The sequence below is a fragment of the Micromonospora sp. DT201 genome (assembly GCF_049841575.1).
GTDB lineage: Bacteria > Actinomycetota > Actinomycetes > Mycobacteriales > Micromonosporaceae > Micromonospora.
The window spans coordinates 57,672-171,304 of sequence record NZ_JBNCKP010000006.1 but is presented as its reverse complement, the minus strand read 5'-3'; the positions used below and the strand labels follow the sequence as shown (position 1 = coordinate 171,304).

The 113,633-nt window shown below is 69.1% G+C and carries 101 protein-coding genes, 2 pseudogenes and 1 riboswitch (2 of these 104 cut by a window edge); of the genes and pseudogenes, 63 read left to right on the top strand and 40 right to left on the bottom strand.

All coding sequences use genetic code 11. From position 1 onward, the window contains the following. A protein-coding gene (locus ACLQ28_RS14160) for a vanadium-dependent haloperoxidase (protein WP_425686706.1) crosses the window boundary here: on the bottom strand, nt 1–1,004 show its 5' portion. 295 nt of this gene lie to the left of the window's left edge; 1,004 of the gene's 1,299 nt are visible here — the first part of the coding sequence; the start codon lies at nt 1,002–1,004; the stop codon falls past the left edge of the window. A 350-nt stretch (nt 1,005–1,354) separates the two neighbouring features. On the opposite strand from ACLQ28_RS14160, the gene ACLQ28_RS14155 reads away from it, so the two are divergent. From ACLQ28_RS14155 to ACLQ28_RS14145, 3 genes are all read left to right on the top strand, one after another. Beyond that, nucleotides 1,355–1,711, top strand: a complete 357-nt coding sequence (locus ACLQ28_RS14155) for a PadR family transcriptional regulator (protein WP_425686705.1) — start codon at nt 1,355–1,357, stop codon at nt 1,709–1,711. Nucleotides 1,712–1,713: 2 nt separating this feature from the next. Then, a complete protein-coding gene (locus tag ACLQ28_RS14150) occupies nt 1,714–2,190 on the top strand; it encodes a hypothetical protein (RefSeq protein ID WP_425686704.1) in 477 nt (158 codons plus the stop codon). 175 nt (nt 2,191–2,365) lie between these two features. Next, nucleotides 2,366–2,665 carry a putative quinol monooxygenase gene (locus ACLQ28_RS14145; protein ID WP_425686703.1) on the top strand — a complete coding sequence of 100 codons (300 nt, stop codon included), beginning with the start codon at nt 2,366–2,368 and terminating at the stop codon, nt 2,663–2,665. A 146-nt stretch (nt 2,666–2,811) separates the two neighbouring features. Here ACLQ28_RS14145 and ACLQ28_RS14140 read toward each other — a convergent pair whose 3' ends face one another. The 4 genes from ACLQ28_RS14140 to ACLQ28_RS14125 all read right to left on the bottom strand — a co-directional run bounded on the left by ACLQ28_RS14140 (nt 2,812) and on the right by ACLQ28_RS14125 (nt 5,027). Then, nucleotides 2,812–3,165, bottom strand: a complete 354-nt coding sequence (locus tag ACLQ28_RS14140) for a hypothetical protein (protein ID WP_425686702.1) — start codon at nt 3,163–3,165, stop codon at nt 2,812–2,814. Further along, nucleotides 3,147–3,245 carry a hypothetical protein gene (locus ACLQ28_RS14135; protein ID WP_425686836.1) on the bottom strand — a complete coding sequence of 33 codons (99 nt, stop codon included), beginning with the start codon at nt 3,243–3,245 and terminating at the stop codon, nt 3,147–3,149. Before ACLQ28_RS14135 ends, ACLQ28_RS14140 begins: the two co-directional genes overlap by 19 nt. A 232-nt stretch (nt 3,246–3,477) precedes the next feature. Continuing rightward, nucleotides 3,478–4,161 (bottom strand): NAD(P)-dependent oxidoreductase, encoded by a 684-nt coding sequence (locus tag ACLQ28_RS14130; RefSeq protein WP_425686701.1) that lies wholly within the window; start codon nt 4,159–4,161, stop codon nt 3,478–3,480. A 5-nt stretch (nt 4,162–4,166) separates the two neighbouring features. Beyond that, nucleotides 4,167–5,027 (bottom strand): EamA family transporter, encoded by an 861-nt coding sequence (locus ACLQ28_RS14125; protein ID WP_425686835.1) that lies wholly within the window; start codon nt 5,025–5,027, stop codon nt 4,167–4,169. A gap of 157 nt (nt 5,028–5,184) precedes the next feature. Here ACLQ28_RS14125 and ACLQ28_RS14120 point away from each other — a divergent pair, with 157 nt between their 5' ends. Genes ACLQ28_RS14120 through ACLQ28_RS14110 form a run of 3 tightly spaced genes read left to right on the top strand, consistent with a single transcriptional unit; the run spans nt 5,185 to nt 6,623 of the window. Beyond that, nucleotides 5,185–5,718, top strand: a complete 534-nt coding sequence (locus tag ACLQ28_RS14120; protein ID WP_425686700.1) for a MarR family winged helix-turn-helix transcriptional regulator — start codon at nt 5,185–5,187, stop codon at nt 5,716–5,718. A gap of 10 nt (nt 5,719–5,728) precedes the next feature. Beyond that, complete coding sequence (locus tag ACLQ28_RS14115) at nt 5,729–5,878, top strand: hypothetical protein (protein WP_425686699.1); 150 nt, start codon at nt 5,729–5,731, stop codon at nt 5,876–5,878. Between the two features lie 19 nt (nt 5,879–5,897). Continuing rightward, on the top strand, nt 5,898–6,623 hold the full coding sequence (locus ACLQ28_RS14110; RefSeq protein ID WP_425686698.1) for a tetratricopeptide repeat protein: 726 nt from the start codon (nt 5,898–5,900) through the stop codon (nt 6,621–6,623). 13 nt (nt 6,624–6,636) lie between these two features. On the opposite strand, the gene ACLQ28_RS14105 is transcribed toward ACLQ28_RS14110, so the two are convergent. Next, complete coding sequence (locus ACLQ28_RS14105) at nt 6,637–7,275, bottom strand: DNA alkylation repair protein (RefSeq protein WP_425686834.1); 639 nt, start codon at nt 7,273–7,275, stop codon at nt 6,637–6,639. A 206-nt stretch (nt 7,276–7,481) separates the two neighbouring features. On the opposite strand from ACLQ28_RS14105, the gene aroA reads away from it, so the two are divergent. The 6 genes from aroA to ACLQ28_RS14075 all read left to right on the top strand — a co-directional run bounded on the left by aroA (nt 7,482) and on the right by ACLQ28_RS14075 (nt 11,506). Then, nucleotides 7,482–8,792 (top strand): 3-phosphoshikimate 1-carboxyvinyltransferase, encoded by a 1,311-nt coding sequence (aroA, locus tag ACLQ28_RS14100; RefSeq protein WP_425686697.1) that lies wholly within the window; start codon nt 7,482–7,484, stop codon nt 8,790–8,792. A gap of 74 nt (nt 8,793–8,866) precedes the next feature. After that, complete coding sequence (locus ACLQ28_RS14095; protein ID WP_425686696.1) at nt 8,867–9,094, top strand: hypothetical protein; 228 nt, start codon at nt 8,867–8,869, stop codon at nt 9,092–9,094. Between the two features lie 355 nt (nt 9,095–9,449). Beyond that, nucleotides 9,450–10,073 carry a hypothetical protein gene (locus ACLQ28_RS14090; protein WP_425686695.1) on the top strand — a complete coding sequence of 208 codons (624 nt, stop codon included), beginning with the start codon at nt 9,450–9,452 and terminating at the stop codon, nt 10,071–10,073. Further along, entirely contained in the window at nt 10,070–10,366 is a 297-nt protein-coding gene (locus ACLQ28_RS14085; protein ID WP_357102747.1) for a chorismate mutase, read from the top strand. Before ACLQ28_RS14090 ends, ACLQ28_RS14085 begins: the two co-directional genes overlap by 4 nt. A 32-nt stretch (nt 10,367–10,398) precedes the next feature. After that, a complete protein-coding gene (locus tag ACLQ28_RS14080; RefSeq protein WP_425686694.1) occupies nt 10,399–10,782 on the top strand; it encodes a VOC family protein in 384 nt (127 codons plus the stop codon). 175 nt (nt 10,783–10,957) lie between these two features. Beyond that, complete coding sequence (locus ACLQ28_RS14075; RefSeq protein ID WP_425686693.1) at nt 10,958–11,506, top strand: GNAT family N-acetyltransferase; 549 nt, start codon at nt 10,958–10,960, stop codon at nt 11,504–11,506. A gap of 34 nt (nt 11,507–11,540) precedes the next feature. Here the strand turns inward: ACLQ28_RS14075 and ACLQ28_RS14070 are convergent, their stop codons facing one another. Next, nucleotides 11,541–12,440 (bottom strand): IclR family transcriptional regulator, encoded by a 900-nt coding sequence (locus ACLQ28_RS14070; protein ID WP_425686692.1) that lies wholly within the window; start codon nt 12,438–12,440, stop codon nt 11,541–11,543. Between the two features lie 76 nt (nt 12,441–12,516). Here ACLQ28_RS14070 and ACLQ28_RS14065 point away from each other — a divergent pair, with 76 nt between their 5' ends. From ACLQ28_RS14065 to ACLQ28_RS14035, 7 genes are all read left to right on the top strand, one after another. Next, nucleotides 12,517–13,764 (top strand): ABC transporter substrate-binding protein, encoded by a 1,248-nt coding sequence (locus tag ACLQ28_RS14065; protein WP_425686691.1) that lies wholly within the window; start codon nt 12,517–12,519, stop codon nt 13,762–13,764. Nucleotides 13,765–13,840: 76 nt separating this feature from the next. After that, the gene (locus ACLQ28_RS14060) at nt 13,841–14,794 is read left to right on the top strand and encodes a carbohydrate ABC transporter permease (RefSeq protein ID WP_425686690.1); all 954 of its coding nucleotides are present in this window, start codon (nt 13,841–13,843) and stop codon (nt 14,792–14,794) included. Then, nucleotides 14,791–15,621, top strand: coding sequence for a carbohydrate ABC transporter permease (locus tag ACLQ28_RS14055; RefSeq protein ID WP_425686689.1), 831 nt, complete (start codon nt 14,791–14,793; stop codon nt 15,619–15,621). Before ACLQ28_RS14060 ends, ACLQ28_RS14055 begins: the two co-directional genes overlap by 4 nt. A gap of 8 nt (nt 15,622–15,629) precedes the next feature. Next, nucleotides 15,630–16,811 carry a mandelate racemase/muconate lactonizing enzyme family protein gene (locus tag ACLQ28_RS14050; protein ID WP_425686688.1) on the top strand — a complete coding sequence of 394 codons (1,182 nt, stop codon included), beginning with the start codon at nt 15,630–15,632 and terminating at the stop codon, nt 16,809–16,811. Then, complete coding sequence (locus ACLQ28_RS14045) at nt 16,808–18,019, top strand: fumarylacetoacetate hydrolase family protein (RefSeq protein WP_425686687.1); 1,212 nt, start codon at nt 16,808–16,810, stop codon at nt 18,017–18,019. Before ACLQ28_RS14050 ends, ACLQ28_RS14045 begins: the two co-directional genes overlap by 4 nt. Next, the gene (locus ACLQ28_RS14040) at nt 18,016–19,533 is read left to right on the top strand and encodes an aldehyde dehydrogenase (NADP(+)) (RefSeq protein ID WP_425686686.1); all 1,518 of its coding nucleotides are present in this window, start codon (nt 18,016–18,018) and stop codon (nt 19,531–19,533) included. Before ACLQ28_RS14045 ends, ACLQ28_RS14040 begins: the two co-directional genes overlap by 4 nt. 380 nt (nt 19,534–19,913) lie before the next feature. Then, nucleotides 19,914–21,446 (top strand): alpha/beta hydrolase-fold protein, encoded by a 1,533-nt coding sequence (locus ACLQ28_RS14035; protein WP_425686685.1) that lies wholly within the window; start codon nt 19,914–19,916, stop codon nt 21,444–21,446. Between the two features lie 205 nt (nt 21,447–21,651). On the opposite strand, the gene ACLQ28_RS14030 is transcribed toward ACLQ28_RS14035, so the two are convergent. After that, nucleotides 21,652–23,175 (bottom strand): alpha-N-arabinofuranosidase, encoded by a 1,524-nt coding sequence (locus tag ACLQ28_RS14030; protein ID WP_425686684.1) that lies wholly within the window; start codon nt 23,173–23,175, stop codon nt 21,652–21,654. Nucleotides 23,176–23,659: 484 nt separating this feature from the next. Between ACLQ28_RS14030 and ACLQ28_RS14025 the strand changes: the two genes are divergently transcribed. The 7 genes from ACLQ28_RS14025 (at nt 23,660) to ACLQ28_RS13995 (ending at nt 35,000) form a co-directional block, all read left to right on the top strand. Beyond that, nucleotides 23,660–26,035 carry a glycoside hydrolase family 3 N-terminal domain-containing protein gene (locus ACLQ28_RS14025; RefSeq protein WP_425686683.1) on the top strand — a complete coding sequence of 792 codons (2,376 nt, stop codon included), beginning with the start codon at nt 23,660–23,662 and terminating at the stop codon, nt 26,033–26,035. Between the two features lie 310 nt (nt 26,036–26,345). Continuing rightward, nucleotides 26,346–27,368 carry a LacI family DNA-binding transcriptional regulator gene (locus ACLQ28_RS14020; protein WP_425686682.1) on the top strand — a complete coding sequence of 341 codons (1,023 nt, stop codon included), beginning with the start codon at nt 26,346–26,348 and terminating at the stop codon, nt 27,366–27,368. Nucleotides 27,369–27,618: 250 nt separating this feature from the next. Beyond that, nucleotides 27,619–29,739, top strand: a complete 2,121-nt coding sequence (locus ACLQ28_RS14015) for an alpha/beta hydrolase (protein WP_425686681.1) — start codon at nt 27,619–27,621, stop codon at nt 29,737–29,739. Nucleotides 29,740–29,946: 207 nt separating this feature from the next. After that, nucleotides 29,947–31,287, top strand: coding sequence for an ABC transporter substrate-binding protein (locus tag ACLQ28_RS14010; protein WP_425686680.1), 1,341 nt, complete (start codon nt 29,947–29,949; stop codon nt 31,285–31,287). A gap of 73 nt (nt 31,288–31,360) precedes the next feature. Beyond that, nucleotides 31,361–32,302: a carbohydrate ABC transporter permease gene (locus tag ACLQ28_RS14005; RefSeq protein ID WP_425686679.1), complete on the top strand. Its 942-nt coding sequence runs from the start codon at nt 31,361–31,363 to the stop codon at nt 32,300–32,302. Next, nucleotides 32,303–33,187, top strand: a complete 885-nt coding sequence (locus tag ACLQ28_RS14000; protein ID WP_425686678.1) for a carbohydrate ABC transporter permease — start codon at nt 32,303–32,305, stop codon at nt 33,185–33,187. Nucleotides 33,188–33,272: 85 nt separating this feature from the next. Then, a complete protein-coding gene (locus tag ACLQ28_RS13995; RefSeq protein ID WP_425686677.1) occupies nt 33,273–35,000 on the top strand; it encodes an IlvD/Edd family dehydratase in 1,728 nt (575 codons plus the stop codon). 117 nt (nt 35,001–35,117) lie between these two features. Here the strand turns inward: ACLQ28_RS13995 and ACLQ28_RS13990 are convergent, their stop codons facing one another. Continuing rightward, on the bottom strand, nt 35,118–36,851 hold the full coding sequence (locus ACLQ28_RS13990; protein ID WP_425686676.1) for a cellulose binding domain-containing protein: 1,734 nt from the start codon (nt 36,849–36,851) through the stop codon (nt 35,118–35,120). Nucleotides 36,852–37,236: 385 nt separating this feature from the next. Between ACLQ28_RS13990 and ACLQ28_RS13985 the strand changes: the two genes are divergently transcribed. Together ACLQ28_RS13985 and ACLQ28_RS13980 are read left to right on the top strand one after the other, a co-directional pair. Continuing rightward, the gene (locus ACLQ28_RS13985) at nt 37,237–37,749 is read left to right on the top strand and encodes a SigE family RNA polymerase sigma factor (RefSeq protein ID WP_425686675.1); all 513 of its coding nucleotides are present in this window, start codon (nt 37,237–37,239) and stop codon (nt 37,747–37,749) included. After that, entirely contained in the window at nt 37,746–38,915 is a 1,170-nt protein-coding gene (locus ACLQ28_RS13980; protein ID WP_425686674.1) for a hypothetical protein, read from the top strand. The genes ACLQ28_RS13985 and ACLQ28_RS13980 overlap by 4 nt, the downstream gene beginning before the upstream one ends. Before the next feature lie 84 nt (nt 38,916–38,999). Here the strand turns inward: ACLQ28_RS13980 and ACLQ28_RS13975 are convergent, their stop codons facing one another. From ACLQ28_RS13975 to ACLQ28_RS13965, 3 genes are all read right to left on the bottom strand, one after another. Continuing rightward, the gene (locus ACLQ28_RS13975) at nt 39,000–39,398 is read right to left on the bottom strand and encodes a hypothetical protein (protein WP_425686673.1); all 399 of its coding nucleotides are present in this window, start codon (nt 39,396–39,398) and stop codon (nt 39,000–39,002) included. 159 nt (nt 39,399–39,557) lie between these two features. Continuing rightward, nucleotides 39,558–41,183, bottom strand: a complete 1,626-nt coding sequence (locus ACLQ28_RS13970; protein ID WP_425686672.1) for an alpha/beta hydrolase — start codon at nt 41,181–41,183, stop codon at nt 39,558–39,560. Nucleotides 41,184–41,215: 32 nt separating this feature from the next. Continuing rightward, nucleotides 41,216–44,035, bottom strand: a complete 2,820-nt coding sequence (locus ACLQ28_RS13965; RefSeq protein WP_425686671.1) for a BTAD domain-containing putative transcriptional regulator — start codon at nt 44,033–44,035, stop codon at nt 41,216–41,218. Nucleotides 44,036–44,136: 101 nt separating this feature from the next. Between ACLQ28_RS13965 and ACLQ28_RS13960 the strand changes: the two genes are divergently transcribed. The 4 genes from ACLQ28_RS13960 to ACLQ28_RS13945 all read left to right on the top strand — a co-directional run bounded on the left by ACLQ28_RS13960 (nt 44,137) and on the right by ACLQ28_RS13945 (nt 47,418). After that, a complete protein-coding gene (locus ACLQ28_RS13960; protein WP_425686670.1) occupies nt 44,137–44,313 on the top strand; it encodes a hypothetical protein in 177 nt (58 codons plus the stop codon). Between the two features lie 81 nt (nt 44,314–44,394). Next, nucleotides 44,395–45,231, top strand: a complete 837-nt coding sequence (locus ACLQ28_RS13955) for an IS5 family transposase (protein ID WP_425686669.1) — start codon at nt 44,395–44,397, stop codon at nt 45,229–45,231. 34 nt (nt 45,232–45,265) lie between these two features. Then, entirely contained in the window at nt 45,266–46,195 is a 930-nt protein-coding gene (locus tag ACLQ28_RS13950) for an NAD-dependent epimerase/dehydratase family protein (RefSeq protein WP_425686668.1), read from the top strand. Nucleotides 46,196–46,590: 395 nt separating this feature from the next. Beyond that, on the top strand, nt 46,591–47,418 hold the full coding sequence (locus ACLQ28_RS13945) for an SAM-dependent methyltransferase (protein WP_425686833.1): 828 nt from the start codon (nt 46,591–46,593) through the stop codon (nt 47,416–47,418). Between the two features lie 126 nt (nt 47,419–47,544). Here ACLQ28_RS13945 and ACLQ28_RS13940 read toward each other — a convergent pair whose 3' ends face one another. Continuing rightward, complete coding sequence (locus ACLQ28_RS13940; protein WP_425686667.1) at nt 47,545–48,183, bottom strand: HD domain-containing protein; 639 nt, start codon at nt 48,181–48,183, stop codon at nt 47,545–47,547. A gap of 130 nt (nt 48,184–48,313) precedes the next feature. Between ACLQ28_RS13940 and ACLQ28_RS13935 the strand changes: the two genes are divergently transcribed. The 3 genes from ACLQ28_RS13935 to ACLQ28_RS13925 all read left to right on the top strand — a co-directional run bounded on the left by ACLQ28_RS13935 (nt 48,314) and on the right by ACLQ28_RS13925 (nt 51,338). Next, nucleotides 48,314–49,324, top strand: coding sequence for a GlxA family transcriptional regulator (locus ACLQ28_RS13935; protein WP_425686666.1), 1,011 nt, complete (start codon nt 48,314–48,316; stop codon nt 49,322–49,324). Between the two features lie 129 nt (nt 49,325–49,453). After that, nucleotides 49,454–50,644, top strand: a complete 1,191-nt coding sequence (locus ACLQ28_RS13930) for an MFS transporter (protein WP_425686665.1) — start codon at nt 49,454–49,456, stop codon at nt 50,642–50,644. 64 nt (nt 50,645–50,708) lie between these two features. Continuing rightward, nucleotides 50,709–51,338, top strand: coding sequence for a VOC family protein (locus ACLQ28_RS13925; RefSeq protein WP_425686664.1), 630 nt, complete (start codon nt 50,709–50,711; stop codon nt 51,336–51,338). Nucleotides 51,339–51,408: 70 nt separating this feature from the next. On the opposite strand, the gene ACLQ28_RS13920 is transcribed toward ACLQ28_RS13925, so the two are convergent. Further along, nucleotides 51,409–52,017 (bottom strand): TetR/AcrR family transcriptional regulator, encoded by a 609-nt coding sequence (locus tag ACLQ28_RS13920; protein ID WP_425686663.1) that lies wholly within the window; start codon nt 52,015–52,017, stop codon nt 51,409–51,411. A gap of 116 nt (nt 52,018–52,133) precedes the next feature. Between ACLQ28_RS13920 and ACLQ28_RS13915 the strand changes: the two genes are divergently transcribed. Then, a complete protein-coding gene (locus tag ACLQ28_RS13915) occupies nt 52,134–53,144 on the top strand; it encodes an aldo/keto reductase (RefSeq protein WP_425686662.1) in 1,011 nt (336 codons plus the stop codon). Nucleotides 53,145–53,228: 84 nt separating this feature from the next. Here the strand turns inward: ACLQ28_RS13915 and ACLQ28_RS13910 are convergent, their stop codons facing one another. Genes ACLQ28_RS13910 through ACLQ28_RS13900 form a run of 3 tightly spaced genes read right to left on the bottom strand, consistent with a single transcriptional unit; the run spans nt 53,229 to nt 55,584 of the window. Next, nucleotides 53,229–53,765 carry a copper resistance CopC family protein gene (locus ACLQ28_RS13910; protein WP_425686661.1) on the bottom strand — a complete coding sequence of 179 codons (537 nt, stop codon included), beginning with the start codon at nt 53,763–53,765 and terminating at the stop codon, nt 53,229–53,231. Beyond that, entirely contained in the window at nt 53,762–54,997 is a 1,236-nt protein-coding gene (locus ACLQ28_RS13905) for a Dyp-type peroxidase (protein WP_425686660.1), read from the bottom strand. The genes ACLQ28_RS13910 and ACLQ28_RS13905 overlap by 4 nt, the downstream gene beginning before the upstream one ends. Then, nucleotides 54,994–55,584, bottom strand: coding sequence for a copper chaperone PCu(A)C (locus tag ACLQ28_RS13900; RefSeq protein ID WP_425686659.1), 591 nt, complete (start codon nt 55,582–55,584; stop codon nt 54,994–54,996). Before ACLQ28_RS13900 ends, ACLQ28_RS13905 begins: the two co-directional genes overlap by 4 nt. Nucleotides 55,585–55,732: 148 nt before the next feature. Then, a riboswitch (cobalamin riboswitch) is annotated at nt 55,733–55,946 on the top strand. Between the two features lie 193 nt (nt 55,947–56,139). Here ACLQ28_RS13900 and ACLQ28_RS13895 point away from each other — a divergent pair. Further along, entirely contained in the window at nt 56,140–56,586 is a 447-nt protein-coding gene (locus ACLQ28_RS13895; RefSeq protein ID WP_425686832.1) for an acyl-CoA thioesterase, read from the top strand. A gap of 225 nt (nt 56,587–56,811) precedes the next feature. Then, on the top strand, nt 56,812–57,486 hold the full coding sequence (locus ACLQ28_RS13890; protein WP_425686658.1) for a hypothetical protein: 675 nt from the start codon (nt 56,812–56,814) through the stop codon (nt 57,484–57,486). Between the two features lie 49 nt (nt 57,487–57,535). Here ACLQ28_RS13890 and ACLQ28_RS13885 read toward each other — a convergent pair whose 3' ends face one another. From ACLQ28_RS13885 to ACLQ28_RS13870, 4 genes are read right to left on the bottom strand one after another with little or no spacing between them, the layout of a single operon-like run. Continuing rightward, nucleotides 57,536–58,150: a LutC/YkgG family protein gene (locus tag ACLQ28_RS13885; protein ID WP_425686657.1), complete on the bottom strand. Its 615-nt coding sequence runs from the start codon at nt 58,148–58,150 to the stop codon at nt 57,536–57,538. Beyond that, on the bottom strand, nt 58,147–59,616 hold the full coding sequence (locus ACLQ28_RS13880; RefSeq protein ID WP_425686656.1) for a LutB/LldF family L-lactate oxidation iron-sulfur protein: 1,470 nt from the start codon (nt 59,614–59,616) through the stop codon (nt 58,147–58,149). The genes ACLQ28_RS13885 and ACLQ28_RS13880 overlap by 4 nt, the downstream gene beginning before the upstream one ends. Further along, nucleotides 59,613–60,323: a (Fe-S)-binding protein gene (locus tag ACLQ28_RS13875; RefSeq protein ID WP_425686655.1), complete on the bottom strand. Its 711-nt coding sequence runs from the start codon at nt 60,321–60,323 to the stop codon at nt 59,613–59,615. The genes ACLQ28_RS13880 and ACLQ28_RS13875 overlap by 4 nt, the downstream gene beginning before the upstream one ends. Next, entirely contained in the window at nt 60,314–61,024 is a 711-nt protein-coding gene (locus tag ACLQ28_RS13870; protein WP_425686654.1) for a GntR family transcriptional regulator, read from the bottom strand. The genes ACLQ28_RS13875 and ACLQ28_RS13870 overlap by 10 nt, the downstream gene beginning before the upstream one ends. A 126-nt stretch (nt 61,025–61,150) precedes the next feature. Between ACLQ28_RS13870 and ACLQ28_RS13865 the strand changes: the two genes are divergently transcribed. The 6 genes and pseudogenes from ACLQ28_RS13865 to ACLQ28_RS13840 all read left to right on the top strand — a co-directional run. After that, complete coding sequence (locus ACLQ28_RS13865) at nt 61,151–61,990, top strand: fumarylacetoacetate hydrolase family protein (RefSeq protein WP_425686653.1); 840 nt, start codon at nt 61,151–61,153, stop codon at nt 61,988–61,990. Then, a complete protein-coding gene (locus tag ACLQ28_RS13860; protein ID WP_425686652.1) occupies nt 61,990–62,757 on the top strand; it encodes an SDR family NAD(P)-dependent oxidoreductase in 768 nt (255 codons plus the stop codon). The genes ACLQ28_RS13865 and ACLQ28_RS13860 overlap by 1 nt, the downstream gene beginning before the upstream one ends. A 12-nt stretch (nt 62,758–62,769) precedes the next feature. Then, on the top strand, nt 62,770–63,675 hold the full coding sequence (locus ACLQ28_RS13855) for a hypothetical protein (protein WP_425686651.1): 906 nt from the start codon (nt 62,770–62,772) through the stop codon (nt 63,673–63,675). A gap of 295 nt (nt 63,676–63,970) precedes the next feature. After that, nucleotides 63,971–65,302, top strand: a complete 1,332-nt coding sequence (locus ACLQ28_RS13850; protein WP_425686650.1) for a carbohydrate-binding domain-containing protein — start codon at nt 63,971–63,973, stop codon at nt 65,300–65,302. A gap of 185 nt (nt 65,303–65,487) precedes the next feature. Continuing rightward, a pseudogene (locus ACLQ28_RS13845) lies at nt 65,488–65,784 on the top strand (XRE family transcriptional regulator); the annotation flags it as partial. Then, nucleotides 65,717–65,932 (top strand): annotated as a pseudogene (locus tag ACLQ28_RS13840) (hypothetical protein); the annotation flags it as partial. The pseudogenes ACLQ28_RS13845 and ACLQ28_RS13840, both read left to right, overlap by 68 nt. A gap of 29 nt (nt 65,933–65,961) precedes the next feature. Here ACLQ28_RS13840 and ACLQ28_RS13835 read toward each other — a convergent pair. From ACLQ28_RS13835 to ACLQ28_RS13805, 7 genes are all read right to left on the bottom strand, one after another. Then, on the bottom strand, nt 65,962–67,806 hold the full coding sequence (locus tag ACLQ28_RS13835) for a HAMP domain-containing sensor histidine kinase (RefSeq protein WP_425686649.1): 1,845 nt from the start codon (nt 67,804–67,806) through the stop codon (nt 65,962–65,964). Then, nucleotides 67,803–68,504 carry a response regulator gene (locus tag ACLQ28_RS13830; protein ID WP_425686648.1) on the bottom strand — a complete coding sequence of 234 codons (702 nt, stop codon included), beginning with the start codon at nt 68,502–68,504 and terminating at the stop codon, nt 67,803–67,805. Before ACLQ28_RS13830 ends, ACLQ28_RS13835 begins: the two co-directional genes overlap by 4 nt. Before the next feature lie 73 nt (nt 68,505–68,577). Continuing rightward, entirely contained in the window at nt 68,578–69,807 is a 1,230-nt protein-coding gene (locus tag ACLQ28_RS13825; protein ID WP_425686647.1) for an ABC transporter permease, read from the bottom strand. Continuing rightward, nucleotides 69,804–70,493 carry an ABC transporter ATP-binding protein gene (locus ACLQ28_RS13820; RefSeq protein ID WP_425686646.1) on the bottom strand — a complete coding sequence of 230 codons (690 nt, stop codon included), beginning with the start codon at nt 70,491–70,493 and terminating at the stop codon, nt 69,804–69,806. Before ACLQ28_RS13820 ends, ACLQ28_RS13825 begins: the two co-directional genes overlap by 4 nt. Beyond that, a complete protein-coding gene (locus ACLQ28_RS13815; protein WP_425686645.1) occupies nt 70,490–71,695 on the bottom strand; it encodes an efflux RND transporter periplasmic adaptor subunit in 1,206 nt (401 codons plus the stop codon). Before ACLQ28_RS13815 ends, ACLQ28_RS13820 begins: the two co-directional genes overlap by 4 nt. Nucleotides 71,696–71,701: 6 nt before the next feature. Then, on the bottom strand, nt 71,702–72,286 hold the full coding sequence (locus ACLQ28_RS13810) for a hypothetical protein (protein WP_425686644.1): 585 nt from the start codon (nt 72,284–72,286) through the stop codon (nt 71,702–71,704). Nucleotides 72,287–72,359: 73 nt separating this feature from the next. After that, entirely contained in the window at nt 72,360–72,536 is a 177-nt protein-coding gene (locus tag ACLQ28_RS13805; RefSeq protein ID WP_425686643.1) for a hypothetical protein, read from the bottom strand. 221 nt (nt 72,537–72,757) lie between these two features. Between ACLQ28_RS13805 and manD the strand changes: the two genes are divergently transcribed. The 3 genes from manD (at nt 72,758) to ACLQ28_RS13790 (ending at nt 75,570) form a co-directional block, all read left to right on the top strand. Then, nucleotides 72,758–73,987, top strand: coding sequence for a D-mannonate dehydratase ManD (gene manD / locus ACLQ28_RS13800; protein WP_425686642.1), 1,230 nt, complete (start codon nt 72,758–72,760; stop codon nt 73,985–73,987). Further along, the gene (locus ACLQ28_RS13795) at nt 73,977–74,285 is read left to right on the top strand and encodes a hypothetical protein (RefSeq protein WP_425686641.1); all 309 of its coding nucleotides are present in this window, start codon (nt 73,977–73,979) and stop codon (nt 74,283–74,285) included. The genes manD and ACLQ28_RS13795 overlap by 11 nt, the downstream gene beginning before the upstream one ends. 670 nt (nt 74,286–74,955) lie before the next feature. Next, entirely contained in the window at nt 74,956–75,570 is a 615-nt protein-coding gene (locus tag ACLQ28_RS13790; protein WP_425686831.1) for a sigma-70 family RNA polymerase sigma factor, read from the top strand. 70 nt (nt 75,571–75,640) lie between these two features. Here the strand turns inward: ACLQ28_RS13790 and ACLQ28_RS13785 are convergent, their stop codons facing one another. The 4 genes from ACLQ28_RS13785 to ACLQ28_RS13770 form a co-directional block, all read right to left on the bottom strand. Then, nucleotides 75,641–76,408, bottom strand: coding sequence for an SDR family NAD(P)-dependent oxidoreductase (locus ACLQ28_RS13785; protein WP_425686640.1), 768 nt, complete (start codon nt 76,406–76,408; stop codon nt 75,641–75,643). 227 nt (nt 76,409–76,635) lie between these two features. Further along, nucleotides 76,636–77,736 carry a threonine aldolase family protein gene (locus ACLQ28_RS13780; RefSeq protein ID WP_425686639.1) on the bottom strand — a complete coding sequence of 367 codons (1,101 nt, stop codon included), beginning with the start codon at nt 77,734–77,736 and terminating at the stop codon, nt 76,636–76,638. A gap of 149 nt (nt 77,737–77,885) precedes the next feature. Continuing rightward, on the bottom strand, nt 77,886–78,713 hold the full coding sequence (locus tag ACLQ28_RS13775; RefSeq protein ID WP_425686638.1) for an MOSC domain-containing protein: 828 nt from the start codon (nt 78,711–78,713) through the stop codon (nt 77,886–77,888). A 153-nt stretch (nt 78,714–78,866) separates the two neighbouring features. Then, nucleotides 78,867–79,475, bottom strand: coding sequence for a TetR/AcrR family transcriptional regulator (locus tag ACLQ28_RS13770; protein WP_425686637.1), 609 nt, complete (start codon nt 79,473–79,475; stop codon nt 78,867–78,869). 108 nt (nt 79,476–79,583) lie between these two features. On the opposite strand from ACLQ28_RS13770, the gene ACLQ28_RS13765 reads away from it, so the two are divergent. After that, nucleotides 79,584–80,591, top strand: a complete 1,008-nt coding sequence (locus tag ACLQ28_RS13765; RefSeq protein ID WP_425686636.1) for a zinc-binding dehydrogenase — start codon at nt 79,584–79,586, stop codon at nt 80,589–80,591. Here the strand turns inward: ACLQ28_RS13765 and ACLQ28_RS13760 are convergent. Then, entirely contained in the window at nt 80,588–86,107 is a 5,520-nt protein-coding gene (locus ACLQ28_RS13760; RefSeq protein ID WP_425686635.1) for a carboxyl transferase domain-containing protein, read from the bottom strand. The two genes, ACLQ28_RS13765 and ACLQ28_RS13760, sit on opposite strands and share 4 nt — an antisense overlap. 331 nt (nt 86,108–86,438) lie before the next feature. Here ACLQ28_RS13760 and ACLQ28_RS13755 point away from each other — a divergent pair, with 331 nt between their 5' ends. Continuing rightward, nucleotides 86,439–87,695 carry a phosphodiester glycosidase family protein gene (locus ACLQ28_RS13755; protein ID WP_425686634.1) on the top strand — a complete coding sequence of 419 codons (1,257 nt, stop codon included), beginning with the start codon at nt 86,439–86,441 and terminating at the stop codon, nt 87,693–87,695. Between the two features lie 62 nt (nt 87,696–87,757). Here the strand turns inward: ACLQ28_RS13755 and ACLQ28_RS13750 are convergent, their stop codons facing one another. From ACLQ28_RS13750 to ACLQ28_RS13730, 5 genes are all read right to left on the bottom strand, one after another. Continuing rightward, nucleotides 87,758–88,555, bottom strand: coding sequence for an SAM-dependent methyltransferase (locus ACLQ28_RS13750; protein ID WP_425686633.1), 798 nt, complete (start codon nt 88,553–88,555; stop codon nt 87,758–87,760). Between the two features lie 93 nt (nt 88,556–88,648). Then, nucleotides 88,649–90,367, bottom strand: coding sequence for a dipeptide ABC transporter ATP-binding protein (locus ACLQ28_RS13745; RefSeq protein ID WP_425686632.1), 1,719 nt, complete (start codon nt 90,365–90,367; stop codon nt 88,649–88,651). Beyond that, entirely contained in the window at nt 90,364–92,028 is a 1,665-nt protein-coding gene (locus tag ACLQ28_RS13740; RefSeq protein ID WP_425686631.1) for an ABC transporter substrate-binding protein, read from the bottom strand. Before ACLQ28_RS13740 ends, ACLQ28_RS13745 begins: the two co-directional genes overlap by 4 nt. 29 nt (nt 92,029–92,057) lie before the next feature. Continuing rightward, nucleotides 92,058–93,050, bottom strand: a complete 993-nt coding sequence (locus tag ACLQ28_RS13735) for an ABC transporter permease (protein ID WP_425686630.1) — start codon at nt 93,048–93,050, stop codon at nt 92,058–92,060. Further along, nucleotides 93,047–94,003: an ABC transporter permease gene (locus ACLQ28_RS13730; RefSeq protein ID WP_425686629.1), complete on the bottom strand. Its 957-nt coding sequence runs from the start codon at nt 94,001–94,003 to the stop codon at nt 93,047–93,049. Before ACLQ28_RS13730 ends, ACLQ28_RS13735 begins: the two co-directional genes overlap by 4 nt. Before the next feature lie 597 nt (nt 94,004–94,600). Here ACLQ28_RS13730 and ACLQ28_RS13725 point away from each other — a divergent pair. The 13 genes from ACLQ28_RS13725 (at nt 94,601) to ACLQ28_RS13665 (ending at nt 110,528) form a co-directional block, all read left to right on the top strand. Then, on the top strand, nt 94,601–95,455 hold the full coding sequence (locus ACLQ28_RS13725; protein ID WP_425686628.1) for a DUF1684 domain-containing protein: 855 nt from the start codon (nt 94,601–94,603) through the stop codon (nt 95,453–95,455). Between the two features lie 32 nt (nt 95,456–95,487). Then, on the top strand, nt 95,488–96,021 hold the full coding sequence (locus ACLQ28_RS13720) for a flavin reductase family protein (protein ID WP_425686627.1): 534 nt from the start codon (nt 95,488–95,490) through the stop codon (nt 96,019–96,021). Nucleotides 96,022–96,061: 40 nt separating this feature from the next. Continuing rightward, nucleotides 96,062–96,970: a zinc-binding dehydrogenase gene (locus ACLQ28_RS13715; protein ID WP_425686626.1), complete on the top strand. Its 909-nt coding sequence runs from the start codon at nt 96,062–96,064 to the stop codon at nt 96,968–96,970. A gap of 400 nt (nt 96,971–97,370) precedes the next feature. After that, the gene (locus ACLQ28_RS13710; protein ID WP_425686625.1) at nt 97,371–99,014 is read left to right on the top strand and encodes an ABC transporter substrate-binding protein; all 1,644 of its coding nucleotides are present in this window, start codon (nt 97,371–97,373) and stop codon (nt 99,012–99,014) included. After that, the gene (locus tag ACLQ28_RS13705) at nt 99,011–99,940 is read left to right on the top strand and encodes an ABC transporter permease (RefSeq protein WP_425686624.1); all 930 of its coding nucleotides are present in this window, start codon (nt 99,011–99,013) and stop codon (nt 99,938–99,940) included. The genes ACLQ28_RS13710 and ACLQ28_RS13705 overlap by 4 nt, the downstream gene beginning before the upstream one ends. A 3-nt stretch (nt 99,941–99,943) precedes the next feature. After that, nucleotides 99,944–100,834, top strand: coding sequence for an ABC transporter permease (locus ACLQ28_RS13700; RefSeq protein WP_425686623.1), 891 nt, complete (start codon nt 99,944–99,946; stop codon nt 100,832–100,834). Next, the gene (locus ACLQ28_RS13695) at nt 100,834–102,477 is read left to right on the top strand and encodes a dipeptide ABC transporter ATP-binding protein (RefSeq protein ID WP_425686622.1); all 1,644 of its coding nucleotides are present in this window, start codon (nt 100,834–100,836) and stop codon (nt 102,475–102,477) included. Before ACLQ28_RS13700 ends, ACLQ28_RS13695 begins: the two co-directional genes overlap by 1 nt. Before the next feature lie 11 nt (nt 102,478–102,488). Then, nucleotides 102,489–103,697, top strand: coding sequence for an LLM class flavin-dependent oxidoreductase (locus ACLQ28_RS13690; RefSeq protein WP_425686621.1), 1,209 nt, complete (start codon nt 102,489–102,491; stop codon nt 103,695–103,697). A gap of 15 nt (nt 103,698–103,712) precedes the next feature. Further along, entirely contained in the window at nt 103,713–105,068 is a 1,356-nt protein-coding gene (locus tag ACLQ28_RS13685; protein WP_425686620.1) for an NtaA/DmoA family FMN-dependent monooxygenase, read from the top strand. Between the two features lie 48 nt (nt 105,069–105,116). Then, nucleotides 105,117–106,184, top strand: a complete 1,068-nt coding sequence (locus ACLQ28_RS13680; RefSeq protein WP_425686619.1) for an LLM class flavin-dependent oxidoreductase — start codon at nt 105,117–105,119, stop codon at nt 106,182–106,184. Between the two features lie 18 nt (nt 106,185–106,202). After that, a complete protein-coding gene (locus ACLQ28_RS13675) occupies nt 106,203–107,345 on the top strand; it encodes an LLM class flavin-dependent oxidoreductase (protein WP_425686618.1) in 1,143 nt (380 codons plus the stop codon). Nucleotides 107,346–107,527: 182 nt separating this feature from the next. Continuing rightward, complete coding sequence (locus ACLQ28_RS13670; RefSeq protein WP_425686617.1) at nt 107,528–108,211, top strand: hypothetical protein; 684 nt, start codon at nt 107,528–107,530, stop codon at nt 108,209–108,211. 235 nt (nt 108,212–108,446) lie between these two features. Next, nucleotides 108,447–110,528 (top strand): PQQ-dependent sugar dehydrogenase, encoded by a 2,082-nt coding sequence (locus tag ACLQ28_RS13665; RefSeq protein WP_425686616.1) that lies wholly within the window; start codon nt 108,447–108,449, stop codon nt 110,526–110,528. A gap of 32 nt (nt 110,529–110,560) precedes the next feature. Here the strand turns inward: ACLQ28_RS13665 and helR are convergent, their stop codons facing one another. After that, the gene (gene helR, locus ACLQ28_RS13660) at nt 110,561–112,717 is read right to left on the bottom strand and encodes an RNA polymerase recycling motor ATPase HelR (protein ID WP_425686615.1); all 2,157 of its coding nucleotides are present in this window, start codon (nt 112,715–112,717) and stop codon (nt 110,561–110,563) included. Nucleotides 112,718–113,018: 301 nt separating this feature from the next. Then, nucleotides 113,019–113,399 (bottom strand): YccF domain-containing protein, encoded by a 381-nt coding sequence (locus ACLQ28_RS13655; protein WP_425686614.1) that lies wholly within the window; start codon nt 113,397–113,399, stop codon nt 113,019–113,021. Between the two features lie 208 nt (nt 113,400–113,607). Between ACLQ28_RS13655 and ACLQ28_RS13650 the strand changes: the two genes are divergently transcribed. Continuing rightward, nucleotides 113,608–113,633: the 5' portion of a hypothetical protein gene (locus tag ACLQ28_RS13650; protein WP_425686613.1), read on the top strand. Its footprint extends 571 nt past the window's final position; 26 of the gene's 597 nt are visible here — the first part of the coding sequence; the start codon lies at nt 113,608–113,610; the stop codon falls past the right edge of the window.

Here is a 113,633-nt window from a genome sequence, read left to right as displayed (position 1 = left end):
GACTGCCAGCCTGGGTCGGCGGCCGTCCTCGGGTTACCGTCCGTGTCGGCCAGTTGGATCGCCGTGACCGGACGCCAGTAGCTCCAGAAGTCCTTCTGGCTGAAGCACGCCACTCCCGAGTCGGCCACGATGAGGTCGGTCATCGCGAAGAAACGGGCGGTCTGCAGGGCGTCCAGCCGTTGGGTCGCGGCGAGCTGTCGCTTGATCTCCCAGGAGGCGGAGCGCCGGTCGTGCCACCAGATCGCGGCCTCCGTCTGGTCCGGGGTGCGCACCGTGCTCGTCGCCGAGCCGACCTCCTTCACCTCGTTGAGGTCGCGGGCGTACGCCTTGCTCGTCAGCCGTGGCGGCTCCGGGGTGCGGAACATCGACACGCGGGGGAGGAGGAACGGCCGCATGTGTCCGGTCCATGCTCCCTGGGACAGGAACAGCGGCGGTGTGGGGCGCCACTGGCCGGGCGGTGTGCCGTTGCGCCACTGCTGGTCCCCGAACGCGCCGTCGTCCTGCCGGGCGGTGACCATCGCCGCCGCGGCCCGTGCCCCGATCCGAACGCCGCCCTGCTTCGACCGCCCGTCGGGGATCGCGGCGAGCGCCGCGTCGTACTGTGCTCGAAGCCGCTCCTGCTGAGCGGGGAAGAGAGCGGCGAGGACGTCGTGGGCGGCGGCGGCGACGGCGGCGTCCGCCGACTCGGTCCCGCTTGACGGCGGTGCGACGAGGTACGGCTGGTACGGGCTACCGGCGATCGCATTCAACGCGTCGTAGACCGCTCCGTTCACCATCGCGAAGCTGCGCACCTGCTCGTTCGGTTGCTGAGCCGCGACGTCCCAGATCGCCGTCTGGGCGTTGAGGTCCCAGGTGACCACCGGATTGGCGGTGCCGGTGCCGGAGGTCGCGGCAGCGGCGGGTGCCGGCCCGGTCATCGTGGACGCGACCAGCGAGCCGAGCGCGATGGTTGCGGGAATGATGCGTGACCAGATCGCACGGCGTCTGTGGATGCGGCTCGTCATGATCTCCCCGTCGATAGGTTTGTCGATGCGTTCTGTCGAATGCATGCGGCGCACGAAGTGAAATCGACGACGCTCGATCGTAACATCGCCGAGCCTCAACGGCGCCGGCTGTCGATCGGCATCGAGTGCCCGCGGCCGATCCACTCCGCTTCGCCGATGTGGCGGTATCCGCCGGGCGAGATACCGCCATATCGGCGGCATGAAGTCGATCATGTCGGCCAGCCGGCAGGTGGTGAGCCGAGACGACATACGTCGGGCAGCGCCGTCCGGGTGGGGGGCCGACGCCGAGCGCTGGGACGAAGGCTCACTCGCCCCTTGACGTATATCCGTCGCGGATATAGTGTCGGTTCATGGCGAGCACCAGAACCGGCGGGCCCCTCACCCCTGCGGTGCTGCACATCCTGCTCGTGCTCTCGACCCAGGACCGCCACGGCTACGGGATCATGAAACAGGTCGAGTCCGACTCGCGGGGAAAAGTCAAGATGGGGCCAGGAACGCTCTATGGCTCGATCCGCCGGATGACCGAAGCGGGCCTGATCCGCGAGAGCGACAAAAAGATCGACCCGAACCTGGACGATGAGCGCCGCGTCTACTACGGCATCACCGCGCTCGGTCAACAGACCCTCGCGGCCGAGTTGCAGCGATACCGCCAGGTCGTGGCGGTCGCCCATGAGCGCTCCCTCATCCCCAAGGCAATGGGTGTCTGACCATGGACGGACAGGCACGATATCGGCGCTGGTACCGAAGGCTGCTCGGTCTCTATCCGAGGCCGTACCGCGAACGCTTCGCCGACAGCATGGAGCAGACGTTCAGCGACCTCTGCCGTGAACGGGCCGGGGCCGAGGGCCGTGGACAGAGCGCCTTCATCCTCTGGATCTTCACCGAAACGTTCGCGGGCATCATCCGGGAGCGCGCGACGGACCTTGCGAGGTGGACCATGATCAGGAATGCCACCAACGTCTTCAGGATCGTCAAGTACCTCGCGCTGGCCACCGGTGGCCTGCTGGTGGCGGCGATCGTCACGGTCATGGTGCTGGCGCGCGGCACCGGCGAGGACATCACAGGTGTCGTCGCGCCGGCGTTGCTGCTCACCCTTCTCTCGGCGGTGGCCGCCGTCGTCGCGGGCATCCTGCAAGACGCGAGCGATCGCCGCAGGCACAGCGCAGGCGACGATCTGGCCGGCTGACGCCGCAGCTGCCCTTCCGCCGGTCCGCCACCCGTGACGGCCAGTTCCACGGTGAGATCGTGGGCGCTCATCGGCAACAAGTAGGCTCGGAGCCGCAGAAATCGTGCACCGTTGCGAGCCGCTCTCCAACGCTCGTCTGAACGTGATCAGCTCGCCGCCTCGCCAGGGAGTTGCTGTGGCGTACGGCTACATCGGATCGATGAAGACCAAGCCGGGTCGCCGGGATGACGTCGTGGACATCCTGCTGAGCGGCGTTGACGGCCTGCGCGAGGCCGGATGCGACCTGTATGTCGTGAGCGTCTCGGACACCGACGACGTCACGATCTGGGTGAGCGAGGTGTGGCAGAGCAAGGAGAAGCACGACGCCTCCCTGCAGCTTCCCGAAACCAAGGCGGCAATCGGCAAGGCCATGCCGATGCTCACGGGGGAGTTCACCAGCCAGGAGGTAACCGTGCGGGGAGGCCTGGGCTTGTAAGCCCTATTTGAGCGAGCACGCCGGAGGACGCCATGAGTTGGGACGTTCTTATCTTCCACGCCCCGGCCGACGCCAGGTCGGTCGACCAGATTTCGGAGGACTTCAATCCGCCGCCGTTGGGCACCGGGCCGGACGTCCGGCGGTGGTTACGGGACAACCTCCGGGACCTCGACCTCTCCGATCCTGAGTGGGGGCGCCTGGTCGGCCCGACGTGGCACATCGAGCTCAACATCGGGTCGCACGACCCCGTTGATTCGATCATGTTGTACGTGCGTGGAGGCGGCGACGACGTTCTGGCAGTTATCGCGCGGATCGTCGCCTCGGTTGGTGGTCGCGCTCTCGACATCTCGACCGGCGAGTTCCTGACCGGCGAGCCCACTCAGACCGCTGGCTGGCACGGCTTCCAGCAGTACCGGGACCAGTTCCGACAGCAGGTTGTACGACTGGAAGACGAAATCCACCCGGTCGCGGCGCAGCCGGGTCAGCGCACCTTCGCGCATTCGAGTGACGTCCTGGCCGACCAGCCGGACCCGGCCGCGCACTGCAGCAAGGTGCTCTTGCCCGACCCGGTCGCGCCCATCACCGCCACGAACGTGCCGGCCGACACCACGAGTGAGACGTTGCGAAGAGCGGCGACCTGCCGGCGGCGCGAGCCGTAGATGCGGGTCACCCCGTCAAGTTCCACCACGTTGTCCATGCGTTCCAGCCTCGGCGCCGGCGGCGACACGGACATCCGGGTGGCCCGAACGGTATGGGTGCGGTTATCCGTACCGCCCGTGTCATACCGACCCGGCAGCCGCGCCAGGCGCCGGCTACCGGTCCGCAGCTTCGGTAGGTGACGCGAGACGCTCGAACGTCCGCGCCACGGTGAACCTGGTACGCCGGTGGCGGGGCCGTTCGACCTCGTCCAGCAGCGCCACGGCGAAGTCCTCGCTGGAGATGGTGGAGGTGCCCGCCGAGTCGACCAGCAACTCGTCGGCACCGAGTCGGTAGGAGCCGGTGCGCTCACCCGGCTGAAGGATCGCGGGAGGGCTGAGGTAGGTCCACTCCATGTCGGTGCACGCGCGGAACACGGCGAGCTGGTCGTTGCAGGCGAGGGCGATCGCTCGCCAGGCTGGCGGTACGTACGCCGGATCGTCGACCACGAGCCTGCCGTCCGAACCCGGCACGGTGAGACTGCCCGCGCCGCCGACGGCGAGCAGCCGTGCGCCGGCGCGGGCCAGCCCGGCGAGCAGCGACTTCGCGACGGCGGCGAGTTCGTGCTCGTACCCGGTCGCCGGACGGGTCGCGGTGACCACGACGTCCTGGCTGGCACTCAGCTCGACGACGCTGTCGACGTCGGAGGCGTCGCCGACCCGGTGGATCGCGGCCGGCGGCAGTTGGGTGAGCCTGCCTGGGTCCCGTAGGACAGCCGTGACGTCGTGGCCACGACTCAGGGCCTCGGCGACGATCCGACTCCCGGTGCTGCCGGCGGCCCCGAAAACGGTGATGCGCATGATTGTCAGCTCTTTCCTGCGAGTAGTTGCTTGGTCGGGTCCAGTTGTGCGGCGGAGATGGAGACCAGGGCCAGGCCGAAGCCGAGGAGTTGGGTGGCGGTGAGGGACTGCCCGAGGACCAACCAGCCCAGGACGGCGGCGACGATGGGCGACAGCAGTGGGAGGAACGACATGGCCGTGACGGGCAGGTGCGCCAATCCGGTGAACCACAGCGTGTAGGCCAGACCGGTCCCGACCAGGGACAGCCAGGCGTAGCCGCCCAGGGCGGGGGCGTCCAGCCTGGGCGGCAGGCCCTCGACGGCCAGGGCGAGCGGGGCGATCAGCAGCCCACCGGCGGTGAGTTGCCAGCCGGTGAAGGCCAGCACGCCGACACCGGGCGGTCGCCCCCACCGCTTGGTCAACACGGTCCCGGCGGCCATGACGGCGGTGCCGGCGAAGCCGGCCGCGAGTCCGATCGGATCGAAGCCCAGCCGGCCGCGCAGAACCATGACCGCGATCCCGACCAGACCCACGAGACCCCAGCCGAGACGCCACCGGCTCGGCCGCTCTCCGAGCAGGGCCACGGCCAGCCCGGCGACGATGAGCGGTTGCGCCGCCGAGAGCGTGGCCGCGACGCCGCCCGGCAGCCGGTACGCCGCCACGAACAGGAGCACGAAGAACGCCCCGATGTTGAGCGCGCCCAGCACGGCCGCGCGCCACCACCAGACGCCGTCTGGCAGCCGTCTGGCGATCAGAAGAGCGATGAGCCCGGCCGGCAGCGCGCGGAGCACACCGGAGAGGAGCGGCCGGTCAGGGGGCAGCCACTGCGTGGTGACCAGATACGTGGTGCCCCAGGTCACGGGTGCGAGCGAGGCGAGCCCAGTGATCGCCCAGTCGCTCGTCGCAACGCGACCGGACCGGACGACGGCCTCCTGGCGGGGATGGGTTTCGAGCACAGGAACCTCTCAACGTTGAACTGTTTGAGGTTGAGATGAAATCACGGCTGATATCTTGGCGTCAAACAGTTCAACGTTGAGGAGAGAGATGGCGGACAGCCTGGACCGGATCCTGGACCAGTGGCGGGCCGAGCGACCGGACCTCGACGCGAGCCCGATGGGCGTGGTCGGCCGCATCCAGCGGGCGTCGCGATTGCTGGAACGCGGGCTGAGCGAACACTTCGCCACTCGGGGGCTACAGACCTGGGAGTTCGACCTTCTCGCCACGCTGCTGCGTTCGGGCCCCCCGTACCGGCTGACGGCGGGCGATCTCGCGGCCACCTCGATGATCACCTCGGGGGCCATCACCAACCGGATCGACCGGCTGGAGGCGCGATCCCTGGTCCGCCGCGAGACCGATCCCACGAACCGCCGTAGCGTCCTGATCACCCTGACGGATCTCGGCCGCGACGTCGTCGACAAGGCCATGAGCGATCACGTCGCCAACGAAGCACGGCTGATCGGCGCACTGCGCCCGGACGAGCAGGAGCAACTGGCAGGACTGCTGCGGACGATGCTGACCGCGCTCGGCGACACCCCAACGGATGCGCGTCCCCGACGATCAGACCACAGCGCTCCTTGATGTTCGATCGATGCCCTGCTCGGCCGATGTCGTGGTTGTCGGCGGCGGGATCCGCAAGACCGAGCAGTTGCTTCCGCTCTTCGAGCAGGTCGTGAACCGGATCCGCCGCCATGCGCCCCGGGCCGCCATCGCGTTCAACACCAGCGGCGGGGACGCGTGAGGCAGGGAGGGAACCAGAGATGAGTTTCAGCGACGATGTTCGTTCGGCCTTCCGTCGGGGCGAGACCGCCGCTGTGGTGCGAATGAGCGAGGCCGAGATCGTCAGGGCAGCGGCGGCCAGCGACCCGGCAGGAGAGGTGGAAGCCCGGTACAGCCTCGCCCGGGTCGCCATCCGCCGGGGTGATCTGTCTGCCGGTGCGGCGCGCGCTCAAGAGGCGCTCATGGTCGCTCTGCGCTCCGGCGATTGGAGCCTGGAGGAGCGGCCCCGGCACGTGCTGGCCGCCGTGGCTCGGATGTCCGGCGACCTGACCCGTGCGCGGGTGCTCTACCAGGAGAGCATCGCGCTCAATGAGGCTCTGGGCCAGCCCACGGCCGTCAACTCGGAGACGCACAACCTCGCGTTCTGCGAACTGGGGCTCGGCAACCTCAAGGTGGCGAGGGAGTTGTTCGCCGTGAGCCGCGAGCGGGTCTTCCAGCACGGCTGGGCCGACTTCGTACCCTATGTCTGTCTGGCGGGTGCCGCGCTCGCGTCGGCCGAGGGCAACCACGCGCGGGCAGCGCGGATGGTCGCCGTCACGGACGCCGCGTTCGCGGCGCTGGGCCAGGTGCCGGATCCCGATGACGCGGCCGACCTGGCCGCCGTGCGCACGGTCGTGGTCGAGGCGCTGGGCCCGGCCGGCTTCGCCGAGGAGTACGCGCTGGGCCAGCGTCTCGAACCGCGTGCGGCGTTCGACGACGACCACTGACGCGACGGGCTCCTTACCGTGCTCGGCGGACCATCTCGCTGATCCAGATGGGCGCGAACGGCGACGTGCAGCCCGGGGACGTCGGGTAGTCCTTGAGGACCTCCAGGCGTTCGCCGATGTCGATCGCACGAGCGCGGTGCTCGGCATGCTCGATCCCGATCTGAGCCAGGCAGTGGTTCATCGCCCACTGCAGGCGACCCGGGGCGTCTTTCATCTCCGTCTCGATGACGTCGAGCAGTTGTGGCAGGTCCAGGCTCTCGGGCTTCTTCGCCACACGTTCGGTGGTCAGCGCCCAGCCAGCACTCGCCACCACGGGATCCGGATCGACGAGCCAGGCCAGTCGCAGTTCTTCGGCGTACGGGTTCTTCTTCACGATGTAGTTCACGAGCCAGTCGTGCACCTTGGGTGCGCGCGCCTCGCGCAGCATGACGTCCAGTTCGTCACGCTCGAATGCCCTGGGGCGGCAGATCAAGACCGCCAGCAGTCTCGCCGCGGTCTCATCTGTCTCCCAGAGCCGGCACGCGAGGTCCTGCTGCGTCTTCAGCCGCTTGGCGAGCGCGCGAAGCTTGCCGAGGTTGACACCGTGATCGTCACCGTGTCTCGCGTTCACCTCGCGGATCTTCGAGTCCTCAAGTCCGGCGAGCTCGGCCATCACCTCAGCCACCGTCGCGTCGGTCCGCGTCGTCGCGACCACCGCAACCTCCAACCCATCACGTGTGACGTGCACCTTACGACGGAAATGGGCAACCTGCCGCACGAGCCGACTCGGCGGCAGCCACCGACAGCAGACCCGCCGTCTGGGACTGCGGCCGACTGAGCAGGAGGCGCGCTGAGCGGTCTGATTAATCTGGTGGTGCCATGCCCGGCGAGCCAGGAGAGCGTTGCATGAGTTCTGCACCCCGCGAGGTAGTCGCGCGCGTTCCCGGCTCGAAGTCGATCATGGCGAGAGCCCTGCTCATCGCAGCTCTGGCCGAGGGGACCACCCGTCTCGTGGCCCCGCTGGCCGCAGCCGACACGGTGGCTTTCGCCAAGGGCCTCGACAGCCTCGGGTTTCCGGTGACCCGCGAGCCTGAGGTGTGGACCGTGACCGGTGATCCGGCCGGTCCGCCGACCACGGAGGCGACGGTGTGGTGTAACGACTCGGGCACTGCGGCGAGGTTCGTGCCGGCCCTGGCAGCGTTGGGACGCGGGCGCTATGTGATCGACGGCAGCGCGCAGATGCGTGCACGCCCCATGGCGCCCCTGATGACGGCACTTCGGGGCCTCGGTGTCCGGGTCGACGCCGCCCCCGGGGACAGCCTGCCGTGGGTCGTGCACGGCGCACACGTCGCCGGCGGCACGATCGAGGTGGATGCGAGCCTCTCCAGCCAGTACCTGTCGGCGCTGTGCCTGTCGGCGCCGGCGATGCGTAACGGCCTCAGGGTGCAGGCACGCAATCCCGTTTCCGCGCCTTACGTCCATCTCACGTTGGCGATGATGCGCCAGTTCGGAGTCGAGTCCAGTTGGGAGGATTCCACGATCACCATCCCGCCCGGCACCTACCGGGCTCAGGAGTATCGGATCGAGCCGGACGCGTCGACGGCGTCGTACTTCTTCGCCGCTGCCGCCGTCACGGGAAACACCGTGACGGTGCCGGGCCTCGGCCGGCGGTCGCGCCAGGGCGATCTCCGGTTCGCCACGGAGATTCTGCCGACGATGGGCTGCCGGGTTGACGTCGATGACAGCAGCGTCACCGTCACCGGCCCGGCGCAGCTGCGTTCGCCAGGCACGGTAGCCATGCGCGACATCAGCGACACCATGATGACCCTGGCTGCCATCGCGCCGTTCGCCGACGCGCCGACCCGCATCACCGATGTGGCGAACTGTCGGGTCAAGGAGTCGGATCGCATCGACGCGATCACCACCGCGCTCACTGCCTGCGGCATATCCACCCGCTCGGGTCCCGACTGGCTCGAGGTCGACCCGGGGACTCCGACGGGAGCGCTGGTGCAGACCCGCTCTGATCACCGTATCGCGATGAGCATGAGCGTGACCGGCCTCCGTACGCCGGGCATCGAGTTTGACGAACCGTCCTGCGTCGACAAGACCTTCCCGCAGTTCCATGAGGAATTCGCAGCCCTGGCTCGCGGCTGGGACATGCCACTCGACTCGGGACTAAGCCGCGTCTGAGCACCGAGATGCTCCAGCAGGCCGCCGCGGTCGACGCCGTTTGGGGTGCTCGGGCGACGGGCACAAGAAAGGCCATGGCGGATGAACGAGCCAAGTCCGTCGGCGGTTACTTCATGCGACTTCTCGGCGGAGTGGCAATCATCGTGGGCATTCTGATGTTCTTCGGCACCCTGCCCGAGGGCAATCTCGTCGGGGTGGTGCTCAGCATCGCCTTCGTCGCGGGCGGGGCGGTCCTGCTCAAGCGCTCGGGTGGCGGCGGTCGAGCAGGCCGGGTGGCGTCCGCGCCACACGGCCAGCGCTGAGGACGCTGGTTCGGGACGCGCCACGGCGGGGCGGCCCTCTCGCCCCGCCGTGCTCCGGTTACCCCTGGTCAGGTCAGTCGCCGTCCGGCGGCGCCGTCAACTGGGCGTGCCGCACTGTGTAATCCCCGCGGCCTCAGCCGCCGTCGCCGTAACTACCATCGCCACTGCGGCGATGCCCCATCCGAATGCTCGACGCATGGTCGTCCTCCCGATCCGGGCCGCTTCGCCGCGGCCCTGCGTGACCTCCACGGTCGTCGACCAGGGAGCAGAATCGATCCCTCCCGAGGGGGGATCCATTCCCTCGCCGCCGGGAAGTGGTTCCCCGGCGTGGATCTCGTCGGACTAGTCTCGCCGCATGGCTTTGCGACCGGACGAGTTCTATGACCACGCAGTCGCCGCCGCGGACGGCGAGCGCCGGCTTCCGTTGGCGGACATGACCGGATGGGACATCAGCCCATTCGACCCGGCCGGGCTGCGCGTGGCGCCGTTGCGTCCGCCGGTGCTCCCGGAGCCTGCGCGGCACGGCGAGGATCCGTCCGACTGCGACGCCTGCCGCGACCGGGACGAAGGAATCTGGTTCAACGAGCACTGGCGGCTGGCCCGGATTTCCGGAGTGGGCGTTCCGCTGCTGCTCATGCTGTATCCACGCGACCACTACGACATGGCGGATCTGCCCGACGACATGGCCGCCGAGCTGGGGTTGTTGAGCACTCGCATCGTCCGCCACATCCAGGCGTTGCCGCACGTCTCGCGGGCCCACGTCTATCGGGTCGGAGATGGTGGCGCGCACCTGCACGTGTGGTTCTTCGCCCGACCCGAGGGGCAGACCCAGCTGTACGGGTCGTGGCTGGTCATCTGGGACGACCTCCTGCCGGAGTACCCAGCGGACGTCGCGCAGGCGGACGCCGAGATCGTGGCAGACGCGTTGGTCGCGAGCCACGGAGGCCAGCGGTCGTCCGTGCCAGGAATTCCGGCATGACGGAGGCGGCGTCGGCGCTGACCGAGATCCGCGCCCGGATCGACGAGCTCGACGGTGAGCTCGTCGGGCTGCTCGCCCGGCGGGAGGCCCTGGTTCGGCGCGCGGCCCCGCTCAAGGGCGACCGGCAGGCGGTCCGTGCGCCGGACCGGGTGGCGCAGGTGGTGGCCCGGGTGCGGGCGCTGGCGAACGAGGCCGGCGCGGACCCGGACCTGATCGAGCGGATCTACCGGGGCATGATCCAGGCATTCATCGACCTGGAGACCGACGAGCACCACCGGCTCACCGGAGCCTGAGCGCTCCGGCACGGCTCGCGTACGTTGTTGCCATGGCGACCTTCTGGACCTTGGGGTTCGATGCCGACGATCCTCAGCGGATCTCCGCCTTCTGGGCGCTGGCCCTGGGCTATGTCAGGGAGCCTGGCTTCGACGAGCCCGACAACGCGTCCATCATCGACCCTGGTGGCCGTGGTCCGGCTATCGCATTCCTGAGGGTGCCCGAGGGAAAGTCCGCCAAGAACCGGGTGCATATTGATATTCGGGTCGCCGGTCCGGGTCCGCGGGACATGGTCGAGCGTGCTCGACTGATCCGACAGCGAGTGCCCGAGCTGGTTGCCGCCGGTGCGACAGTGGTCCGCGAGGAATGGTACGGCGACGTCCTCGGCCACGTTGTCATGCAGGACCCTGAGGGCAACGAGTTCTGCGTCGCGTGATCGGGCCGCGGCGTCCCGAGTCGGGCGGAGAATCTCTGCCGGAGAAGAATCGTCAAATGGCTATTCCTGTGACCGCTCGAATCAGAAAGAGACACCGGGGCGGAAAATTCAATTGAAGCCCTCGATGAAGGGTGACCCGACGAAGAATGTGGCAGCTCCCGTGTAAAGATGTCGTGTGGGCTCTGCATCGACAAATGATCCGACCGCCTCTCCTCTTCTGCTGACCGGGGAGGGGGTGGTGCTACGGGAATGGGCTGACTCCGATACGCCGTTCATGCGGCAGTTGTTCGACGCGGATGACATGGCCGCGAACACCGACATCCCCTCTCCGTTCGACGCGGACGCCTTCCTGGTCAGAATCCGGCAGCGCCGTGCGCAGCGCATCGTCGACCTGGCCGTGACGCGCGACGGAGGGGAGCCGCTCGGCCTCGTCGCTCTCCACGTGGCAAGCGGGGTGTTGGGGTACGCCATCGGCCCGGCACACCGTGGCCGGGGCCTGGCGTCGCGGTCCCTGCGGCTGATGACGGAGTTCTGCCACGAAAAGCTCGGCTTCTCGCGGCTGCGGCTCGGCATCGTGCAGGGCAATGTGCCCTCGCAGGGGGTCGCCCAGTCCGCCGGCTACGTCCTTGGCGACGACGCCCTCGTCGAGAGGGTGAACGGACTGGGGCAGCCGAAGCTGCTCGAGACGTGGTATTGGACCGCGCCAGCGACCTCCGGGCAGTAACGGACGGGGTACGACGTCCCTGCTGCTCCGTCGCTCAATCTCCTGGTTCGTCGGCTGGGGTTGGTCGGCCGGCATCGGAACCGATCAGGTTCGCGGAGGACGGAGGTGTGTAGCCGAGTTCACGCGAGATCTGGTTCGCGGTCTCCAGTAGAAGCGGAAGGTTGCTCTTCAGTTGGTCGAGACTTGCGATGACTTCGATCGCCGTTATCGAGGCGGCGGCGATGACCAGCCCACGCGAGTCCCTGATCGGCGCGGCTATGCACATCACGTAGGCGTCGTGCTCGCCGTTGTCCGCGGCCCAGCCGTCTTGGCGGATCTGGGCGAGTGCGGCTTCGAGGGAGTCGTGGTCGGCCAACGTGCTGTCGGTGAACCTCTCGAAGACGACGTGGGAGAGGAGACGGTCGCGTTCCCCCGGAGGCAGGTAGGCCAGGATCGTCTTGCCGACGGCGCTCGCGTAGATCGACACGGCGCGCCCTACCCGGGACGGCAGCTTCACGGCGTCGAACGCCGGACTGTCCACCTTGTCAATATAAATGATCTCATCGCCGGTCAGTTGCGCCAGGTGCACGGTGTGGCTGGTCTCGCGTTGCAGCGCACGTAGGTGTGCGGCGGCGAACTGGCGCAGGTCCATCGAGCCAAGCGCAAGCTCGGACAGCTCGATCAACCCGCTGCCGAGCACATAGGTGCCTGCGCCGGTCCGGCGTACGAAGCGCGCGGATTCCAGTGTCTGGAGGATCCGCAGGGCCGTGGACTTGTGGACGTCGAGCACGTCCGCCGCCTCTGTGAGCGACAGCGGGTGCTCGGCCGATCGACGGATGAGGTCGATCGCGCGGCGAATCGATTGCGCCAAGGCTGTGTCTCCCCTCGCGCGACGGATGCGCGTCGCATCCGTTGCAGTAGATGCAATGTAGTTGACGCGATGCGCAACCGCCACTTGACTTCGTTGCACATGGCGCTACGATCGTTGCAATTTCATCCGGACGACTCGGACTCGTAACAGTGGAGTAACGATGGGTAACCAGCGCGCTATTCTCGGCCTCGCCAGGGCGACATGTGCCCTCGGCTTGGTCGCCACTCTCTTGACCGGTTGTGGCTCCGACGGCGATTCCGGTGACGGTGTCACCAAACTGACCTTCGCCGCCTCTACCTTCGGCGACCCGGGCCGTGGGCCCCTGCTGACAAAGTGGCTCGATGAGTTCAACGCGAGCCAGGACAAGGTGCAGGTCTCCGCCGCGGCGGTGCCGTACCCGACCTTCGGCCAGACGGTGCTCACCCAGATGGGCAGCGGCAAGGGGCCTGACCTGGTCCGCTTCGACATGCCCGAGTTCGAGGCCGCCTCGGACGCCGGCCTCGTCGCACCGCTGGACAAGCTTGTCGATGTCAGCAAGTACGACCTGCTCAAGCAGCCGGACCAGTTCATGGTCCACGACGGTGTTCGGCACGGCATCATCTTCGAAGCGTCGAACTACGCGATGTTCTACAACGCGGACCTGATCCCGAAGCCGCCGACCACCTACGAGCAGTTCGCCTCCACCGCGAAGTCGCTGACCAAGGGCGACGTTTTCGGCCTGGCGTTCCGTCAGACCGAGGCCGAGGAGGCCGGCGTCTGGCAGGACATCTTCAACTACGTCTACGGCTTCGGCGGCGCGTGGTCCGACGGCAAGAACCTGACGATCAACTCGCCCGAGAACCTCAAGGGCCTGCAGGCGTTCAAGGACCTGTACGACGCGAACGTGATCCCGCGCGGAGCGGACGCGGCGACGTTCCGGCGGATGTTCGCCGAGGGCAAGGTCGGGATGGAGCTCAACAACGGCGGCTACGTGACGGCCACGCGTGGCCAGAACGCGAAGCTGAACTTCACCGTCGCGCCCATCCCGTTCCCGGTCCGCAAGCAGGGCACGATCCTCGCGCCAATCGTGGTCAACGAGGCGAGCGAGGGCAAGGACGAGGCCGGCACCTTCATCAAGTGGGCGCTGGAGCCGCAGAACCAGGTCAAGCTGCAGGAGATCCTCGGCGCGAGCAGTGTGGCTACCACTACGCAGCGCAGCGCGGAGACGCTCAAGGCGACCCCGTTCCTCCCCGTCTTCGACGGACTCACTGAGACCAGCCTCCCGCAGATCGTGCTGGGGTTCGAGGCCAAGACGCCGGACATCCGCAAGGTGGTCGTGCAGAACGTGGTCGCGGCACTGCAGGGCAAGACCGACCTCAAGTCGGCGCTGGATCGCGCCCAGCAGCAGGCGACCGAACTGGTCCGCTGACAGCTCGACAAGGCGACGCTGCCGGCGTGACGATCCGTGCGCCGGCAGCGTCCTTCCTCCCGAAGGATCAAACCCGATGACTGTGGTCGAGCAGACCGGAGCACCGAAGACAACACCTCGAGCCGGGGCCCGGCGACGGCCCAGCCCGCTGGGCAGCAAGTGGACGCCATACCTGTTCCTGGCCCCCGCCGCCCTGTTCATCCTCGTCTTCCAGGCGATACCCCTCCTACAAGAGGTGTACCTCAGCTTCACCCGGACGAGACTGCTCAACCCGACCAAGAGCGATTGGGTAGGGCTCGACAACTACAACCGCATCTTCGGCGACCCTGAATTCCACCGCACCCTGCTGATCACCATCGTCTACGTGATCACCTGCGTTGTCGTCGCCATCGGCGCCGGGCTCGTCGTCGCGCTCCTGCTCAACAAGAAGTTTCGGGGTCGTGGCGTGGCACGGGCGCTCGTGACCGTCCCCTGGGCCGCTCCGGGCATCGCGGTCGCGCTCATCGCCACCTGGATGCTCAACGCGCAGTACGGCATCGTGAACCGCTTCCTCGATGCGGTGGGGCTCGGCGTGCCGGGTGGCGCCATCCTGGACAGCTCCCGCTACGCGCTTCCGGCGGTGCTCGCGACGACCATCTGGCAGCTGTTCCCGTTCACCTCGGTGGTGCTGCTCTCCGCGCTGCAGTCTGTTCCTGCGGAGCTCAACGAGGCCGCGCACATGGACGGCGCAGGGCGATGGGCAACCTTCCGCGCCGTCACCTGGCAGGTCATCAAGCCGACCGTGGGACTGTTGGCCCTGCTGATGACCATCTGGTCGCTGCGGCGGTTCGAGCTGATCTGGCTGATGACCAAGGGCGGGCCGGTCGGTGCCACCGAGACGCTCGTCATCGACCTCTACTCGCAGGCATTCGACTCTAAGGAACTCGGATCGGCGGCGGCCATCGGAATGGTCGGCGTCGTCATCTCGCTCATCGTCATCATCGGCAGCCGCCTGGTCGCTCGTGCCGTGGAGAAGGGGGACGTCCGATGAGGCGCTTCCGTTTCGGGGTCACCGCACGGATCGTCGCCGTGCTCGTCGTACTGGGCGTCGCGGTGTTCCCGCTGTACTGGATGTTCGTCACCGCGCTGACCAGCAACAGCGACCTCTTCGCCGATCGGCCCCGGCTCACGCCGGACCTCGGCCAATTCGGGGTCTTCGTCGACGCGTTGGCCGAGGGCAAGGCGGGCGGGTGGCTGCTCAACAGCCTGATCATCGCCGTCGGCACGATGGTCCTCTCCGTCGGCCTGGGCATCCCGCTCGGCTATGCGCTGTCCCGGTTCTCGTTCGGTGGCAAGGCCCTGGTGACCGTCGTGCTGCTGTTCACGCAGATGCTTCCCGAGGCGCTCATGGTCGTCCCGCTGTTCGCGCTGTTTCGCCGTTTCGAACTGCTCGACTCGCTGGCCGGCCTCATCCTCGTGAACTCCGCCTTCGTTCTGCCGATCGTCGCGCTGATCCTCAAGGGCGCCATCGACGGAATCCCGAAGGAGCTGGAGGAAGCCGCGCGTGCTGACGGCGCCCGACCCTTTACCATCCTGACCCGCATCAACGTGCCGCTGATCGCCCCGTCGATCGCGGCGACCGCGGTCATCGCCTTCTTCCACGCCTGGAACGAGTACGTGTTCGCGGTGACGTTCATCTTCGATCCGGGCCTGCAGCCGGCCTCCGTCGGCATCGCGAACTTCATCGGCGAGTTGGGTACGCCGATCCAGACGGTGATGGCCGTCGCCTTCCTGTTCACGCTGCCTGCCGTCGCCTTCTACCTGTTGGTGCAGAAGTACGTGGTGTCCGGCATGACCGCCGGTGCGGTGAAGGGTTGAGCCGAAAGATGAAAATCACCGCCGTCGACACGTTGGTCGTCGACTTCTACCGCACGAACATCGTCATCGTGCGCGTCCACACCGACGAGGGGATCGTCGGGCTCGGCGAGGCCACCCTGGAAGGTAAGGAACGCGCCGTCCAGGGTGCGATCGCCGAGCTGGCCGAAGCGGTCGTAGGCCTGGATCCCACCAGCATCTCGAAGATCCTCTACGAGACCGCGCGAGACTGGTACTGGCGCGGCGGGCCGGTCATCATGACCGCGTTGAGCTCGCTGGAGATGGCCCTGTGGGACATCTCGGCGCGGGACCTCGGCGTCCCGGTCTCTCGGCTCCTCGGCGGTGCGATCCGGGATCGGGTGCGCGCGTACGCGAACGGCTGGTTCTCCGGAGCGGTCACGCCCGAGGACTATGCGTCCGCCGCCCGCGCCACGGTGGAGTCCGGGTTCCGCGGCCTCAAGTGGGACCCGTTCGAGAACTACGACCTCACCATCACCACCCAGCAGTTGGACCGGGTGCTCGCGCAGATCGACGCCGTCCGTGGCGCGGTGGGTCGCGATGTCGAACTGTTCATCGAGGGGCACGGCCGGTTCGACGTCCGTCACGCGATCAAGGTCGCGAAGGAGATCGCCCAGTTCGACCCGGTGTGGTTCGAGGAGCCGTGCCCTCCGGACAACCTCGACGCACTTGTCGACATCCGCCGCGCCTCGCCCGTGCCCATCGCCGCTGGGGAGCGGTGGTTCGGGCGGCAGGGCTTCGCGCCGGCGCTTGCCCGTCAGGCGGTCGACTTCGTCCAACCCGATGTGACGCACGCCGGCGGGATCGCAGAGCTGGCCTTCATCTCGACGCTCGCGGCGACCAGCTACGTGGGTTTCGCGCCGCACAACCCGAGTGGTCCGCTCAGCACGGCGGCGACGCTGCAACTTGGGGCGACGCTGCCCAACTTCCGGTACCTGGAGATCATGGCGACGGACGTGCCCTGGCGCTCCGAGATCACCAACGAGCGGCTGGTTCTGACCGCTGACGGTGACGTGCTCATCCCGACCGGGGTGGGACTGGGCATCGAGGTGGATCTCGCCGCGATCGAGCAGCACCCGTTCACACCGCATCCGCTCCGGATGTTCCGCGACTCCGTCTACGACATTCGTCCTCGCGACGAGCGGTCCTTCTTCAACCTGGAGAGCAGCTCATGACGGTGCCACAGCCCCGAGGGCTGGCCGCCGATGCGGACTGGTTCGGGACCGGTGCCGAGGCACTGCCGGACGCCGCCGACCACAGCGTCCTCATCGGGCGGATCTGGGACCCGGCCGTCGGCGGCCCCACACCGGTGGTCGTTCGAGGCGGCGAGGTCATCGACCTCAGCCAGCGGTTCTCGACCGTCCGGGACATCTGCGAGCTGCCCGACCCCGCCACGACGGTCGCCGGGCTCGACGGGCCGCGGGTGGGCGGATTCGCGGAGATACTGGCCAACACCGGTGCCGCGACCCGGGACCACAACCGGCCCTGGTTGCTCGCCCCGGTCGACCTCCAGGCACTCAAGGCCGCCGGCGTGACCTTCCCTGTTTCGCTGATCGAACGCGTCATCGAGGAACGGGCACGGGGAGACCTGGCGCTCGCGGCAGACCTCCGTAGCCGGATGCTCGCCGACATCGGTGCCGACCTGCACAGCCTGGCTCCGGGCTCGGCTGAGGCGGAGAGGCTCAAGGATCTGCTGGTCGCCGAGGGCTTGTGGAGTCAGTACCTGGAGGTGGGGATCGGACCGGACGCGGAGATCTTCACCAAGGGGCAGATCCTCTCTGCCGTCGGCACCGCCGTTCCGGTCGGCGTGCTTGCCGCGTCGACCTGGAACAACCCGGAGCCCGAGGTCGTGCTCATCGTCCAGTCCAGCGGCCGGGTCGTCGGCGCCACCCTCGGCAACGACGTGAACCTGCGCGATGTGGAGGGCCGCTCGGCGCTCCTGCTTCCCCTGGCGAAGGACAACAACGCCTCGTGCGCGCTCGGTCCGCTGATCCGGCTGTTCGACGAGCGGTTCGGCATGGAACAGGTGCGCGAGCTGGAGGTGGGTCTGGAGGTCCGCGGCTCGGACGGTTTCCATCTGGAGGCGGTCTCGGAGATGACCCAGATGTCGCGCGACCCGGAGGCGCTGGTGCGGCAGCTGATCGGCCCGCACCACCGCTATCCCGACGGCGCTGCCCTGATGCTCGGCACGATGTTCGCGCCCATTCAGGACCGCGACCGCCCCGGTGAGGGCTTCACCCACAAGGTCGACGACGTGGTGCGGATCAGCTGCCCGGCGCTCGGCACCCTGGTCAATCGCGTGCGCCATGCCGAGGAGTGCGAGCCCTGGCAGTTCGGCGTCCGCGATCTGATGAGCAATCTGGCGAGGAGAGAACTGCTGTGAACGTGGTGAACACGGTTGATCCGCGCGACGGCCAACGTCGCGCGACGGATCTCACCGAGACGGACGAGTCTCGGCTGGAGGCGATTGCCGGCCAAGCGTCCCAGGCGGCGCAGTGGCTGGCCGGCCTGGGGCGACTCGGCAGAGCAGAATTGTTGGACGCGATCGCGGCGTCCCTGGAGTCCCGTCGCGTGGACCTGGTCGCGGCCGCCGAGGCGGAGACCGGTCTGAGTCACGCGCGACTCGACGGGGAGCTCACGCGAGCAGCGGTCCAGTTCCGGATGTTCGGCGAGGTGCTGCGCGACGGAGAGTACGTCGAGGCGGCAATCGACCATGCCGCGGACACACCGCTCGGGCGCGGCCCGGACCTGCGGCGCATGCTCGTACCCCTCGGGCCGGTCGCCGTCTTCGGTGCCAGCAACTTCCCGTTCGCCTTCTCGGTCGCCGGGGGCGACACCGCCGCTGCGCTCGCGGCGGGCTGCCCCACGGTCCTGAAGGCTCACCCGTCCCACCCGCTGACCTCGCACGCCTCCGCCGAGGCGATCGAGTCGGCCATCCGCGACCTGGGCGGGCCCGATGGTGTGATCGCGACCGTGTACGGGGAGCAGGCTGGCCGCTCGCTGGTGCGCCACCCCGCGATCCGTGCGGCCGCCTTGACAGGCTCCGTCGGGGCCGCCCGCGCCATCCAGGCTGCCATCGACGAGCGACCTGATCCCATTCCCCTGTACGCCGAACTGAGCAGCGTGAACCCGATCGTCGTCCTGCCCGGCGCGGCAGCCGACCGGGGCGACCAGATCGCCGAGGGGCTGTTCGCCTCGTTCACGGGCTCGGGCGGTCAGCTGTGCACCAAGCCGGGGCTGGCGTTCATCCCATCGAATCCGGGCGCCGACCGCCTGGTCGAGGCGCTGCGGGGGAGGGTCGCCGCCTCGGGCGGTTCGGTCCTGCTCAACGAACGCATCCGTGACGCTTACGAGGAGCAGGCTGCGGCGTTCGAGCGGGCCGGTGCTCACGTCTCGGCTCGGCCCGAGGTCGACCCCGGCGCGGGCTTCACCGTCGCACCGATGCTCCTGGAGGTCGGTCTGTCGGGCCTGACCACCGAGATTGCCGACGAGTGCTTCGGTCCACTCATGGTCGTGGTCCGGTATGACGATGTCGCCGAACTCGACGCCGTGTTGGCGACCGTCGCACCGTCGCTGACCGGCTCGATCCATCGCGGACCGGACGACGACGCCAGTGTCGTCCGCGGGCTTGTCGACGTGCTCGCCGGCCGCTCGGGTCGCATCGTCTTCGACGGCTATCCCACGGGTGTCCGCGTGTCGTGGGCCCAGCACCATGGTGGGCCCTGGCCGTCGACAAACAACGTGCACACCTCGGTCGGCGCCACGTCGATCCGGCGATTCCTTCGCCCTCTGGCGTGGCAGGACGCGCCAGTTTGGATCCTTCCCGAGGAGTTGCGCGACGACTACACCGCCATTCTCCGACGGGTCGATGGGAGATTGGTTTCAGGGGCGGAATAGTCGCGCGCTGGTAGGTCGCTCCCGGCCGTATTTCCTGGTCAGGGTCGGTCGACTCGGCGATCGCTCAACGAATTTAAGATAGCTGCATCAGCGGCGCCAGCAACTGCTGGCGCCGCTGAAACGCGTCCCTATTGCATTCCCTGCAACCTGTCGAAATAAATGCCCGCTTCGTCTTGACTGGCCGACGTAATAGATGATTGTGTTTTCGACAGGAAGCGATGTTAGCGCTCACAGCGCGGCATCGCCCGGTGGTATTCGTTCGCCTCACCAACGAATTGTCGGTCGCCGCTGACGCGGTCTGACCCACACACCGAAGAGGGAGCAGGTACATGCCCGTTGCAATTCCCCGTCCCCTGAGGTCGGCGCCGAGGCGCCGGCTGATGCTCGCACTGCTCGCCGCCATCACCGTCGCGGCCGGAACGGTCGCCGTTCCGGCGGCATCGGCTGCGCCGCCCGCCCCGCCCGCACCCCTGGGCCCGACCGTCACCCGCACCGACAAAGCGCCGACCGGGTACACGGTCACCTTCACGTACCGGGCGCCCGCGGATGTCCAGCAGGTCCACATCTACGGCGACTGGTTCTACTCCCGGCCGGAGAACATCACCTGCCAGGACTGTGGCGACGCACGGCCACCTGCCGAGTGGCAGCCCGGCGACGTCGCGGCCACCGCGTGGCACACCCAGGCCATGCAGAAGGGCCCCGACGGGGTGTGGACGTTCACCACGCCGCTGCCGGCGGGCACCTTCCGCTACGCGTTCACCCACGACTGCACCAACGAACTCGCCACCGGCTGCACCCTGTACGACGACCCCGCGAACCGGTGGCAGCTCCAGCCGCAGTACCCGGGAGCACCCGGGGCGGTACGCAGCACGATCTTCGTCCCGGAGAGCAAGAAGTTCCCGACGTACGACACCGACTACCAGGCGCCGGTCGCAAAGATCGGCCGGTTGGAGTCCCGGCGGTACACTTCGCCGCTGTCGACCAACCCGGTTGGCGTGCACGACATCGTCGTCTACCTGCCGCACGGCTACGACCCCAACCGGGCTACGCCGTACCCGACGCTCTACCTGAGCCACGGCAGCGGTGACCACTCGACGGCCTGGACGATGCAGGGCGTGGCCCACCTCATCCTGGAGAACGCGATCAAGGATCGTGCCGTGGAGCCGATGGTGATCGTGTCCACTGACTTCAACGGCCTGCCCGGCGGCAACGAGGGCTATGTCAACGAACTGCGCAACAACATCTTCCCGTTCGTCGAGCAGAACTACCACGTCTCCGCCCGCCCGCAGGACCGCGCGTTCGCGGGCTTCTCGGCCGGTGGCAGCCGGGCCTACACCCTCATGTACGACCACACCGACCTGTTCGGCTACCACGCCGCCTGGAGCGCGGGCGGACCGGCCGCCACCCAGGAGCAGATCGACAGCATGAAGGCGGTGGCCGGCGGCATCATGATCGGCGCCGGGCTCCAGGATCGCCTGGGCAACATCGCCGAGAACTCGCAGCGCAACGCTGCCGCCCTGCGGGCTGCCGGCGTCGAACTGGACGAGTACAACGTGCCCGGCGTGCACACCTGGCACGTCTGGCGCCCCCTGCTGGACCACTACCTGCGGACCCTGACGTTCCGTTCGACCACGACCGGGCTCGACGTCACGACGGCACCGGCAGGCGCCTCGCACAACAACAAGGTCACCGCTACGGCGACGGTTGGTGCCGTCAGCACCACCACCGCCGCTCCCTCCGGCACTGTCGACTTCTACGCCGGTGACACGCTCCTCGGGTCGGCATCGGTGCACAACGGTGTCGCCCAGCTGAAGAAGACCGTCCACGGCGATCTGGACGGTCCGGTCGTCGCCCGCTACCAGGGTGACAAGCTCTTCAACGAATCCGAGAGCACGCCGGTCGCCGGCCGGTAATTCCAGGTCTCACGGCCTAGACGAGTAAGTCCTAACTCAAGACGGGGCTGCGGGCGCAGCGAAGGACGCTCGCCATCCGTTTTGGCTGTCTGCCCTGTCGATGTGCTGTTGAGCGATATACCTCAGAGGTATGAATATGACTCTGAGGTATATCGCTCACTATCGCATCCGCCCTGGCGGAGGTGACCGACGGTCGGTCAGCCGATCACGCTGTCGCTTCCGTGGCCTTCAACCGCAGCATGCTCCAGGACGCGGGTGGAAGCGTCAGCCGGACACCGGCGCCGGCCTGTTGCGCTGTGCCGTTGGGGCGCGGCGCCGCGTGGTCCGGGCCGTCGGGCGTGTTCTTGGCACCAAGGTCGGTGCCACCGACCGTGACGCACTCGACGATCCCGGTCACCTGGGCACCGCTGACGTCGACGGTCACCTCGGCAGGGGTGTCCGTGACGCGGTTGACGAGGAACACGGTCATCTCTCCGGTGCTCTCGTCCCAGGTGGAGACCGCGTCGACGGCGTCGACCTCGCCGTAGCGGTCGGTGGTCGTCGTGCTGCCGGCGCGGAGCACGTCGAGCACCGCCCCCCGGGCGTGCTGGGCGGTGCGGGCGAAGGGGTGGAAGATGGTCTGGCGCCAGGCCGAGCCACCCGGTTCGGTCATGATCGGTGCGATGACGTTGACCAGTTGGGCCTGGCATGCCGCAGTCACCCGGTCGCTGTGCCGGAGCAGGCTGATGAGCAGGCCGCCGACGACGACGGCGTCTGCCACGCTGTAGTGATCCTCGAGCAGCGGCGGTGCGACCGGCCAGTCCTCGCCGCTCGGTGGCGTGGACGGTGCGGCGGACTGATACCAGACGTTCCACTCGTCGAACGCAATCATGATCTTCTTGGTCGACTTCCGGATCGCCCCGACGGAGTCGGCGATGGCGGTGACGGAGTCGATGTACCTGTCCATGTCCTCGGCAGAGGCGAGGAAGCTGGGCAGGTCGTCGTCGACCGGCTGATAGTAGGCGTGCAGCGAGATCAGGTCGACGTCGTCGTACGCCTCGGTCAGCACGTCGCGTTCCCAGGTGCCGAACGTGGGCATGCCATAGTGCGACGAGCCGCAGGCGATGAGTTCGAGATCGGGATCGAACCGGCGCATCGCCTTCGCGGTCTGCGCGGCGAGACGCCCATACTCGGGTGCGGTCCGCGCACCCACCTGCCACGGGCCGTCCATCTCGTTGCCGAGGCACCACAGCCTGATCCCGTACGGGTCGGTCGCGCCGTTGTCGCGGCGCTGGTCGGCGAGGTGACTCCCACCGCGGTGATTGGCGTACTCCAGGAGGTCGACGGCCTCGGCGGTGCCGCGGGTGCCGAGGTTGACCGCCATGATCGGCTCGACGTCGGCCTTGCCGAGCCAGCGCATGAATTCGTCGAGCCCGAACGCGTTGGTCTCCAGGCTGTGCCAGGCGAGGTCGAGCCTGGCCGGTCGTTGGTCGACCGGGCCGACGCCGTCCTCCCAGCGGTAGGAGGAGACGAAGTTGCCACCCGGATAGCGGACCGTGGTGACGCCCAACTCCCGCACCAGCGCGAGAACGTCGCCCCGAAAGCCGTCCGCGTCGGCGGTCGGGTGCCCTGGCTCGTAGATGCCGGTGTAGACACACCGACCCAGATGCTCCACGAACGAGCCGAAGAGCCTGCGTGGCACCGGTGCGACGCGCCGGCGCGGGTCCAGGGTCAAGTGCGCCGTGTTCACGACACCACCCCGCTGACCGTTGGCCCAGGGTTGGCCCGTCGGTCCCGTGCGGACCCGGGCGGCAGCCCGTAGCGGCAAAGAGCTGGACTTTCGGTGCCGGCCAGGTGCTCCGGCGCTCCGTACAGGTGGGGGTTCAGGGCTGGCTCCTTCGTGCGAGGTTCCGGCGCCGAGGTCTCCGCAGCAGCGCCGAAACCGAGGGGTGGTGGGTCGGTGCGACCTCTGGACATCACGATGCCCGTCGATTAAGTTTTCGATCTATGTAAACGTTACCGATTACGTTTACGTAAGGGAACACGACGCCGATGATCAATGTTCGGGCCAGGCGGCCCTGAACCACGCCGCCGCACCGATCGGGTGTCGTGCTCCCCAGACCGCCTCGCCGCCACCACCCGCCTGCCGCCGTCTGTGTACGCGGTCAGGAGCACCGGGCGTCGTGACCGATGAGGCCGGATGAACACGTCGTTGCGGTGATAGGGGTGACCGGGTGACCACTGTGAAGCCAGAGACCGAGCCGGCCTACGTCGATGCGACCGCGCCGGTCGAGGATCGGGTGTCGGATCTGTTGGCCCGGATGACCCGGGAGGAGAAGCTCGCGCAGCTGGGCAGCACCTGGGCGTTCGCGGTGCTGGAGGGCGGGCGGTTCTCCGCAGAGCGGGCCCAGCCGATCCTCGGGCACGGCCTGGGGCACGTGACCCGCATCGCGGGAGCCACCAGCCTGAAGGCGGCGCAGGTGGCGCAGGCCGCCAACGCGATCCAGCGGTTCCTGGTGACCGAGACCCGGCTGGGGATCCCGGCGATCGTGCACGAGGAGGTGTGCTCGGGGGTGATGGCGCGGGACGCGACCATTTTCCCGCAGGCCATCGGGGTCGCGAGCACCTGGGCGCCGGAGCTCAACGGGCAGTTGGCCGACGCCGTTCGCGTGCAGATGCGCGCCGTGGGGAGTCACCAGGGGCTCTCGCCGGTGCTGGACGTGGTGCGTGACCCGCGGTGGGGTCGGACGGAGGAGACCTACGGCGAGGATCCGTACCTGGTGGCCCGGATGGGGGTGGCATTCGTCAAGGGCCTCCAGGGCGCCGATCTGGCGGACGGCGTCATCGCTACGGCCAAGCATTTCGTCGGTTACGGGGCATCCGAGGGTGGGCTGAACTGGGCTCCGGCCCACCTGCCGCCGCGTCTGCTGCGCGAGGTGTACCTCTATCCGTTCGAGGCGGCGGTCCGCGAAGGCGGGTTGCAGTCGTTGATGGCCGGCTACCACGAGCTTGACGGGATCCCGTGCCACGCCAACCAGGAGCTCCTCGGCGGCATCCTCCGCCGGCAGTGGGGCTTCACGGGAAGCGTGGTGTCGGACTACTTCGCCGTCAACGACCTCCACTCCTACCACCATTTCGCCCAGGACAAGCAGCAGGCGGCGGCTGTGAGCCTCACCGCGGGTGTCGACGTCGAACTGCCGGCGACGGACGCGTACGCGGACGCCCTCACGCGCGCACTGGACGCCGGCGAGGTCAGCGAGGCTCGGCTCGACGAGGCGGTCTCGCGGGTCCTTCGGCACAAGTTCGAACTTGGGCTGTTCGAGGATCCGTACGTCGACGAGGGCGCGGTCGTGTCGGCGGTGACTGCCGAGCGGCACCGCAATGTGGCGCTGGAGATCGCTCGCCGCAGCCTCGTCCTGCTCAAGAACGACGGCGCGCTGCCGCTGCTCCAGAAAGGAGGATCGGTGGCTCTCATCGGGCCCAATGCCGACGACGCCCGACACCTGCTCGGTGACTACTCGTTCGCGGCCCACATCGAGGCGTTGATCGAGGCGCGGAAGCGGCGGGGCCTGCTCGGCGAGATGATGACCATCCCGGACGATCTGGAGATCGAGGAGAGCACCGACGGTGTGCCCACGGTGCGCGACGAGCTCGTGGCCCGCCTGGGTGACCGGCTGCGCTACGTGCCGGGCTGCGATGTGGTCGATCCGTCGACGGATGGGTTCGGCGAGGCAGTCGCGGCTGCCGCGGCGGCCGATGTCGCCGTGCTGGTCCTGGGGGACCGCTCGGGGCTCACGCCAAGGGCGACCACCGGTGAGTCGCGGGACCGGTCCAGCCTGGACCTGCCTGGCGTCCAGGAAGAGTTGGTTCGCGCCGTCGTCGCCACTGGCACCCCCGTGATCGCAGTGCTCGTCGCCGGTCGACCCGTCGGCAGCGATTTCCTGCACGAGATGTGCGCGGCGGTGCTGATGGCCTGGCTGCCCGGGGAGACCGGAGCGCAGGCGATCGCCGAGGTTCTCCTCGGTGAGGTGAACCCGAGCGGAAAGCTTCCGATCTCGTACCCCCGTACCGTCGGCCAGATACCCGTCTTCTATGGCCACAAGGTGTCCGGCGGGCGGTCGCACTGGCACGGCGACTACGTGGATTCGCCGGTCACACCGCGATACTGCTTCGGCCACGGCCTTGGATACGCGCCGTTCGAAATCGACGAGGCTACGGTGCAACGTGCGGAGGTCCCCGCCGGAGACAGCGTTGGCGTCGAGGTCACGATCACCAACACCGGACACCGAGCTGGCGAGGAGGTCGTCCAGCTCTACGTCCGCGACCCGCAGGCATCAGTCACCCGGCCGGTGCTCGAGCTGAAGGGCTTCGCTCGCGTCTCGGCCGCCGCAGGTCAGCGGGTGGCTGTGCGGTTCGACCTGCCCACGGCTCAGCTCGGTTTCTACGACCGGCAGATGAACTACACCGTGGAGCCCGGTCAGATCGAGGTGTACGTCGGTTTCTCGTCCCACGAACGCACCCTCGCCGGCAGCTTTGTCATCTGTGCGGATGCGGACCGATCGGCGACGCCGAAGGTCTATTCGAGTACCGCCGAAGTCCGGGATCTGTGACACGTACTCCACGGCACCGCTCGGCCCAGCCGCAGGCGGATTGGAATCTGACTGACGGTGCTGGCGCCCGACACCACCGGGCCGACCAACCGCAGTAATTGGCGCTCTCTATTGGCCACTGAGAGTGACATCCGTCCACGTGTTGGTGGGGCCGGCTGCCGATGAGCCGCGCCCTCGCAGGCCTCCTGGTAGGACGGCCTTGTTGGGGTCGCTCACGGGCGAGAGGGTCTTGTGTTTGTTAACGCTCTCCGTTACGTTGGCAACACCCTGGAAACGTAACCGATAACGATTGCAGTCCAGAGGGAGTCGCATGATCGAGGTCAATGCGCCGGTAACAATGAGTGATGTTGCTCGAGCCGCCGGCGTTTCCACCGCCACCGTCTCGCGTGTGGTCAACGGGCATTACGGCGTCAGTGCCAACACGATCGCTCAGGTTCGTTCCGCCATCGAGCAACTCGGCTACGAGTCGAGTCTGGTGGCTTCGAGCCTCCGGCGCAGTCGCACCAACGTTCTGGGCCTCGTATCGCACAGCTTCCAGTCGTACACGGCCGAGGTGCTCAAGGGGGTGATGAAGGCGTTGAGTCGCTCAAGCTTCGACCTGATCATCTACGCAAACAGCGACCTCTACGGGTCGTATTCGGAGGGTTGGGAGCAGCGGCACGTCACCCGCCTGTCGGGCACCCTCACCGACGGGTGCATCGTTGTCACGCCCTGGGGCGAGGTGCAGAGCCGGACTCCGGTCGTTGCCATCGACCCGGTGCGGGGCTCCACGGCACCGTCGGTGACGGCCGACAACCTCGCGGGCGCCACCACTGCGGTCGAGTACCTGCTCGGCCTGGGCCACCGGCGCATCGGATTCATCGCGGGGCGCTCCAGCCTGGCGGCGGCGTGGTCGCGAGAGGAGGGCTACCGGGCGGCGCTGAACGGAGCTGGCATCCCGGTCGATCCGACGTTGATCGGCGAAGGGGATTTCAACCCCGAGTCGGCAGCCCCGTTGGCGCGTGCCCTGCTGCAACGGGCGGACCCGCCAACGGCGATCTTCGCGGCCAGCGACGGTATGGCCCTCAAGGTGCTGGAGGTTGCCACCGAGTTGGGCTTCTCCGTCCCCGTGGACCTGTCCGTCGTCGGGTTCGACAACATTCCGGAGTCGGTGTTGACCGAGCCTGGTCTGACCACTGTGGACCAGTCGATGTATCAGCTCGGATACGAGGCCGCGCGCATGTTGAAGTCACTGGTGACCGACGAATGGGAGGGGGCGCGCCAGCTAGTGCTTCCGACCAGCCTTGTCGTGCGCGGCTCGACCGCGCCACCGAAGAGCACGGCACGATCCTGACACACGGCCATCGGCGCGACCGTCCGGTCGCGCGCCGCACCGAACGATCACGTCAGGTGCGCCCGTGGCAAGACCGAAGGAGGTGTAGACGCAAACCCACGGCAAGATCCACCGATGAGTTGAGCCGGTCAGTCGGGTCGCATCCGCTGCCGGCGCATGAAAGGAGTGGAACGTGGCAATCCAACCGTACCATGGGCGCTTACGCCGATCGGGCGTGCGTCGGCTCTCGGCGGCGTTGGCCGCTGGAGTCATGTCAATCGCGGCGATTGTGATCGCCCAGCAACCGGCGAGTGCGGACACGCCGTGGCTAGAGGTCTCCCAGGACCGCTACGCCTCGTTCAGCGTTCCGGCCGCGTACATCCAGGAGCATCTGGGCGCGGTGTCGCAGGTCGTCGTCGAGGGCAACTTCGGTCCCTCTTCGATCATGGCGGAGTTCGGTCTGACCCGCCGCGGCGACGCGTGGTCGGGTTTCCTCGGCCAGCTCAACCCCGGTCTCTACCACTACCAGGTCACCGCCGACGACACCAAGAGCCTCAAGGATCCGACGAACAGCACCAGTGTGGCGTCCAACCCTCTCTGGAGCACCTTCCTCGTCGCGGGTGACTCGGCACGGTGGCTGGTGGACGCGCCGACGGGGGTCGGTGGCAAGGTCGAGACGCTTACCTACCGGACCAGGAACGGGGAGCGTTCCGCCCTGGTCTGGACACCTCCGGGATACGTGGCCAAGGGACCCAAGGGCCCCGGCGGTCCCAAGGATTATCCGGCGCTCTTCCTGCAGTCGGGCGAGGGCGTAGCCGCCACCGACTGGCTCGACCTCGGCCGAACCAAGCAGATCCTCGACAACCTCTCGGCCGAGGGCACCATAAAGCCGATGGTGGTCGTGATCAACGATGCCAACGGCTCGGACGACAAGGAGCTGAAGGACCTCCGGAAGGCGGTCGGCGACAGTTACCGGGTCCTGCGCGATCCGGCGAACCAGGCCATCGCCGGCGTGTCCGACGGCGCATCGCAGGCGCTGGAGGCCGCGTTCGCCGAGCCGGGTCAGTTCGCCTACGTCGGCTCGTTCTCGGGGCACTCGGCCCCGAACGTCGACGGGAAGGACGCCAAGGCGATCAACCGCAGCCTCAAGCTGCTGCGTCTGTACACGGGAAACGCGACCGACCCCGCGCACAACGCCACCTACCGACTGACGAAGGCCCTGGATCGAGCCGATGTCACGTTCGAGTTCGACGGGGTCAACCCGGACGGCGGTGCGAACTGGCGCACCTGGCAGGAGAACCTCGTCGACTTCCTGCCGCGGCTGTTCGGTCACGTGTCGGACCACGGCCCGAGCCCTGGTCACCAGCAGTTGAAGGGGGAGTTCACCCCGCCGCCGGCTGGCACCGCTCCGACGCCCTTCGTCAGCGAGGACGGGTTCGTCACCTTCGAGACCACCACGGAGTTCAAGGACGCTCAGCACGTCACGGTGTGGGCGAACTGGGCGCCGGGGGGCAGTTGGCTGCGCGTGCCGATGACCCGCGAAGGTGACCGGTGGCGATTGACCGTGGGGCCCCTGAAGCCCTGGTTCTACTACTACCGGCTGATCGTGGACCGGGTCGCGGTCAAGGACATCGCGAACCCGACGAAGGTGACCTCGGAACCAATGTGGAGCACTTTCTTCATCCCGGGGCCGGGCGCCCGCCTGTTGTCGGATGTGCCTGCCGACCAGGGCGGAAAGGTCGAGAGCATGACCTATTCCAGCACGGTGGCGGGCCAGGATCGCACCGCGCTGGTGTGGACTCCGCCGGGGTACGACCCGGATCGGGCGCAGCCGTATCCGGTGCTCTATCTCCAGCATGGCAGCGGTCAGAGCTACACGGACTGGGTCGAGATGGGCCGCGCCAAGCAGATCCTCGACCATCAGTTCCTCGACGGTGACCTGGTGCCGATGGTGGTCGTGATGGGCAACGGCAATTCGTCGAACTTCAACAGGGAACTGCTGGAGAACATCGTGCCGACGGCCCGTGCCCGTTACAACATCTCCAGCGAGTCGTCGCAGCAGGCGCTCGCCGGTCTGTCGATGGGCGGCGGGCAGGCGCTCGGGGTCCTCCGGGCCTATCCGGGTGAGTTCGCGTACGTCGCGGCGCTCTCGGCCGGGTTCGGCAGCGGCACCGGCGTCGACGTGGCGGCGATCAACAACGGGACCAAGATGCTGCGCCTGTACGTCGGTGACCAGACCGACTTCGTGTACCCGAGCTTCATGGCATCCCTGACCACCTTGAACAACCTCGGTATCCGCTACGAGTTCGACGGGGTGACTCCCGGGCCGCACGGCTGGGACGTGTGGCAGAAGAACCTCATCGACCTGGCGCCACGTCTGTTCAAGCGCTAGGAAGCCCGTCCAGGCGACGCCATCGGGAGCAGGGCCTCCTGCCCCGATGGCGCCGCTCGGACACGAGCGTGACGCGTTTCCAGAAATAAACGATCGGCCGAGGACAGGTCTGGGCGTACCGCCCCCGACCCGTCCCGGTCTATTGCCAACCCTCGATGTCGGCGCATGGACCCTTGCGTGCCGCGATCCCTGAAGGGAATAACGTCAATGAAGACGAGACGAATACTTGCCACGGTAGCCATGCTCGCGGCCGGGAGTGGCCTCGTCGCCTGCTCCTCCGACGAGGGCGGAAGCGACGCGAGCAACTGCACGAACAGCATCACCAAGAAGGAATTGCCGGTAGTGACGATGTGGGGCTGGTACCCCAACACGCAGCTCGTCGTCGACAACTTCAACAAGCAGAACAACGAGGTGCAGGTCTGCTGGACCAACGTCGGGCAGGGCAGCGACGAGTACGACAAGTTCCAGACGGCCATCTCGGCGGGCACCGGCGCGCCTGACGTGATCATGGTCGAGGCGGACCGGATCCCGACCTTCCAGATCCAGGGCGCGCTCGTCGACATCAAGAAGTACGGCTTCGACGCGGTCAAGGCCAACTACAGCGATGGTGCCTGGAAGGACGTGTCGGTCGGCGACGCGGTCTACGGTGTCCCGGTCGACGGCGGCCCGGCGGCGATGATCTATCGGAAGGACATCTTCGACAAGTACAAGATCACCCCGCCGAAGACCTGGGCCGAGTACGAGCAGGCCGCGCAGAAGGTGAAGGACGCCGGCGGCCCGCTCTTCGGCGACTTCGGCGCGAACGTCTCGGCGCTCACGATGGCGCTGCAGATCCAGAAGGGCGCCACTCCGTTCACCTACGATCCGGCGCAGCCGAAGTCGATCGGCGTGAAGCTCAACGACCAGGCTTCCAAGGACGTGCTGGACTACTGGGGTGGCCTCGTGAAGAAGGGCCTGGTGGGGACGCAGGACCAGTTCACCCCGGAGTACATCTCCGGCGTGATCAACGGCAACTACGCGACGTACATCTCGGCTGCGTGGGCCCCCGGCTACCTCACCGGCGCGGGCGTCGGCAAGGGTCAGGACACCGGCAAGTTCGCGGTGGCGCCGCTGCCGCAGTGGGATCCGGCCAACCCGGTGCAGGTGAACTGGGGTGGGTCGGCCTTCTCGGTGACCAAGCAGGCGAAGAAGCCGGAGCTGGCCGCGAAGGTTGCCTACGGGCTCTACGCCGACAAGGAGTCGCTCACCGACGGCTGGACCAACCAGATCATCTTCCCGCTGAACCTCACGGCGCTCAAGGATCCCGCGTTCATCGACCTGAAGGTGGCGTTCTTCAACGGCCAGCAGGCGAACAAGGAGGTCTACGTCCCCGCCGCCGACGCCTACAAGGGCGTCTCCTACGCCCCCTTCGGCCAGTACTACCTCGACGCCATGACGAAGCAGATCAGCGAGGTCAGCAAGGGCTCCGTCACCGGTTCCCAGGCTGCCGACCGGCTCCAGGAGGACGTGGCGAAGTACGCCAAGGAACAGGGCTTCACCGTTCAGTGAACCGAATGGGTGGGCCGCGCCGACACCGGGCGGCCCACCCTCGACCGTCGGCGTCCACGTCCCGGAGACCAAGATGACACTCCTAACCGAGAAGCGCGCACCGCGTGCTCACAATGAGTCGCGCAAGATCCGTGGCAAAGTGCACCTCCGCGAGCACCTGATGGGATGGCTCTTCGTCGGGCCGTTCGGGGTCGTCTTCCTGGCGTTCCTCATCGCGCCGCTGGGATACGCGCTGTACCTCAGCCTCTTTCAGAAGAAGCTGATCGGTGGCACCAGCTTCGTCCTCTTCGACAACTACGTGAAGGCGTTCACCGACCCGAGTTTCCTGTCCGGGGCGTGGTTCGTCATCCGTTTCTCGCTCGTCTCCATCCCGCTGCAGATCATCATCGCGCTCGCGCTGGCCCTCATTCTGGACGCGGTGACCAGCCTGTTCGCTCGCTTCTCCCGCCTGATGATCTTTCTGCCCTACGCGATCCCCACCGTCATCGGTGCGGTGATGTGGGGGTTCCTCTACAGCAAGGGCTTCGGCCCACTCACCGACATCTTCGGGCTGTTCGGTGCTACCGCACCCGACTTCCTGAGCAGCGACCTGATCTTCTACGGCCTGCTCAACGTCGTCACCTGGCAGTGGGCCGGCTACTACATGATCATCCTGTACGCGGCTCTGCAGGGAGTCGACCCGACGCTCTACGAGGCCGCCCGGATGGACGGCGCCGGACGCTGGCAGGTCGCGACGCGGATCAAGATCCCGCTGATCGCGCCCGCGCTGATCCTGATCCTGGTCTTCTCGCTGATCGGCACCCTGCAGTTCTTCAACGAACCGCAGATCCTGCGATTCCTCGCCGCCGGCACGATCGGGTCGGACTTCACCCCCAACATGTACGCGTACCAACAGGCGTTCTCGCTCGCCAACTTCAACTACGGGTCGGCGATCTCGTTCGCCCTCGGCGGCATCGTCTTCATCTGCGTGTACGCCTTCCTGTTCTTCACCCGCAAGCGGAGGAGCTTCCTGTAGATGACTGACCGCACCAGCGTCCGCGCAGGCGCCCGCCGACCGCAACGCTATCTCCCTCTGCAGATCCTCCTCGGCTTCCTGGTGATCTATTTCCTCGTACCGTTCTGGTGGGTCATCGTCAACAGCTCCAAGGACGCGCCGGGCCTGTTCGGTGGTGGTAACACCCTGTGGTTCACCGACCAGATCGACTACATCGGCAACCTCAAGCAGTTGTTCACCTACGACGGTGGCATCTACCTCCGGTGGATTCTCAACTCCACGCTGTACGCCATCGCCGGCGGAATCGGCGCCACGATCCTGGCGGTCATGGCCGGTTATGGGTTCGCCAAGTACCGGTTCGCTGCCCGGCGCTTCAGCTTCGCGATCGTGCTCGGCGCGCTGATGGTGCCGGCTACCGCTCTGGTCATCCCGACCTTCATCCTGTTCTCGCGGCTGGGTCTGACGAACACGGTGTGGGCGGTGATCCTTCCATCGCTGCTCAATCCGTTCGGCGTCTACCTGATGCACGTCTACGCCCGCGACGCGGTCCCCGACGAGCTCCTGGACGCGGCGCGGGTCGACGGTGCGGGGGAGATCCGTACGTTCATCCAGATCGCTCTCCCACTGATGCGCCCCGCGGTGGTCACTGTGCTGCTCTTGTCCGCCGTGGCGTCCTGGAACAACTACTTCCTGCCCCTGGCCATGCTCTCCGACAACCGGCTCTTTCCCGTCACCGTCGGCCTTGGCCTCTGGCAGGGAATCGCGTCCGCGAACAACGCGGGGACCACCTCCCTGTGGAGCCTGATCATCCTGGGCTCGCTCGTGTCCGTGATCCCGCTGGTCATCGCGTTCTTCAGTCTCCAACGACACTGGCGCGGCGGGCTGTCCGTCGGAGGCCTCAGGTAGGTCGCGCTCGCGCCACCAGCAATCCATTACGCAATGTGATGTGCCGCGTACCCCGCGGCCGGACGGATGACAGAGAGGTGTGCTGATGTCGACGACGAATCGGCCGTTGCGCAGCGAGCAGTGGTTCGGTGCCCAGGGCCGCAACGGGTTCATCCATCGGTCCTGGATGCGCAACCAGGGGTTCGCGGACGACGTCTTCGACGGGCGACCGGTGATCGGCATCGCCACCACCTGGTCGGAACTGACACCCTGCAACGCCCACCTGCGCGATCTGGCGGAGTCGGTGAAGCGGGGTGTGTGGGAGAGCGGCGGCCTGCCGCTGGAGTTCCCTGCGATGAGCCTGGGCGAGCCCCTCATGCGACCCACGACCATGCTCTACCGCAACCTGCTGGCGATGGAGTTGGAGGAGTCGGTCCGCGCCAACCCGCTCGACGGGGTGGTCCTGCTCTCCGGCTGCGACAAGACCACTCCTGGCCTGCTGATGGGCGCGGCGAGCGTCGACCTGCCGACTTTGATGATCACCGGCGGTCCGATGCTCAACGGCAAGTTCCGTGGTCAGGACATCGGCTCGGGCACGGTCGTCTGGCGCTTCACCGAGGAGATGCGTGCCGGTCGGATGACCGCCGCCGACTGCTCGGAGGCGGAGGTCGGCATGTCGCGCAGCCGAGGTCACTGCATGACCATGGGTACCGCCTCCACGATGGCCTGCGTGACCGAGGCGTTGGGCGTGCAACTGCCGGGGGCCGCCGCCGTACCGGCGGTCGACTCCCGGAGGTACGCGCTGGCGCAGGCCGCTGGTCGCCGGATCGTCGACATGGTCGAACAGGACCAACGACTGTCCACGGTGTTGACCCGGCAAGCGTTCGAGAACGCGATCCGGGTCAACGCCGCGATCGGCGGTTCCACAAATGCCGTCGTACACCTGCTCGCGATCGCCGGACGCCTCGGAGTCCCCCTGTCCCTGCAGGACTTCGACACCCTCACCGCCGAGGTGCCCATGCTCGTCAACCTGATGCCGTCCGGGGCGTACCTGATGGAGGACTTCGCCTACGCGGGCGGCGTCCCGGTGGTGATGAACGAGATCGCCCCGCTGCTGCACCTGGACCACATCACCGTCAGCGGGAAGAGCGTGGCCGACAACATCAGCGGGGCCCAGTGCTGGAACCGGGACGTCATCGGCACCCTGGACGAACCGTTCCAACCGGCCGGCTCGGGCACCGTGGTGCTGCGCGGGTCGCTCGCGCCGTCCGGGGCGGTATTGAAGGTCTCCGCCGCCTCGGCCCACCTCCTCAAGCACACCGGACCGGCGCTCGTCTTCGACCGCATCGAGGACTACGTCGTCGCAGCCGACGATCCGGATCTCGACGTCACCCCCGACACGGTGATCGTGGTACGAAACGCCGGCCCACGCGGTTACCCCGGCTTCCCGGAGGTGGGTAACGTGCCCATGCCGCGGCGGCTGCTCGCCGACGGCATCACCGACATGGTGCGGATCTCCGACGCCCGCATGAGCGGCACCGGGTATGGCACCTGCGTCCTGCATGTGGCCCCGGAGGCGTCCGTGGGCGGTCCTCTCGCGCTGGTCCGTACCGGCGACCTGGTCCGGGTCGACGTCTCGACCCGGCAGTTGGACCTCCTGGTCGACGACGTGGAACTCGCAGAACGCCGCGCAGCCTGGCAGCCACCACCGGTGGCGGCCGACCGCGGATGGACGCGGCTCTACAGCGAGCACGTGCTGCAGGCCGACGAGGGTGCCGACCTCGACTTCCTCGTCGGTGGCAGCGGCAGCGCCGTGCCCCGCCACTCACACTGACCGCCGCCCACCGTACGAGGCCCACGGGCTCCATCACCTGCCTGTCGCCGAGCGGGAGCCCCAGCGTGTGGCTGGGGCTCCCGCGACGTCGGCCGTCCCCAAGGCCGAGCAGTGGTGTCAGAGGGTGAACACGACGGTGGAGATGCTGCGTGCGCCAACGTTGATGGTGGCCTGCCCTCCGTTCAGGCTGGTTGGCTGACTGGCCGCGTTGGCGTTCTGCGAGGTGAGGTAGTGCTCCGCCCTGCTGACGTTCTGCGGCGCCTGGATCACCGCATTGTTGACCGCGCTGTTCGACCGGTTGAGGATCACCAGAGTGATCTTTCCGTCACCCTGGTAGGCGGTCACCTCCAGCGGCGAGGCCTTGGAGCTCTTCGTCAGCGCGACCCGCTGGTAGCCGGGGCGAACGTACTTGGCGTACTGCGAGAAGGCGTACCCGCGCTTGAGCGGTGCGCCTGCGGTGGTGCCGTACGCCGCCTCACCGTCGCCGATGAAGGAGTAGTAGCGCTTGCCGTACCACCAGATGTAGGCGCTCCAGTTGGACTCCATCGACTTGTGCACCGTGCGCATGATGTCGTCGAGGGTCTCGTTCCAGACTGCCAGGTTGCTGGGGTTGCCCCAGATGTTGGAACCGCTGCCGTCGGCCTCGTGGTAGTTCCATTCGGTCATCCACACCGGCTTGTCGTACTGCTCGGCGAGGGAGTAGGGCCTGAGCCGGCCCGAGTCCTCGGTGCCGTACAGGTGGCCACCGATGTATCCGATGTTGCTCCGGGCGGTCGCGTCGTTGAAGGTCGGATCGGTGTAGCCGTAGTTCAGGTTGACCGCCTCGGCGACCATCAGCTTGGTGTTCTGCACCCTCGTGCCCTGGTCGCGGACGAAGTTCCGCAGCTCGGTGCCGCTCCAGTCCATCGAGTCGTAGTCCGGGTGCCAGTCCGGCTCGTTCTGCACCGAGGTGACGTCGATGTTCACCCCTTGGCCACGCATGTACTGGACGTAGCTGTTCAGGTGGTTCGCATAGTCGTCGTAGTAGTCGGTCTTGAGCTTGCCGCCGTTGACGCGGCTGTTGTTCGTCTTCCACGCGGCCGGTGCCGTCCACGGCGAGGCGAGGATCTTCACACCGGCCCCGGACGACTTCGCCGTCTTCAAGGCGTTCACCTGAGTCGACCACTCACTGGAGACCGGTGACAGGCCGGTTCGCACGATCGACAGGCCCAACTGGTTGGCGCCCAGCCCGACCAGAGTCTGCGTCTCGGCGGTCGACCAGGTGCCTCCCCAGATGGGTGTCGCGGCTCCGAACCCATCGACGGTCTGGTATCTGGTGGCGCTGTTCACGGTGATGTCCGCCGGCCCGGCGGGAGGTGCGCCGGTGGGTGGGGTGCTGGGAGAGGTGCTGGGAGAGGTGCTCGGCGACGTGGTGGGGGAGGTGGTCGGCACTGTGCCGCCGGTGCAGGCCACCCCGTTCAGCGCGAAACTGGTCGGGGCGGGGTTGCTGCCGGTCCACGAGCCGTTGAAACCAAACGAGGCCGTGCCGTTGGTGGCGATGGCCCCGTTGTAACTGACGTTCCTGGCGGTGACCGCAGCACCGCTCTGCATCAGCGTCGTGTTCCAGGCCTGCGTCACGGTCTGTTCGGCGCTGTAGGACCAGGTCAACGTCCAGCTGGTGACCGCGTCACCGAGATTGGTGACGATGACGTTGGCGCCGAAGCCACCCTGCCACTGCGACGACACACTGTAATTCACCGAACATCCAGCAGCTGCGGCTCCTGCCGGCACCGCCACGGCGACCGCGGTCGATGCCAACAGGACAGCGCCGGCCGACACCAAGGCGGCGTTGGTCACTCTTCGTCTTCTCATGCAACTTCTCCTGAAAATGGTGGTGGCAGTCAACGCATCACGTGGGCTCGACTGTTCGTGGGCGCACGGATGGCGCCGCAGAGTGAGAGCGCTCCCACAATGGTGCTCGGCCCCGCGCAGCGAGCGTGCGAAAACCATCTCCCGGATGCCAGGAAGGTAATTCGTCATATGACGTGTGTCAATGCCGTCGCCCTGATCGGCCCGGTCACCGGCCGCAGGCCCCGCACGCGCTGCGGGTGCACAGGTGGTAGTCGCTTGACGCCGCGACGAGGCCGAGCCCCAGGATGACGTACGCCGACAGCGCGAGCGAACCCCACCGATCTTCGGCACCGACGCAACCTGACGGTCGTCCGGACCCGTCGAGCTTGCGGAGGAGGGAGCCTCAATGATTGATGCTGAGCGGGAGTACGTGGAGTACGTCTCCGCGCGACTGCCGAGCCTGCATCGGACCGCGTTCCTGATGTGCGGCGACGCCCATCTGGCCGACGACGTGGTGCAGCAGACGATCACCGCGTTGTACGTGAACTGGCGCAAGGTCCGCCGGGCCGACAACGTCGACGCGTACGTGCACCGGATGCTGGTCCACAAGCTCGTCGACGAGAAGCGGTTGGGCTGGGCGAAGGTCCGACTGTTCGGGTCGACGCCGGAGCCGGAGCGCCCGGTCACGCCACACGACGAGTTGGCCGAGCGGGACAGCCTGGTTGCCGCGCTCGCCGACCTTCCGCGTGGCCAGCGCACCGTACTGGTCCTGCGGTTCCTGTGTGATCTGTCGCTGGCCGACACGGCCGCGGCGATGGGCTGCTCCGAAGGCAACGTGAAGTCGCAGACGGCTCGGGCGCTGGTAGCGATCCGCCAAGTGCTCGATGTTACCGAGATGGCCGGAAGGAATTCGAGATGACCATGTTGGATGACCAGCGAGTCACCGCACTGCTGCGTTCGGTGCCGGTACCCGATCCGCAGGTCGACGTGAGCCGGGCGATCCGCGACGGCCGGCGCCGCCGCCAGCGCCGCCGCGTCGGCGGTGCCGCAGCGGTGACGCTGTTGGCCGGGCTCGGCGTCGTGGGCGCCGTCCAGCTCCGCGGGGTCGCCAGCGAGCCCGCCCCGACCGCTCCGGCCCTCGCGGCGACGCCGAGCGTGAGCACGTCGACCGCCCCGGGCTCGTCGCTCACCTGCGAGGCGTCGTGGCTGCCGCAGCCGATCCCCGGTCCGGTCGCGGTGGCGATCGACGTCGACCCCACCGGGCGGCACATCGTCGGTGAGATCGGCACCGGCAACGAGGACGGGCGGGTCGTGCTCTGGACCGACGGCCAGGCAACTGTCCTGCCGGCCACCGTGCGGCACGGGAGCGTGGTCAACGCCGAGGGGTACGTGATCGGCACCAACGGCGACGGCACCGGCTGGGTCTATCGGAACGGGTCGCTGCGCACCCTGGCCATCCCGCCCGGCTACGACGCGGTCCTCCTACACGCGATCAACGGCCGAGGTGACATCGCCGGCACCGCCATGGGCGCCAACGAATCGCACCACGCCGTGCTGTGGTCGGTGGACCGCCCGCAGGAGTACCGGTTGATCGGCCGGCCGGGATCCACCGCGACCGGAATCACCGAGGACGGCACGGTCGTCGGCAAGATGGGCGGTCTGCCCTACCGGTGGACGCCGCAGGGGGCCGGGACCGCGCTCGCGTTGCCCGACGGCTCCCCGAGTGCCTCGGTCGAATCGGCGCACGGCACCTGGGCGATCGGCATGGTCGCCGGTGCCGAGCGGGACGGTGGTGGCGTGCTGATGCTGCCGGTTCGGTGGAATCTCACGACCGGGGCGGTGAGCCGGCTGCCGTTTCCCTCGGCGGCCGCGGTTGCCGGCAACGGCGACCTGCTGGTCGACGACGGTGCGCCGCTTGTCGTCGCCCCGGACGGCGCATCCCGCAGGTTGCCGGGCCGGCCCGACGTCCGAGCGACCGAGGCGGGCACGTACACGGCCGAGGGGATCAGTGACGACGGCCGGACCGTGGTCGGCTCCGCCTACGAGAACGAGGTGCACCGGCCGCTGGTCTGGCGCTGCTCCTGAGATTGGGTGACGACCCCGCACGTACGCCAAGCGGTGGATGCTGGGTTGGGGCCGAGGCTTGAGCCTCGGCCCCAACCCCGGGTATCAGGTGGTGGTGCCCGGTCGCGGTGACCAGGTGCCCACGGCGCTGGCAATCAGGAGCACCGCTGCCGGCAGGAACGCGCCGCCGATGCCCAGCCCGAGCAGTAGGCCCCACCCGATGATGACCACCGCGGCCACCACGTCGGCGACCCCGGCCAGCCGACCCCACCGTTGTGCGAGAACTGGCAACAGCGCGGCGACGACGGGCACGCCAAGGAGATAGCTGGCAGCAGCCCCCGAGTCATCCACGGTGTAGGGAGTCAACGCGGCGACCACAAGCACGGTGATCGTCAGGGCTGACCATCGGACGACCCGCCGAGGGTCGGCCGGCTTACGGACGAGGACCAGGACACCGACGAGCAGGACGGCTGCGATTGCGCCGACGGTCACCAGACCAATCATCACTCCTCCTCGACAGCACCCAGCATCTCATCGAAGACAGTGACTCGCCATCCCTGCTGGTTGCGGGAGGGCGCCGTCGGTTTAGCCCGCCCGGACCGACTGCCGTCGGACCGGGCGGGCTACCTACCGTGTGAGTCGGGGCGTCGCCGCGACGATGCGTCAGGCCGGGGCGGCCGGGCAGCTCGCGCCCGCCGGCGGTGTGACTCTGTCGATCAGATACCGCTCGACGCGACTCCGGGTGCACTCCGTCCGTGGGTAGCTGGCGTGGCCCGACCCCTCGTAGGTGAGGAGGCGGCCGTGCGTGCCGAGTTGGCGCGCCACGTTCTGCGCCCCGTCGTACGGGGTGGCCGGATCGTAACGACCGTTGAGCAGCAGCACCGGGGTGCTCGTCCGCACCCGCAGTTGATGCTGCGGGTTGACCGCCGTCCAGCCCAGGCAGATCGCGGCGAAGCGGACGACCAGCGGGGAGGCCCGCAGGTGCGGTGCCGCGGCGCGGGACAGCTCCAGATACCGGTTCCACTCGGCGAACCCGTCGACCGGCAACGACCAGTCCTGGCAGAACGCGGGTAGGGCGTACTCGGTCAGGTCCTCGTCGCTGTCGACCGGCACCATCGGGGACGCCAGCGGCGGATCAGCGGCCTCGCCCCGCTCCAACGCGAGAAGCGTGTTCGCGAGGTCGGCCCAGGTCGCGTCGAAGAAGTTGACGAATGTCGCGAACCCAAGCTCGAACCAGGTCAGCGTGGCGCCGGTGCCCGCGTCCACCAACGTGCCGGCATCGGCACGGCGCATCAGTCGGTCGTACAGCGCCGGCACGTCGCGTCCGTGCAGTGCACAGCTCGGGGTCCGGTCGCACCAGGCCACGAACTCGTGGAACAGGGCCTCATTGCTGGCCGCCCCGCTGCGGAAGTACCCCCTGACCCCCTGGCTGTGGTCCATCACGCTGTCCATGGCCAGTGCGCGGACGCGGTCGGGAAACAGTTCGGCGTAGGCCTGCCCGATCAGGGTGCCGTAGGACCACTCGTAGAAGCTGAGCTGCCTCTCACCGAGTGCCGCCCGAATGGCGTCCGTGTCACGCGCGACGCTCACACTGTCGAGGTGGTCGAACAGTGGGCCGCTGTGAGCGCGGCAGTCCTCCCGCAACTGGCGGTTGTAGGTGCGGAGTCCCTCGAACTCCGCCGCGTTGGCGGGTGCCAGCGAGGGGTGCCGGGCCAGCATCGCTGATGAGCAGCGCACCGGTGCGCTACGGACCGTACCCCGGGGATCGAAGCCGACGATGTCGAAGCGGCGCAGCACGTCCGGCCCGAGCTGGCTGGCGGCCGTCAGCGCCACGTCCACCCCGGACAGGCCGGGACCGCCGGGGTTGAAGACCAGGACACCGATGCGGGCGGCCGGGTCGGCGGCGGGACGTCGGGCCAGGGCCAGCTCGAAGGTCTCCCCTCCCGGCCGGGCCCAGTCGACCGGTAGGCGCAGGGTGCCGCATCGCGTACCCGGATCGTCGGTTTGGTCCGTGCATGCCCGCCAGTCGATGCGGCCGTTCCACCCGCCGGTGGTGCTCCCGACGACCGAACCGCTGGCCGGCCTGGTGCCGCCGGGGAACGCCGGCGGGGCGACCGCGAACGCCGGTGGGGCGTTGAGCGACAGGGCGACGAGGACCGCGACGACGGCCGGAAGATGGCGGAGGAGCGGGCGGCGTCGATGGTCCAGCCCGCTGCGATGCCAGAAGGTGGTTCTCTTCGTGGTCAACATCTGCTCAGCCTGCCGACGCTCGATCCACGCCGGATCCATGCCGGTCCGGGTACGGTCCGCGGGGGGGACGCTCAGCGGTGCGCGGCCAGCCGCTCGGACAGCTCGACGGCCTCCGGATGGCCAATGCGGTCGAGGATCGTCCACGCCTCTCGCCACAGGTCGGCGGAGGTGTCGTGGTCACCCTCCGCCTGATGGGCATCGCCGAGGCGGACGAGCGTCTCGGCCCTCCCGCACTGGTCCTCGGCGTCGGAATAGAGCAGCAGGGCACGCCGGTAGCAGGCGGCCGCCGTCGGGTGCACCCCGAGGCGGTGATAGGCGAATCCGAGACTGTCCCAGGTGTGGGCCGTGACGAGCCGGTCCTCGACCTCCTCCTGGAGTGCCAGCGCCTCTTCGCAGTAGACGATTGCGCGTGCAGGCTCGTCCAGCCGAGCGTAACTCCAGCCGAGCGAGTTGAGCGCCACGGCTTCGCCGCGCCGGTCGTCGCTGCTGCTGGAGAGCGCTAGCGCCGCCCTGGCGTGCGGCAGCGCTTCTGCCGGGTTGCCCTCGGTGTCGTACACCCAGGCGAGGTGCAGGTGTGTGCTCGCCTGCCCCGGCCGGTCACCAAGCTGGTCGTACCGTGCCATTGCGCTCCGAAGGTGACGGCGGGCGGCACCGTACCGACGGAGCTGGAGGTGTGCCAGCGCAAGGTCCCGGTGCGCCAGCGCCTCGGCACGCGGATCGCCACGGCCCTGCGCGACCGTGACCGCGGTGGCCTGTATCGCGGCCAGGTCGTGCCACCGTGACAGACGGCTGAGTAAGGGAGTGAGAGTCTGGGCGAGCTGCACCGCGTGAGCGTTGAAGCTGTGGGCGACCGCTTCGTCGACAGCGGCCAGCAGCACCCGCTGTTCGATGGTGAACCAGGCCAGCGCCGACCGGTGGTCGGCAAACGCTGGCAGTGACGCGTCGGGGGGCGGATCGGTCGGCTGGTGGCCTGCGTCGACCAGCCGCGCCGCTGCACGGGCGGCACGCAGGTAGTGGTCGAGCACCCGCTTCCGGACGGCGCTACGGTCGGCCGCGGTGTCGTGTACGTCCGTCAACTCCTCCCCGTAGGCCCGGAGCAGATCATGACAGCGGAAGCGGTTGGGGGAGTGCTCAGCCAGCAGGTTCGTCCGAGTCAACTCGTCGAGCGCCGGCCGGATCAGGTGCGGTGGCGCCCCGGCGAGGCTGGCTGCCGCCGCCGCGCTGATGTCCGCCACGGGGTGCAGGCTGAGCTGCCGGAACAGCCGGGCCGCGTCCGCGCTGAGCAGACGGTACGACCAGGAGAGCACGGTACGCAGGTCGGTGGCGGCGTCGTCAGTGGCCAGAGCGGCTAGCCCGCCCCGGCTCTCCGCCAGATCGTCCGCGATGGCTTGGAGGGGAAACGTGGGCCGGGCTGCGGCTCGCGCGGCCACGATGGACAGGGCGAGGGGCAACCGCGCGGTACGGCTGATCAGCTCGTCCACCGCGGCCGGCTGGGCGGCGGCCCGTTGCGCACCCAGTCGGCGTACGAGCAGTTGGCGTGCTTCGGCGGTGCTGGGCAGGTCCAGTGCGAGGGGATGGGCACCCTCGGCGGCGACCAGGCCGGGCAGCGTGTGACGACTCGTCACGATCACGCCGCACCGGGCCGACCCGGGCAGCAGCGGCCGCACCTGTTCGGCGTCGCGTGCGTTGTCAAGCAGCACGAGCAGCCGTCGATCCGCGGTCAGGCTGCGATACAGGGCGAACTGGGCTGCCGGTTCGGCGGGTATCTCCAGGGGCTTGACGCCCAGGGCGGGCAGCAGCGAGCGCACGACGACGGCCGACGGTGACGCCTCCTGTGTGGGTGTGCCGAAACCGCCCAGGTCGACATGGAGTTGTCCGTCGGGGAAGTGGTGCAGGTTGTCGTGTGCCCAGCGCAACGCCAGCCAGGTCTTTCCGACGCCACCGGTCCCGGTGACGACGACGGTGCCGGCCGGGCCGGTGTCGTCGAGCAGCAGCGTCGTGAGCCGGGCCAGCTCGCGGGTCCGGCCCGTGAACAACGTCGACGGGGCCGGCAGCTGACGGGGGACGAGCCGAGGCGGGGGCTTGTCCGGTGGCCGTGCCCCGAATGTCGACAGCTCCCGGTCGGCTCGCAGGATGCGCGTGTGCAGCTGTTGGAGATCGGGACCGGGCTCGACTCCCACCTCGTCGGAGAGCTGTCGGTGCAGCCGCCGGTACGTCGCCAGCGCGTCCGCTCGCCGCCCGGCGCGGGCCAGGGCCACCATCAGCTGCCCCCATGGGCGCTCGCGTAGCGGATCCCCGTCGATCTGGGCCCGGAGCGGCTCGATCAGCTCGTTGTGCCGACCGGCGCGCAGGTGGAGATCCGCGACCTCCTCCAGCAGACTCGACCGCTGCTCCTCAAGCCGCGCCCGGACGGAGAGCAACACCCCCCGGCCGGGGAGACCCGCGAACGGCTCACCACGCCACAGCGCCAGCGCCGCCTCGAACGCCCGCAGAGCATCCGAGCAGCGGTCCTGCCGCAACGCGTGATACCCACGCTGCGTCAGGTCGTCGAAGGCCGCGCTGTCCAACGTCTGCGCGTCGAGGACGAGGCGATAGCCGGTGGCCTCCGCGAGAATGGCGGGTTCGGGAAAGCCTGGGGACCGCAACGCCCGTCGAAGCGCCCAGACGTAGGTCTTCACGTTGCCGGCCGCGCTCTTCGGCGGACGCCCCTGCCACAGCTCGTCGACGAACTGGTCGATGGACCAGGCGGTGCCGGGCTGCGACATCAGGACGGCCAGCAGGCGCACCTGCATCGGCGGGCCGAGGGCCAGCCGTTCCCCGGCGGAAGACCACGCCTCGACCGGCCCGAGCACTCGGTACCGCATCGCCGGCGGCCCTGCCGCAGGGTCCATGGCCCGATCGTACGGATCTGCGCCCATCCTGTTTCATCGGCTGGACGGTTCGGGGCCTCGACCAATTCGGGATGTCGGTCCGTCGCTCTACGGTGTGGCCCGTGAACGCCGTTCAGACGTACCGATATCTGCAGCCGTCGGTCCTCCGGCTGCTCTGGCACCTGCGGACCTTCAACTTTCATGTTCTGGTCCGCGCCGAACCCGTCTCCGCACACGAGCATCATCTGGCAGCGGCGACGGCCCTGTTCGGAGCCGCCACCCCGCTCGTCGCCGCCTAAGAGCGCGTTTTAGATTCGGGTTGGTCGGGTGTGTCGCACAGCGGGTCCGATCGATGGGCGTGACTCGGTCGGTAGACAGGTATGGATCGAGTGCGGCGGTACCCCTCTGACCTGACCGACGCCGAGTGGGAGATCATCGAGCCGATGCTGCCGTCTCCGCAGTGGATGGGCAGACCAGAAAAGCACGCCCGTCGGGCCGTCATCGACGCCATCTTGTACGTGGTGCGCACCGGCTGCGCGTGGCGGTACCTGCCGGTCGACTTCCCGCCGTGGCAGACCGTGTACGCGCACTTCACGCGCCTGAACAGGCGGGGCGTGACCGAGCGGATCCTGACCGAGCTACGTGAGCAGATCCGGGTGGCTCACGGCCGTGCCCCGGAGCCGACGGCGGGGATCATCGACTCGCAGAGCGTCAAAGGCGCCGACACTGTGCCCCGCGCTACCCGCGGTTACGACGCCGGCAAGAAGATCAACGGTAGGAAGCGGTTCATCGTCACCGACACCCTCGGCTTGCTGGTCACCGTCTGGGTCCTCGCCGCGTCCTGGCAGGACCGCGACGGCGCCAAAGGCGCCTTGCTCGCCACCTACGCGGCGACCCCCATCCGGCATGTCTTCGCCGACTCCGGCTTCGCCGGTCGCCTCGTCGACTGGGCCCGCGACCTGCTACGCACCACCGTTGAGATCGTCCGCAAACCCGCCGACCAGAAAGGCTTCGTCGTACACCCCCGCCGCTGGGTCGTGGAGCGGACCCTGGCCTGGATCACCGCCCACCGCCGCCTGGCCCGCGACTACGAAACCCACCGCGCTACGTCAGAGGCCATGATCCGATGGGCAGCCCTCGGCGGCATGCTCCGCTGCCTCACCCGAGGCGAACCCGCCACCCGCCAACAACGCCTCACCTTCAACACACCCGACTGACAGCAATGTGAAACGCGCTCTAAGAAGGGGACTCATGAAGCTACTGGTACTCGGTGGCACCAGGTTCGTTGGTCGGGCGATCGTCGACGCCCTCCTCGACAACCACGACGTGACCGTGCTGAACCGTGGCACGCAGCCGCTCTGGGACGGCCGGATCACGCAGCTCGTCGCCGACCGCGACGACGCCCGTCAGATGTCGGACGCGTGGACGGCGGCGTACGACGCTGTCGTCGACGTCTCCGGTACGGAGCCCGGGCACGTGCGGCGCCTGCCGCGAGTCAAGGAGATTCCCCGGTACGTGTTCATCAGCTCGGCGGCGGTGTACAGCCGAGAGCCGGCGGCTCCGCCGTTTCGGGAGGACGACCGGGCGGAGGGCGACGCGATCTGGGGCGGGTACGGCGAGGCCAAGGCGATCTGCGAGCGGCTCCTGCGCGAGGCGCTACCCGCGCGGTCCCTCACCGTGCTGCGCCCGCCCTACGTCTACGGCCCGCACAACACCGAACAGCGCGAACAGTTCCTCTGGGCCAGGATGGCGGCCGACCAGCCGATCTTCGTGCCGGGCGACGGCCGTACCCGGATCCAGTTCTGCGCCTCGCGGACGCTGGCCGACACGGTCGTGGCGGCGGTCGAGGGTCGACTGCCGGCGGGCACGTACAACGTCGCCGAACAGCGCGGGTACACGTTCCAGGAATACCTCGCGGTGCTCGCGGACGTCTTCGGCCTACCCACCGCCTGGACCGTGCCGGTCACGGACCCGGCCGTACCGGCGCGGGAGTACTTCCCGTTCCGCCAGGCGGAGCTGACGCTCGACGTCAGCCGACTCGCCGCGCTAGGCCTCGTCCCGGACGTGGACCTGGCCACCGGCCTAGCCGCCACCCTGGCATGGTTCCGCCGCAATGGCGGCCTGCCCGACGTACCCACGACACGGGAACACGCGTGGCGCGCGACGACACCCCGGGACTAGCCCTGGTGGCGGCGCTCGGAACCCCGCTCGGACTACGGTCGGCGTCGCTGGCCTGGCCGGCAGACGAGGTGGTGGACCTGGACACCCGGGGCAGCAGCAGACACCCCTGCTCGACCGACTGCGGGCCGACCCGTTCGTGTACGTGCTGCTGCCCCGGCTGTTCGAGGTCGGCGGAATCGGCGCCGAGTTGTCCTTCGGCGGTGACGGGCAGGCGGTGCCCCGGCGCTGGTCGGCGGTGACGGGCAGGCGGTTGAGTCGTCACCCGGCTCCGCGCCGGGGTGGCGCGGATTCTTTGCCTTCTATACCGTGGCACGGTCGCGGGCGGCTACTTCCTCGACGGGGCTGTCCGCGCGACGACATCGCGTACGCGATCGGAAGAGGGGCTTGTCGTGACCATGGATTCGCAGGCGACCGACCGATCCGAGGCTGATGAGGTCGACGCGGAGCAGAAGATCGACACGTCGGTGCCGCATTCGGCGCGAATCTGGAACTACTGGCTCGGCGGCAAGGACAACTTCGCGGTCGACCGCGCGGCCGGCGATCAGTACCGGCAGGTCTTCCCCGGTGTCGTCGACGTTGCCCGTGCCTCCCGGCAGTTCCTGGTCCGCTCGATCGAGTTCCTCGCCGGTGCAGCAGGCGTCCGCCAGTTCCTCGACGTCGGCACTGGGCTGCCGACGGCCAACAACACCCATGAGGTGGCGCAGCGGATCGCCCCGGATGCGCGGATCGTCTACGTCGACAGTGACCCGCTGGTGCTGGCCCATGCCCGCGCGCTGCTGGTCGGCACGGCCGAAGGCAGGACCGCCTACATCGACGGTGACCTGCACGATCCTGCCGCGGTCATCGCCGAGGCCAGCAGGACACTCGACTTCCAGCAGCCGGTCGGCCTCATCCTCAGTGGCGTCATGGGCCACGTGCCCGACTACGAAACGGCCCGTGCGATCGCGCGGCAGTTGCTGGCGTCGCTGCCGAGCGGCAGTTACCTCTCACTCAACGACGGCACGAGCCTGATCAGCGCCGAGATGCAGCAGGCGCAGGACGACTACAACGACAGCGGGGCCACCCCGTACACGCTCCGCTCGCCCGATGAGATCGCCGGGTTCTTTGACGGCCTGGAGCTGGTCGAGCCCGGCGTCGTGCCGTGCCCGCAGTGGCGACCCGACGACGCGGTCGACACACCTGCGGACATCGACGCCTTCGGCGGGGTGGGCCGCAAGCGCTGAGACTCGCGCCGAACCGTCGCCGGGGCGCCGCAGAGCAACCACGCCCGGCTCACCGCTGCCGCCGCCGCGCGACGCGGCCTCTCCTGCGTCCTGGTGCCCGCCGGCCCGCCCCGGAGTTGTAGGGGCTCACTCGGGCCAGGCGGAATCCTCGATGATCCGAACGAAGTCGATGTGGCGGTAGCCGGGCACCCGGTGCTCCAGAACGTCGCCGTTGACTGTGCCGAAGGTGGTGTCCGGCCGGTGCCGGAAACCCTCCGCGAACGCGTCGACGATGGCTCGCTTGAAGTTTGGCCGCGGGTGCGCCGCGGTGACCGCCGCGATGTCGGCGGGCGACAACTCGCGGTAGCCGATCCCGAGCACGTCCGTCTCGACACCCGCGGTGACGAGGGCGACCTCGGGCTCCAGGCGGTACGGCACCTCGGGCGTGGTGTGCAGGGCGATCGCTTCCCACACGAGCCGCGCCCCGTGTTCGCCGATGCCGTTCGATCGGAGGAAGCGGCGTGCCTCGTCGGCGCCGTCGAGCTCGAAGCGCTGATCGTCGCGGCGGTAGCGTTCGGTCAGCCCGAGGTCGTGGAACATCGCCCCCACGTAGAGCAGCTCGGGATCGGCCTTCAGACCGAGCCGCCGACCCTGGAGCGAGCCGAAGACGAAGACCCGCCGGGAGTGATGGAACAGCAGGTCGTCGGTGGCCTGGCGAACCAGTTCGGTGGCGTCGGTGGCGAGTCGTGAGTCGGGAATCTCGATGCCGGCGATCGTCTGGCTCATGGGTGTCCTGTCGGTCCGGGAGCCCGGCCGGGCTCCGATGCGTCCAGCGTCACTCGTCCGGGCCGCCGAACGCCCTGTCCTTTCTGCCATGCTTCCCTCAGATCAGGACAGCACGGAGGGAGCGGACGCTGTGGGAAGCCGGGCGGCAGAGGCGCATCGGGTCACGGCCCTCGTCTTCGACGGGATGAAGCTGCTGGACCTCGCCGGGCCGTTCGAGGTCTTCGCGGAGGCCGCCAAGTTCGGCGCGCGGTACGAGTTGGAGGTGCGTTCCAGCGATGGTGCCGCCGTCCGTGCCTCCACGGGGATGCGCGTGCCCGTGGATGGCGCCGTCGACTCGGCGACCGACGTCGGGACCGCCCTCGTGGTCGGCGGCGACGTCCTGCCGGTGAGCCCGATCAGTCCCGAACTCAAGGCCGCCGCGGCAACGCTGTCGCGCCGTGCCGTTCGTACCGCCTCGGTCTGCACCGGTGCCTTCGTCCTGGCTGCCACCGGCCTGCTGGACGGTCGGCGCGCGACGACGCACTGGCAGCACGCCCGGTTGCTCGCCGCCGCGTTTCCGCAGGTCACCGTCGAGCCGGATGCGATCTTCGTGGAGGACGGGACGATCTTCACATCCGCCGGCGTGTCCGCGGGAATCGATCTCGCGCTGGCCCTCGTGGAGCGCGACCACGGTGCGGAGACTGCCCGGTCGGTCGCGCAATCGCTCGTGGTGTTCCTCCAGCGGCCCGGTGGCCAGTCGCAGTTCTCGCCGTCACTGGTCCTGCCTCGGCCCCGCACTCCCGTGCTGCGGCAGGTGACCGACGCGGTGGCAGCCGACCCGGCCGACGACCACTCGGTGAACGCCCTCGCCGCCCGGGCGCATGTCAGCCCGCGTCACCTCTCTCGGATGTTCCGGCAGGAACTGGGCAGCAGCCCCGGAAAGTACGTGGAGAGCGTGCGGGTGGACGCGGCCATCCGTCTGTTGCACGCGGGTCAGTCGGTCACCGCTTGTGCCCAACAGGTCGGCATTGGCAGCCCGGAGACGCTGCGCCGGGTGTTCCTTGCCCGGGTGGGGGTGTCGCCCCGCGCGTACCAGCAGCGGTTTCGTACGACGAGGCACGACTCGACGGTGCTCGACGATGCGGACGCCCCGGACCGCTGAGCCGTCCGCGGCTACACCGGGAGCTGAGACGGCGTGTCCTGCATGCGACGGCGCACACCGGGTACGCGTCCGCAGCCCTGCGGCCAGCGGAGCCCCGGGTCGACCGTCTCAAGCGCGAGGAGCACCGACATGCCTGTCGCGGGACGGGCCCGACTCTCACCGAGGGTCTCCCTGGTGCTGCTGGCGTCGATCCTCGTGTCGTTCCTGGCCGCGTCGGCGGCCCCGACCCCGCTCTACGGGATCTACCAGGAGCGCTGGCACTTCTCGCCGGTCACGACCACCGTGGTGTTCGCCGTCTACGCACTCGCGGTGCTGGGCTCGCTGCTCACGTTCGGCAAGTTGTCCGACCATGTTGGTCGGCGACCGGTCCTGGCCGTCGCGATTGCGGTGCAGATGCTCTCGCTTGTCGTTTTCGTCTTCGCCAACGGCGTACCCGCGCTGTTGGCCGCCCGCCTGCTTCAGGGGCTCGCTGCCGGTGCCGCCACCGGCGCGATCGGCGCCGGCATGCTCGACATCGACCGTGCCCGTGGCACGCTCGCGAACTCGATCGCACCCGGTATCGGAACCGGGAGCGGTGCCCTGCTCTCGGCGCTGCTCATCGACTTCCTGCCGGCGCCGACCCGTCTGGTGTACGTCGTCCTCCTCGTGATCCTCCTGGTCCAGGCCGTCGGGATCGCGCTGATGCCGGAGACGGTCACGCCGATGGCGGGAGCACGACGCAGCCTGCGGCCGGACATCACCCTGCCGCGCGCCGTGCGCGAGCCGGTCCTGGTCGTCGTTCCGGTGCTGTTCGCGGTCTGGGCGCTGGCCGGCTTCTTCGGCGCGCTCGGCCCGGCGCTCGTGCGCTCCCTCATGAACACGTCGATCGTGGTCGGTGGCCTGGTCCTCTTCGTCTTCGCCCTCTTCGGGTCGATCGTCGTTCTGTTGCTGCGCAACACCGCTGCGCGGACCGTGATCCTGACCGGGATCGTCGCGCTCATCCTGGGCATGGCCGTCACGTTGGTGTCGGTCATGGCCGAGACCATCCCGGGCGTGTTCCTCGGCGTCGCGCTCGGGGGCGTCGGCTTCGGGGCCGGCTTCCAGGGCAGCCTCAAGACGATCATGCCCCTGGTCGAGGCGCACGAACGCTCCAGCGTGCTCTCCCTGCTCTATGTCGTCTGCTATGTCGGCTTCGGCCTCCCCACGGTGATCGCCGGCTTCCTCGTGGTCTACGCAGGCGGCCTGCCCCGGACCGCCGACGAGTACTCCGTCGCCGTCATCCTCCTGGCCGTCGTGGCCCTGTTCGGGGTGCGCAGGGCCACCAGGGCGTCGCCCGGCTGATGCCCGGAAGGCGGCACTCGGCAGAAACGCAAGCAGTAGCGTGGTGATCGAGAGAGAGGCTGCGATGAGCCCGAGGAGTGCCCAGGGCGACGCGAGTGGCGTGTCGAGCATCGAGAGCATCGACGTGAAGCTCGAGGTGATCGTCATTCCGGTGTCGGATGTCGACCGCGCGAAGGCGTTCTACGTACGCCTCGGCTGGCGGCTCGACCAGACACCGCCCGGCATCGTCCAGCTCACGCCGCATGGCTCCGGGTGCTCCGTGCAGTTCGGTCCAGGGCTCACCTCGGCGGCGCCCGGATCGGCCATGGCGTACCTGATCGTGTCCGATCTCGAGGCGACCCACGACGCCCTGGTGTCGGCCGGCGTCGAGGTCGGCGACATCTTCCACGTCGGCCCGGACGGCCCGGTCGACGGGCTGGACCCCGAGCGGCGCAGCTACGTCTCGCGGGCCACGCTGCGCGACCCGGACGGCAACACCTGGCTGATGCAGGAGATCACCAGCAGGCTCCCCGGGCGCATCGAGGGCGGGCTGACGTCCTTCGGCTCCGTGAGTGACCTGACGAGCGCACTCAAGCGCGCGGCCGCCGCCCACGGCGAGCACGAGAAGCGCACCGGCGAGCGGGACGACGACTGGCCCGAGTGGTACGCCGCGTACATGGTGAGCGAGCAGGCGGGCGCCAAGCCTCCCGAGTGAGCCCGACGGTTGAACGCGTTGCTTGGCAGGGGACCGACCCCACTGGCATGCGGATTGATCCACCCGGTGTTCAGCGCAGCCCGCGGATGAGGTTGTCGACCAGCGTGCGGGCGAAGTCCTCGGTCAGCGGCAGGTCGGCGATGAGAAGCCGGTGGTAGCAGGCGCCCCAGAGCTGGTCGACGACGGATTCGGGGTCGATGTCGGCGCGTAGCTGCCCACGGGCCATGGCTCTGGTGATGGTTTCGACGGCGAGGGCGCGGCGGGGGCCGGAGTAGCGCTCCCGGTAGGCGGCGGCGAGCTCCGGGTCGGTCTGTGCCTGCCCGATGAGTTGGCTGATGACTCGTCCGGCCGAGGTGTCCCGCACGAGGTGGACGAAGGCGACCAGTTGGCTGGTGAGGTCGGCGATGATGTCGCCGGTGTCGGCGAAGGCAAGTGTGGGTGCGACGACGGTGAAGTAACCGTCCAGGGCGAGGGCTCCCTTGGAGGGCCACCACTTGTAGATCGTCATTCGGCTGGCCCCGGCCTGGGCCGCGACCTTCTCGATGGTGAAGCCGGCCATGCCGTCTGCCAGCAGGAGGTTGCCGGCGGCCGTGAGGATCTCGGCCCGTACCTGGTCGGCAGGCCGGCGGCCCCGACCCCGGCGGGGTGAGGTGGTGGCATCGGGCGTGAGGTGGGCCACTGGTCCTCCGGTTATATGGACAGGCTGTCTTCATCCTGGTTATATGGACACAGCGTACACATGACTGTCCCATCACTGCGATCCACTGGGGCGGCGACGACCGAAGGAGACGAGACATGACGGGTCTACGACGGCGACGGTTGGGTGCCTCCGGGCCAGAGGTGTCGATCATCGGTCTCGGCGCGATGGGCATGTCGGACCTGTACGGGCCGGCGGACGAGGCCGAGAGCGTCGCGACGCTGCACGCGGCCATCGACGCCGGGGTGAATTTGATCGACACCGGGGACTTCTACGGCTCGGGTCACAACGAGATGCTGATCGGTCGGGTGCTGCGGGAGCGTCGTCGGGAGGAGGTGGTGGTCAGCGTGAAGTTCGGTGCGCGCCGGACGCCGGACGGCGGGTTCCAGGCGGCACCGTACGACGTGTCGGCGGCGGCAGTGAAGGACCGGCTGGCGTACTCGCTGCGCCGGCTTGGCACCGACTACATCGACATCTACCGGCCCTCCCGGCTCAACCCGCAGGTGCCGGTGGAGGAGACCGTAGGCGCACTGCGCGAGATGCAGCAGGCCGGCTACATCCGGCACATCGGGCTCTCCGAGGTGAGCGCGGACACCATCCGTCGGGCGGCGGCGGTGGCACCGATCAGCGACGTCCAGATCGAGTACTCGCTCCTGTCTCGTGGCCCCGAGGCCACGATTCTGCCGGCGTTGCGGGAGCTGGGCATCGGTTTGACCGCCTACGGGGTGCTGTCGCGGGGTCTGCTCAGCGGGCACTGGTCGGCGGATCGCGCGCTGACCGGCGGGGACTTCCGGGCGAACAGCCCGCGCTTCCAGGGGGAGCACCTGACCGCGAACCTGCGCCTCGTGGACGCGCTCGGCCGGGTCGCGCAGCGGTTGGGGGCGACCACGAGCCAGGTGGCGATCGCCTGGGTGGCGGCGCAGGGCGAGCAGATCGTGCCGCTGGTCGGCGCGCGGCGGCGGGATCGGCTGACCGAGTCGCTGGCCGCGGTCGACCTGGTGCTGGACCGGGATGCGCTGGACGAGATCGAGCGGGCCGTGCCAGCCGGTGCCGCCTCCGGCCAGCGGTACGCGACCGCGATGATGGCCACCCTCGACAGCGAGAAGTGACCCGACTGGCCTCGATCATCAGCCGATTGTGGTCTTGTACCGGCTTCGTGGCGCCCGCAGCGAGGCCGGTCACCGCGCGCCCGGTCAACGGCGGGCCAATCGCCGCCGTAGCAACAGCCCGGCGGCCAGCACGGTGAGGACAGCCACCACGGCACCGGCCACGAGGACGCCGGGGCCCGGGCCCCGGCGCGCTTCCCTGGCAGCGGCCGGAGATCTGCCGGCGTCGCTGGTCGGCGCGGCGCTCGCCGTGGGGTCGGCCACCGAGAACGGGTACGACCCCTGAAGCGGATGCCCGTCGAGGGACACCACCCGGTACCCGACGGTGTACGTCCCGTTCGGCAGTGTGCCGGTCACCGTGATCGTGCTCTTCGCACCGACGACCACCGGGTCGCCCGTGGGAATCCTGCGCTTGGCGGTGTCGGTGAGCACGACCGTGGCGAACGCGGGGTCGAGCTGCTGCCTGAAAACGAGTGAGACCTCGGTCGGCGCGCTGGCCAGGGTCGCGTCCCGGGCCGGCGACGAGGACCGGAGTGTGTTGTGCGCCCACGCCGGGCCAGCGGGGACGAGCAGTGCCAGCAGGGCGGTGAACGCCGCGACGCCGAGCCGTACGGTGTGGGTCATCCGATCACCTGCTCGCCGATCCAACCGTCTGGCTGACAGCCGGGAGGGATGGCGAAGGCGGCGGACCCGATCGGGGTGGTCCATTCGTTGAGCAGATCCCGGTCGGCCAGCCGGCGTTGGATCGGCAGGAACTGCCGGGCGATGTCCGCCTGGTAGGAGGTGAAGATCAGGCCGCTGTCGGCGTGGCCCTCCGCTGTCGGCACGCCGTCGTAGTTGTAGGGCCGGCGCAGGATCTTCTGCCGGTCGTCGGTGACGTGGGCGCGGGTCAGGTGGGAAAAGTCGGGGATGACGGTGAGGCCGTCGGTGTCGGTGGCGGCGAAGTCGGGTTCGTCGTGTTCGGCGGTGCCGGTGAGCGGGGCGCCGGTGTCGAGGCGACGGCCGACGGCGACTTCGCGATCGGTGCGACCGAGCAGATCCCAGGTCTCCAGGTTCATGCTGATCCGTCGTACCACCAGGGTCGTGCTGTCGCGCAGCCAGGCTGGCCCGTCGGACACCCAGACGGCGGTGTCCAACGGTGTCCCGGCTCGCGGGTTGGCGGTGCCGTCGAGTTGGCCGAACAGGTTGCGTTGGGTGTGCCCGCCCGGCTCGACGCCGGGGCTGCGGCGAAAGCCTTGCTGCACCCACCGGACGGTGGCGAAGGGCCGGCTGTCCTTGAGTAGAACTCGTTGGGCGTGCGCCACGGTGATCGCGTCGTCCGCGCAGATCTGCAGCAGGAGGTCACCACCCGACCAGGCCGGTTGGAGCCGGTCGATGCGGAACGGAGGCAGGTCGGTGACCGATGTCGGCCGCCGGTCGTCGACGCCTGCTGCATGGTAGAGGCCAGGGCCGAAGCCGAAGGTCACGGTCAGCCGTGCGGGCAGCAGCCCGAGCTCGGCTTCGGTGTCGGCCAGCGCTGGCCGGCCCTGGGTGAGCCGGGCCGCGTCATCGGTCAGCAGCCGCAGCATCCGACCCACCTCGGCCCGGCCGGTGTCGGCCCGCAGGGTGAGCGCCACGAACGACGCGTGCGCCTGCGGTTCGGTGGCGACGCCGCTCTGTCGGGGCCCGTGAAACGGCTCGACCATGGTGCCGACAGCGCTGACCAGCGCAGCCTCGGTCGGCCCGCTGTCCCCGGACCGTTCGGTCCCGATCGTGGCGACGCCGGCCACACCGGCGAGGGCACCTCCAGCGGCGAGCGCCCCGCCGGTGAACAGGCCACGCCTGCTCACCGGACGGAACGTGGGTTGCGAGGTCATGAGGCGGGGCTCATGCTCATCCCCGGCATCGGGCTCGCCCCGTGGCCGGGCGCGTAGCTTTCCTGGGCACCGGTGAACGGCTTGGCCACCGCGGAGAACGTCTGGGTCCTGCCGTCGGTGAACGTGAGCGTGAAGGTCAGCTCGTCGCCGGCCCGCACCGGCTGCTTCACCTCCATCAGCATCAGGTGGTCGCCGCCGGGCTCAAGGACATGGGTGCTCTTCGCCTTGATCACGATGCCGCCCGGCTTGGCCTGCATGACCATTTTTCCGTCCTTCATGGCCATCTCGTGCAGCTCCATCGGCGAGACCTCGGTGGATGCGCCGGTGATGGTGACATCGGTGTCCGCGTCGTTGACCAGGGTGCCGAACGCTGCCGTCATGCCCTTGTCGGCGGCCTTCACCCACGGGTCACGGATGCCGACCACCCCTGTGGTCGCGCCTGCCGACGCCACCGCCGACGGGCTCGGGGCAGCCGACGGCGAGTCTTCGGACGACCCACAGGCCGCGACGCCGGCGGCCAGGAGTACCGCGGTGGCGATCACGGCGGCCGAACGGAGGTGCCGGCCGGCGAGGGTGGTGCTGGGCATGAACGATCCCTTCGATGACGGGTATGGCGTCCGGGTGGTCGGTCACACCAGGTGAAAAGTTCCGGCGGGCACAGGGCTCGTGGGGCGACCCGTTCCGGTGCCGACGCTGGGGGATCGCTGCCGGTGAGGGACACCTTCCCGGACCGGCTATGCTCCGGGCGGCGCTGGTTCGCCCGGTCGTGACTGGCCGGGCGTCGTAAGAGGGAACCCGGTGGAAATCCGGGACTGCCCCGCAGCGGTGAGTGGGAACGACCGCCGTCATCAGCACTGGGCCAGCGGCCCGGGAAGCGACGGCCAGTAGGGGACCGGCACGACCGGTCAGGCCCGCGAGTCCGAAGACCTGCCGGCGCCGCGTACACAACCGTGTGCGCTGCCGTCGGCCTCGCGGGTGGGCTGAGCGGGTGACGTTCCGCGTGTGGTGCGGGCGCGTCCTCGTCAGCGTGTGCTCGCGTTCCGGTGGTGTGAATTCCCGAGGGACGGACTACCGCTGTGCACGACACCACCACGATCGCCGGCCGGGCGCCGTCGGCGTCGCACCTGACCCTGTCGCAGATCATGGACCAGCACCACACCAACCTGATGGGTACGGTGCACGGTGGCCGGATCCTCAACCTCATCGACTCTGTCGCCGGTGTTGTCGCCGCTCGCCATTCCGATGGGCCGGCGGTGACCGCCGCCATCGACGAGACCGCGTTCCTGCGCGCGGTGCGGGTCGGTGACGTCGTGCACGTCGACGCCCGGATCACCTGGGCGGGCCGCAGCTCGATGGAGGTGGCCGTCAAGGTGACCGCCGACCGGTGGGACCGGGCGGTGCCGCCCACCGACGTGGCCACCGCCCACCTGGTCATGGTCGCCATCGACGACGACGGCCAGCCTCGTACGGTGCCGCCGCTGCTCCCCGAGACGGACGGGGACCGGCGACGATACCGGGAGGCGGAGATCCGCCGGGAGCACCGGCTGGCCCTGCGTCGGGCGCTGCTCGACGGCGCGGAGGAGAGCTGAGTTCGTCGCGGACCCGAGGATCGCCCCGCCTGGAAGGCTTCCCCGCCGGAGCGTCGACGCGGCTCACCCACTTGATCAACAAACTGTTCACGTCGTGGCCCGATGGCGAACACCCGCCCGGGCCTGCCCGTTTCCGACCGTTCGGCAAGGTGGGGCGCGAATCCTGTAGCCGCAATCCCGGAGCGTTTCTTGTCCCTGCCCAGACGTCGTCGACGAAGCACGGTGATGGCACTCCCGCTGGCGACGTTCGCCGTCACCGCGGCTGTCCTGGCCCTGCCGGCCCCGGCGGCGGCGCATCCGTCCGGCGATCCGCAGACCGTGACCGTCGCGCGCGACGACCAGCGGCCGGAGGTCGTACGGGTGCGGTGGCGCGTCGGCGGGCCGGACGACCTGACGCTGCTCGGAGTCTCGCTCGGCCTGCTGCCACCCGACCGCGTCCTGCTCGACGGGGCGGTCGACTACCGAACGACGGATCCGGCGGTGCTCGCATCGTCCGAGCAGTTCTCCGCGTACCTGCTCAAGCAGATCACGGTGGCTGACGGCGCGCGGCGCTGCCTGGGCGCTGTCGCAGAGCCGAAAGCCCTGGCGAGGACCGGCGTGACCGTTGACTACACCTGCCCAGGGCCGGTCGACACGGTCACCGTCGTGGTGCGGATGCTCACCGACCTCAATCCCGCGTACCGTTCGATGGCCACCGGTCCCAACGGACAACGCGCGGTGTACGGCCCGGGTGAGGACTCCCACGACTGGACCCTTGCCGGCGCGCCGGCTGCGGGCGGCATCAGCCCCGGCCGTAGTGCTGCCGTGCAGATCGCCGCCCTCGGTGGCGGTGCGCTGCTGGTCGCGATCGGGGCGGTGCTGGTGTCGCGGCAGCTGCGGCGACGGCGGGCCGTGGCATGACCGCGACCGCCGTCCTCTCCGCCTCTCGGAAGGCCGAATCGGGCGTGCGTTAACCGGTGGGATCGCCGTCGAGACCGACCAGGACGACTTCCAGCCGGCGTGGGCCGTGCACCCCCTCAACCCGGTTGAGCTCGATGTCGCTGGTCGCGGACGGGCCCGAGATCCAGGTCTGCGGCGCGCGTGGGTCCAGCCGGGTCAGCGCCTCCGGCAGCAGGCCGACGACCTGGTCGGTACGGACGACGCAGATGTGCCGGTCAGGCACCAGGGTGAGTGCCCGCCGTCCCTGCGCCGGGCCGGCGTCGAGGATGATGGTGCCCGTGTCGGCGACCACCACGGCGCAGCCGGTCAGGACCGCGTCCATGTCGTCGAGCTGGGCCGGTGACAGTGGGGGAGCGTCGCGGTGGACCTGCCCGGCGTAATCGGCGAGCCAATCGGCGGGGATGTCGGTGGGTACGGCGAGCCGGTCAACCTCGGCCAGCAGCCCGGGGAGAGCGTCGATGCCGCGATGGACGACTGCCCGGTAGTCCTCCAGCCGGTCGACCACAACCTCGATCAGGTCGCGGCGATCGTCGACCCGGCGGTATCGACGGGGCACCTCCACCGGCGGCGGGCTGTCGGCCAGGGCCGTCCGGAGCCGCGCCAGGATCTCATCACGTGCGGTCACTGCTTCTCCCACCATTCACGGAAGGTCTGCGGCGCGGGTAGCGGTAGGTCCCGCGACCGAGTCCACGCCGAGGCGGGCCAGGGGAGCTTGCGCAGCGTACGAGCGCCGGTGCGTCGCTCGCGGTACGCCCCGAGGGGTCCCGCGCCGACCCGGGCCAGGCGCAGGGCGGCGGCCCATCGCCGGGGGCTGCGCATGACCCACGCCAGGACGCGCATGGTGGCCTGTTCAGCCATCGGATGCGGCGCCTGCTGGCGGAGGTGGACCAGGATCTCCGGAATGTTGATCTTCACGGGGCACACGTCGTAGCAGGCGCCGCAGAGGGTCGACGCGTACGGCAGGGACGCGTTGTCGGCCACGCCGGTCAGCTGGGGTGACAGGATCGCGCCGATCGGCCCCGGATACACCGAGCCGTACGCGTGCCCGCCGGCCCGCTCGTACACCGGGCAGACGTTGAGGCACGCCGAGCAGCGGATGCAGGACAGCGCCGGCCGCCCGACCGGGTCGGCGAGCACCGCGGACCGGCCATTGTCGACGAGCACGATGTGCACGGCCTGAGGGCCGTCGCCCGGGGTGACGCCGGTCCACGTCGAGGTGTACGGGTTCATCCGCTCGCCGGTGGAGGATCGCGGCAGCAGTTGCAGGAAGACCTCCAGGTCGCTGAAGGTCGGTAGCAGCTTCTCGACGCCAACGACGCTGATCAGCGTCTCCGGGAGGGTGAGGCACATTCGCCCGTTGCCTTCGGATTCCACCACCACAAGCGTGCCGGTGTCGGCGATGGCGAAGTTGGCGCCGGACACGGCGACCCGAGCCGAGAGGAAACGTCGACGCAGATGGGCGCGTGCCGCCTCGGCCAGTGCCGCCGGCTCGTCGCTGAGGTCGGCGGGGGCGTCGGGCATTCGACGCTGGAAGATCTCCCGGATCTGCGCCCGGTTGTAGTGGATGGCCGGCACCAGGATGTGCGACGGGGTGTCCTCGCCGAGCTGCACGATCAGCTCCGCGAGGTCCGTCTCGTACGCGGCGATCCCGGCCGCATCGAGGGCCTCGTTGAGTTCGATCTCCTGGGTTGCCATCGACTTGACCTTCACGACCTCGTCGGCCCCGGCGGCTCGGGTCAACTCGACCACGATCCGGCAGGCCTCAGCCGCGTCGCGGGCCCAGTGCACGATGGCACCGGCAGCGGTGGCGGAAGCTTCGAACTGCTCCAGCAACTCCGGCAACCGGCGTTGGACGTCGGCCTTGATCGCGGAGCCGGCGTCCCGGAGAGCCTCCCAGTCGGGCACCTCGTCGACGACCCGGGCACGTTTGGCACGGATGGTGCGGGTGGCCCGGTGCAGGTTGGCCCGCAGTTGCGTGTCGGCGACGGCCGGCTTGGCCGCGGTGGGAAAGGGCAGTGGCGTGCGAATCCGGCCGCCTCCGGTGGCCGGCGCGACCGCCCCACCGGTCCGGTCTGCACCGGGACGGTTCATGAGGCGGCTCCCGTCGCGGCCAGAATCTCCGCGTAATGCATGGCCCGCACGCCCGACCGGTGGCGGTCGAGGCCGCCCCCGATGTGCGCCAGGCAGGAGTTGTCGGCGGCGGCGAGCACCCGCGCTCCGGTCTCGCGGACCCGGGCGCACTTGTCGGTGAGCATCGCGCCGGAGACAGCCGGGTTCTTCAGGGCGAACGTGCCGCCGAAGCCGCAGCACTCCTCGGCGTCGCCGAGCTCGATCAGCCGGATCCCGCGCACCTGGCGCAGCAGGCTCAGCGGCCGGTCGCCCAGCCGCAGCATGCGCAGGCCATGGCAGGTGGGGTGGTAGGTGACCGTTTCCGGGAACTCGGCACCGACGTCGGTGACACCGAGGACGTCGACGAGCAGCTCGGACAGCTCGTAGGTGCGAGCGGCCACCGATGCGGCAGGCGGGTGCAGGCGTGGGTACTGGTCGCGGATCATCGCCGTGCACGACCCGGAGGGCGCGACGATGGCGTCGTAGTTGTCGAAGACGTCGACGTAGTTGTGCACCATCGGCATCACCTCAGCCCGGTAACCGGTGTTGGCGTGCATCTGCCCGCAACAGGTCTGGCCGGTGGGGAAGTCGACGGTGTGGCCGAGCCGCCGCAGGATACGGGTGACCGCGATGCCGGTGGCCGGGTACGCGATGTCGTTGACGCAGGTGATGAAGAGGGCTATCCGCATGGGGGCTCCTCGAGATGCCGGTCGAAGGCGGGTAGGTGGCGCTCCCGGGCGGCGGTCAGGTGGGCTTGCATCGCGTCGGTGGCGGCCTGGGAGTCGCCAGCGATGATGGCGGCGGCGATGCGTTGGTGCTCGGTGTTGGTGTCCGTCGCGCCGGTGACCGGAAAGTACAGCCGGTGCAGGTGCAGGTGCGAGTGCAGCCGCGTGATGCTGTCCCGCAGCAGTGGACTGCCGGCGACCTCGGCGATCAGGTCGTGGAATTTCGCGTCCAGTGCGGTGAAGACGGCGTGTCGGCGGTATCCGTCGCCGGCCTCCACATCGATGTTCATCGCCGCGTTGGCACCGAGCCGTTGCCGCTCCTCGGCGGTGGCGTGCGTGGCGGCCCGGCCGGCGGTGGCGCCCTCCAACAGCAGGCGGACATCGAACAGGTCGTCGAATTCGGCGCGGCTCAGCAACGCCGTGGTGGTGTAGCCGGACAGCGGGCGTTTGTGGACCAGGCCGTCGGCTTCCAACCGGGCGAGGGCCTCGCGCACCGGCGTGGGGGAGACGTCGAGCTCGCGGGCGAGCGCATCGATGTTGACCCGCTCTCCGGGGGGAAGGATGTGGTCCATGACCAGCGTCTTTATCGACTCGTAGACATCCTCGGTGAGGGTGAGTCGGCGTGCGGGACGGAGTCGACCCTCGCGAGCTGGCTGCTCGGCCATCGCGTCTCCTCAACGACCCCTTGACTGTGCTGGTCTGAGCGAGTACACACTCGCAGAGCAACATCCTATAGGAAATAGGTTTCCTCGCCAGCGTTCGATTCGTACCTATGCACCGGAGGATGGTTCGTGAAATTCATGCGCGTCGGGCCCGTCGGTCAGGAACGCCCCGTGCTGTACGCCGACGGACGGCACTTCGACCTCTCGTCGCACACCACCGACATCGACGGGGCGTTCCTCGCCGGCGACGGTGTCCAGCGGGTCCGCGAGGCCACCGACCTGCCCGAGATCGACGTCACCGGTCAGCGGGTCGGGGCGCCGGTCGCCCGCCCCGGGGTGGTCCTCTGCGTCGGGCAGAACTACGCCGCGCACGCCGCCGAGTCGGGCGCCGAGCCACCGACCACCCCGATCATCTTCTACAAGGCGCCCAACACGGTCGTCGGCCCTCACGACGACGTCCTGATCCCGCGTGGGTCGACGAAGACCGACTGGGAGGTGGAGTTGGCCGTGGTGATCGGCCGTCGGGCCCGCTACCTCGCCTCGCCGGCCGACGCCGTCGCGCACATCGCCGGGTACGTGCTGTCCAACGACGTCTCCGAGCGAGACTTCCAGCTCGCCGTCTCGGGCGGCCAGTGGTCGAAGGGCAAGTCCTGCGAGACGTTCCAGCCCCTCGGCCCGTGGCTGGTCACCGCCGACGAGGTCGGCGACCCGCAGGCGCTGCGGCTGCGCTCCTGGGTCAACGGCGAGCCACGGCAGGACTCCAGCACGAAAGACATGATCTTCGACGTGGCGTACCTGGTCTGGCACCTGTCCCAGTACACCGTCCTGGACCCGGGCGACGTCATCAACACCGGCACCCCCCAGGGGGTGGCGCTCTCCGGCCGGTTCCCGTATCTGGCCGTCGGCGACGTGATGGAGATCGAGATCGACAGCCTCGGCCGGCAGAGCAACACCCTCCGGAGCGCCTGATGACCCGGTGCGACGGCCTTGTGGCGGTGGTGACCGGCGGTGGCTCGGGGATCGGCCACGCCTGCGTACGGGCTTTCGTGGCCGCCGGCGCCCGGGTGGGCGTACTGGACCTGGATCTGTCGGGTCTGCCCGAGGATCCCCGCGTCCATGGCGTCCGGGCGGACGTGGCCGACCGGTCCTCCCTCGACGAGGCCGTCGCCTCGGTCGCCGACGCGTTCGGTGGCGTCGACATCCTGGTGAACAATGCCGGCATCTCCGCCGTGGGCACCGTGGAGGAGGACGACGACGACCAGTGGAGCAGGGTGCTCGACGTCAACGTCACCGGCGTGGCCCGAATGAGTGCCGTCGCTCTGCCGTACCTGCGGCGGTCGTCGTCTGCGGCGATCGTCAACGTCTCCTCGATCGCGGCGACCGTCGGCCTGCCCCGACGCGCCCTGTACTCGGCGTCGAAGGGCGCCGTGCACGCCCTCACCCTCGCCATGGCCGCCGACCTGGTGGCGGACGGGATCCGGGTCAACTGTGTCGCCCCCGGCACCGTGGACACGCCCTGGGTGACCCGCCTGCTCGCTGGCGCGGCGGACCCGACGGTGGAGAAGCGGCAGCTCGCTTCGCGGCAGCCGACGGGGCGCCTGGTGACCGCCGACGAGGTGGCCGCCGCCGTCGTCTACCTCGCGTCGCCCACGACCGGATCGGTGACCGGGTCGTCGCTGGCGGTGGACGGTGGCATGTCCGGCCTACGACTACCCAGTGTCAGATCGGGCGCGTGACATGATTGCGTCATGGGGAAACAGCAGGACGTCGGCGAGCCCGACCAACACAGCGGGTCCGACACCACCGCCCACCGTCCGATCGGTGGCAGCGCTGACGAACGGCTCGCCCTCGCACAGGACCCCACAACGCCACAGATGACCCTCATCGACCTGGCTTCCGACCCGTCGGCCGTGGTCCGCAAGGCGGTCGCCGCACGGGCCGACGCGCCCGCGCAGGCACTGCGACCGCTCACCCGGGACCATGATCGTCAGGTGCGCGAGGCCGTGGCGAGGAACCCCTCGACCTCGCTCGCCAACCTCATGCGTCTCGTCAAGGACGCCGACCGGTGGGTCCGCTGGGCCGTTGCGGGCAATCCGGCCTGTGACGAGTCGATCCGCCGGGTGATGTCCGAGGCATCGGACAAGGAGCTGCGTGGTCTCCTCGCGGAGAGTCGCGAGCTGGAGCCCGAGTTGGCCGCCAGGCTGACCGACGACGTCTCACCCGAGGTACGGGAACGACTCGCCACCCACACCCACGACCCGGACGTGATCACCACCCTGTTGGCCGATCGCACCGCCCGCGTACGCAAGGGGGTTGCCCGCAACCCGCGGACCACCGCCGAGCAGCGCAGCGCGCTCGCCGCGGACCCGGTCGTCGACGTCCGTGCCGCGCTGGTCCGCGCGGTCGAGCTGGACGAGGCGGATCTGGTGCGCCTGGCCGACGACCGTTCGGTGCAGGTTCGACTCGCGATGGCGACATCCGAGGTCGTTCCGTCGCACATCCGGCAGATGCTCACTCGCGACTCCGACGAGATGGTGGCCAGCGCGGCACGGGACTTCCGCCCGGGGTCCGGCAACTCGTCTGCGGTGCGGGCTCCCCGCATCGCTCACCGGCCCTCCGCCGCTGGCGGGGGTCGGCGGGGCAAAGCCTCCTAGGCCGGGGTAACCCGGACGGAGCCGGCGTGTCACCTCGCTGGGCGGCGGATGTGCCAATGAGCGGTATGACTCACAGGTATAAATATTCCGCTGAGTCATAACGCCGCTCGGGGTGCCCGCTCCCACCGCGTCCCGTGACGTGCGGAACGGAGAGTACAGCTCCGGTACTCAGGATGGTCTTGAAGCATTCACATGTGTCATGCCGATCTTCCTTACGCTACGAATGCCCAGCTCTTGGGCGTATGTCGGCAAGGGAGGATCAGCGGTGCGTTTCAGGAGATCCAGGTCCAGGCTCGTGGCATTGGCCGTGGCGACGGTGGTTGCCGCAGCCGGCGGAGTATTCGTCGGCGGTACGGCCAATGCCGCCGAGCCGTCCCAGTTCACCGTCGTGGACGGCGCGATTCGTACGGCGACCGGCACTCCCGTGCCCGCCTCCGGCACGCACGCCTCGCTCTGGGGCAACTCCAGTTACGCCACCACGAGCATCAGCGGCTCCGGCCGGGTGTTGATCGGCGCCATCGGTGACAACTGCCAGGGCTGGCCGACCGTCCGGGTGACGGTCGACGGTGTCAGCGTCGGCCAGACCACCATCGTCAGCGCGACCAACTACGGCACCTACCCGGTCGGCGCGGCGGTCGGCGCCGGGCAGCACACCGTGAAGATCCAGCTCATCAACGACTTCCGGGCCGATCCCTGCGACCGCAACGTCCACATCGCGTACGCGCGGATGGAGGCCGCGGGCGCCACCAACACGAAGTTCAGCTTCGCCGTCCTGCCGGACACCCAGCAGGAGGTGCTGAACAGCAGCGACACCCGCTTCCTCAACCGCACCAACTGGCTGGTGCAAAACCGCTCCGCGCTGGACCTACGCTTCGTGGCTTCCTCCGGTGACGTAGTCAACTGGGACACCTCGGACCACTCCCAGTACGTCATCGCCCGCAACGCGATGCGGCCGATCGAAAACGCCGCCATCCCGTACGCGCTGGCGATCGGCAACCACGACACCCAGGCCACCGGCGTCGGCGGCTCGGCCCGCGACCCCGCCCACACCCGCGAACTCGTCCGCGACACCACCGTCTTCAACCAGTACTTCACCGTCAGCCAGTACCGCGCGGTCAAGGGACAGTTCGAGGCCGGCAAGGTCGACAACTCGTACTCGACCTTCGAGGCCGGCGGCGTGCAGTGGCTGGTCCTGACCCTCGAACTGTGGCCCCGCGTCGAGGCCGTGAACTGGGCCAAGAACGTCGTGGCCGCCAACCCCCGGCACAACGTCATCGTCGTCACCCACGACTACATTGACGGCAGCGGCAACATCGAGCAGAGCGCGTCCTACGGCGCGACCAGCCCGCAGTATCTCTTCGACAACCTGGTCAAGCAGTACGCCAACATCCGGTTCGTCTTCTCCGGCCACGTGGGCATCGCCGCCAACCGGATCGACACCGGCGTCAACGGCAACAAGATTTACTCGTTCCTCCAGACGTTCCATTCCAACACCACCAATCCGGTACGCCTGGTCGAGATCGACACCGCCGCCAACTCGATGCGGACCTGGATCTACGGGCCGTACAACAACCAGTCGTTCACCGAGTACGACAGGTCGTTCACCGGCCTCGGCGTGGTCCGCTGACGCGTACTCCACAGCACAGCGGTCGCCTCCAATCGACGGGGGTGACCGCCGTGTGCTGCCTGGCAACGGCAGCCGTCGACCACGTCGTGTTGCTGGCCGATCCACGTTTGACCGGCTAGGCACAGCGCTGCCAGTTGGCACACCACGAGCTGTCGCGCGAGCCGGCGAGCTAACGGGTTACCAGCGTGCGGTGCCGTGGGTACGGTGGGCACGACGGCGGCCACCGATCCGCCGTGGAGACGGATCGCATCCTGCCGCCGCGTGTCCACATGCTGGATCGGATCGCCCGCGCGCTCAAGGTCGACGTGTCCGCGTTGGTGGGGGAGTTGAGCGATCGGTCCGCGGTGGTGAACGGGCCGGAGCATCCTGCACTCGCCACGGTTCGGGACGCCGTGGTCTCCTCGGACGTGTGCGGTGACCACCCACGGCCCGGTGATGCCGATCTGGAGTTGCGGCGGTTGCAACGTGCCCTGGCCCTGTCCCACTCGGAAGCTGGAGCTGCGGATGGAGTATGCCGGGGCTCAGGTGTCGCTGGCCCTCTATCTCGGCGCCTACCTTGTCCAGGCCATCGAAGACATGCCCTGGACGCCCGCTGGCACATTGCACCAGCGCTTCCTCGGCTGGACCCGGACTCGATGACGCGGTTCCGCTGCTCAGGGTCATCGTCTGGGTGGCACCCATGGCGTTGACGGATCCGGCAGTCGGATGGTGAAGAGCGTGCCCCGGCCCGGCTCGCTCTCCACCTCGATCAAGCCGCCGTGTGCCTCGGTCAGGTGGCGCGCGATCGCCAGGCCGAGCCCGCTGCCGCCCGTCACCCGGCTACGCGACTCGTCGGCCCGCCAGAAACGGTCGAAGATCTTCGGCAGGTCGGCCGGGGTGATGCCGCTGCCGGTGTCCCGTACGGAAATGGTCGTGCCGTTCGCGCCGACCGTGACCGAGCCGCCGGGCGGGGTGTAACGGATGGCGTTCGAGATCAGGTTGCCGACCACCTGTCGCAGGCGCACCTGATCGGCTTGCACCACCGGATCTCCCACGACGATGAGCTCCAGACGCAACCCGGCCGCGAACGCGCTGCCCCGATGGCTGTCGACCACGTGCGTGAGCACGTCCCGCAGGTCGGTCGGCCTCAGGTCGATCCGCAGTGTGCCCGCGTCGGCTGCCGCCAGGTCGCCGAGGTCGTCGATGATGTGCTGGAGCAGCAGCGCCTCCTCGTGCAGCATCGCCAGCAGCTGGGCGTCGGTCGGAGCCAGGTCGTCCTGCGCTGCCTCCAGCCATATGCGGATGTTGCTCAGGGGGGTGCGCAGCTCGTGCGCCACGTCGTTGACCATCGTCCGGCGTTGCGCCTCGGCCCGTTCCCGACGCTCCGCGGAGTCGTTCAGGGCGCGCGCCAAGCGGCCGATCTCGTCGCGGGTGGACACCGGGGCGGGCGTGTGCAGTTCGGCCGCGTCGGCGAGGGTGCGCAGCGGTCGCACCAGGCGCCGGCCGACCAGCACGGTCGCCGCGACGGTGGAGAGCAGGACCGCGCCGGTGACCGCCACGATTCGCCCGATGCTTCCGCCGGACAGGCTCAGCGTGGTGCTTCCGGTGTCCGGCGCGGTGACGAACAGCAGCGCGCGGGGTGCCACGTACGGTCGAAGTTGGGTCCTACGCCCTGCTTCGATGCAGCCCTGCACGACGCCGACCGGCCCGGCCGGCTTGAGCAGCGACGGCGGCTTCACCTCGATGTCCTCGTGCGCGGTGCGGACAACTGCCGACGCGCCCAGATATGCCTTGAAGGTCGGCGTGATGCGCAGTTGTGAGGCGCGGTCGCCCAGGCTGAGACAGCGGGCGGTCAAGGTGGTCAGCGTCTGGAGTGCTTTCTTCTCGGCTGGACTGACCAGGCTGTCGAGCTCGAACCCGCAACCCTCGGTCACGGACCGGGTCAGTGGTCGCTCGGCCTCGGCGCGGACGGTGGTGAGGACGACGCTCGGGCGGCCGGTCTTCGCGATCTCGATGACGCCGTCGTAGCCCATCTTGTTGAAACAGCTCAGGGTGTTCTTGGCCACCTCGCTCAGCACGTACCGGTCTTCGGGCGGCACGACGTAGGGCCCGACGGCTCGCTCATCGATGTGCTCGTCGCCGCCGGTCAGTCCCAGGTCGACGTGGAGCGGATCCACTACGGCCGACGGACGGGTGTTCCGCAGCGCCGGTCCGGCCTGCGAGTCAAGGATGATCTCGTGATTGTCGGTGGTCAACGTGATGCGGCGACGCAGCTCGGCGGCGCGCGAGCGAACCAGGGCGGCGGCCCCGGACCAGTCGTGGTGGGTTGCGGCGTAACCGACAAGCGCCTGGTAGACGGCCCTCTGGTCGGCGACCGCGCCGCCCTGCTCGTAGTTGATCGCCCGGGTGGTGGTCGTGGCCGCCAGCCAGGCGGTGGCCGAGATCGCGGCCAGCGCGATCACCACGGAGGAGACCAGCAGCCGGGTCACCAGGCTGTGCCGCAGCGGCACCTGGTTCTTGCTCACGGCGTCGCGCCCAGAGCCAGCTTGTAGCCCACACCGTGCACGGTGAGCAACTGCTCGGGGCGTCTCGGGTCAGCTTCGATCTTGCGGCGCAGGTTCATCACGTGTACGTCGATGGTGCGTTCGGTCGAGCTGCGGTCGAGACCACGGGTGTGGTGCAGCAGCTGTGCTCGGGTGAAGACCCTGTCCGGCTGCTCGGACATGGCGGCCAGGATGGCGAACTCGCCACGGGTGCACTCGATCCGCTCACCGTCGACCGTCACCTGGTGCCCGACCGGGTCGACGCCGATCCGACCGATCTGCCGGATACTCCGGGCGGCGGGCTCCGGTACGCCCCGGGACGCGCGGCGCAGCAAGGTGCGGGTGCGGGCCACCAGTTCCCGGGGGCTGAACGGTTTGGTCAGGTAGTCGTCGGCGCCGAGTTCCAGTCCGAGTAGCAGGTCGCTCTCCGAGCTACGGGCGGTGAGCATGAGTACCAGCACGTCCGACTCCTGCCGCAGCGTTCGGCAGACCTGTAAGCCGTCCAGTCCCGGCATCATCACGTCCAGGATCAGCAGGTCGGGCCGGTCTCGGCGGGCGGCTTCCAGCGCCGCCCGGCCGTCGTGCACCACGATCGTCTCGTGGCCGGCGGCCACCAGGTAGCGGCGGATCCCCTCCGCGTGCCGCAGATCGTCGTCGGCGATCAAGACCAGCGCACACATGCCGGCGATGATAGGTCGCCGGTACGGCACCGAACCGATTCCCTGCCCGACCTGACAGATTCCTAACGACTGCTCAAACACTGGACAGTGACTCGGTGGGATCGAGCGAGGCGGCCCGCATCGCCGGATAGACCCCAGCCAGCACCCCGATGACCAGCGCACCTCCCAGTCCGGCGCAGGCTGCCGTCGGTGGGATGGTCACCGGCCAGTGCTGGAGGGTGGCATAGCCGGTGACGGCCACCGCGCCGGTCAGCACCCCGGCTGCTCCGCCAAGCGCCGACAGCACGATCGACTCGGTCACGAACTGGATGCGCACCTGGCCCCGGTTCGCGCCCAAGGCCCGGCGCAGGCCAATTTCACGGCGTCGCTCCAGCACCGAGATGTACATGGTGTTGGCCACCCCGATGCCGCCGACGAGCAACGCGATCCCGGCCAGCCCGAGCAGCAGCGAGCTGAACGTCTGCTGCACCGCCTGCTTGGCGGCGAGCCCGTCCGAGGGACGACTGACCAGTACGTCGCTCGGATGCTCCGGGTTGGCCGTGGCGGCCAGGACCGAGCGCACCGCCACCACCTGGGCGTCGGTCGTCTGCACATAGATCCGGGTCGGGTGTCCGTCGAAGCGTAGCCAGCGTTTGGCCGCGTCCCAGCCGATCATCGCCGAGCGGTCGATCTCGGGCGCGAGTGCCACTGGGTCGAGGATGCCGACCACGCTGAACCGCTTCCCGCCCAGGTGGACCTGGACCGGCTGGGAGAGGTCGACGGTGGCGAAGCCGAGCCGCTGGGCGGCGACCGAGCCGAGGACCACTGTCGGCAGGCGCTCCATCGCGGGATCCAGGAAACGGCCCGAGCGTATCCGGCCATCGATGGCCGCGAGCAGGTTCGTCCTGGTGGCGACAACCGCGATGGCGTTGTAATCGCCGTTGCCAGCCCGGTCGGAGCGGGCGACCGTCAGCCCGAAGTCAGCGGTCGCGCTCGCCACCGTCACTGGCGCGATCCGGGACACCATGTCCACCGACTCGACCGGCAGCTTGACCGGTGGCTCGTGGTTGGGCGCCGGTGTGACCTGCAGTCGGTTGGTGCCCAGGGCGGCCAGTTTCTCCTCAAGCGCCTGTTGGCTGGACGCGGGGATGCCGGTGACCAGGATCAGGGTGGCGATGCCGATAGCGATGCCGAGCGCCGACAGGGCGGCCCGCACCTTGCGCGTGCGGATGCCGAGCAGGCCCAGACCAACCAGGTCGGCTGGGGCCAGACGGACCGGTGCGGCATCCCGGTCCACTCTCGCCTTTCGACGGGTACGCCTCATGCCGGCCCACCTCCAGACGCGGAGTCGGACACCAGGCGGCCGTCCAGGATGCGGAGCTGTCGGGGCACCCGGGCGGCCACCTCGTGATCGTGAGTGATCAGCGCGATCGTGGTCCCGTCCCCGTTCAGCTCGGTCAACAGGTCGAGCACGGCCGAGCCGGTGGCCATGTCGAGCGCCCCGGTCGGCTCGTCGGCCAACACCAGCGCGGGCCGGTTGACCAGCGCCCGGGCGATCGCCACCCGTTGGCGTTCGCCGCCCGAGAGCGCCTGTGGGTGGTGGTCGGCGCGGTGGGCCAGGCCGACCCGCTCCAGCGCCGCCAGGGCCATCTTCCGGCGGTGACGGCGGTGCACGCCGGCGTAGAGCAGGCCGGTCGCGACGTTCTCGGTCGCGGTCAGCCCGTCGGTGAGGTGGAACTGCTGGAACACGAAGCCCAGCCAGCGACCGCGCAGGCTGGACAGTTGCCGGTCGGACATCGTGGTGATGTCCCGCCCGCCGATCAGCACCCGGCCCTCGGTAGGCCGGTCCAGCGTTCCCATGATGTTGAGCAGGGTGGATTTTCCGGACCCGGATGGCCCCAGGATCGCGACGAACTCACCCTCGTCGATCCGCAACGAGACGTCGCGCAGCGCGGTCACATCCTCGCCGTAGCGCCGGCTGGCACCACAGATCTCCAGCACCGTCGTCACGACGTCGTCACCACCCGGGTGCCGGCGGTGATGCCCGTACCGGTGATCTGCACCATGCCGTCGGCGAACAGGCCCACCTTCACCGCGGTCAAGGCGCCTTCGGAGATCTGTACGCCGTAGCCGCCGCCGCTGAGCGCGAGCAGTGCGCCGACCGGGACGGCGAGTACGTCGTGCTCGGTGGTGCCGGTGAACCGGACTTCGACGGATGCCGAGCTGATGTTCTGGATCTTCGAGGCATTGTCCACCGCGATGACGACCTGCACCTTTGGGCCCTCCGGGCCCGAGTCGCCGCCGTCCGACGAGCTGGCCTGGATGTTGCTGCTCACCGAGTCGATCGTGCCGTTGGTGTCTGAGCTGTCCGGAAGAGTGATCTGCACCTTCTGCCCAGCACGGATGTCGCTGGCCCGGCTCGCGTCGATCTCGACGGAAACCGCCTTGTCTTGATCGCTGATCGCCATCAGGTTGCCGGTGGCGTCGTCACCGAGTTGCGCCGAAGCCGCGCCCACCCGCACCGCCCCGGGCAGGACCAGAATGTCGCCGAGTGTCACGGTGCCGGTTGCCGGACGTATCTCCTCGGCCGCCTGCCAGCGTTTCACGGCGTCCTTGAGCGATCGGGTGAAGACGGCGTCTTTGCTGGTCACGACGGTCCGGTAGGCCTCCGTGTCGGAGGCTGCCGCCGTCGAAGCCGGCCCGGCCCTGTTAGCCTCCGCGTCCGGTCCCTGGCCGCTCGCGGCCGGCGCCGGTCCGCCTTGGACGGTGACCCGGGTCCCCGGTGCGGGCTGGTCCCCGATTCGGTAGCCGAGCGCCCGGAGGTTGTCGGCCAGCACTTTGACGTCGCGGCCGACCATGCCGACCGTGTCGATGTCGCGGAACATCGGCGACGACCCGTAGAAGAGGGTCACCGGCCGGTCGCCGGATCGATACAGAGTGTCACCCCGGGCAATGGTGCTGCCCGGCTGTGGCAGCCAGGTGAGCACCCCGGGCGCGACGCCCCGCAGGACGCGCTGCTTGCGATAGCCGACAGTGCCGCTCTCGGTCCAATAGTCGGAGAGGTCAGTCTGGACCACCTCGGCCGTGGCCACCTGGGCCGCGGCCGACTGGGCGGCCGGCGAGTCGTCGCCGAGGCTGGCGTGGACGGCGTAGACCACGCCGCCCAGCGCGAGCGTGCCGCACGTGACGATGATGAGGGTTTTCGTCCGCACGGTCGGTTACTTCTCCGTGAAGGCCGAGATCTCGCACTGACGCTGGATCTCCAGCCCCGCGTCGCTGTTCGCCTTGTCGAGGTTGGCCTTGGTCTCCGGCGCGACCCAGATGCTGGCGCTGTCGGTGCCCGCCTGCCGGATCTCCATCGACAGGCCCTGGCTCCGGAGGCACTGCAACTGCTCGCGCAGGTCGTCGGCGAAGTTCGGGTTCTGATGAGGGTCGAGCTCCGGAGCGCTCAGCGGCTCCTTGTCGGCGCACGCGTCCACGGCCGGTTGATACTTCTTCTGGTCCATCTTGTAACTGAGCAGCGGACCGCCGTTTCCGTCCGACGCCGGCGCCGACGGCACACCGTGCTGCGTCCAGCAGGCGTAGTACGCGTCGTAGAGGCGGTCGATCTCCTGCTTGGTCGCGCCGAGGGGAAGTTGACGATCGGCACCGCTGGTCGAACCGGCCGGGCCGGCACTCGCCGACGTGGTCGCGCCCGGGATCGCGGCCACCTGCGGATCCGACGCCGCCGGGTCGCCGCCGCAGGCCGCGAGCGACAACAGCAGGACCGCCAGACCGGTCGTCTTCACATTCGCTTTTCGCATGCCAGCCAGCCTGGTCGCCGAATGTCAGCTATTCGTTAGGTACGCACGCCGTTTTCGAAGGTGCGGTCAGGAGTCATCCGCGCCCCGCTCGGGGCTTGCCGACCTGCTCCCAGAGCGACTTCATCTCGCCGAAAGCATGCTCCATCAGCTGCACCATGGCCTGCCGGGCGCGTTCACCGTCGCGCCGCTGGATCGCCTGGGCGACATCGGCGTGTAGCTGGAGAGCCTGCTCGTGCGGGTGATGCGGCATGAGGTGGTGCTTGTGCCTGCCGCCCACATCTTCGCCGCCAGTCCGACGAGATCGCTCGCTTCGTCGTGGCCGATCCGGCTGGCGGCCAGTAGGGCCGCGTGGGGCTCGACGGCGGTGCCGAGGTGTTCGAGGACGCGGGCGTGCAGCCCGGCCTCGGCAGGCCTAGCATCGTTCGCCGAATGGTGAGACCACCCCGGATCTGAGAGAACGGAAGGCATTCCGTGAAGATCGTCGCAGCAGACGTCATCGTGTCCAGCCCTGACCGGAACTTCGTCACCCTGAAGATCACCACCGATGAGGGCCTCACCGGTCTGGGCGACGCCACGCTCAACGGCCGTGAGCTGTCCGTCGCCTCGTACCTGCGGGACCACGTCGCCCCGCTGCTGATGGGACGGGACGCGCACCGTATCGAGGACACCTGGCAGTTCCTGTACCGCTCGGCGTACTGGCGGCGGGGACCGGTCACCATGGCGGCCATCGCCGCGGTCGACGTCGCACTCTGGGACATCAAGGCCAAGGCCGCAGGCATGCCGCTTTACCAGCTGCTGGGCGGCGCGTCCCGCACCGGCATCATGGCCTACGGGCACGCGTCGGGGCGGGACATCCCTGAGCTGTTCGACTCGATCCGCCGCCACCTCGACGAGGGCTTCCGGTCGATCCGGGTGCAGACCTCGGTGCCGGGGATCAACGCGGTCTACGGTGTGGCCGCCCAGCCCAGCGCCACTGGCCAGCGCTACGACTACGAACCCGCACAGCGCACCCCGCTGCCCGTCGAGGAGGACTGGGACACCCGCGCGTACCTGCGCCACCTACCCGACGTTTTCGAGGCGGTCCGTGGCGAGTTCGGCCCCGAGTTGCCGCTGCTGCACGACGGTCACCACCGGATGACCCCGATTCAGGCCGCCAAGCTCGGCAAGGCCCTCGAGCCGTACGACCTGTTCTGGCTTGAGGACTGCACCCCGGCCGAGAACCAGGAGGCACTGCGGCTGGTCCGCCAGCACACCACCACCCCGCTGGCCATCGGCGAGGTCTTCAACACCGTCTGGGACTACCAGACCCTGATCCGTGAGCAGCTGATCGACTACGTCCGGTCCGCGGTCACCCACACCGGTGGCATCACCGCCATGCGTAAGCTGCTCGACTTCGCCGCCCAGTACCAGATCAAGTCTGGCATCCACGGCCCCACCGACATCTCGCCGGTGGGTATGGCCGCGGCGCTCCACCTGGACCTGGCCATCCACAACTTCGGGATCCAGGAGTACATGAAGCACACCCCGCTGGCCAACGAGGTGTTCCGGCAGTCGTTCACCTTCACGGACGGCTACCTGCACCCGGGTGACCAGCCGGGACTCGGGGTGGAGCTCGACGAGGAGGCGGCGGCCCGATTCCCGTACGAGCCGGCCTACCTGCCGTTCAACCGGCTCAAGGACGGCACGGTTCATGACTGGTGAGCGGCGCGGAGGCGCCCAACCCACTCGGCACGTCGTGGTGATGGGCGTTTCCGGGTCCGGCAAGACCACGGTGGCGCGCGGGATCAGTGCGGCGACGGTCATCCGGGCCCGAATGGCCCGGCGCGAGGGGCACTACATGCCGGCGAGCCTGCTCGAATCACAGCTCGCCACGTTGGAACCGGCCCAGCCGGACGAGTCGGTGCTCGTGCTCGATGTCTCGCTCGCCCCGCAGGCCCTGGTCGCGGCGGCCGTCAGCGGCCTTGGCCTGTCCGTCCCGGTCACGGTGGGGGAGCGGTAGTCGCGGTCGGTCCCTGAAACTGCCGGCACCGGCGGCGCCGTACCGCCCACCCGGCAGTTTCAGGCATCATCACGCCCACCCACGGCTCGGTGACCCTGCGCGGTGTGCCGTTGGCACACCTCGGCGAGCACCGCCTCCTCGCGAGATCACCCTGATCAGCCAGGAGGTGCACGTCTTCGCCGGGCCGCTCGCCGACGACCTGCGCCTCGCCAACCCGGACGCCACCGACGCCGAGATGACCGTCGCCCTCGACCTCGTCGGGGCCACCGAGTGGCTTCGTACCCTGCCCGACGGTCTGGCCACGACCGTGGGGGAGGGCGGACGGCACCTCACCTCGGCCCAGGCCCAGCAACTCGCGCGACCAGGATCCCGGCGTAGAAGTGGATACGCAGCAGCAGACCACCCCCAGGCCGTGCGGGCAACCGGCGTCGCGGCCGGAGCCAGCGGGGGAGTGGACTCGGGCGTCTCAACGGTGGACGTCATGCGTTATCCGATCGACTCGAGGCACGGGGCGGTCGGAATCGGTAGTCGGATCGGCGGCGGTGCCGGTTCCCGCCGAGTTGGACATCCGGGAAATCGCCCCGAACGAGGGAGTCCCGGGAACTTTTCCGCACCGGCCTCCGACAACCAGGGTGCGCGGCTGACCGGCGCGATCCGACGACATCTCGGCATGGAGGAACGCCCGTGGCACCCAGGACGGTGGTCTGTGCGCAACGGCGTCGTTGACGACGACCAGGTGACCCGGTGGGCGCAGGAGGCAGGCCAGGGAGACCGGCAGGCCGCCACGGCGTTCATCCGGGCCCTGCAGGATCAGGTCTGGCGCTTCCTGTCGCATCTGGCCGGGCCGGGTGAGGCCGACGACCTGACCCAGGAGACGTTCCTGCGGGCATTTCGCAGCCTGCCCGGCTTCGCCGGACGCTCGTCGGCCCGGACGTGGGTGTTCACGATCGCCCGGCGCGTTGCCGTGGATCACGTCCGGACGGCGGTGGCCCGGCCAAGGTTGGCATCGGTGCCGGACTGGCAGGCGGCGGCCGAGGCCGCCGGTGCGATCACGGTCGGCGCCGACGAGAGTGTGACGCTGCACCAGCTGATCGCCGGCCTGAGCCGGGAGCGTCGCGAGGCGTTCGTCGCCACCCAGGTGCTCGGCCTGTCCTATGCCGAGGCCGCGGACGTCTGCCAGTGCCCCATCGGCACGATCCGCTCCCGTGTCGCCCGGGCACGCGAGGATCTCGCCACGGCCTGGCAGATCGACAATGACTCGACCGGCGAGCAACGAACCGGCTGACGCTGCGGCTACCGTGCACCGATGACACAGGTGTCCGCTTCTGCCGAATGGCGGATGATCAAGTGCAGTCCTACGGGGCATGCACGACGGGCTGATCGCCTCCCCACATTTCCACCACCGATCCGCCGGCTCCCTCCCGGATGAGATCCATAACGACGGCGACGACCTCGGCGGGAGGGATCAGCGGGCGAGATGCTGCACGTTCGGCAGAGCTCATGCGCTCCCACTGCGTTTGTGCTCGTTCCAGACCAATCCAGTCTGGAGCTACGCACATCATCCGGACCCCATGGCTGCTAGCCAACCCAGCCAGACTGGCGGTGAAGCGGATCAAACCAGCCTTCGCGGCCCCGTACTCGGGTGAACCGTAGGGCCCAAAACCAATGCCACCGCTGGATGCGATATTGATAATGGCGCCACCACCCTGTTCTTGCATGGGCTCCAGAACGAGCTGACTGAGCAACATCGGGGCGGTGAGGTTAAGGCTGATCGTCGCAGCCCACTCGGCGGGCGCAGCCTGCGGATATTGTCTATTCGGAGTCCAGCCACCAGCGTTGTTGACGAGCACATGAGGACCGCCAAGGGCTCGTGCGGCCGTCAAGATGCGGTTCATGTCATCAGGCTCTCGTACGTCGCCGCCTACGGCCCGTGCCGGCATCCCGTGTGCCTCAATCAAGCGTCCACACGCCTTGGCGGCCCGCTCATCGGAATCGGCTACGACGATGCCGTAACCGGCTTCAGCGAGGCCAAGCGCAATCTCGCGCCCCAATCCATTGCCAGCCCCGGTAACGACCGCGGTTCGGGCCATGATCACGTTCTCCCTGACAGTTGCTTGCTCCACCTCGGCTACCTACCCGCGGCCTTTCCGTCTGACACCCGAGCAGTCGCAGCCGATCAATAGCCGCCTTGGCGGGCCGCGTTGGTGCTGACTGAGCATCCGGATCTGGCCGCGATGAGGGCACCTGTACTGCGGCCAATTCGCCAGCGGTCGCCGGTAGGTGATCGACGTGTTGGCCGCAGCGTAGATGTGCGAGTTCGCCGAGCACCGCTGTGGCAGGCACGTGATGGTCAATGATCGACGACGCGGCCAAGGAAGCGCTCACCAGCCTCGGCGATGTCGTCGGTGGTCCACTCGAGGGCGGGCGCGGCGACGGTGATCTCGGTCATCGCCATGCCCGGTAGGTTTGTTTCCTGCCAGCCGGCGACAAACCACACCTTTTCCTCCTCGGCGAGCGCCAGCGCAGCGTCGTTCAGTGCTTGCGCCGGGTGGGGTAGCCAGAGGCGGAATCGATGGGTATGCGGAGGTTCTGGATACACCCGCGCGCCGGGAAGCGCGGTGAGTGCCGCAGCGACTGTCCGCGCGTGCCGCACATACTCGGGGATGCGCGGCAGCTCCCTGTTCAGACCGGCGAGTGCGCTCAGAGCGGCTGGCCACTGCTGGAACACGTCGCCGCCGTAGCGGTGCCGCCAGATGCGGGCGTAGGAGGCGAGCTGCGTGGTGCCCGCGAGCGCCGCACCGCTGATACCGCCGATCGTCTTGTAGAACGAGACGTAGGTGCTGTCGGCGAGGTCGGCGATTTCGCTGAGGGTGTGCGCCAGGTGTGCGGTGGATTCCCAAATTCGGGCACCGTCGAAATGTACGCGTGCACCGATGGCGCGCGCTGCGGCGGATGCGGCGGCGAGCTCGTCCCAGGAGGGGAGGACGAAGCCGGCGTCGCGCAGCGGGAGTTCGATGACGACGGTGCTCACGGGCTCGGCGAGCGCGGTGATCTCCTCGGCGGTGGGGTTGCGGGGCGCGGTCGTCGGCCAGGTACTGCGCAGGCCGCTCAGGTGGGCATAGGCATGCCGTTCGTCCACCTCTAGGTGGCCGAGCGGGTGTAGAGCGATGGTCGGGTGCCCGCTGCGGTCAGCGCCATAGCGCAGCGCGACCTGCTGGGCCATCGTGCCGGTGGGGAAGAAGACGGCGGCCTCGGTTCCCAGCAAATCCGCCACGCGTTCTTCCAGCATGGTCACCGGGCCGTCGCCGTAGAAGTCGGGCTGATCGTCCAGATCACCACCTGCGTCCATGTCTGCGAGCCGGTCCCTCATCGTCGTAGGTCGGATGCCGGAAAGGATTCGGTCGCAGGCGCGCAGCGCGGCCAGCCGACGCTGCCTTGTGTTGTGGGACATCGGCGGATCGTCGCATGCCAGCGCAATAGGGGCCAGGCAGTTTTCCGGAGGCAGGCGATCAGCGTCGCGCGCTCAATTGCCGCCGAGCGGTCGCTACGACGACCGCATCTGCGTAATGGAGGAGCCGCCGACCAGGTACGGGGCTTTGCTTAGCGGACGACCTGCCCCAGTCGGAGTCGGCCTGGCTGGACGACATCGGCGTAGGTCCCGAAGCAGGCTGCCCGCCCTAGCCCGGCCACGGGGATGCGGTAGTGCCGGGCCAGGGCGCTCAGCACGGAGAGGTCGGCCGGCAGTTCGGCCTGGGAGAGTCCGGGAATGACGCACCTTGGAGTGGGCAGGATCACCCGGAGAACGACATCGCCCAGACGTAGCTCCTGCCCCGGTTCTGGGTCACGCGGTGCGTCGATGACCAGGTTCGGGCGAAACCGCGCCGCGGCCACACTGACACCTCCCATGCGCTCACCCAGCAGAGACAGCGCACCGGTGGTCACGATATGAACGGCGCCAAAGTCGACGAACCGGCCGACCCGCCCCGCGCCCGCGATCGCCGTGATGGTTTCCTGACCGGGCCGGGCACCGGCCATCCAATCCGGCACCATGCCGACGTCATCAGGCAACGTCCGGTGCAGCCTCGCGTCGGGCGGCAGCTCTCGGCTCAGCCGCACCGGACGGCCCAGGTGGTTGCTGAGTGCGGCATCTGCCGCGGCGCTTCCGGCTCGCAGCGAGCTGCCGTCGACATGCAGCGTCAACATCGTCTCCGGGCCGTCATCCCGCATTGTCGTACCGACATCGAACAGGCGACCCCATCGTCGTGGATGTTTGGCGCTGCCGACCGTCCCGTCCTGGCAGTCGATACAGGCCCACGTCCGGTCTCCGCGCAGACCGGTCGGCTCGACATCAGCCGCCTGGAGAACCTCACCCCGGGCGCTCTTGAGCGGGTAACGCCGGAGCGCGACAACCGTCTGCACGACGATCATGCTGTCTCACCGCCGCAAGCGCCTCGGACACGGGTCACACGAGGAACATCCGCTCAGGCCGCGATCCGCGCGCCCGGTGGGCTCCGATCGGCCCGTCGTTGATGGCTTTATGCGTTACGGATCGGTGTCAGATGAATCTGGGCGGCGGAGCCGTCAGAATGACGTGAGTGTGTCCCAGGCGGCCATCGCGCAGGTGATGACCGCTTCCAGCTCGGCGCGGGTGGCACCATCGCGGGCTTGGATGGATAGGCCTTGCACCACAGTGGTGTAGTAGCGGGCGATGGCGTCAAGGTCGATGGGCGACGCGGTGAACTCGCCGTCGATGACGCCGCGCTCGAGCCGATCTCTGATGGTGGTGTACTGGCCGCGCCGACGGTCGGCCAGGAACTCCCGGACCGTGTGGTTTTCCACGGCTCCAGTGGGTGCAGCCAGGATGAGCATGCAGTAGTGCGGCGCCTCCGGGCGGGTGATCTGCTCGGCGGTGGCGCGCAACATGGCGTGGATCGCGGCGCGGGCGGTCGGGTTTTCGCGCAGCGCGCGTCTGGGCGGCTCCCCTGAGGTCGTGCCGTAGAGCGCCATGACCTTGCGAAACAGGTCTTCCTTGCTGCCGAAGCAGGCGTAGATGCTGGCCGAGGCGATTCCCGTGGCTTGGGCCAGGTCGTTGAGCGACGTCCCCTCGTAGCCCCGTTCCCAGAACAGGTCCAGCGCCTGGCGCAGGGCAGTGTCCGGGTCGAAGGTGCGTGGCCTGCCGCGTGAAGCCATCGGGATGGTCCTCCGTACTTCTTTGTCTATCGACAAACTTATCTTGACCTGTCACTGAGGACCCTGCACTATTTGTTGGTCGTACGACAAACAAAGGAAGCGACTGTCATGAGCATTCCCTTGACCATGCGCGCCCTGCAGCAGACGTCCCTGAGCGGCCCCCGGGACCTGCGCCTGATCACCGCCGCACCGGTGCCGAGCCCGGGACCCGGCGAGGTCCTGATCCGTGTCACCGCCGCCGGCGCCAACTTCGTCGACATCTCGCAATCCCGCGGCACGTTCGCAGGCGGCCCCCAGCCGCCGTATCTGGCCGGTATCGAAGGTGCCGGTGAAGTCACCGCCCTCGGCGAGGGGGTGACCGACCTGGAACTCGGCACCCACGTCATCGGTGTAACCATCGGAGGCGGCGCGTTCGCCGAATACATGCTGCTGCCCGCGGCCGCAGCAGTCCCCGTGCCAGCAGGCTGGACCGACGAGCAGGCGCTGGGTCTGGTCGTGAACTGGCCGACCGCGCTGGCCGCGCTCAGGCCCCTGGGTGGCCTCACCGCAGGGCAGACCGTGCTGATCCACGCCGCAGCCGGCGGGACCGGCCAGGCCGCGGTGAAGATCGCCAAGCACTACGGCGCGACGGTGATCGCCAGTGCCTCACCCGGCAAGCACCAAACCGTGCAGGCACTGGGCGCCGACCACGTCATCGACTCCCGCGGCACCGACCTCGCCGCCGACGTCCTGCGGCTGACCGGCGGCGCGGGCGTCGACCTGGTGCTGGAATCCGTCGGCGGCGCCACCCTCGATGCCAGCTTGGCCGCAGCCAAGCGGGTCACCGGCCGGGTCGTCGTCTATGGCTTGGCTGACGGGGAGGCCGCGATCACCAACTGGGAGCTGGTCTACAAGCACCAGCTCCACATCATCGGCCTCAACATCGGCATCCTGATCCAGGCCGCACCGCACATCTTCGGCGAGCTTATGGGTGAGATGTTCGGCCTTATCGCGGCCGGAGTGCTCGGCCCCGGCCAGCCCACAATCTATGAGCTGGCCGAGGGCGCAAAGGCACTCGCGGAACTGGAAGCACGGGCCACCGTGGGCAAGCTCGCACTGCGGCCCCAAAGTCCCTAGCCCAGGCGGGCCTCGATGGCCTCGATGATGCGTGGACGCAGTTCGGCGGCGCGGATGACGGCGTCCACCGAGCCGACCTCGACGGCGCGTTGGATGTTGTGCACCCGGTCGAACTCCGTGGCCACCTCGCCGAGCTTCTCCGCGCGTACCGACGAGCGCAGCTCGTCGAGTTCTGCGGTCAACCCGGCCCGGTCGGTGCCGGTCGCAGCCGCGACGCGGGCTTCCAGGTCCCGTACCCGGGCGTCGGCCGCCGTGCGGGCGTTGACGTCGGCGGAGAACACCACCGCGGCGGCGGGGGCGCCACCGAGCACCGAGGCGAACGAGCCCTCCAGCGCGAGCACTGTCATGTTCGGGTTCAACGCCTTCGAGAACACCACGAACGCTCCGCCGTGGTAGCGCGAGATCACGCAGAAGACGATGGGCCCCCGGAAGTTCACGATCGCCCGGCCGATCTCGGCGCCGTACTCCAGTTGCAGCTTGCGCATCGACTCCGGTGAGCCGTCGAAGCCGGACAGGTTCGCCAGTACGACGAGTGGCCGGTTGCCGCTCGCCACGTTGATCGCCCGCGCAGCCTTCTTCGAGGAGCGGGGGAACAGCGTGCCGGCCGTGTAGGTGTCCGGGCCGTCAGTGGGCGGGAAACCGTGCCGTGGCACCGAGCGGGACTCGATGCCGAGCAGGCAGACCGGGATGCCGCCGAGGTGGATGTCCTGCACGACCGCGGTGTCCGCGTCGGCCATGCCCGCCCAGCGCTCCAGCACCGGGTGGTCCTGGTCGGAGAGGGCCCGCATCACCGTACGGATGTCGAACGGCTTCTTGCGGTCCGGGTTGGCCTCGACGGAGAAGATCTCCCCGACGGTGCTGAAGGCGCTGCCCGCGATGTCGTGCGGGAAGTCGGAGATGTCGCGGTCCGTGGGGTCGGTGGTGGCCGCCCGACGGGGTGCGTCCTCGCCGGGTGCCACGTACGTGTGGTCGTAGTGCGACATCACCACGTCCCGTGCGGCCGTCAGGTTCGGCGCCCAGTACTGCGCCTGCCCGTTCGGCCCCATCACCCGGTCGTAGCCGCCGATGCCGAAGTTGTCCTCGGCGGACACACCACCGGAGAAGTCGAGCGACTGCTTGCCGGTGAGCACCATCGCCGAGTCGGGTGTCATTACCAGGATGCCCTTGGTGTGCATGAGCATCGTCGCTTCGGCGTTCCAGTACGGCTGCGCGCCGACGTTGATGCCCGCGACCACGATGTTGATCTCACCGCCGGCCTGGGTGAACTCGACGATCCGCTTCAGCGCCGCGGCCACCCAGTCCATGTTCTCCGTACCGGTGGTCATGGAGATTCGGGCACCGGCGGACAGCGCCCACCACTCCAGCGGCACGTTCATCCGCTCCGCGAGGTCCAGTGCGGCGATCACGCGTCGGCACTCGGGCTCCGACAGGGCGCCCAACGCCTTCGTCGGGTCGCCGAGCAGCACCACCCGGGTGACACCCTGCGGGTGCCGCTCGGTCGGCGTGGTGACCACCCCGGCGACGATCGCGGCGGAGTTGCGACCCTTCGGCCGATCCACCGGCACTAGCGACTGAGCGCAGCCGGAGCCGGTTTTGGGCGGAGACGAGCACAGTCCATCCTGCACCGCGTGGTCGTCGTCGAGGTCGTGCTCGACGAAGTCACCGAGCCGGCCGGTCAGCTCGTACGGGTACACGGTGTTGCGGCTGCTCGCCCGCAGCACCTTCAGGCGGTACTCGTCGAGCGGTTCGAGCGGCTCGACCGGTGGCTTACCGATGGCCAGCTCGGCGCCGCCCGCGGCGTCGAACGAGATCCGTACGGCGATCTTGGTCAGCTTGCCGGTCTGGCGGTCGCGCTGCCGCGCGATGAACAGGATCTCCTCGAGCCCGGCGCCCGCAGTCGTCGGGCCGACGCGCCCGGCGATCATCTCCATCTCCTGCCGGGTGAGCTCGCTCGGCGGCCAGACGTAGACGACGATCCGGTTGGTGTTGAAGCGCGTCTTCGACGGTCGTAGCGACTGGGCGCGGCGGATCGAGTCGAGACAGGCGGCAATGGCGTCCTCGGTCGTCGGCAGCGCCACCAGACGGCCGTCCTGCTCGCGAAGCTCAGTGAGGTTACGGACCTGCGCGAACGCGACGAGGCGCTCGTCGGCCCGGTTTTCCCGCGCCACGCACTGGAAGAGGTAGACCTCCTCGTCCGACGACGGCAGCCGGGTCAGGTCGAACTTGTGCAGCCGCTCCAACTGCATCCGCTGCGCGATGTACGGGTGCAGGCCGCGGATCAGCCGGTCCTCGGTCATCTGATCGTTCGACGGGCGGAAGGTGAAGTGGTGGTGCATGACCGCTCCGCCGCGACCCGCGACGGTGGTGGTGACCCGACGGACCTGGGGCGGCAGCGGGTGCGCGGCGATGACCTCGGCCAGCGCGGCGGCCATCGCGTCGAAGTCCTCCGGCTGGTTTTCCCAGCCGAGGTAGATGTCGGCGTCGACGGAGTCCTCGCCGCTGGCCAGTTCGCCCAGCCCGCGCAGTGCGTTGCCCAGCGCGTCGAAGCTCACCGCGGCGGACACCACGCTCGAGTCGGCCCGCTCGGCGACCACGAACGTGCAGCCCGCGACCTCGCGGGCGCGCACGCTGGTGAGCGCCTTGTTGCCGTAGTAACGCCGGGTCAGCACCTCCAGCATGACCGCGTTGTCGAGGTGGTCGCGGACGAGCCGCTGGCCGAGCAGCCGGACCAGTGGTTCGGTGCTGCGTACCATCTCGGCGATGCGCTCGGCGCGGTCCGCCGCGTCCGGGTGGGCGTCCAGGTGCCGCAGGTGCCCACGGACCTCGGCGTAGATGCGGGCGCGGTTGCGGCGCAGCAACGGCTGGGCGAACCAGGCGAACACCACGCCGCGGGCGAGGTCCGCGACTGCGGGGAAGCGGACCTGCGTCGCGGCGATCAGCCGTTCCAACGCGAGACCGACGGGCTCGCGAAGCGACTCGTCCGGCGGGGTTTCCCGCAGCCAGGCGCGCAGCAGCGTCGCGACGACTCCTGCGTCGACGGACGCGCGTTGCTGGGCGAGGAAGATCCGGAAGACGGCCGCTTCGAGGGCGGGGGAGCGGTCCAGGTCGGTGACGCCGTAGTGGCCGAGCGCCTTGGCGAGCCGGGTTTGGAAGGCATCCGGCAGCCCGGCCCGCTCGACGTCGAGGCTCTGCAGGTAGGTGTGGAAGTGCTCCCGGGCGCTGTGGACGTGCGCGGCTCCGCCGTCCTCGCCGGTCGGCCGGTTGCGACTCAACTCGGCGAGGTCGGCGAACACCTCGATGAGATCGAGCTCCGCGGCCAGCGGCCGCTGACCGCTTTCGGTGGCGTCCCGCCGGGCGGTCAGGTAGCCGTCGAGCACCCGACGGTCGTCGTGCGGGTCGACGTCGAAGCCGAGCAGCAGACCGCGCAGGTCCTCCTGACCGCGCCTGCTGCGCTCGTCTGCCGGAATGGCCCCGGCGGCGGTGGGCAGGTCCAGTTCGACGGTCTCGGTGGTCGGGTCGTCCGCGGTCTCGTCGGCCTCGTCCGCGAGCGGCTCCAGGCGCAGCAGCGGCGCACCCGCCTCGACCTGGCTGCCCACGGAGACGGCGCACTCCTTCAGCCGCGCCTTGAACGGCGCCCGCAGCACCGTCTCCATCTTCATCGCTTCCAGCACCAGCACCGGTGCGCCCGCCTCGACCTCGGCCCCGACCTCCAGGGGCGTGGCGACGACCAGCGCGGGCATCGGGGAGCGCAGGACGCCGCCCTCGTCGCGGCTGACCCGGTGGGTCACGCCGTCCACCTCGACCAGGTGGGTCGGCCCGTACGTGCCGGTGAGTAGGCGGTACCGGATGCCGTTGACGACGATCTGCCCGGTGTGCCGATCGAAGCGGTCGAGTTCGACGTCAGCGGTGCGGACGGTGACACCCGCCTCGATGCCGACGCGGAACCGGTGTGCGCCGACCCGCGCCACGCGTGTGCGGTAGCTGACACCGCGCAGCTTCAGGTCCAATGGTCGGCCGCTGGCGTGCTGCACCTGCGGGCGCCCGCCGGACGCCGTCGACAGCAACCGCTGCCGCTCGACGCGCTCATCCTCCTCGTACGCCTCGATGGCGGCGGCCGCCAGCGCGACAGCGGAGTGGCGGTGCGTGACGAGCCGGCCCTCGCCGCGGACACGGTCGATCCAGCCGGTGTCCGCGCTGGCGTCGATCACCTCGGGCTGGTCGAGCAGGTCGAGCACGAAGCTCTTGTTCGTCGCGCCACCTTCGATGATCACCGTGGTGTTCGCCATCGCCCGACGCAGCTTGCCGAGCGCCTCGTCGCGATCGCGGCCGTACGCGATGATCTTCGCGATCATCGAGTCGAAGTCGGCCGGGATGGTGTCGCCCTCGCTGACGCCGGTGTCGACCCGGATGCCCGGGCCGCTGGGCAGGTCCAGCCGCGCGATGCGACCCGGCGACGGCGCGAAGTCGCGGTCGGGGTCCTCGGCGTTCAACCGAGCCTCGATGGCGTGCCCGCGCTCCGCCGGCGGCGCACCCTCGAGGCGCCCACCGGAGGCGACGTGCAACTGTGCCTTGACCAGGTCGAACCCGGTGGTCAACTCGGTGATCGGGTGCTCGACCTGGAGGCGGGTGTTGACCTCGAGGAACGCGAACAGGCGGTCACCGGGGTGGTAAAGGAACTCGACGGTCGCCGCACCGCGGTAACCGACCGCCACGGCCAGTCGCTCGGCCGACGTCTTGAGCTCGGCGGCCTGCGTCGGGTCCAGAACCGGCGACGCCGACTCCTCGATGACCTTCTGGTTGCGTCGCTGCACCGAGCAGTCGCGGACGCCGAGCGCCCACGCGGTGCCCTGCCCGTCGGCGATCACCTGGACCTCGACGTGCCGGGCGCCGGTGACCAGGCGCTCCAGGAACACGATGCCGCTGCCGAACGCCCGTGCCGCCTCCTGGCTGGTGCGCTCGTACGCGTCTTCCAGTTCGGCCTCGTTCCTGATCACGCGGATGCCGCGCCCGCCGCCGCCTGCGGTCGCCTTCAGCATCAGCGGGTAGCCGACCTCGGCTGCCGCAGCCCGGGCGGCGTCCAGAGTTTCGACGGCACCGCGGCTCCACGGCGCGACCGGCACACCGACCTTCTCGGCGATCAGCTTCGAGCCGATCTTGTCGCCGAGCTGGCGCATGGCGTCCGCGCTCGGCCCGACGAAGGCGACGCCGATCTTTTCGCACAGCTCGGCGAAGGCCGGATCCTCGGCGACGAAACCCCAGCCGACCCACGCGGCGTCGGCTCCGGTCTCCGTCAGGGCGCGTTCCAGTACCGCCAGATTGAGGTACGGGCGGGCAGACGCCGGACCGAGATCGTAAGCGATGTCCGCTTCACGTACAAAGGTAGCGGTTCGGTCGACGTCGGTGTAAAGAGCGACGGTTTCGATCTGTACGCCGGTCTCCGCGGCCAACTCGCGGACCGCGTGGATGAGCCGCATGGCGGCTTCACCACGGTTGACGATGGCGACACGGTTGAACACCCGGATGACCCCTTAGCTAGACCTCGAACTGCTGGCCGCGAGACGACGACTCCCAGCAGTGATCACCTTTCCGCGTGGCGGCGGCCAGCGCTATGGCGCAACCACCGAACCAACAGTCCCTCAGTTGTAGGAAATGAACAAAAGTTTTTGGCGGCCCCCCGGCCCTGCTCCCGCAGTTGATCAAGACGGTACGGGTGGTTCACGTCGGCCGCCTCCCGTGTTCACCACTGCGTGATCGGCTGGTCGAGCAAATCATCGCCGGTCCGGTCAACTGCCGGCCCGACTCGAACATCCCGGCGCAGGCCAGGAATCGCACCAAGAAAGGAGCGCAATGAGGCCGTTCAACCTCGTGCGCCCGAGTCTGGCGCTGCTGCTCGCCGCAGGCTTCAGCACACTCGTTACGCCGGCCGGCGCAGCCCACGCCGCGGCTGCCACGGTATCCGCGTCGGGCACGCCGATCACCGTCACCTCGACCGAACAACTCGCCCCGGGCGTCACGTACAGCTCGTTCGAGGTGAGCACGCCCCGTGGCGTCACCGTCGGCTACCTGCTCACGGCGGACCTCCGCAAGAACAAGGTCTCCCTGGATTTGCTGCACCCCGACGCGGTCGCGCAGCGCCAGGTCATCTCCTCGATGGCGAACAACCAGGGCGCCATCGCCGGAGTGAACGGAGACTTCTTCAACAACGCCGAGACCCACACCGGCGTCACGCCGACCTACTCGGCGTCGGGCCCGGAGATCGCCGACGGCGAGGAGCTGAAGTTCGCGGTGCCGACCGCGCAGCGCTTCGGCCCCGGCCTCGCCCCCGGCACCTCGACCCGGGACGTGTTCGGCGTGGGCGTGAACGGCAAGGCGCGCGTCGACACCCTGAGCCTGGACGGCGAGGTCAGCAGCAAGAAGGGCAAGATCGCCCTCAGCGGCCTCAACCAGTACGCGCTCCCGGTCGACGGTGTCGGCCTGTTCACCTCCGAGTGGGGTGCCGCCTCCCGGGTCCGGTCGACCTGCGGCACCGACACGAGCCGCAGCGACCCGTGCAGCACCCACACGTACGAGGTGACCATCCGCGATGGCGTGGTGACCGCGGTGGGCCAGACGCCCGGTGCGGGCGCGATTCCCGCCGACACTCAGGTGCTGGTCGGCCGTGAGGGCGGCGCGGACACGCTCGACGACCTCGTCGTCGGTGACCGGGTGCAGGTGCACGAGAAGCTCTCCTCCGCAGGCAAGCCCAAGCTGACGTTCGCGGTCGGTGGCGCGCCGATCCTGCGCGACGGTGAGCCGCTGGTCGGCCTGGACACCAAGACCGCCGCGGTACGCAGCTCGGCCGGCGTCAGCCCCGACGGCAAGACCGTGTACCTCGTCGCACTGGCCGGCCGTGCTCCGGCGAGCGCCGGCTTCACGATCGCCGAACTGGCCGACCTGATGCGCTCGCTCGGCGCGGACGCCGCGGTGAACCTGGACGGCGGCGGCTCGAGCACGGTCGCCGTACGGGAGCCGGGCCAGGCCGCGGCCACCGCCCGCAACAGCCCGTCCGACGGTGCGGAGCGTTTGGTCGCCAACGGTATCGGCATCTTCGTGGGTCGCCACTGATCAGTCGCTCTCGCACGGATTCGCCCCGCCCGGTGACACCGGACGGGGCGAATCCCTATCGGTCAGGGCTTACGGGCCACGGCGCCGTAGGCGTCGATCCCGGTCGCGTCGGCGTTGTCCGGTCGCCAGAGGGGGATCGGCACCAGGCCCGGCTCCACCATCGTCAGACCGGCGAAGCAACTGTCCAGGTCCTCCGGGCTGCGCAGAACGTACGGAACCCCGCCGCTCTGCGCCAACCGCTCGGCACCGGAAACCACAGCTGGGCTGGTGTTGGTGCCGTCCCAGAGCACGAGGTGGGAGCCGGACGGCATCGCGTCCATCGTCTGCCCGACAATCGAGCGCACCACGGCCAGGTCCGGTTCGTAGCCCATGACGCCCATGAACATCATGGCGATGGGCTGATCGAAGTCGAGCGTCTGCGCCGCCTCGGCGAGGATCTTCCCCGGGTCGTGGTAGTCGGCGGGTACGTAGGTGGTGACACCCTCCGACGTCGTGCTGGCCAGCAGCGCCCGCGCGTGCACCAGCACCATCGGATCGTTGTCCACGTAGACGATCCGCGCGTCGGGCGTGATCCCCTGGGCGACCGCGTGCGTGTTCTGCATGGTGGGCAGGCCGGTGCCGATGTCCAGGAATTGCCGGATGCCCGCCTCGGCGGCAAGGTAACGGACGGCTCGCACCAGGAACAGGCGCGACTGCTGCGCCATGAGGACGATCTCCGGGTAGACCTCGGCGACCGCGTCGCCGGCCGCCCGATCGGATTGGAAGTTGTCCCTGCCGCCCATCCAGTAGTTCCAGATCCGGGCCGCGTGCGGCACGTCGGGCTGAAGCTGCGCGGCGAGTTCGGCGTCCGGGCCGGCCATGCCAGGCTCCTATCGAGGGGTCGTCGGCTGGAGGTCACCACAGCGGTACGACCGGGATCGTACTCCGGCAATGTCCACTGTCGAGTGTGTGGATCAGAATGACGCGGTGGTGAGCTGGCGCCACGCCCTCCGTCGTAGGGCCTGCTGAGTCGGGTCGGCGACCGGCGCAGCCGCCAACAACCGCGAGGTGTACGGATGCTGGGGCGACCGCAGCACCGTTTCCGCCGAGCCCTCCTCCACGATCCGGCCCCGGTGCAGCACCGCCACCCGATCGGCGAGTTGCTCGACCACCGCCAGGTCGTGGCTGATGAACAGACAGGAGAATCCGAACTGGCTCTGCAGCGACCGGAGCAGTTCCAGGATCCGCGCCTGCACTGACACGTCCAGAGCGCTGGTGGGCTCGTCCGCGATCAACAAGGCCGGGTTCAGGGCGATGGCACGGGCGATGGCCACCCGCTGGCGTTGCCCACCCGACATCTCGTACGGGTGGCGGTCGCGCAGGTGCGACGGCAGCTCGACCGCTTCCAACAACTCGTCGACGCGGCGGCGCTGCCCGTCAGCGCGCAGATCGGTGTGCAGCGACAACGGCTCGGCGATGCTTGCGCCGACCGTCCGGCGGGGATTCAAGGACGACGCCGGATCCTGGAAGACGATGCCGAGCTGAGAGCGGAACGTGCGCAATTCACGCCGAGAGGCGCGCCCCACCTCGACGCCGGCGACGGTCACCGCACCAGCGGTCACCGGTACGAGGCCGGCAAGCGCCCGACCGAGGGTCGATTTGCCGGAGCCCGATTCGCCGACCAGAGCCACCAGTTCACCCTGGTCGATGTGTAACGAGACGTCGTCCACCGCCCGGACCGGCCGGCCGCGCCGCCTTCCCGGGTACTCGACGACGACGTTGCGGACCAGGACGGCGGGTGCCGCACCGGCCGGTCGAGGCTCGTGCGCGGGTGGCGTCGCCCGGTCGGGCTCGGCGAGCCGCAGCTCCGGCAACGTGGGTACGGCGTGCAGCAACGCCCTGGTGTACTCGTGCTGGGGCGCGGTGAAAAGTTGGGCGGCGGTGGCCTGTTCGACGATCTGACCGTCGCGCAGCACCACCACGTCGTCGGCGACGTCGGCCACCACACCCATGTCGTGGGTGATGAGGAGAACGGCCATGTCGAGCCGGGTACGCAGGTCGCGGAGCAGGTCGAGTATGCCGGCCTGGACGGTCACGTCCAGTGCCGTGGTCGGCTCGTCCGCGATCAGCAGAAGCGGTTCACAGCTGATGGCCATCGCGATCATCGCCCGCTGAAGTTGGCCGCCGGACAGTTCGTGTGGATACGACCGGGCCACCCGCGTGGGGTCGTTCAGGTCGACGGTGGCGAGCAGCTCCAGAACCCGGGCGGTGGCGGCGGAGCGACTCACCGGGCGGTGCGCCCGGATTGCCTCGGCGACCTGATCACCGATGGTGAAGACCGGATTGAGCGCGGTCATCGGTTCCTGGAAGACCGTGCCGATCCGGCCGCCACGCACGTCCCGCAGCAGGCTCGGCTCCGCGCCGATCAGCTCGGTGCCGGCCAGTGTGATGCTGCCGCTGACTCTGGCGGTGTCGGGGAGGAGGCCCAGGGCGGCCATGGCGGTGACGCTCTTGCCCGAACCTGATTCGCCGACCAGGGCGAGGACCTGCCCGCGGTGCAGCTCGAAGGACGCGTTGCGGACCGCTGTGTGCGTATCGCCATCCACCTCGAACTCCACGGCCAGCCCGGCCACCGCGAGCAGCGGTGACCGGGTGGCCTTCACGAGGTGTGGCTCCGTGGGGGAGACCGTCATTTCTGCTTCAGCGAGACCTTCAGATAGTTCGGGTACGCCGGGAATGCTGGCACGAAGAAGTTCTGCACAGTCGAGCCGTGCAGGAACGAGTTCTTCGTGTAGGTCAGCGGCACCACCGGTGCGTCCTGCAGGATGCGCTTGTCGGCCTGTGCCCACAGCGCCTGTGCCTTTGCGGGGTCGGTCTCGGCCGTGGCCTGCGCGATCAGCTTGTCGACCTCGGGCTGCGAGTAGCGGGCGAGGTTGTAACCACCGCCGCCGATCTCGGTGGACGCGAACAGCGGCTGGATGTTGCCGTTGGCGCTGGGGAAGTCCGGCTGCCAGCTGGAGACGGTCAGGTCGTAGTCACCCTTGTCGCCGGTGACCTCGGCGGTCCAGGCGTCATCGTCCAGTGGCTTGATGGTCACCGCGATGCCAGCCCGCTGAAGCCCTTGCTGGATCGCCTGAGCCGTGGCGAGGTCCGGCTGGCTGTTCAGGGACAGTAGCGTGAGCTTCAGGTTCGTCTGCCCGGCCTCGGTCAGCAACTGCTTGGCCTTGGCCGCGTCCCCCGACGGGTCGGCGGGGTAGAGGTTGTAGTCGACCCGCCCGGCAATGCCGGGGGTGATCAACGTGCTGGCCAGGTCGCCACCGATGGCACCGCCGGAGGCGAGCTGGTAGGCCCTCTTGTCCACGGCGTACTGGATGGCTTGGCGAACCTTGATGTCCTTCAACGGCCCCCGCTGGGTGTTGATCGCCAGGTACGACAGCGCTCCGGCGTCCGAGGTGACCAACCGCTGCTTCGCGCTGGGGTTCTGTTCGATCTGCGCGAGCTGGGCGGGCGCCACGAAGCCGGCGCCGAAGGCGGAGCGATCGTCACCCGAGTCGGCGATCAGCCGCTGCGACTGGACGGTGGTGTCCTGGCCGAGCTGGAAGACGATCTTGTCGGGCCCGGCGGTGCGGACCTGGTCGGTCGCCGCGTCCCAGTTCGGGTTGCGGGCAAGCTTCACCGAGACACCCTGCTGGTACGACTCCACCTGGTAGGGGCCGGACGCGACCGGGTTCTGGCTGTACTTCTTCGGGTCGTCCTTCGCCTTCGGGACAGGCGTGAACGCCGGCATGGACGCGATCCACGGCCAGTCGCCGTACGGCGTCGTGAGGTGGAAGACGATGGTCTTCGCGTCGGGGGTCTCGATCGAGGCCAGGTCCGCTCCGGAGTACGGCCCCTTGTAATCGGCGCCGCCCACGAGTAGGCCCTTGTGGTAACTGAGGCCGCCGGAAAGCTCGGGCGCGAAGGAGCGCTCGATGCCGTACTTGACGTCGGCGGCGGTGATCTGAGCCCCGTCGGCGTACTTGAGCCCGTCCTTCAGGGTGAAGGTCCACGTCTTGCCGCCGTCGGTGGTCTTGCCGGTGTCCGTGGCCAGATCCGGTACCACCTGCGCCGGCTTGCCCGGCTGGACCTCCCAGGTGGTGAGCCGGCGCAGGACCAGGCCGAGAGTGGTGATCGCCAGGTTCTGGCTCTTGGCGGGGTCGAAGACGATGTCGCTGGCCGCATTGAGGATGGTCAACGTTCCACCCTTTTCGGTGCCCCCGGTCGATCCACCGGCGTCCGGCTTGACGTCCGGGTTCGCGTTGCATCCGGCCAGGGCGAGTACGACTGCGAGCGCGAGTGCGCTGCGTCTTTTCATTGGTGCCTTACCTTTCGGTGATTGGCGCATCAGGGCGCCACTCTTGGGTCGAGGACGCCATAGACCAGGTCCACGAGGAAGTTCGCGAGGATGATGAGGAACGCGGCGAAGAGAGTGACCCCGAGGATCAGCGGGAGGTCGACGTTGCCGACCGCGTCCAGCAACAGGGCGCCCAGGCCGGGCATGCTGAAGACTCGTTCGGTGATGACCGTGCCGCCGAGAAGCGACCCCAGGTCGAGGCCGAAGACGGTGACCACCGGGATGAGGACGTTGCGCAGGGCGTGTCGGCCGACGACCCGCCGTTCCCGCAGCCCTTTGGCGCGGGCCGTGCGGATGTAGTCCTCGCCCAGCACGTCCAGCATCTGACCCCGGGTCAGCCGGGCGTAGACCGCCGCGGAGATCAGGGCGAGCACGCACCAGGGTAGGACCAGGTGCCAAAGCCAGCCCACCGGATCCTCGGTCAGCGGCAGGTATCCGTTGACCGGCACCATGTCGAGGGTGAAGCCGAACAGCAGGATGCCGAGGAGACCGACCAGGTAGCTGGGGGCGGAGACGCCGATCGTCGAGACGGTCATCGCCGCCCGGTCGATCGCACTGCCTCGTCGGACGGCTGACAGGACGCCGGCGCCGACGCCGATGACCAACCAGAGCACGGCGGCGCCGATGGCGATGGAGAAGGTGACCGGGATTCGGTCCAGGATCAGCTTGGTGACCGATTCGTTCAGTTGGAACGAGTATCCGAAGCAGGGTGCCGCGCAGTGCACCGCAGCAGCTCCGGTGCCAAAGGTGCGGCCGGTGAAGATCCCACCGATGAAGGCCAGATACTGCTGTAGCCAGGGTTGGTCGTAACCCATGAAGGCGCGGGCGTCGGCGAGCCGCTCGGGTGTGCAGGGGCGCCCGCAGGAGAGCTGCGCCGGATCGCTGGGCAACAGGACGAAGACCGCGTACGTGATGAGGCTGATCACGAGCAGTGTGGCGATCATGCTGAGGAGGCGTCCGGAAACCAGACGGAAGAGTCTCATCGCTGCAGCCCTCGCGTCTTCGGGTCGAATGCGTCGCGCAGGCCGTCGCCCAGGAGGTTGAAGGCGAGCGTGGCGAGGAAGAGTGCCGCGCCAGGAAAGACCAGGAACATCGGGTCGGTCTGGACCCAGGCGATCGCCTCGCCGATCGAGCGGCCCCATGCTGGCGTGGGCGGCGGCACCCCGACCCCGAGGAACGAGAGCGCGGCCTCCGCCCCGATCATCGACGGGATCATGATCGTTGCGTAGACGATGATCGTGGCGGTGAGATTGGGGAGCAGTTGGCGCACGAGCAGGTGCCATCCACCCGCGCCAAGCGCGACCGAGGCCACCACGAATGTGCGCCGCTTCAACGCCAGCGTCTGACCACGGACCACCCGCGCGATCGAGGGCCAGCTGAAGATCGCGAGGACGACGACGAGGAGCAGCGGCTTCGGGACGCTGGTCGGGACGATCGCGCCGAGCGCGATCACGAAGACCAGGAACGGGAAGCCGAGCAGGACGTCGATGATCCGGGTGACGATGCGGTCGTACCAACCGCCGTACAGGCCGGCAGTGAGGCCGATGACGACTCCGAGCAGTACCGAGACGGCGGTCGCCCCGACACCGACGAGGATGGAGGTGCGAGCGCCGTGGACCACGATCGCGAACAGGTCCCGCCCGGTCATCGGCTCCACACCGAACCAGTGCTGGGCACTGATGCCGCCGCCGAAGCCCTTCGCCGCGCCGGAGTCCGACAGGGCGCCAAGGTCGTACGTGTACGGATCCTGGCCTGCGATCGCGCAGAGCAGCGGCGCGGCGGCCGCGACGACGAGGAACAGCGCCACGCCCGAGGCTCCGCCCAGCGCCCAGCGATCGGCGGCCAGCCGCCGCCAGAGGTGCCGGACGCCTCTGCTGCGGGCAACGCTCGGTGGTCGGGTCGGGGCCGGTGGCGCAGGATTGGTGTCGGTGGACACGTTGGTTCCTTACGGGGCAGGGGGTGGGTGGACCGGGGAATTCAGCGCTCCCGGCAACACAGCCCGCCCACGCTGACCCCCTCCGGCGGTCGGTCCGGTAGATGGAGACCGCTTGCCGGTCGACGCCACACCGTGCGGCCTGTCGGGCCGCACGGAACATGCTCCGGGAGCCGCGCCGGCAAAATCCAGCACTAGAGACCCACAACACACATAGGTTAAGTAGGGATTCTCGACGTCGACCAGCCCAAAACGCGATTCAGCGGGTGCGGTGCCACCCGAGCGTGGGGAGTGCTTCACTCACCGTCCGCCTCCATGGATGCCAAGGATGTTTGACCCAGGGGCTTGAAATCCTACCTTGTTGGTAGGAAAATCGGTCGCATGCTGCCCGTTCGGCTGTTCACCTCCCGCCGGGTCGTCGACCTGATGCGGGTCGCCGCGCAGCTCTGTCCCGGCGGGCCCGCCCTGGCCTGAATGGGCCGCCGCCTCCCTAGCCTGCCCAGTTTCTCGTCACCGGTCTCGCAGCCGGCTCACGGTCACGCCCTGCTTCCCCTGCATCCCGCCGGCGCGGAGATGCCCCTTCATTGAGAGGGACCTGTCATGAGCTACGACGCCGTATCGTCCACTGCCACGGATTACCGTGTTGGATTCAACGAGGATTGGCAGGAGTGGCACCGACTCCACGAGGAGGCTCGGGCCGACCGGCACGGCTTCCTTGCCGTCAGCGGTCTGCACTGGCTCACCTCAGGGCCGCAGCGGTTCCCCGACGTGCCCGGGGAGTGGCACACAGGCGATCAGGGGCCGGTGGTGGTGCTCGGCGACGGCGAGGATTTCGTCATAGACGGCCAGCAGGTGCGACGCCGGCATGAGTTCGGGCCGATCGCCGAGCGTGCCGGCGTCACCGTGGGCATCGAGGGTGCCGTGCTGGAGGTGGCCCGCCGGGGTGGGCACGACATCCTCCGCCCCCGACGACCAGACCACCCGCTACGAGTGCATTACCGGGGTACCCCCACGTACCCGCCCCACCCACGATGGGTCGTGAGGGGACGCTTCGTGCCGTTCGACAGTCCTCGACCGACCACCGTCGGCGCGGCGGTGGAAGGGCTCAAGCACGTCTACGACGCACCTGGCCGGATCGAGTTCGCCGTCGACGGGGTGCCGCTGAGCCTGACCGCGTTCAACGGCGTACAGCCGGGGAGCCTGTCAGTGCTGTTCACCGACGCCACCTCCGGCGTCACCACCTATCCGGCCAACCGATCCCTGGCGGTGGGCGCGCCGGACGAGCAGGGCCGGGTGACGCTCGATTTCAACCGGGCGACCAACCTGCCGTGCGCGTACACCGACTTCGCGACCTGCCCTCTGCCCCCGGCGGAGAACCGGCTGCCGATCGCGGTCGAGGCCGGCGAGAAGACCCCGTACGAGCGGCTGGCGGGCGATCCCGCCGACCGTTCGTAGCCCCTCCGCACCAACCCCTCGGGAGGATCGCCATGACTCAGTCCACCGACGCCCCGATCGACGCCGACAGTGAAGCGCTGCGGACATTGCTGCGCCACCAGGCCAGCACTGTCACGGTCGTCACCGCTCCCGGCTCGCCGGCGGTCGGCTTCACCGCCACGTCGTTCACCTCGGTGTCGTTGGCGCCGCCGATCGTCTCGTTCTGCCTGAACCTCGATTCGTCGAGCTGGCCCGCGGTCGCCCGCGCCCGACACGTGGCCGTGCACCTGCTCGCCCACCATCAGCAGGAACTGGCCCGGACCTTCGCGACGAGTGGCATCGACCGGTTTGCTGGCCCCACCCGGTGGCGGACCGGTCCGGAAGGCGTGCCGATCCTCGACGACACCCTGGCCTGGTTGCTCTGCCGGGTCGTCGACCGGGTGGCCGTCGGCGATCACGCCGTGGTGCTGGCCGAGCCGGAGGTGCTCCGGCACGCCGACGTCGGCTCGCCACTGCTGTACCACCGGGGCCGCTACGCCGGGCTGGCCGGCGACCACGACGTGGCGGCTCGTCGCCCCGCCGCCTGACCGGCCGGTCATACGCCCACTCCGAGCTGAGGAGGATGTCATGCGCGCGATCGTCGCCGCTCCGGACACCCGTGAGGGTTTTCGGATGACGGACCTGCCCGACCCCACTCCGGGCCCCGGGCAGGTCCTGGTCGAGGTGCGACATGCCGCCGTCAATGCCGGCGAGATCCGCCACCTCGGCTCCTGGCCGGCCGGGGGCGTGCTCGGTTATGACGCCGCGGGTCACGTGGTGCGCGGCGCCACCGATGGGTCCGGCCCCCGCGAGGGTGACCGGGTGGTCGCCTTCGGGGTGGGAGCCTGGGCCCGATTGGCGGTGTTCGACGTGAACAGTGTGGCCGTGGTGCCCGCCGCCGTCGACCTGGCCGAGATGGCCGCACTGCCCATGGTTGGCCTCACCGCCCTGCGTACCTTGCGGACGTCAGGGCCGCTTCGCGGCCGCCGAGTGCTGGTCACCGGCGCGTCCGGGGGAGTGGGCCGGGTCGCCGTCCAGCTCGCCCGGCACGGCGGCGCGCACGTGGTCGCGGTGGTCGGCTCCCTGGCTCGTGGTGCGGGGCTGGCGGATCTCGGTGCCGATGAGGTGGCGGTTGGTCTCGACGCAGTCGTCGACCCGGTCGACGTGGTGCTGGAGACGGTGGGTGGCGCTCATCTGGTGGCCGCCTGGGGCTTGCTGGCCCCGGGCGGGGTGCTGCACAGCATCGGCTGGGCGTCCGGCGAGCCGGCCGTCTTTCCGGTGAACTCCACATTTGCTCCCGGCGCGGCGCGGACGTTGCGGTCATTCGGCGACGCCACCGCCCCGGCCCCGGATCTCGCTGTCCTGGCGGATCTCGTGGCGCGTGGGGTGCTGCAGGCACCGATCGGTTGGCGCGGCTCGTGGCAGCGTCTCGGGGCGGCGATCGACGCGCTGCGGGAGCGCCGTGTGGCAGGGAAGGTCCTGCTCGACCTGGATTGAGCCGGACCGGGCCCGGACTGGTCCACCGGCCAGGCGCAATCCCTGCAAATCCTATCGGCCTAGTAGGGTATGCGTCAACGAATCGACGTCCTCACGTGCGATAGCCGACATCCGACGGAGGATTCGTTGACACCACCACCGCGGCAGAGGTGGACTCCACTCATGTCCAGCGAGCTGCGGCTGACGATCCGCGGCCACATCGACTTCGGTCGGGTGTGGTCGAGTTCCTGTCTGGCCTGACCCGGCACCGTCGCCCGTAACCCGGCCCGCCGCACCGGCTCGCCGAGGTGAGGCGCATCGCCGCGCCGCCACAGCTCCGACACCGTCACCGGCCCACGCCCAGCCGCGGGGCCGGGTGTCGGCACACCCGATTCCGCCTGCCTGGACAGGAGATTTCACCATGCCCTCAAACCGATTGCGAACCCTGGCCGCCGCCGCGCTAGCCCCATTGCTCGCCGTCCTTGCCGGCTGCTCCACCGGCACCACCCCTGCCGCCGAGGCGGCCGGCCAGCCGCGCTCCGGCGGCACCCTCACCTGGGCCGTGGAAACCGAGCCGATCACCCTCAATCCGCACCAGTACGCCCAGGCCAAGGCCCGTCTGCTGGTCTGGAACACCTTCGAGTCACTGCTCACCTACGACAAGCAGGGCAAGCTGGTGCCGTGGTTGGCCACAAGCTGGCAGGCCGCTCCGGACGGATTGTCGTACGCCCTGACGTTGCGCGACGGGGTCACCTTCTCCGACGGCACACCCTTCGACTCGGCGGCCGTCAAGGCCAACATCGACAAGCTCCGGGAGCCCGGCTACGCCCCGGGCGTCGCCGCCGTGCAGTTGCGCAACCTCAAGGCCGTCGAGGCCGTCGACCCGCGCACCGTTCGGCTCACCCTGACCACGCCAGACGTACTCATCCTCGACTTCCTCGCCTCCCCGCAGGGCGCCCAGATCTCGCCGCAGTCGCTGCGCGAGGCGAAGAACCTCAAGGCCGGCGGTGTCGACGTGGTCGGCACCGGACCGTTCGTGCTGGACCGCTACGTCCCCGGCCAGGAGCTGCACTATCGGCGCAACGCCGGCTACGACTGGGCACCGCCCACCACGACGCACGCCGGCCCGGCCTACCTCGACGAAATCACCTACCGATTCCTCAAGGAGTCAGCGGTGCGCGTCGGCGCGCTCACGTCGAGCCAGGTGCAGCTCATCGAGGGGGTGCCCGCCACCGACCAGCCGCTGGTCACCGGCAACCGGACGCTGCGCCTGACCCGCGAGCTCAATTCCGGCTCGGCCTACTCCTACTACTTCAACACCTCCCACGCGCCCTTCGACGACCTGCGGGTCCGGCAGGCGTTCCGGGAGGCCGTCGACGTCGACACCGTGCTGAAGTCGGTTTACCGAGACACGGCCACCCGCGCCTGGAGCGTGATCAGCCCATCCAGCCCGCTCTACGACAAGAGCGTCGAAGGCGGATACAGCGGCGACGCAGGGAAGGCGAACACCCTGCTCGACCAGGCCGGCTGGGCACATCGTGACGCCGACGGTTTCCGGGTGAGGGACGGCAAGCGGCTCACCGTACGGCTCGTGCAGTCCGCTCCCTTCGTCCGCGACCGTCGCGATGTCCTCGCCCAGGCCGTGCAGGCCGCGGTGAAGCAGAGCGCCGGCATCGACCTGAAGGTCTCGTTGGTCGACCAGGGCACCGCCACGCAAGCGTTCGAGCGAAACGAATACGAGGTTTTCGACAACTCGCGCGCCGACACGGACGCCGGTGCCGCGCTGAATCTGCTGCTGCACTCAAAGGGCGGCATCAACCGAACCCGGGTCAACGACCCGCGGATCGACCAGCTGTTGGAATCCGGCCAGGCAACCGCCGACCCGACGAAGCGCGCCGGCATCTATGCCGACCTGCAGCGGCAGGTCATCACCGAGCAGGCCCTGGCCCTACCGCTCTATGCGCCGGCCGACCAGATCGCCGCCAGCACCAGCGTCGGCGGGGCGCGCTTCGAGCCGACCGCCGGCGTTCCCGCCAGCGCGTACGACCTGTGGGTCGGCAAATGACAGCCGTGCGGGCGGTGGCCCGTCGGCTCGGCGCCGGCCTGGTCGTCCTCTGGGTCGCGGCCACCGCCGCCTACCTGGCACTGCTGGCCGCGCCCGGCGACACCGTGGACACCATCGTCGGCGACGGTGCGGACACGCCGCAGATCCGCGCTCAGATCATCACCGAGTGGGGCCTGGACCGGCCCGCAGTCCTTCAGTACCTGGACTACCTACTGCGGCTCGTCGGCGGCGACCTGGGCCGCTCCTACCTGCTGCAACGCCCCGTCGCCGAGGTGATCGGCGAACAAGTCGCCCCGACGCTCACCCTCGCGGTCGCCGCAGCCGGGCTCGGGGTGCTGCTCGCACTGCTCATCGCGGTCGCCACGGCCGGGGAGCGCCGGCCGTGGCTGCGGCGGGCCAGCTCCGGCGTCGAACTGCTGCTGGTCTCCACCCCGCCCTTCCTGATCGGGATCGTGCTGCTCAGCGTGCTGTCGTTCCGGTACGGCCTGTTCCCGGTCTCCGGCGACCAGGGCATCGGCGCGCTGGTGCTGCCGGCCGTCACCCTCGCGCTGCCCATCGCCGGGTTACTCGCCCAGGTGCTTCGCGATGGGATCGACCGGGCGCTCGACGAGCCGTTCGTGCTCACCGCACGATCCCGCGGTCTAAGGGAACGCACGGTGCTGCTGCGTCACGCCCTGCGACACGCGCTGCTGCCGGCCGTCACCCTGGCCGGCTGGCTCTTCGGCATCCTGCTCGGCGGCGCGGTCATCGTCGAGCAGGTCTTCGGTCGGCCCGGCCTCGGCCAGGTCACCCTCACGGCGGTGACTAGCAAGGACATGCCGGTGGTGCTGGCGGTCGTCACCCTCTCCGCAGCCGTCTACGTCCTGGTCAACACCGCGGCCGATCTGGCGTACCTGCTGGTCGACCCGCGCCTGAGGAGGAGCTGATCTATGACTGTCACCCTGAGTCCGCTCTCCACCGACGCCCCCGCGCTTACTCCCGTCGACCCGGCCCGTCGGCCCGTACGCCGACGGTCCCGGCCGCGGCCCGGCCTGCTCGCGGCCGGGGCGTACCTGATTCTGCTGGTGTTGGCGGCGGCCTGGCCGGCCGCGCTGGCGCCCGCCGACCCGCTCGCCGCCGACCCGCTCGGCGTGCTCTCACCGCCGAGCGGGTCGCATTGGTTCGGAACCGACCATCTCGGCCGCGACGTCTGGACCCGGGTGGTGCACGGCGCCGGCCACTCGCTCACCATCGGCGTGGCCGCCACCGCGATCGCCGTGACCGGTGGGGTGCTGCTCGGCCTGCTCGCCGGCCTCGCGCACCGGGTCGCCGACGAGGCGCTCAGCCGCACCTTCGACGCGGTGTCGGCGTTCCCCCTCCTGCTGCTGGCACTCCTGTTCATCGCCGTCGCTGGGCCGGGCACCGTCAGCTTGATCATCGCCATCGGCACCGCCACTTTGCCGCACTACGCCCGGGTGGTCCGGGGTCAGACGTTGCTCGTCCGCCGCGCCAACTACGTCGAGCAGGCCGTCACCTTCGGCCTGTCCCGACCTCGGCTGGTGCTGCGGCACGTGCTGCCCAACGTGGTCGGCCCGGTGCCGGTGCTCGCCGTGATCGGGCTCGGCGAGGCGATCCTGGTCGCCGCCGGGCTCAGCTTCCTCGGCATGGGTCCGCAGCCACCCTCGCCGGAGTGGGGGGCGATGCTCTCCGAAGGGCGCAACTACCTCCAGGTGGGCTGGTGGATCAGCATCCTGCCCGGCCTGGCGGTCACCGCCACCGTGGTGTCGCTGACCGTCGTTGGCCGGCACTGGCAGGCCCGCTTCGACGGGAGGCGGCGCTGATGGCCACCCTGGTAGCGGTCGAGGACCTGCACGTCGACTTCGACACCCCGACCGGTCGGGTGGCCGCGGTTCGCGGAATCAGCTTCACCGTCGAGCACGGCGAGTGCGTGGCCGTCGTCGGAGAGTCGGGCTCCGGCAAGAGCGTCACCGCTCGTACTCTGGTTGGTCTCGCCGGCCCCGGTGCGCGGGTCCGCGCCGCCCGGCTCGAATTGGCCGACCAGGACGTGCGGGGCCACCGGCCACGAGACTGGCGGCGGGTCCGTGGCCGGCTCGCCGGGCTGGTCCTGCAGGACGCGCTGGTCTCTCTCGACCCGCTGCGGACGGTGGGCGCCGAGATTGGCGAGGTGCTCACCACTCACGGCATCGTCGGCCGTCTGGAGCGGGCCGGCCGGGTCGCCCACCTGCTCGACCAGGTTCACCTGCCAGATCCGCAGCGCCGGGCCCGGCAGTATCCGCACCAACTGTCCGGCGGGCTGCGGCAACGGGCACTGATCGCCTCGGCGATCGCCGGGGAACCAGCCCTGCTCATCGCCGACGAGCCGACCACCGCGCTCGACGTCACCGTGCAGGCGCAGATCCTGCGGCTGCTCGCGGAGCGGCGGGCCGCCGGCGTGAGTCTGCTGCTGATCAGCCACGACCTGGCGGTGGTCGCCCAGGTCGCCGACCGGGTGCTGGTGATGCGAGACGGTCGGATCGTCGAGGACGGTCCCACCGACCGACTGCTGCGGGCCCCTGCGCATCCGTACACCCAGCAGTTGCTGGCCGCGGTGCCATCGGCGACATCGCGGGGCCGCCGGCTCGGCCCCGTAGCCGGGGCAGCGCGAGACAGGGACGCCTCGGCGCGGCCCGCGCTGCCCACCCGGCCCGCGTTCCGCCCGAATGACACAGTGCTCGACGCGGGCGGGCTGACCAAGAGGTACGGCCACCACACCGTTGTGCAGGACGTCTCCTTCTCCATCGCACGGGGCGAGACGCTCGGCCTGGTGGGCGAATCCGGCTCCGGCAAGAGCACCGTCGCCCGAATCGTCGCCGGTCTGCTCGACGCTGACGCCGGCACCGTCACCTTCGAGGGCACGCCGTGGGTCGGGGTCCCGGAGCGGACCCGTCGCCCGTCGCGGCGCAGGTTGCAGCTGATCTCCCAGGACCCGCTGAGCTCCTTCGACCCCCGCTACACGGTCGGGAGGGTCGTCGCGGAGAACCTCGACTCCGACGTCGATCGGGCGGACCGGCGCGATCACGTCGTCGACCTGCTGCGCCGAGTCGGCCTCGGTGCGGACCTGATCGACAGGCATCCCCGGCAGCTCTCCGGCGGGCAGCGTCAGCGCGTCGCCATCGCCCGCGCGATCGCACCCCGACCCACGCTGATCATCTGCGACGAGCCGGTCTCGGCCCTGGATGTCTCCGTCCAGGCCCAGGTTCTCGACCTGCTGGCCGACCTGCGCGCCTCCGACGGCACCGCTCTGCTCTTCATCTCCCACGACCTGGGTGTGGTGCACCACCTCAGCGACCGCGTGCTGGTCATGCACGACGGCGCGGTGGTTGAGCACGGCCCGGTCGGCGACGTCTTCACCTACCCCCGACACGACTACACGCGTTCCCTGCTCGACGCGCTGCCCACGCTCGTCACCGTCGGCCGACCGTAGGAGGAACAACCATGACCAAGAAGACCCTGCACCTGGCCGTCGCCCTCGACGGTCTCGGCTGGCATCCCGCCGCCTGGCGGCTCTCGCACGCCGACGCGACCGCGCCCCTGACCGCCCGATACTGGAACACCCTCGCCGGGGAGGCCGAACGCGGCGCACTGGACCTGCTCACCATCGAGGACAGCCTCGACCTCCAGTCGTCCCGGCCCGACGGCCCTGACGACCGCGTCGACCAGGTCCGGGGACGCCTCGACGCGGTGCAGATCGCGGCCCGGATCGCCCCACTGACCCGGCACATTGGGCTGATCCCGACCACCAGCACCACCCACACCGAGCCGTTTCACGTCTCCACGGCGGTGGCCACGCTCGATCACGTCAGCGGCGGTCGGGCTGGTTGGCGGCCCCGGGTCTCCGCGCGGCGAGCCGAGGCCGGGCATTTCGGCCGCCGGGACATCCCCGTGCTGGACCTGGCCCGGCTCGACGAGGCGGAGGCTGTACGGGCCGTTGGCGACCTCTTCGCCGAGGCCAGCGACGCGGTGGAGGTGGTCCGCCGGCTCTGGGACAGCTGGCAGGACGACGCCGTGATCCGGGACGTGCCGACCGGCCGCTTCGTCGACCGGGAGCGGCTGCACTACATCGACTTCACCGGACCGTGGTTCTCCGTCAAGGGGCCCACCATCGTGCCCCGGTCGCCGCAGGGGCAGCCGGTCGTCGCTGCGTTGGCCCACTCGGCGGTGCCGTACGCCTTCGCGGCGCGGCACGCCGACGTCGTCTTCGTCACCCCGACCGATTCCGAACACGCCGCCGCAATCGTGGCGGAGGTGCGGGCGGCCGAGGAGACCGTCGGCCGGACCGGCCCACCGCTGCGCGTCCTCGCCGACCTGGTCGTGCTGCTCGACGAGACAACGACCTTGGCCCGGCACCGCAGGACCCGTCTCGACGAGTTGCACGGGGAGGAGCTCACGTCCGACGCGGCCATCTTCACCGGCACGGCCGACCGACTGGCCGACCTGCTCGCCGAGTGGCACCGGGCCGGAGTGGACGGATTCCGGCTGCGACCCGCTGTGCTCCCCGACGACCTGACCGCGACCACCCGGGCGCTGGTGCCCGCCCTGCGGGACCGGGGCCTGTTTCGGTCCGGCTATCCCGGCGGGACGTTGCGTGACCTGCTCGGCCTGCCCCGACCGGTCAGCCGCTACGCCGTCGCGGCGACGGCCTGAGCTGAGGAGACCATCATGCCCAAGCAGATCATCCTGGCCGCGCACTTCCCTGGCGTGAACAACACCACCGTGTGGAGCGACCCGGCCTCCGGCAGTCAGATCGACTTCTCCTCATTCGTCCACCTGGCCCGTACCGCCGAGCGCGGCAAGTTCGACTTCTTGTTCCTCGCTGAGGGGCTGCGTCTGCGTGAGCAGCGGGGCCGTATCCATGACCTGGACGTGGTCGGCCGCCCGGACACGTTGACCGTTCTCTGCGCCCTCGCTGCGGTCACCACGCACCTGGGTCTGGCCGGCACGCTCAACACCACCTTCCGTGAGCCGTACGAGCTGGCCCGACAGTTGGCCAGCCTCGACCACCTATCCGACGGGCGGGCCGCCTGGAACGTCGTCACCACCTCCGACGCGTTCACGGGCGAAAATTTCCGCCGAGGTGGTTACCTCGACCGCTCGCTGCGCTACGACCGAGCCGCCGAGTTCGTGCGTACCGCCCGGGAGTTGTGGGAGGCGTGGCCCGCTGAGGCGATCGTGGGCGACCGGGACGGCGGCCGTTACGTCACGGAAGCCAACCCCGGCGGTTTCGCCCACCACGGCGACCAGTTCGACATCGCCGGGCACTTCACAGTGCCCCGCAGCCCTCAGGTGCATCCGGTGATCCTGCAGGCTGGCGACTCTCCCGACGGGCGTGAGTTCGCCGTGTCCAGTGCCGACGCGATCTTCTCCCGGCACGGCACCCTGGAAGCCGGGCAGGCGTTCTACCGGGACGTGAAGTCCCGGCTCGCCCGGTACGGTCGTCAACCCGACGAGCTGAAGATCATCCCTGGCGTCACCTTCGTGCTCGGCGACACCGACGCCGAGGCGCAGGAACGCGCCCACCACATCCGCCGGCAGCAGGTCAGTCCGCAGACCGCGATCCTGCTGCTCGAACAGCTCTGGAACCGGGACCTGTCCGGGTACGACCCCGAGGGCCCGCTGCCAGCCGAGGACCCGGACGTCTCCGCTGACGCGATCAGCCGAGGCCGGGCGGGCATGTATCCCGACCCGGTCGACACCGCGCGGCAGTGGCGGGTCCTCGCCGAGGAGAAGGGGCTTGGGATCCGCGACCTGATCATCGAGGTCACTGGCCGGCAGTCCTTCGTGGGCACCGCCCAGCAGGTCGCCGAGCGGATGAACCACTTCGTGCAGTCCGACGCCGCCGACGGGTTCATCCTGGTGCCGCACCTGACGCCGGGCGGGCTCGACGAGTTCGTCGACCACGTCGTCCCGCTGCTCCAGGATCGTGGCGTCTTCCGCGCCGACTACGCCGGCACCACTCTGCGCGACCACCTCGGCCTCGGCTCTGCCCGCCCGGTCACCCCGGCCGGTGCGGCGTGACCCCGCCGATCACCGTCTGCCCTGACTGCCGAAAGTGACGGTCCCCGGATGAAGTTTCTGCTGATAACCCTGATCACTCACCTGCCTGACCCGGTCACCGGTCAACGCCGGAGCACCACCGAGCGGTTCCGGGAGGTGGTCGACACGGCCGTCCTCGCGGAGGAACTCGGCTTCGACGGCTACGGCGTCGGTGAACGGCACGAGCGCCCCTTCATCTCGTCGTCGCCGCCGGTGGTGTTGAGCCACATCGCGGCCCGCACCTCCACCATCCGGCTGTTCACCGCCGTCACGACGCTCAGCCTGCTCGACCCGGTCCGTGCCTATGAGGACTACGCGACCCTCGACCACCTCTCCGGCGGCCGACTCGAACTGATCATCGGCAAGGGCAACGGCGCTGCGCAGGCGCAACTGTTCCAGGTGACCGGGGAGGACCAGTGGGACCGCAACCGGGAGGGCTACGAGCTGTTCCGTCGGCTCTGGCGGGAGGACAAGGTCACCTGGTCCGGGGCGTACCGGCCGTCGCTGACCGACGCGGAGACCTGGCCCCGGCCGCTGCAGCAACCCATCCGGGTCTGGCACGGCAGTGCCACCAGCAGAGACTCCGTCGACCTCGCCGCCCGGCACGGTGATCCGATTTTCTCGGCCAACGTCACCAACCCCATCGAGCCGTACGCCGAACTCATCCGTCACTACCGCGAACGGTGGGTCCATTACGGGCACGACCCGGCCGATGCCCTCGTCGGTGCCGGCACCGCCGGCTTCTACGTGGCCCGCACCTCGCAGGAGGCGATCGAGCGGTACCGCCCGATCTTCGACGCCCGCGTCGCCGCGTTCCGGCGGCTCGGAATGCAGCCGATCTTCGGCACGATCGAGGATGCCATCGACCGCAGCTCGATCCTGGTCGGCAGCCCGCAGCAGCTCATCGACAAGGTGCTGCGCTATCACGAGCAGTTCGGCCACGAGGTCATCCACCTTCAGGCCGACCACGACGGCCTGACCGACAAACAGCATCGGAAAAGCCTGGAGCTGTTTCAGAGCGAGGTGGCCCCGGTGCTGCGCCGGAGCATCCCCAGCCGTCCCTTCCTTCCGCCGGTGACTGTCGCCGCGGCCGTCTGACCAGAATCGGGGACCACGATGTCATCAACTCCACTGTCCATACTCGACCTCGCGCCGGTGCCCGCGGGCGGCACCGTAACCGACGCCCTGCGCAACACCGTCGACCTCGCCCGCCGGGCGGAGCAGTCCGGCTACCACCGTTACTGGCTGGCCGAACATCACCTCGCCGCAGGCGTCGCCAGTTCGGCGCCGGCCGTGCTCATCGGGCAGGTCGCCGCGGCCACCAGCGTGATCCGCGTCGGCTCGGGAGCCGTCCAGGTCGGCCATCGCACCGCGCTGTCGGTGGTCGAGGAGTTCGGCACCCTCGCCGCACTGCACCCGGGCCGCATCGACCTCGGGCTCGGTCGCTCCGGTCAGCGGCGCGTCGAGGTGGCCCGGGAAGTCGAGGCGGCCCGGGACATCGCCGCGCCCACGCCACCGCCGGTCGAGGCCCAGGTGGTCGACGGACTGCTCATTCCGCCGCCGTTCTCCTACGCCAGCGTGCTCGCCTCACCACGTTTCGCCCTGAGCAGCGCTCTGCTGCACCAACCTGGCGCGCAACCACCGCCTTTCGCCGAACAGGTAGCCGACGTCCTGGCTCTGTTGCGCGGCGACTACACCGACGCCGACGGTCTGGACGCGCACGCCGTGCCGGGCGAGGGCACCGACCTCCAGGTGTGGCTGCTCGGCAGCAGCGGCGGGGAGAGCGCCAAACTGGCCGGCGCGTTGGGCCTGCCCTTCGCCGCCAACTACCACGTCAGCCCCTCGTCGGTCCTTGACGCGGTCGCCGCCTACCGCGCCGCGTTCCAGCCGTCGGCCGCGCTCGCCGAGCCGTACGTGGTGGTCTCCGCCGACGTGGTTGTGGCTGAGACCAACGACGCGGCACGCCGCCTGGCCGCACCGTACGGCCCGTGGGTGCGCAGCATCCGCAGTGGCGACGGTGCGATCCCGTTCCCGAGCCCGGAGCAGGCCGCCGCGCTGCGCTGGACCGACGATGATCGCGACCTCGTCGCCGACCGGGTGGACACGCAGTTCGTCGGATCGCCCGGCACGGTCGTCGACCGGCTGCGCACGCTGCAGGACGTCACCACCGCCGACGAGCTGCTGGTCACCACCATCACTCACGGGCACGTCGACCGGGTCACCTCGTACGAGCTGCTCGCCAAGGAGTGGAACCACTGACCCGGGTGCGTGGCAGCGCCGGTCGGTCGAGACCTCGGTCGGTCGTCGAGGGCAGGGGAGTCGGACGACGGGCCCGGCTCGATCAGCAGGCGGCTGCCGTCTTGCCGCCTCGTTTTGGCACCTGTCGATGCGGGTACCGGGGCATCCAACGATGTCACAGCCCCGCAGCGAAAGGACTGCCCATGCGCAACGAGCTGCTCCTCGGCGTGGTGCTCGGCCTTACCGTCGCCACCGGTTGCACGTCGTCAGCCGACAATCTCGGTGACGATGCGGCAGCCTCGGGCTCTTCGTCCGGCAGTGCGGGCCTGTCCAGTCCTTCCGCACCGAGCGCTTCGGCGACCGGCAGTTCCGGTCCGAGTGCTCCGGCCACCCGCACCTCCGGGTCGGGCGCTCAGGCGAGCGAGATCAGGCAGACCGACTGGGCCAACGCGGTCATCGGCAAACTGAGCTTCTGCGGTGAGTCCGACGGCTCGGTGGCGTTCCGCAACGGGTCCAACGGCTTCGACGTGCCCTGCAGGATCCTGCCGGACGGTGCACAGCCGGTGTACGCCGAGTTCATCGTCGAGGAGCCGGCGAATGCGCCGTCGACCGAGGACGCGCTCGTTTTGGTCGAGCTGGGCAACCCGGGCGCGGCTCGGCGGCAGGCGCTCGTGCCGGTCCAGCTCTCGGACAACGGCAGCGGCCGGCACGCGTGGCCGGTCATCAAGGGAGACGACTCCAGCTCGTCCGGAAACCGGGTCATGACGTTCATTTCGTACCAGGTGGTGGGCGAGCACGTGGAGGCCACCGTCCGCAAGCTCGACGGCAGCACCGAAGACCGTCGGTGGCGCAAGGCCGACGGCAGCGGAAACTGGGAAAGGTACTAATAGTCGCGCGGCCGTCGAGGCGTCCGAGCGCAGCGTGCGAGGGGATCTGCCGGGCCTGGTGACGTGCCCTTTCGGACATCGCTTCGATCTCCGGGTTTGTCCCCGATCGAGGGACATCGTTTGACATGGGCCGGCTTTGCATCTTTGATTATCGATGCCCTTTGTTCGACTTGGTCGGGCGCTCGGTCGTCCGGCGCCGGGTCGGGCCGGTCAACACCCTGACCCTGGAGGACCGATGCCAGTCTTTGCGCGGACCACCCCACATCACCCGCGATGGCGGCTGCTGCCGGCGGCGATGGCAGCGGTGACGCTGCTGACCGTGGCGGTCGGCGTGCCGGCATCGGCGGCGGCTCCCTCGACCGTGGTCGGCGTGGCGTCGGGTCGTTGCCTGGATGTGGTCGGCAACTCCAGGACCGCCGGCGCCGGCATCAACATCTACGACTGCAACGGTCAGGCCAACCAGGCGTGGAGCCTCACCTCGACGGGCGAGTTGCGGGTGTACGACGACACGATGTGTCTCGACGTGGTCGGCCAGGACACCACCGCGCCGGCCGCCCTGCAGATCAACGGCTGCAACGGTGGTGCCAACCAGCGCTGGCGGATCAACACCAACGGGACCATCGTCGGCGTCCAGTCCGGCCTGTGCCTGGACGTGACCGGCGCCGGCACCGCCAACAGCACCACCGTCGGCCTCTGGACCTGCAACGGGCAGAGCAACCAGCGGTGGACGACAGCCCTGGGCAGCGCCGACAGTCAGTCGCCCACGGCGCCGGGCAGCCCGCGGGTGAGTGGCCTGACCTGCACCTCCGTGACCTTCGCGTGGAACGCCTCGACGGACAACGTCGGGGTGGCCTTCTACGACGTCTACCACGACGGTCAGTTGATGAAGTCGGTGAGCGGCTCGACGCTGTCCACCAGCCTCACGGTCGTCGCCGGAGCGACCTGGGGCCTGTACGTCAACGCGCGCGATGCCGCCGGCAACGTGTCCCAGGCCAGCACCACCGTGTCGATCACACCACCGCCCTGCCAGGCCGACACCCAAGCACCGACAGCGCCGCAACAGCTCACCGGCACCGCGTCGGGCACCACCGTGACACTGCGCTGGACCGCGTCGACCGACAACGTCGGAGTGCGGGCGTACGACATCTTCCGCGGTGGCGTGAAGGTCGGCACGGTGACCGGCGCGCCGCCGGCGACCACCTTCACCGACAGTGGGCTGGCCGCGAACACCGCCTACCAGTACTACGTGGTGGCCCGGGACGCGCAGGACAATGCCTCGTCGCGCAGCGGCACCACGACGGTGACCACCGGCGCTGCGTGTGGCAACCCGGTGTGCGGGGTGCGGCAGGTCACCACGGACACCGACATCCCGTGGGGGCTGGTGACGTTGCCGGACGGCAACGTCCTCTACAACCGCCGCGACGCGCACGACATCATCCAGCTCAACCCCACCACCGGGGCCAAGACCAACGTGGGCACGGTGCCGAACGTCCAGAGCACCGAGGGTGAGGGAGGCCTGCTGGGGCTCGCTATCTCGCCCAGTTACGCCAGCGACCGTTGGCTGTACATCATGCACACCTCGCCCAGTGACAACCGGATCGTCCGGATCAGGTTGGAGAACGGTCGACTCAACACCGCCAGCGAGCAGGTCCTGCTGAGCGGGATTCGGCGCAACAAGTACCACGACGGTGGTCGTCTGCGGTTCGGCCCGGACGGCAAGTTGTACGCCAGCACGGGCGATGCGCAGAACGGCGCCTACGCGCAGGACCGGTCGAGCCTCGAGGGCAAGATTCTGCGTCTCAACCCGGATGGCACCGTCCCCTCGGACAACCCGTTCGGCAACTACGTGTGGAGCTACGGCCACCGCAACCCGCAGGGGCTGGCGTTCGACTCGCAGGGCCGGCTGTGGGAGCAGGAGTTCGGCAACTCGATCATGGATGAGACCAACCTGATCACCCGGGGTGGCAACTACGGATGGCCGGCGTGCGAAGGCACCAGCGGCACCTGCGGTACCGCGGGGTTCATCGCCCCGGCGCGGACCTATCCGACGGCGGAAGGGTCCTGCTCCGGCATCACCATCGTTCGGGACGCGCTCTACGTGGCCTGCACGCGGGGCGCTCGGATGTATCGCGCGACCATCAGCGGCAGCAGCCTGACGAACGTGCAGACGTACTTCAACGGCACGTACGGCCGGCTGCGGACGGTGGAGCCGGCTCCCGATGGAGGGCTCTGGTTGACCACCACCACCACCGGTGACAAGGACAGCACCCCGAACAACAGCAACGAGAGGATCCTCCACGTCACGCTCGGTAGTTGACCACAGCAGGTTGCTCGGATCGCTGAGCGCGCTCAGCAACTCGTCAGGATGACAAGTTGCTGGGTCGCTCGGGTCATGGCGACGTAGCGGTCGACGGCCCCTTCGATGCCCTCGCCAAAGGCTTCCGGGTCGATGAGGACGACCAGGTCGAACTCAAGCCCCTTGGCCTGCTCCGGGCTCAGCGACCGGACGCGGGACGTCGGTGGGAACGTCGGATCGCCGATCACGCAGGCGATCCCGTCGGCGTGCGCGGCGAGCCAGGTGCGGAGGATCGAGCCCAGGTCGGAAACCGCTCCGTGCACGACGGCGACCCCGTTGCTGCGGATCGAGGTCGGCACGTTGGCGTCCGGGAGCACGGCCCGGATGACGGGCTCGGCTTCCGCCATGACCTCTGCCGGCGTCCGGTAGTTGATGCTCAGGGAGGCCAGGCTGATCCGGTCGAGCCCGACCCGCTCAAGGCGTTCCTGCCACGACTCCGTGAACCCGTGCCGGGCCTGGGCGCGGTCCCCGACGATGGTGAAGCTGCGTGACGGGCAGCGCGCCAGCAACATCTGCCACTGGGCGTCGGTCAGTTCCTGAGCCTCGTCGACGACGATGTGCGCGAACGGGCCGGCGAGCAGGTCCACGTCGGCGCCAGGCAGTCCCGAGTCGTCCACCAGGGCGTCCCGCAGATCGGGCTGGCGCAACATCGTCAGCAGGCCTTCACCGTCGTCGTAGGCGTCGGCGGCGATCAACTCGTCGACGACCCTGGCCATGTGCTCGCGCTCGATGGCGGCAGCGGGATCGCGCTGCCGCCTGCGCCCCGGCCCTTCCGCGTCGCCGAGCCGCTGCCGTGCCGCGTCCAGGAGCGGCAGGTCGGACACGGTCCATTCCTGGGCGTCGTCGCGCTGTAGCTTGCGCACCTCTTCGGCGCCGAGCCAGGGAGCACACTTGCGCAGGTACGCGGGCACCGACCACAGGTCCCCGACGAGGTCGGCCGCGTCGAGCATCGGCCAGGCGCGGTTGAAGGTCGTCCGCAGCTCCCTGTTGCGCAGCAGCGACCTGCGGAGCAGGTCATCGGACTCATCGCCGCCGGACTTGTCGACGAGGATCGTGAGCAACTCCGCCCAGATCTCGTCACGCGCCTCGTTGTGCGGTGTGCCGGGCCCCGGTGCCTGGAACGCGTTGGCCCAGTCGTCGGCACTCAGCCAGATGTCGGACTCGTCGGTCGTGACCGTCATGGGTTTGACCGGTGGTTCCTCGTAGAACCGGACCGCCGCGTCGATCGCCTTGACCAGGTCGGCGGAGGCCTTCAGCCGGGCCACGTCCGGGTCGGTCTCGATGGTTGCCGCGGCGCCCTCGGGAACGAGGTCGCGCAGGGTGCACGTCTGGACGTCCTCCTCTCCGAGGCTGGGAAGGACGTCGGCGACGTAGGCCAGGTAGGGCTGGTGCGGCCCGACGAAGAGCACACCACCCCGGCGCTGACTGAGGCGAGGATCGGAGTAGAGCAGATAGGCGGTGCGGTGCAGTGCGACGACGGTCTTGCCCGTGCCTGGACCGCCGTCGACGACGAGCGCGCCGGCCGATCCGGCGCGGATGATCGCGTCCTGGTCGGCCTGGATCGTGCTGAGCACGTCTCGCATTCGGGTCGACCGGGCGCTGCCCAGGCTGGCGATGAACGCGGACTGGTCGTCGAGCGCGACGGCGTGCCCCACGAACCCGTCCGGGGTGAACACCTCGTCCCAGTAGTCGCTGATGCGGCCACGGGCCCAGCGGTATCGGCGGCGGCTGGCCAGACCCATCGGGTTGGCGTGGGTCGCGCCGAAGAACGGCTCGGCCGCGGGAGAACGCCAGTCGAGTAGCAGCCGTCGACCCGTGCTGTCCGTGAGGCCGCGTCGACCGACGTACACGGGCTCGGGGTTGTCCGTGCCGACCATGTGTCCGAGACACAGGTCGAGACCGTAGCGACTCAGCGCACGCAGGCGACCGGTCAGCCGGCGGACCTCCATGTCCCGGTCCACCGCCTGCCGGCCTTTGCCGCCAGGGGCCTTGCGCTCGGCGTCGAGGCGTTCGGACAGCTCGGCGTGCAACTGCTCGAGACTTTCCGCCATGGCCGTGAAGTGCTGCTCGTCGTGGCTGATCAGGATCGGGTCGGCCTTGGGGGAGAGTCGATCGGGAAGGTCGAACACGGAAATGGGTGAGGAACTCAATTCACGACTTCCATTTCGGCAGATTCTGGGCTCGGCCGACGATTTTGCGGCACGACCCGGGCCTTGCCGCAAGCCCCCCAATGCGCTATATGTTAGGAGTGGAAGGGGTCGTGTGTTCCCGATCCGCATCTCTTGGCCCACTGGCTCGCCACTTCTGCGAGCACCTGGCCACCAAATCTGCCCCGGCCCGTTGATCGTTGGCTGCTCAGCAGTGCGACGCGCCGGTCGGACTACTTCTGAGCGGCCAACGATCACGAGTGCCCGCCGATCGCCTTGACCGGCAACTACACGCCGGACCGGGTCACGGCGTGTCGACGACCTCGCGGCCGAGCGGCCAGAACGCGGCCGGGACGAGCTTGAAGTTGGCGATGCCGAACGGGATTCCGATGATCGTGACGCAGAGGGCGATGCCGGCGACGATGTGGGACAGCGCCAGCCACCAGCCCGCGAGCACCACCCAGAGCAGGTTCGCCACCCCGGACGCGACACCCGCGCCAGGCTTCGGCACCAGCGTTCGGCCGAAGGGCCACAGCGAGTAGACGGCGAGGCGCAGCGACGCGACGCCGAACGGAATGGTGACGACCAGAATGAAGCAGATCAGCGCGGCGACGCCGTAGCCGACCGCCAGCACGAGGCCGCCACCGAAGATGAGCCAGAGCACATTGAGCACGAAACGAATCACCACCCCAGCATGAGCGATGGCCGCCACCTGGCTGTGCCGCCGCTCAACCACCCTGGCGTGCCCGAGGCGAACCCCGGCCGATCACCTGAGCTGCGAGACAGTGCCAGGCACTAAGGGTTGCTGGGTGGAAGACCTGAGTCGGATTCCAGGGCCAAGCAGGGGACGTACCCGGAGGTCCGGTGGCGCCAGCGGCCAGATGATGGCTGGCATGAAACGCGCTGCAATCTGTGTAAT

Excerpts from the sequence above, each read along its gene's own strand:
- ACLQ28_RS14155 (WP_425686705.1), top strand. The coding sequence starts at position 1,355 with ATGGCGAGCACCAGAACCGGCGGGCCCCTCACCCCTGCGGTGCTGCAC.
- ACLQ28_RS14150 (WP_425686704.1), top strand. The coding sequence starts at position 1,714 with ATGGACGGACAGGCACGATATCGGCGCTGGTACCGAAGGCTGCTCGGT.
- ACLQ28_RS14140 (WP_425686702.1), bottom strand. The coding sequence starts at position 3,165 with ATGCGCGAAGGTGCGCTGACCCGGCTGCGCCGCGACCGGGTGGATTTC.
- ACLQ28_RS14135 (WP_425686836.1), bottom strand. The coding sequence starts at position 3,245 with ATGGGCGCGACCGGGTCGGGCAAGAGCACCTTGCTGCAGTGCGCGGCC.
- ACLQ28_RS14130 (WP_425686701.1), bottom strand. The coding sequence starts at position 4,161 with ATGCGCATCACCGTTTTCGGGGCCGCCGGCAGCACCGGGAGTCGGATC.
- ACLQ28_RS14120 (WP_425686700.1), top strand. The coding sequence starts at position 5,185 with ATGGCGGACAGCCTGGACCGGATCCTGGACCAGTGGCGGGCCGAGCGA.
- ACLQ28_RS14115 (WP_425686699.1), top strand. The coding sequence starts at position 5,729 with ATGCCCTGCTCGGCCGATGTCGTGGTTGTCGGCGGCGGGATCCGCAAG.
- ACLQ28_RS14110 (WP_425686698.1), top strand. The coding sequence starts at position 5,898 with ATGAGTTTCAGCGACGATGTTCGTTCGGCCTTCCGTCGGGGCGAGACC.
- ACLQ28_RS14105 (WP_425686834.1), bottom strand. The coding sequence starts at position 7,275 with ATGGCCGAGCTCGCCGGACTTGAGGACTCGAAGATCCGCGAGGTGAAC.
- aroA (WP_425686697.1), top strand. The coding sequence starts at position 7,482 with ATGCCCGGCGAGCCAGGAGAGCGTTGCATGAGTTCTGCACCCCGCGAG.
- ACLQ28_RS14095 (WP_425686696.1), top strand. The coding sequence starts at position 8,867 with ATGGCGGATGAACGAGCCAAGTCCGTCGGCGGTTACTTCATGCGACTT.
- ACLQ28_RS14090 (WP_425686695.1), top strand. The coding sequence starts at position 9,450 with ATGGCTTTGCGACCGGACGAGTTCTATGACCACGCAGTCGCCGCCGCG.
- ACLQ28_RS14085 (WP_357102747.1), top strand. The coding sequence starts at position 10,070 with ATGACGGAGGCGGCGTCGGCGCTGACCGAGATCCGCGCCCGGATCGAC.
- ACLQ28_RS14080 (WP_425686694.1), top strand. The coding sequence starts at position 10,399 with ATGGCGACCTTCTGGACCTTGGGGTTCGATGCCGACGATCCTCAGCGG.
- ACLQ28_RS14065 (WP_425686691.1), top strand. The coding sequence starts at position 12,517 with ATGGGTAACCAGCGCGCTATTCTCGGCCTCGCCAGGGCGACATGTGCC.
- ACLQ28_RS14060 (WP_425686690.1), top strand. The coding sequence starts at position 13,841 with ATGACTGTGGTCGAGCAGACCGGAGCACCGAAGACAACACCTCGAGCC.
- ACLQ28_RS14055 (WP_425686689.1), top strand. The coding sequence starts at position 14,791 with ATGAGGCGCTTCCGTTTCGGGGTCACCGCACGGATCGTCGCCGTGCTC.
- ACLQ28_RS14050 (WP_425686688.1), top strand. The coding sequence starts at position 15,630 with ATGAAAATCACCGCCGTCGACACGTTGGTCGTCGACTTCTACCGCACG.
- ACLQ28_RS14045 (WP_425686687.1), top strand. The coding sequence starts at position 16,808 with ATGACGGTGCCACAGCCCCGAGGGCTGGCCGCCGATGCGGACTGGTTC.
- ACLQ28_RS14035 (WP_425686685.1), top strand. The coding sequence starts at position 19,914 with ATGCTCGCACTGCTCGCCGCCATCACCGTCGCGGCCGGAACGGTCGCC.
- ACLQ28_RS14020 (WP_425686682.1), top strand. The coding sequence starts at position 26,346 with ATGATCGAGGTCAATGCGCCGGTAACAATGAGTGATGTTGCTCGAGCC.
- ACLQ28_RS14015 (WP_425686681.1), top strand. The coding sequence starts at position 27,619 with ATGTCAATCGCGGCGATTGTGATCGCCCAGCAACCGGCGAGTGCGGAC.
- ACLQ28_RS14010 (WP_425686680.1), top strand. The coding sequence starts at position 29,947 with ATGAAGACGAGACGAATACTTGCCACGGTAGCCATGCTCGCGGCCGGG.
- ACLQ28_RS14005 (WP_425686679.1), top strand. The coding sequence starts at position 31,361 with ATGACACTCCTAACCGAGAAGCGCGCACCGCGTGCTCACAATGAGTCG.
- ACLQ28_RS14000 (WP_425686678.1), top strand. The coding sequence starts at position 32,303 with ATGACTGACCGCACCAGCGTCCGCGCAGGCGCCCGCCGACCGCAACGC.
- ACLQ28_RS13995 (WP_425686677.1), top strand. The coding sequence starts at position 33,273 with ATGTCGACGACGAATCGGCCGTTGCGCAGCGAGCAGTGGTTCGGTGCC.
- ACLQ28_RS13990 (WP_425686676.1), bottom strand. The coding sequence starts at position 36,851 with ATGAGAAGACGAAGAGTGACCAACGCCGCCTTGGTGTCGGCCGGCGCT.
- ACLQ28_RS13985 (WP_425686675.1), top strand. The coding sequence starts at position 37,237 with ATGATTGATGCTGAGCGGGAGTACGTGGAGTACGTCTCCGCGCGACTG.
- ACLQ28_RS13980 (WP_425686674.1), top strand. The coding sequence starts at position 37,746 with ATGACCATGTTGGATGACCAGCGAGTCACCGCACTGCTGCGTTCGGTG.
- ACLQ28_RS13975 (WP_425686673.1), bottom strand. The coding sequence starts at position 39,398 with ATGATTGGTCTGGTGACCGTCGGCGCAATCGCAGCCGTCCTGCTCGTC.
- ACLQ28_RS13970 (WP_425686672.1), bottom strand. The coding sequence starts at position 41,183 with ATGGATCCGGCGTGGATCGAGCGTCGGCAGGCTGAGCAGATGTTGACC.
- ACLQ28_RS13965 (WP_425686671.1), bottom strand. The coding sequence starts at position 44,035 with ATGGACCCTGCGGCAGGGCCGCCGGCGATGCGGTACCGAGTGCTCGGG.
- ACLQ28_RS13955 (WP_425686669.1), top strand. The coding sequence starts at position 44,395 with ATGGATCGAGTGCGGCGGTACCCCTCTGACCTGACCGACGCCGAGTGG.
- ACLQ28_RS13950 (WP_425686668.1), top strand. The coding sequence starts at position 45,266 with ATGAAGCTACTGGTACTCGGTGGCACCAGGTTCGTTGGTCGGGCGATC.
- ACLQ28_RS13945 (WP_425686833.1), top strand. The coding sequence starts at position 46,591 with ATGGATTCGCAGGCGACCGACCGATCCGAGGCTGATGAGGTCGACGCG.
- ACLQ28_RS13940 (WP_425686667.1), bottom strand. The coding sequence starts at position 48,183 with ATGAGCCAGACGATCGCCGGCATCGAGATTCCCGACTCACGACTCGCC.
- ACLQ28_RS13930 (WP_425686665.1), top strand. The coding sequence starts at position 49,454 with ATGCCTGTCGCGGGACGGGCCCGACTCTCACCGAGGGTCTCCCTGGTG.
- ACLQ28_RS13925 (WP_425686664.1), top strand. The coding sequence starts at position 50,709 with ATGAGCCCGAGGAGTGCCCAGGGCGACGCGAGTGGCGTGTCGAGCATC.
- ACLQ28_RS13915 (WP_425686662.1), top strand. The coding sequence starts at position 52,134 with ATGACGGGTCTACGACGGCGACGGTTGGGTGCCTCCGGGCCAGAGGTG.
- ACLQ28_RS13910 (WP_425686661.1), bottom strand. The coding sequence starts at position 53,765 with ATGACCCACACCGTACGGCTCGGCGTCGCGGCGTTCACCGCCCTGCTG.
- ACLQ28_RS13905 (WP_425686660.1), bottom strand. The coding sequence starts at position 54,997 with ATGACCTCGCAACCCACGTTCCGTCCGGTGAGCAGGCGTGGCCTGTTC.
- ACLQ28_RS13900 (WP_425686659.1), bottom strand. The coding sequence starts at position 55,584 with ATGCCCAGCACCACCCTCGCCGGCCGGCACCTCCGTTCGGCCGCCGTG.
- ACLQ28_RS13895 (WP_425686832.1), top strand. The coding sequence starts at position 56,140 with ATGGACCAGCACCACACCAACCTGATGGGTACGGTGCACGGTGGCCGG.
- ACLQ28_RS13890 (WP_425686658.1), top strand. The coding sequence starts at position 56,812 with ATGGCACTCCCGCTGGCGACGTTCGCCGTCACCGCGGCTGTCCTGGCC.
- ACLQ28_RS13880 (WP_425686656.1), bottom strand. The coding sequence starts at position 59,616 with ATGAACCGTCCCGGTGCAGACCGGACCGGTGGGGCGGTCGCGCCGGCC.
- ACLQ28_RS13875 (WP_425686655.1), bottom strand. The coding sequence starts at position 60,323 with ATGCGGATAGCCCTCTTCATCACCTGCGTCAACGACATCGCGTACCCG.
- ACLQ28_RS13870 (WP_425686654.1), bottom strand. The coding sequence starts at position 61,024 with ATGGCCGAGCAGCCAGCTCGCGAGGGTCGACTCCGTCCCGCACGCCGA.
- ACLQ28_RS13860 (WP_425686652.1), top strand. The coding sequence starts at position 61,990 with ATGACCCGGTGCGACGGCCTTGTGGCGGTGGTGACCGGCGGTGGCTCG.
- ACLQ28_RS13855 (WP_425686651.1), top strand. The coding sequence starts at position 62,770 with ATGGGGAAACAGCAGGACGTCGGCGAGCCCGACCAACACAGCGGGTCC.
- ACLQ28_RS13830 (WP_425686648.1), bottom strand. The coding sequence starts at position 68,504 with ATGTGTGCGCTGGTCTTGATCGCCGACGACGATCTGCGGCACGCGGAG.
- ACLQ28_RS13825 (WP_425686647.1), bottom strand. The coding sequence starts at position 69,807 with ATGAGGCGTACCCGTCGAAAGGCGAGAGTGGACCGGGATGCCGCACCG.
- ACLQ28_RS13810 (WP_425686644.1), bottom strand. The coding sequence starts at position 72,286 with ATGCGAAAAGCGAATGTGAAGACGACCGGTCTGGCGGTCCTGCTGTTG.
- ACLQ28_RS13805 (WP_425686643.1), bottom strand. The coding sequence starts at position 72,536 with ATGCCGCATCACCCGCACGAGCAGGCTCTCCAGCTACACGCCGATGTC.
- ACLQ28_RS13795 (WP_425686641.1), top strand. The coding sequence starts at position 73,977 with ATGACTGGTGAGCGGCGCGGAGGCGCCCAACCCACTCGGCACGTCGTG.
- ACLQ28_RS13790 (WP_425686831.1), top strand. The coding sequence starts at position 74,956 with ATGGAGGAACGCCCGTGGCACCCAGGACGGTGGTCTGTGCGCAACGGC.
- ACLQ28_RS13780 (WP_425686639.1), bottom strand. The coding sequence starts at position 77,736 with ATGTCCCACAACACAAGGCAGCGTCGGCTGGCCGCGCTGCGCGCCTGC.
- ACLQ28_RS13775 (WP_425686638.1), bottom strand. The coding sequence starts at position 78,713 with ATGATCGTCGTGCAGACGGTTGTCGCGCTCCGGCGTTACCCGCTCAAG.
- ACLQ28_RS13770 (WP_425686637.1), bottom strand. The coding sequence starts at position 79,475 with ATGGCTTCACGCGGCAGGCCACGCACCTTCGACCCGGACACTGCCCTG.
- ACLQ28_RS13765 (WP_425686636.1), top strand. The coding sequence starts at position 79,584 with ATGAGCATTCCCTTGACCATGCGCGCCCTGCAGCAGACGTCCCTGAGC.
- ACLQ28_RS13755 (WP_425686634.1), top strand. The coding sequence starts at position 86,439 with ATGAGGCCGTTCAACCTCGTGCGCCCGAGTCTGGCGCTGCTGCTCGCC.
- ACLQ28_RS13750 (WP_425686633.1), bottom strand. The coding sequence starts at position 88,555 with ATGGCCGGCCCGGACGCCGAACTCGCCGCGCAGCTTCAGCCCGACGTG.
- ACLQ28_RS13745 (WP_425686632.1), bottom strand. The coding sequence starts at position 90,367 with ATGACGGTCTCCCCCACGGAGCCACACCTCGTGAAGGCCACCCGGTCA.
- ACLQ28_RS13740 (WP_425686631.1), bottom strand. The coding sequence starts at position 92,028 with ATGAAAAGACGCAGCGCACTCGCGCTCGCAGTCGTACTCGCCCTGGCC.
- ACLQ28_RS13735 (WP_425686630.1), bottom strand. The coding sequence starts at position 93,050 with ATGAGACTCTTCCGTCTGGTTTCCGGACGCCTCCTCAGCATGATCGCC.
- ACLQ28_RS13725 (WP_425686628.1), top strand. The coding sequence starts at position 94,601 with ATGAGCTACGACGCCGTATCGTCCACTGCCACGGATTACCGTGTTGGA.
- ACLQ28_RS13720 (WP_425686627.1), top strand. The coding sequence starts at position 95,488 with ATGACTCAGTCCACCGACGCCCCGATCGACGCCGACAGTGAAGCGCTG.
- ACLQ28_RS13715 (WP_425686626.1), top strand. The coding sequence starts at position 96,062 with ATGCGCGCGATCGTCGCCGCTCCGGACACCCGTGAGGGTTTTCGGATG.
- ACLQ28_RS13710 (WP_425686625.1), top strand. The coding sequence starts at position 97,371 with ATGCCCTCAAACCGATTGCGAACCCTGGCCGCCGCCGCGCTAGCCCCA.
- ACLQ28_RS13705 (WP_425686624.1), top strand. The coding sequence starts at position 99,011 with ATGACAGCCGTGCGGGCGGTGGCCCGTCGGCTCGGCGCCGGCCTGGTC.
- ACLQ28_RS13700 (WP_425686623.1), top strand. The coding sequence starts at position 99,944 with ATGACTGTCACCCTGAGTCCGCTCTCCACCGACGCCCCCGCGCTTACT.
- ACLQ28_RS13695 (WP_425686622.1), top strand. The coding sequence starts at position 100,834 with ATGGCCACCCTGGTAGCGGTCGAGGACCTGCACGTCGACTTCGACACC.
- ACLQ28_RS13690 (WP_425686621.1), top strand. The coding sequence starts at position 102,489 with ATGACCAAGAAGACCCTGCACCTGGCCGTCGCCCTCGACGGTCTCGGC.
- ACLQ28_RS13685 (WP_425686620.1), top strand. The coding sequence starts at position 103,713 with ATGCCCAAGCAGATCATCCTGGCCGCGCACTTCCCTGGCGTGAACAAC.
- ACLQ28_RS13680 (WP_425686619.1), top strand. The coding sequence starts at position 105,117 with ATGAAGTTTCTGCTGATAACCCTGATCACTCACCTGCCTGACCCGGTC.
- ACLQ28_RS13675 (WP_425686618.1), top strand. The coding sequence starts at position 106,203 with ATGTCATCAACTCCACTGTCCATACTCGACCTCGCGCCGGTGCCCGCG.
- ACLQ28_RS13670 (WP_425686617.1), top strand. The coding sequence starts at position 107,528 with ATGCGCAACGAGCTGCTCCTCGGCGTGGTGCTCGGCCTTACCGTCGCC.
- ACLQ28_RS13665 (WP_425686616.1), top strand. The coding sequence starts at position 108,447 with ATGCCAGTCTTTGCGCGGACCACCCCACATCACCCGCGATGGCGGCTG.